Here is a 115,343-nt window from a genome sequence, read left to right as displayed (position 1 = left end):
CGAACTGATCGCCGAGGTGCTGGGACTCGACCGTGTCGGGGCGGACGAGGACGTGTTCGGCCTCGGCTGCGACTCGCTGACGGCCCTGCGTCTGGCGGGCCGGATCGAGGCGGAACTGGGGCGGACCGTCGATGTCGCGACCGTCTTCCGCTGCCGTACCGCACGGGATCTCGACGCCGCACTCGGCTGAGGACGACACCGGCCCGTGCACCGAAGCCGCACCGAACCTGCCCGACCCGACAGCCGGCGGACACCCGGTCCCTAGACAGGAAGAGATGGAGCCATGACCAACCCCTTCGAGAACGAGGACGGCACCTTCCACGTGCTCGTCAACGAGGAGCGTCAGCACTGCCTGTGGCCCGCGTTCGTCCTGGTGCCGCGCGGCTGGGACGTCATCGTGGCCGAGTCCGACCGGCAGAGCTGCCTCGACTACATCGAGACGAACTGGACCGACATGCGTCCCGCAAGCCTGGCCGACTCGACCGACGCCGCATGACCCCTCATCCTCACAGACAGGTGACCCCGCACATGCAGAACAGCCCTGTGGTCGTCAATTCCTGGAACGAGTGGGACCCGCTCCAAGAGATGGTGGTCGGCTCCGCCGACAACGCCTGCTTCGAGCCGACCGAGCCGGGCAGCCGGCCCTCGATACGCAACGCCCCCGGCACGCCGTTCCCGACCGGTCCGAAGTCCAAAGAGGCCATCGATCTGGCCAACGAGGAACTCGCGGGCCTCGCGGCCCTGCTGGAGTCCCAGGGGGTCACGGTGCGCCGTCCCGAACCCCATGACTTCTCCACCCCGGTACGCACCCCCGACTTCGAGGCCGAGAACCAGTACTGCGCCGTCTGTCCGCGCGACGTGATGATCACCATGGGCAACGAGATCATCGAGGCCACCATGTCGCGCCGGGCCCGGTACTTCGAGTACCAGCCCTACCGCAAGCTGGTGTACGAGTACTGGAACGCCGACCCTCGCGTCGGCTGGACGACCGCGCCCAAGCCGTCGATGACCGACGGGATGTACCGCGAGGAGTTCTGGGAGTGGCCGCTGGAGCAGCGGCACGCGCAGATGCATTCCTTCGAGTTCTGCATCAACCAGGACGAAGTGATCTTCGACGCCGCCGACATGAGCCGGCTGGGCCGCGACATCCTGGTCCAGGAGTCGATGACCACCAACCGGGCGGGCATCCAGTGGCTGAAGCGGCATCTGGAGCCGCGCGGCTTCCGTGTCCACACGGTGCACTTCCCGCTGGACTTCTTCCCCTCGCACATCGACTGCACCTTCGTGCCGGTGCGTCCCGGCCTGATCCTCACCAACCCGGACCGCCCGCTGCGCGAAGGTGAGGAGAAGATGTTCCTCGCCAACGACTGGGAGCTGATCGACGTCCCGCAGCCCGTCCTGGGCAATGACGAGATGCCGCTGTACTGCCAGTCCTCCAAGTGGCTCTCGATGAACGTGCTGAGCATCTCGCCGACCAAGGTCATCTGCGAGGAACAGGAGAAGCCCCTCCAGGACCTGCTCACCAAGCTCGACTTCGAGGTCTTCACCGTCCCGTTCCGCAACGTGTTCGAGTACGGGGGCTCTCTCCACTGCGCCACCTGGGACGTGCGTCGCGAGGGCACGCGGGAGGACTACTTCCCGACCCTCACGTACCAGCCCGTGTTCTGACACACCTCAGCGATGCGCGCGAGGAGCGCCCCGGAGCCAGGCTCGAACCGGCACGGGGCGCTCCTGTGACGTCGGAGGTCAGACCTGGGCGGCGTACGAGACGAAGCTCGTCCACGAGGTGGGGGAGAGGGCGAGCTGGGGGCCCTGCTCGACCTTGGAGTCCCGGACATGGACCGTCGCGGGGGTCGTCGCCACCTCGATGCAGCTGTCGCCGGAACCACCGCTGTAGCTGCTCTTGAACCAGGCCAGTTCTGTGGTGCTCATGTTGCTCCTCGCATCCGCCGCAACAGGCTCAGGGAGTCGTCCAGGGAAAGAGCCTGTGAGCGCATCCTGGCATACCGCATCTGGAGCATGCTGACCACTTTGGGGTCCGAGATGAACTGGCCGCTCTCCTGCCCTTCGCAGTAGCCAAGCCACTTGTTGTCCGGGGTTTCCAGCAGCTGCATCGGACCGTCCAACCCTGCGTGGTTCTCGCACACTTGGGGCATGACCTGAATCTCGATGTTCCGCAGCTCTGCGAGATGCAGAACGTGCTCGACGAGTCCGATCGTGACGTCCGCCCCTCCTGTGCGCCGCAAGAAGAGTTGCTCCTCCAGGATGAAGCTGTACGCCGTGTTCGGCCGCTCCCAGAGCAACCGCTGCCGCTCCAGCCGAGCTGCCAACTGCGCCTCGATCTGGTCATCCCCCAGCGGCGGCAGCTGGTTGACGAACAGCCGTCGCGCGTACGCCTCCGTCTGCAACAGCCCGGGCACCAACCGGCACTCGTACGTGTAGAGGTTGACCGCCTCCGCCTCGAGCTGTGCCCACTGGCGGAACCAGCTCGCCAGCCCCGGCCGCCGTGACAGATGCCGTGCCGCACCCCGCAGTGTGCCGAAAGCGTCCAGTACCTCCTCCGCCCGGTCCACGAAGTCCGCCGGAGGAAACCTGCGCCCTTGTTCGATCGATGCGACCGTCGGCACCGAGTACCGAACCCGGGGCGCGAACTGCTCCTGCGTCAGCCGTGCCCGCTTTCTGAACGCCTTGACGACCTCCCCGAACGCCTTCAAGCTGTCCGAGCTCTCCGGTTCCGCCCCGCCGCCGCCCGTACCCTCCGCCGCGCCCAACTCGCCCGCCACCATGCCGGCCACCTCCACGTACGGTCGTAACCCGCCCATCGTCACGCTTCGTTACACGTACCGTCCACCTTTCGTACCCGTACGCTGACGCAGCGTACGGGTTTCGGTGCTGGTGAACTGGCATATGCCCAGGCCAGATTGGCCGTCATGACGACCCCCGCCACACCGGCACCTCACGACCTCGGTCAATCGCCCGTCACCGTATGTGTGTTCACCCAGCGCTTCAGCTCCACCCCGCGCGGCGCCCGCCTCGCCCGCCACCTCGCCGTCCATCAGCTCGACCGCTGGGGCGTCCCGCTTGGCAGCGACCTCTCCGACACCGCGGCTCTGCTGGTTGCGGAGTTGGCTGCCAACGCCGTGACGCACGGCCGGGTGCCCGGCCGGGACTTCGAGCTCACGCTGACCCGCGCTCCCGGCGCGATCCTCAGGATCGAGGTCTCCGACACCCGCGGCGAGAAGAGACCACCCGCTCCGGGCCGCCTGACCCCGCCCACTCCCGGGAAGACCTCCGGCCGAGGTCTGCTCCTGGTGGAGGCGCTGGCCGACCGGTGGTGTGTGCTCGACCGCGTACCCGTGGGCAAGACAGTCCGAGCCGAACTCGATCTGCCACGGCGCCCCACATGTGCCGAACCGGTTGGTGCTCTTGGGCACAGCGGCTCCAGCACTTCCCATTCACTGTCGGTCAGGTCACCCCGCTGAGCATGTGCTGCACAACGAGTCAGCTGATCGAGCAGATACTCGCAGCCGGAAAATCGCATGCGTCATGGACTGGCTGATCCTTACGCTGAAGTGATGGACTCTGTGCAGGTCAGGCCGATGCGAGAGGACGATCTCCCTTCGGCGGAGCGGGCTTCGGCAGTGACGTTCTTCGAGGCGGAGCAAAGCACCAGACGGGTCAGCGATCCGGAGGCCGAGCCGCGGTCGGCGGCCGCCTCGAAGCAGTGGATCGACCGGATGCGCTTCTTCCTGAGCATTGACCCAGGAGGGTGCTGGGTCGCGGTTGACGAGGATGCAGGCGCCGGCAGAGCGGTGGGGTTCGCCATCTCGCAGAACCGCGGACGTCTGTGGTTCCTCGCCACCTACGGAGTGCTGCCCGGTTGTCAAGGACAGGGCATCGGCAGGCGATTGCTGGACGCCGCCCTCGTCCACGCCGGCGGGCGTCCCGGCATCTTCTCGTCCAGCGTTCATCCCGGTGCCACACGTCGGTATCGGATGGCGGACTTCTCGCTCCACCCGCAGATGCGGATGGTCGGCACCGTGGACCGGTCCACGCTCCCCGTCATCGGTGGCCTCCGGGAGGGCCGGGCCGACGACTTCGAGTGGATGGACCGGCTGGACCAGGACCTGCGTGTTGCGGGCCACGGCCCGGACCACGGCTACATGCTCGACACCCTGCGGCTGGTGGTGTGCCGGGACAGAGCAAGGCCGGGATATGCCTACCTCGACGACCGGGGACGAGCGTCACTGCTGGCCGCCGCGCACCCGGAGACCGCGCAGAAACTGTTGTGGGAAGCCCTGGCCTCGTCACAGGGAACAACCTTGGTCAACTGCATCACCACCCCCAACGAGTGGGCGATCGACGTTGGCCTGGCCGCACGTCTCGACATCGGCCAGGAAGGCTATATCGCCGTCCGCGGCATGCCTGTTCCGGCGCCCTACCTCGCCAGCGGGCACTTTCTCTGACCTGCCTCCGTCGTCAGCGGCAGGTCCGTCCGCACAATCCCGGCACTGTCAGCCGCCCTTCTCGGTGGGGCCGCTCATGATCGGAGCTCAAGGCCGCCAACGGGGGGCCTGCTCGTCAGGGGTGTCCGGGCTGGCGAAGTGGAAGGGGACCGAGAGACGGGCGGCCAGGGCTCTGCCGGCCCTGTCGGCGGCTGCCGCAGACGGGTGCAGCATGCCGGGATCCTCGTCTCCGAGGTGCCGCACGGCCGCGCCCCGGTAGATGGTGGCCAGCCGGTGCTCGCCGGCGGGGTCGGCGGTGACGGCCAGCAGGTCCACGAACCAGTCGTGGACCGTGTCGCCGTCCCAGACGGCCTCGATCGCCACGACGCGGCCGGGGGCGCCGGCAGCACGGGCGGCCAAGGACTCCAGGTCGAGAGGGCAGTCGGGGGTGCGGGCGATCCTGTCGCCGTGGTGGAGATATCGGTCGTGGACGACGAGTTGGGCGTCGTTGAGCCCCAGACCGTGGGCGCGGCCGGTCTCGTAGACGATGCGGATGGCCTGCATGCGGGCGTCCTGGAGGACGTACCCGTCGACCTGTTCGCGGATACCGGCAGGCAGCAGCTCCCACCAGTCGGCCGTGGCGATGTCGGTCATCCAGAGTCTCCCCGTCTCCCGTGCGGCCCTCACGACAGAGACCGCCGAACGCCACTGTACGCACGGCGTCGCAGCCGTCCGCAGCGCGCCTTCGCACCCGAGGGTCGGCGCGACGAGCCCTTTCCGCACGAGCGATCACGCCGCCCGCTCCTATCCTGGTAACGGGTCGGTGCTGATCAGGAGTGCGTGAAGGAAGTCGCGATGGCTGATCGAAGCAGCGGCGACGAACGGGCGATCGACCAGGCCCGGGCAGCCGCCGGCCGGGAGGCGTGGGCGGAGGCGTACGCACTCCTGCGCGACGTGGACGCCGATCACCTCGGCCCCGACGATCTCGCCGTGCTGGCGGACGCGGCCTGGTGGAACAGCAGGGTCGAGGAATCGGTCGAGGCCCGGACCAGGGCCTACTCCGGCTATGTGGCGGCGGGCGCCGACCGGCAGGCCGGATTCACCGCGTGGATGCTCCACTACGAGTACCAGCTGGCCGGGCGGACGGCGGCAGCCGCCGGGTGGCTCGGGCGGGCTCGGCGGCACCTCGCGGACGAGCCCGAATGCGTGGAGCAGTGCTATCTCGCCTGGGTCGAGGCGGAGGAGGCACAGCGGCGCGGTGCGTTCGAAGAGGCCATGAGCTGTGCCGGCCGGATGGCCGGCATCGCACGGCGCTGCGGCAGCGCGGATCTCGTCGCGATGAGCAGCCAGGCACAGGCGAGCGTGCTGCTGGCCGAGGGCCGGGTGGCCGCCGGGCTCGCCCTCCTCGACGACGCCATGTGCTCGGCCATGGCGGGGGAGCTCAGCTCGCTCTTCACCGGCTGGCTCTACTGCCTCGGCCTCCAGCAGTGCATGGCCTGCGCCGACCTGGAACGGGCCGTCGAGTGGACCGACGCCGCCATGGGCTGGTGCGCCTCGATGCCGGCGGAGAACAACTACCGGGGTCTGTGCCGCGTCCACCAGTGCGAGGTGCTCGAGCTCTGTGGTGACTGGCCCCGGGCCGAGACCGCAGCCGCGCTGAGCGTCCCCGAGCTGCTGCCCTACGAGGCCCGGGTCGCCGCGGAGGCGATCTATCTGACCGCCGGCATCCAGCGGCGGCGCGGCGACCTGGCCGCGGCCGAGGCCTCGTACGCGCGGGCCCACGAGCTCGGCCGCGACCCGCAGCCCGGCCTTGCCCTGCTGCGCCTGGCTCAGGGCAAGGCGGAGTCCGCCGCCGCCGCGCTCCGGCTCGCGGTGGCGGACGGGGACGGCGGCGCACGGGTCGGCCGCTGCCGGCTGCTCGCCGCGCAGGTCGAGGTCTCGCTCGCGCTCGGAGAGCTCGACCAGGCCCGGACGGCGGCTGAGGAGCTGGAGTCGATCGCACGCGAGTGGCAGCAGCGGTGCGAGTCCGAGACCACGGTGCTGCACGCGACGGCCGCGGCGGCCCGCGGTGCGGTCGCCTTCGCGGAGAAGGAGCCGGAGCGCGCCCTGCCTCTGCTGCACCGGGCGCTGGCGCTCTGGCTGGAGCTGGGTGTGCCGTACGAGGCCGCGCAGGTACGGATGACACTCGCCGCCGCGGACCGGGCCGCCGGGGACGCCGAAGGGGCGCGGCTGGAGCTTCAGGCGGCGCGGGCGGTCTTCGAACGCCTCGGCGCGGCCCCGGACGCGCGAAGGGCCGCCGCCCTGCTCAGTGACGTGCATCACCGTCTGCCGGGCGAGCTCACCGAGCGTGAGGCCGAGGTGCTGCGTCTGGTGGCAGCCGGCCGGACCAACCGGTCCATCGCCTCCGAGCTGGTGATCAGCGAGCACACCGTCGCCCGCCATCTGAACAACATCTTCGCGAAGCTCGACGTGCCCTCCAGGGCGGCCGCCACCGCCTACGCGTACACCCACGGCCTGGCGTGAGCGCATGGGCGGTTCTGCCCATGCGTGCCGCGGGGCAATGGGCTGTAACAGCGATGAGCGGTACCCGGCCCCGGGCCTACAACGGTGCTGAGGGAAAGGCGGTGGCGGCCATGACCACCTTCACACCGGCACTCGACGACACACAGGTGCAGCAGCTGCGGGAAGCCGTGCACGGCGATCTGCTCCGGCCCGGCGACGCGGGCTACGAGCAGGCCCGCAAGGTCTACAACGCGGTGCACGACAAGCGGCCGGCGATCATCGTCCGGGCCGCCGACACGGCCGACATCGTCGCCGCCGTCGACTTCGCCCGCGAGCGGGATCTGCGGCTGGCGGTGCGTGGCGGCAGCCACAGTGTCGCCGGGTACGGCACCTGCGACGACGGCGTGGTGCTCGATCTCGGGGGCATGCGCGGCATCCGGGTCGATCCCGGGGCGCGCACCGCTCGGGCCGAGGGCGGCTGTACCTGGGCGGATCTCAACCACGCCACGCACGCCTTCGGCCTGGCGACCACGGGCGGTGTCGTCTCCAGCACCGGAATCGGCGGTCTGACCACCGGGGGCGGCATGGGTCATCTGGCCCGGAGATGCGGTCTGGCCTGCGACAATGTGCTCTCGGCGGATGTGGTCACGGCCGATGGATCATTCCTGACCTGTACGCCGGAGCACGAGGCGGACCTGCTGTGGGCGCTGCGGGGCGGAGGCGGCAACTTCGGGGTCGTCGCATCGTTCGAGTACCGGCTGCATCCTGTGGCCGACATCCTCGGCGGGCCGACGTTCTATCCCCTGGACGCCGACGTGATGCGGGGGTACCGGGAGCTGATCGCGGACTCCGGGGACGAGCTCGGCGCGCTGCTCGTCGTGGGACTCGGGCCGGCGCTGCCCTTCCTGCCCGAGCGGTGGCACGGGCGGCCCCTGTGCGCGGTCGTGACCTGCTGGAGCGGCCCACAGGACCAGGACGAGCGCATCCGCGCACGGCTCGCCGGTCTCGGACCCGTCGTGGGGCAGCACCTCGGGCGGATGCCGTATCCGGTGATCAACACTCTCTTCGACGAGCTGCTGCCGGCGGGCCTCTTCCACTACTGGAAGGGCACCTTCAGTCACGATCTGCCCGACGGGGCGCTCGACGCGCATGTCGAGTACGGCGCCACCGCCCCTACGATCCAGAGCACGACGGTGATCTTCCCCATCGACGGTGCCTGCCACCGGGTGGGCCCCGCGGAGACCGCCTTCGCCTACCGGGACGCCGGCTTCTCGACGGCTCTCAGCCCGACCCTGCTGACGCGCGCCGACTGCGACGCCGCCATCGGCTGGGCCCGCGACTACGCCGCCGCCCTCCGGCCGTACTCCATGGCCGGCGGCTATGTGAACTTCATGGACCAGGACGACCAGGACCGGGTGCGGACCAACTACCGGCAGAACTACGACCGCCTGGTGGCACTCAAGCGGCGCTACGACCCCGGCAACCTCTTCCGCCTGAACCACAACATCGCACCCTGAGCGGACTCCCCGGCGCACCCCAGCGTCTCTGACCTGCACTGTTCCCGATCGGGCAGGAGAATGTCGCATGTGGGGTGAATAGTCCGAATTTAGCCTCGGTGTCTCTATAGCGATAAGTTGCGCTGCTTGTCGCTTTCTGATGTGCCGTCATGGCGCGGGTTGTTCCTTTCATTGCGAGTGATATCGGTCACGAGTGCAAATATGGTCAGTTTTCCCGCTTGGCCCAGTTCCCTTCTGTGGACGGCCAGTTGAGCTGTCGGGCGGGGAATTGATCACGAAATTTCCATGGTCGTATTCATAGGGTGGTTTGTGGTGTGAATTTCGGGCTTGTTCCATCCGGATGGCCTCGCCTACGGTCACCTCAATCCGGGTGGACCGCCGAATCCTGCCGCCGCCCGGAACCGCACCCACTCACGGACGTAGGCAGGAGCGGGGGACCCAGGTAAGCGCCGATCCGGCATCCGGAACGGCTCGGGGTGAAGTCGCACTCCCAGTGCGACCGGGCATCTCCAGCCCGAACCCGACAGCTCACCTCGCAGGCGACGGAGAGGAATTCGTCATGCCTGCAAAGGGTAAGCACCGCCGTCCCAAGTCCAGCTCCCTCACTCGGGGTTTCGTCGCCGCGGGTACCGGCGGCGCCGCGCTCGCTCTCCCGATGCTGGGAGCGACCTCCGCCGGCGCGGCGCAGCCGACGACGGCCGTGGCCGCCGAAAAGGCCGTGGCGCCGACCGTCGCCGTCGCCACGAAGGTGGCCGCGGAGAAGATCAGGCCCGTCACCTATTCCGTGGTGCCCGGCGACTCCCTTTACAAGATCGCGGGCAAGCATTCGCTGAGCGGTGGCTGGAAGCAGCTGTACAAGGACAACCGCGAGGCCGTCGGCGAGAACCCCTCGCTCATTCACCCCGGCCTCAAGCTGACGGTCGGCGCGAAGGCAAAGGCCAAGGCAAAGCCCGAGGCAAAGGCGGAGGCGCCGGCCCCCGCCGAGAAGCGGCCTTCCTCGTCCGACCGTGCCGACCGTTCCGAGCGCTCCAGCGCACCGGCCGCCGAGAGCGGCGCTGCCGAGCAGTCCGCGCCGGAGTCGGCTCCGCAGGCCGCCCCCGTGTACACCAACGACCTCGACGGCTGGATCAGGGAGTCGCTGGACATCATGGGCCGGCAGGGCATCCCGGGCACCTACGAGGGCATCCACCGCAACGTCATGCGCGAGTCCTCCGGCAACCCGCAGGCCATGAACAACTGGGACTCCAACGCCGCGGCCGGAACGCCCTCCAAGGGACTCCTGCAGGTCATCGACCCGACCTTCGCCGCCTACCACGTCCCGGGCACCGCGATGGACCCCTTCGACCCCGTCGCCAACATCACGGCCGCGTGCAACTACGCCGCCGACAAGTACGGTTCGATCGACAACGTGAACGGTCCCTACTGACCGAAAAGCTCTGCGATGCCCGGGGTTCGGCGGAGCCCCGGGCATTGTGCTGCCCCGACACCCTTCCACGAGCTTGACGCCCCGGGACCGTCGCGCCGGGCAACCACCAAGGTGCCCTGCCCTGGCCGGTCCGGGGGCAGTCCGTCATCGCCCCCATGGAATCCCCCACTCCCAGGAACCACCAACGGCCCCTGCCTTGACCGGCCCCGGGACCGTCGCGCCGGGCAACCACCAAGGTGCCCTGCCCTGGCCGGCCCCGCGACCGTCAGTCATCGCCCCCATGGAAACCTCCACTCGGAGCAACCGGCAACGGCCCCTGCCCGGGCCTGCCCGGCGACCGTCAGGGCCCGTTCTGTCCAAGTCCACTTCTGGCCTGTCCCTTTGCGGACACCGCATTCCCCGGAACTGCCCGTCTGCAGCTGGCAGTATTGAGTCAATAGCAATTCACCGCGCTGCCGGCGCGGTGTGATTGAGGGGGAGAAACACATGCCACGTCGTATTCACCGTGCCGTGGTCGCGGCATTCACGAGTGCGCTGATCGCAGGCGGTGCCGGAACGGTCTTAGCCGCCAAGTCCGCAGGTCATGACGGTAAATGGGATGCGTCTCATCCGGTTTCCGGAGGCGTTCTCAGCGACACCGGATGGGACGCCTCCGTTCCGGTTGGCGGCGCAAAGGGCGAGGACACGGGCTGGGACTGAAACACCCCAGGTTTCGGCGTAATTGAGCCATCGGCCCGGGCAGGTTCCGGCCCGGGCCGTGCGACGGAAACAGCGAGAGGGGCGGGATGGCGGCGGAGTCGCTGCGGCCGGCGCGAAGTGATCAGAACCATCACGGAATGGATCCCCGGGAAACGATGCGCGTCCTTCCGGGATTTCTGCAGCATCGGCTGACATTGTTCACCGGAAAACCGATCGAGGGCCAGAACTCGCCGGGCTGGACTGCCGGTTACCACCTGATCGCCGCCACGGCCGCCATGGTGACCGGCAGTGCGCTGTCCACCGGCGCCTGGATTCTCGGGGGTTGGTGGCTGCTCGCCTTGCCGGCCGGGTGGGCCGTCACCCTGCACGGCATGCGCAATCTGCGCATGATGATCTTTCACCAGTGTTCGCACCGCAACATGTACCGCCGCCGCACGACCGACATCGCCATCGGCCGCGCGGTCTCCTCGATCCTGGTGATCCAGAATTTCGAGCGCTACAGCCGTGAGCACGTGGCCGACCACCATGCAGCGCACCACATGACGCTCCGCGACCCGACCGTGCAGGCCTTCCTGATCAGCCTCGGCCTGCGACCGGGCATGACGCGGGAGGCGATGTGGCGGCGGGTGCTGGGCAAGCTGTTCTCGCCGCTGTTCCACCTCCAGTTCGCGCTCGCGCGGGCGCGGTCGTTCTGGAGCGCCTCGGCGGTGGCCGAAAAGGCCACCGCCACCGTGCTGTACGGCGGATCGGCCGCCCTCACCCTGGTGACCGGCACCTGGCCGGCGTTCCTCGTGGTGTGGTGCGTACCGCTGATCCCGCTGTTCCAGATGAGCAACACCCTCCGGCTCTGCGTGAAGCACACCTTCCCGCCCGCCGGGACGGAAGTGCGCCGTGGCCGTGCGTACTTCGCGAGCCTGACCAACGCCATCTTCATCGGCGAGGCCGCCCCGACGGGGCAGGGTGCCGGGGCCTGGTGCCGCTGGGTCGCGCGGATGCTGTTCGTGCACGCGCCCGCCCGCTATCTGGTGCTCACCGGTGACACCGTCGTGCACGACTACCACCACCGTTATCCCTCCAGCCGGGAGTGGTACGACTACCTCTTCGCCCGGCAGCGTGATCTCGACTCGGGGCACCGCGGCTGGCCCGGCTACGAGCACGTCTGGGGACTCGTCCCCGCCATCAACCGGGTCTTCGACTCGATCGCCGCCGCGGACCCCGAGGAGTACGACGCCGGGCGCATCGCCTCGGTGAGCAAGCGGGAACTCTTCGCCGCGTTCGACGACTGAAGGGCCCGGCAGCAGCCCGCCCGGCACCAGCCATCAGGACGGATCACATGACGGAGCAGCCGTTGCGCCAGCACGACCTCGATCAGTACGGGCCGGACCACCGCCCACGGTCCGTCATCCTCGGTGTCGCGGCCAGCGACGCACATGCCGTGGCCAACCATCTCATCGCCCATGCCCTGCGCAGCCTCGGCTTCGAGGTGATCAACCTGGGGACGTGCACCCCGGTGAGCGAGTTCGCCGCCGCCTGCGCGCAGCACCCCGAGGCCGAGGCGGTGATCATCGGAAGCCTCAACGGCCATGCCCTGGAGGACCTGCGGGACCTGCCCGCGGCCAGGGAGTCCGGCGCCATCGCGTGCCCCGTCGTACTCGGCGGCAACCTGTCGGTCGGCAGCCACAAGGAGGCTGCCGCACTCGACCGGCTCTACGCCCTCGGGGTGGACCGGATCCTCGAGGACCCCTCCGAACTGCCCGCAGTCCTGGACCAGTTGCGTGACGAGCGCGCCGCCGGGGCCGCTGCCCGGTCGCGCGCCGCCGCATCATGACGGAGGGGGCCCCGCTGCCGTCGCTCGCGGAGTCGGTCGGCTACATCCGTTCGCTGGGCAAACCGTCGGCGGCCGATGTGCTGGCCCGGGCCCGGGCGTCGGGCCGGGTGGCCGTGCAGCCGCGCTGCGGGGTCGGCGCACACGACGCGATGCGCGAGCTGCTCCTGGAGCTGGCCGCACAGGGCGCCCCCGATCTGCTCACGGTCACCATCGACTCCCACACCCGGCTCGGACGGTTCGAGCGGGCCCTCAGGCTCGCCCATCTCAGCCCACGCGAACTCAACGGCTACCCGCTGGTGGCGCACGGCTGGCAGCGCGGCCGGGAGCTCAACGAGGCCGTTGCCGCCCCGCTGCAGATCCGGCACGGCTCCCCGGACGCCCGGCTGATGTTCGAGGTCGCCGTGGCGTCCGGCATCACGTCCTTCGAAGGCGGCGGGATCTCGTACAACCTGCCCTACTCCAAGGACGTGCCGCTCGCCGATTCGCTGGCCGCGTGGGACGCGGTGGACCGGCGCTGCGGCGAGCTGGCGGAGCTCGGGGTCACCGTGGACCGGGAGCTGTTCGGCACGCTCACCGCGGTGCTGGTGCCGCCCTCGGTCAGTCTCGCCGTCAGCGTGCTGGAGGCGCATCTCGCGGCCCGCGCCGGGGTGCGGTGCATCTCGGTGGCGTACCCCCAGGGCGGGCATCTCGCCCAGGACGTAGCCGCGCTGCGGGCGATCCCCCTGCTGGCGCGCCGCTATCTGCCGTCCGGGATCGAAGTGCACGCCGTGCTGCACGAGTTCATGGGCGTCTTCCCCAAGGAGCGGGGCAATGCCGAGGACCTGATCCTGTACGGGGCGCTGGCCGCCCGGCTCGGCGGCGCCTCCAAGCTGCTCACCAAGACGTATCAGGAGGCGTACGGCATCCCGGACGCGGCCGCGAACGCCGCGGGCATCCGGCTCGCGCAGCGCGCCAACTCCCCGCTGCTGGGCTTCGTCGCGCCCGACGAGGAGGCGGCCGCCGAGGAACTGGACGGGATCCTCACCGAGGTGGCGGAGATCGTGGAGCCCGTACTCGAACGGCCCGACACGCGCACCGCGGTGGTCGACGCCTTCGCCGACGGCCGTCTCGACATCCCGTTCAGCGCCAGCCGGCACGCCCGGTCCGAGGTGATCCCGCGGCGGGACGCCACAGGAGCGATCCGCTATCTGTCGGCCGGCCGTCTGCCGCTGTCCGCCCGGAGCCTGCGACGCCATGGAGAGCAGCTGCGCGCCGGACCGGGCGCGGCGCCACAGATCGGTTCGCTGCTCGCCGAACTCACCGCGGACATCAACTACTTTCCGCTGCTGTTCGGGGAGACTGTGGGCAAGACGAGCGACAAGCCTCAGGGAGGACCCCGTGAAAGCCGTCCGAGTGCACCGGCCGGGAGGACCCGAACAGCTCGCGACCGAGGAGTCGGCGCAGCCAGTGCCTGAGCCCGGTCAGGTCCTGGTGCGCAACGAGGCGGTGGGCGTCAATTTCATCGATGTGTACTACCGCGACGGCACGTACCCCAGCGAACTTCCCTTCATCCCCGGCCAGGAGGCGGCCGGCACGGTCGTGGCCGCCGGCAGGGATGTGACCGGCTTCGCGCCCGGCGACACGGTGGCGTACGCGACCCATCGCGGCGCCTACACGCAGTTGGCGACGGTGCCGGAGGCCGGGCTGGTCCCGGTGCCCCAGGGGGTGACGGCGCGGGACGCCGCCGCCGTACTGCTGCAGGGGCTGGCCGCCCACTATCTGACCCATGACACGTACCCGGTGGCCGCGGGGGACACGGTCGTGGTGCTGGCCGCGGCGGGCGGACTGGGCCGGCTGCTCGTGCAGCTGGCCGCCCACCGCGGGGCGACGGCCATCGCGGTGGTGTCCAGCGCGGAGAAGGAGAAGGTGGCGCTGGAGGCAGGCGCCCGGCACACACTTCGTTACGAGGGGTTCGGCGCCCGGGTGCGCGAACTCACCGGCGGTGCGGGGGCGAACGTCGTCTACGACTCGGTGGGCGCGGCCACCTTCGAGGACAGCCTGACTGCTCTCGGCCGGCGAGGGATGCTGGTGCTCTGCGGGGCGTCCAGCGGTCCGGTGCCGCCGCTCGACACGGGGCTGCTGCGTTCCGGCGGTTCGCTGTATGTGACACGGCCGACGCTCGGCGACCATGTGGCGGGCAGCCAGGAGCTGCGCGCCCGGTCGGCGGAGGTCTTCGCGCTGCTTGCCGCAGGTGCGATCCGGCCGCTCGTCTCGTGCGAACTGCCGCTGGAACAGGCGGCCGAGGCGCACCGGATGCTGGCGGACCGGGCCACCACCGGAAAGCTGTTGCTGCTCCCCTGAGGGCGGCGGGCGCCCGGAGCGCCGCGTACGAGGGTGGCCGCCGGCACCGCCGGCGGCCACCGGTGTGTCCGGGCCGCGCCCGGTTCGGCCGTGGCGCCGCTCCGCGTCACGGGTTGGGGTCCGGTTTGACCATGCCGAGCGAGGTGGCCCGCACCCCGGCCTGGAACCGGCTGGTGGCGCCGAGTTCGTCCATGATGCCCGCCATGTAGCGGCGGCAGGTCCGGGTGGCCATACCCAGCTTGCGGGCAATGACGTCGTCCTTCAGACCGGTGGCCATCAGACGCAGGATGGAGGCCTTGATCTCCTCCGAGGTGCTGGCGTAGTCGACGTCACGCGGGTCGTACGGGCTGGCGGACTGCCACATCTTGTCGTGCATGCGCCACAGATGGCCCACGATGGTCTCGTCGGTCACGATCGCGGCGCCCGGCGGCCGCCCGCCCACCCGTTCCTGCGGGACAAAGGCCAGCGACCGGTCGAATATGATCAGCCGCTCGTAAATCTCCTCGGCCGTGCGCACCTCGGCGCCGAGTTCGGTGACCTTGCGGGTGTAGGTACGGGTGGCGAGGTTCGCCCGCACGGTGTGCTGGTAGAGGATGCGCATGGTCACGCCGCGCTTGAGCATCGTCGTGTCCCGCGCGATCGCCTCGTTGAGCGCCTCGGGGCTGCGCCCGCCGCCCGGCTGGACCGTGAACGCCTCGGAGGTGCAGGCGCGGGTGGCCGCGGCCAGTTCGCGCCGTACCGCTGCCGGGTCCTCGACCAGCCGCACACTCTGGGACGCCTGCGGCAGATGCCGATGGGCACGGTAGACCGGAGCGAGGGACCGCATCTGGCGGTGGATGCGGGCCAGTTGCTCCCGTCGCTCGATGATGCCGGCCTCCAGATGGGCGGAGAGCTCGGCCTCCGCGATCTCGGGGCTGGCGGGGACCGTCGCACTGCCGTCCTCGCCGCGGATGAGCAGGCGCAGGTCGGTGAGCACGGTCCGGATGCGCAGCACCTCGGCCTCGCCTAACGCGAGTTGCTCGGCGACATCGCTGTCATCGAAGACACCCTGGCGTACGGCGTGGTCGTACGCCGCCACGCAGGCGCTGTCCAGTTCGGGGGCGTTTGGTCTGTTTGATGTCGCCATACGTCCGTTCCGTCCGAGTCCACTAGTGGACTGGCCATCTTAGGACAGCGCTATGACACAAGGATTTCTTTTGTTGCGGTCCGGGCGGTGGCAGGATTGCTTGTGGGCCCGCGAAATGTCGTCGAGTAATCCGGAATTGGAAGGAAGACGGCACAGGTATGCGCGAACTTGAGATATCCGGCCGGCGAATCGCAGATGACACCGAGGCTTATGTCATCGCGGAGATCGGTCACAACCACGAAGGCAGCCTGGAAAAAGCGGAAGAGCTGTTCCGGCAGGCTGCGGCCTCCGGTGCGGCGGCCGCGAAGCTGCAGAAACGTGACAACAAGACGTTGTTCACACGGGAGATGTACAACCAGCCGTACACCGGCCGTAACAGCTACGGCGCCACCTACGGTGAACATCGCGAATTCCTGGAGTTCGGGCGCGACGAGTACCGGCACCTGGCCGAACTGGCCAAGGGGTTGGGCATCGATTTCCTCTCCACCGCCTTCGACATGCCGTCGGTGGATTTCCTGATGGACATTGATCTGCCGGCCATCAAGATCGCCTCGGCGGATCTCACCAACACCCCTCTCCTCGCCTACGCGGCCAAGACCGGCAAGACGCTGGTCGTCAGCACCGGCGGCGCGACGATGGACGAGGTCCGGCGGGCGGTGGACACCATCCTGCCGATCAACGACCGGCTGGCGCTGCTCCAGTGCACCGCCGTGTACCCGGCCGGTCCCGACGACCTGAACCTGTCGGTGATCGAGACCTACCGGCAGGAGTTCCCGGACGTGGTGATCGGATTCTCCGGCCATGACCTGGGCAACGAAGCGAGCTGTCTGGCGTACACGGTGGGCGCCCGGGTGATCGAGAAGCACTTCACCCTCGACCAGACCCGCCCGGGCAGCGACCACCACTTCTCGCTCGATCCGCCGCTGCTGGCCGACCTGACCGAGTCCCTGGACCGCACACGCCGGACGCTGGGCTCGCCGCAGAAGGTGTGCAGCGAGCGTGAGGCACCGGCCGTGCGCAAGATGGGCAAGAAACTGGTCGCGGTACGCGATCTCCCGGCCGGTCACACGGTCACCGTCGAGGACGTCATCGCCCGCTCCCCGGGCGACGGCATGAAGCCGTACCGGCTCGACGAGGTGCTGGGCCGTGCGCTGCGTGAGCCGCTTGCGGCAGACGGCGCCTTCGCCCCGGAACTGCTCGATCCCGTCCCTGCCGCCGCCGGCGCGGGACAGGCGGGCTGACCCTGTGGTGTCCGACCTGACCGGCAGAGTCGCCGTGGTCACCGGAGTGGGCGGAAAGCTCGGCCGGGTGTGGACCAGGGCCCTGCTCCAGGCGGGTGCCGACGTCTTCGGGCTCGACCGGGTCGAGCCCGAGGACGGGGCGCTCAAGCAGTACGCCGAGGATGCCCAGGGCAGGGGTGCCGGCCGGTTCGCCTTCCAGTACGGGGACGTCACCGACCGCAGCAGCCTGCAGCACGCCCTGGACGACTGCCTCACCCGGCTGGGCCCGCCCGCCGTCCTCGTCAACAACGCCGGCATCGACCAGCCGCCGTCCGCGCAGTCGGGCAGCTGGCTCTTCGAGGACATCCCCGAGGAGCTCTCCAGCGCCGTCCTGGACGTGAACGCGGCCGGAGTGCTGCGCACCTGCCAGGTGTTCGGCACCGAGATGGCCCGGCGTCGGAGGGGATCGGTGATCAACGTCGGTTCGCTGTACGGGACCGTCGCACCGGACCCGCGCTTCTACGACCACATCGAGCTGGACCCGCCGTTCCTCAAACCGCCCGCCTACGGCATGTCCAAGGCCGGGGTCGCCGCGCTCACGCGCTATCTGGCCACCCTCTGGGGACCGTCCGGTGTCCGCGTCAACACCCTCTCCCCCGGCGGGGTGCTGGGCGGACAGGACCCGCAGTTCCGGGAGAAGTTCACCGCCCGGGTTCCCCTTCGGCGCATGGCGACCGAGGACGACCTCGTCGGGCCGCTGCTGTTCCTCGCCTCCGACATGAGCCGCTATGTCACCGGGACCGAACTCGTCGTCGACGGCGGATTCGTGTGCTGGTGACCACCCACGACCTACGGAGTCAGCCATGACCACCACCCTGCACTGGGTGCCGGCGGCCGAGTTCGCCCGGGTACGCGAGCAGATCTCCGACCCGTACGACCGGGCGCGTGCCGTGAGCACGCTCAGCCGGATCAACACCCTCTACATGATCATGCGGGCCGGATCCGGCCATCTGGGCTCCAGCTTCAGCGCCGCCGACATCGTCACCCATCTTCATCTGAGCGAGATGCGACGGCCGTTCGATGACGACGGCGACGTCTACTTCTCCTCCAAGGGGCACGACGCGCCCGGGCTGTACGCCGCGCTCATCGGCCTCGGTGCGCTCGACGAGGAGCTGGTGCACGCACTGCGCCGGATCGACGGGCTGCCCGGCCACCCCGATGTGCACACCCCGCACATGCCGTTCAACACCGGCTCGCTCGGCATGGGCATCTCCAAGGCCAAGGGCCTGATCCTCGCCGACCGGCTGCACGGCCGCGCCCGACGGGTCTACGTGCTGACCGGCGACGGCGAGTTGCAGGAGGGGCAGAACTGGGAGGCGCTCGCCGGGGCCGTGCGGCACGGCATGTGCGAGCTCACCGTCATCGTCGACCACAACAAGATCCAGTCCGACACCTGGGTCGCCGATGTCAGCGATCTCGGCGACCTGGAGGCCAAGTTCCGCGCCTTCGGCTGGGGAGCGCTGCGCTGCGACGGCAACGACCCGATGGAACTGGAGGCCGTCTTCCGTAAACGCGCGGAGAGCTTCCCCGACGGGCCGGCCGTGATCATCGCCGACACCGTCAAGGGCGCCGGCTGCGACACCTTCGCGGCCACCACCTCCCTCCGCGAGGGCGAGTGGATGTACCGCTTCCACAGCGGCGCCCCCTCCGCCGAAGACCACCGCTCCGCCTACTCCGAACTCGCAACGACTGCCGCGGAGTTGCTGGAGAGGCACGGCCTGGGCGAGCTGCGCACCGAGGAAGTGGTCCCGGCCCCCGCACCGGCCGTCGACGTGGCACCGAAGCGACTGCCGCAGGTCTACGGCGAGGCCTTGGTGGAGCTCGCCCGCCGCGACGCGCGGGTGGTCGCACTCGACGCCGACCTGGTCCTGGACACCGGGCTCATTCCGTTCTCCGAGCAGTTCCCGGACCGGTTCTTCGAGTTCGGGATCGCGGAGCAGGACATGGTGTCCGCGGCCGGCGGCCTCGCCGCGGGCGGTCGGCTGCCCTTCGTCCACTCCTTCTCCTGCTTCCTGCACTCCCGACCCAACGAGCAGATCTACAACAACGCCACCGAGGGCCGCCGGATCGTCTACACGGGCTCGCTCGCGGGACTGCTGCCCGCCGCCCCCGGCCACTCCCACCAGGCGGTGCGGGACATCAGCGCGCTGGGCGCCGTACCAGGTCTGCTGGTCCTGGAACCCGCCAACGCGGCCGGGGTCCGCGCCGCCGTGGAGTTCTGCGCCGGCGCCGCCGAGAGCGTGTATCTGCGGCTGGTCTCCGCGCCCGTGCGCAGCGAGGTGGATGCCCTGCCCGCGGCGCCGCTGCGCGTCGGACACGGCCGGGTGGTGCGCGAAGGAGGAGGTGCCGTCGCCATCGGCTCGGGCCCCGTCGTCCTCGCACAGCTGCTGTACGCGGCCGAGTCGCTGGCCGCCGACGGTGTCGAGCTGACCGTGGTGGAACTGCCCTGGCTGAACCGGGCGGACCCCCAGTGGCTGGCCCAACTGGCCGCGCGCGCCACAACACTGACCGTGGTCGAGAACCACTACACGCAAGGCGGGCAGGCCGACACCGTCGCCCGGGCCCTGCTGGAACTGGGTCTCGACACCGCACCCCGCTTCCATGGGATCGGTCTCACCGAGGTGCCCCGGTGCGGCACCGAGACGGAGGCCCTGGCCGCACACGGCCTGGACGCTGCCGCGCTCGCCGAGGCCCTGAGCCCCGCCGCCACCCGCTGAGCTCTGCCGAGCCCTAATCCCGCCGAGCCCTGCTGAACAGGAGTACGTACTGATGGAAACGGTCTACAACGACCTCACGCGACCGCCCCAGGAGATCGTGGACGCGTTCCGCGAGGTCCTCAAGGAGTACAGCCCCAGCTGTCTGGTGACCGACGCCCGCCGCCGCGTCGGTGCGATCGGCGGCTTCTCGACCGTGCGCCACACGCACAAGGTCGTCGGCCCCGCCCTCACCGTGAACCTGTCCATCGACGACCTCGTCGACTGCATGCCGGTCCTCGCCCGCGCCGAGCCCGGCGACATCATCGTCGTGGCCTGTCACGGCACCCCGCTGACCGCCATGTGGGGCGGGCTGATGTCCACCCTCTCCCTCAAGGCGGGGATCGCCGCGGGCATCGTCGACGGCGCCGTGCGGGACGTCGACGAGATCCGCGACCTGGACTTCCCGCTCTGGTACAGGTCCACGGTGCCGCGGCCCTCGCCGACCGCCGTGCACGACCGCACCGAGCCCGTCCAGGTCAACGTGCCCGTCGTGGTGGGCGGTCAGGTCATCAACCCCGGCGACATCCTCGTCGCGGACGAGAACGGCATCGCCGTCGTCCCGCCCGTCCTCGCCCAGGACGTCCTGGAAGGCACCCGGCTCAACATCGGCAAGGAACGCACCATCCGGGAGAAGATCTCCTCCGGAGCGACCGTGCTGGAGCTGCTCGAAGAGTTCGGTCACCTGTGATGAGCGGACCGACCCGGCTGTATCTCACCGGGGCGGACGGCATGCTCGGCACCGCCCTCACGGCCGCACTGGCCGCCGACGACACGGCCGGCGGCTGGCAGGTCCGGGGCGTCTCGCTCAAGGACCACGACATCGCGGACGCGGCGGCGGTCGCCCGCTCGATCGACGCCTTCCGGCCCGATGTCGTCGTCCACACCGCGGCCCATGCCGTCGTCGACGACTGCGAGCGGGACCCGGCGATGGCGCTGCGCGTCAACGTCGCGGGCGTACGCAACGTCGTCGACGCCTGCCGCCGCACCGGCGCCCGGCTGGTCCACATCTCCAGCGACTACGTCTTCGACGGGGCCACCCCGCCCGAGGGCGGCTACCGGGAGACCGATCTGCCCAGCCCGCTGAGCGTGTACGGGCTGACCAAGCTGGCCGGCGAGCGCATCTGCGGCCTGCTGGACGACCGGGCCCTGTCCGTCCGCACCTCGTGGCTGTTCGGCGGGGCGGACGAGCGGGTCGACGTGGTGCTGGCCGCGCTGCGCCGGGGCGTCACCGGAGAACCGGCCGCCCTGGTCGCGGACCAGTACAGCCTGCCCACGTACACCGTGGACCTGGCCCGGGCCCTGGTCTTCCTGCTCACCCGCCCCGAGCCGGTCAGCGGCACGATCCACGTCGCCAACGCGGGGAGGGCGAGCTGGTACGACGTCGGCCTCGCCCTGCGTGAACTCCGTCCCGACCTGCCCGAACCCAAGCCGCTGACCATGGCGGAGTGTGGTTTCGTCGGCGGTCGGCCGCGCGACTCGTCGCTGTCCACCGCCCGGTCGGCGGCCCTGGGCCTGACCCTGCCGCACTGGCAGGACGCGTTGGAACGGTTCTGCGCGCAGCAGTGAGTACGTGTCCCTGCACTGCATGGCCCGTCGCCGGGCCGGATTCTGTCGCAGGGGCGGCACGTCCGGGAGCGCCTCTGCGCGCGACCGAGCAGGAGCATCCACGCCATGGGCGAGTGAGCCGAAGGGGCGCGGCGCTGTCGAAAGGCCGGGGGCACCTCCCAGCGGTTGCCGGGGGAGCGCGGAGACCCCGAGCAACGAGGGGTCGAGCACGATCGACCGTCGTCAGCGCCCTGGGCGCCCCGGAGGAGAACCGAGCCTCAACAGAAAGGGAGTACACGTGCAGCGATCCACCTGGCGCACCTGGTCGGGCACGGTCGGCTGCGCTCCCGCGCAGCTCGTCCGCCCCACCGGCGAGGACGAGATCGTCCAGGCGGTGCGCGCCGCCGCCGGCAGCGGACTGACCGTGCGGGCGGCCGGCACCGGCCATTCGTTCAACCGTCTGGCGACCACACCGGGCGTGCTGCTCGACCTGACCTCGTACACCGGAGTCGTCGCCGTCGACCGCGCGGCCGGTGAGGTCACCGTCCGCGCCGGCACGCGGATCGGCACCCTGTGCGAGACGCTCGACCGGCAGGGACTCGCCCTGGAGAACATCGGCACCCTCGCCGACCAGACGGTGGCGGGTGCCCTGTCCACCGGCAACCACGGCACCGGCCTGGCACATCAGCCGCTGTCCGGGCAGGTCATCCGGGTCCGCCTCGCGACCGCCGACGGCGAGGTGCGCGACATCGGCCCGGGCGACGACCCGGACCTGTGGGCGAGCGTGCGCACCGCGCTGGGCACGCTCGGCGTGCTGACCACCGTCACCCTGCGCTGCGTACCCCAGTTCAACCTGCGGCACCAGCTGCGCTCCGAGCCCCTGGACACGCTGCTGGAGCGCTTCAGCGACTGGGCGGGACAGAGCGAGCACCCGAGCCTCAACTGGCTGCCCTGGACCGACCGGGTCAGCCTCCGCTCCGTCGACCGCACCGACGAACCGCCCACGCCCCGCGCCCCGTTGCGTCGCTACGCCACCACCCTGGACGAGGTGCGCTGCGGGCTGACCGGCCAGGCCGGCCGGGTCGGCGGCGCGTCCACCGTGCCCTGGCTGACCCGCCGGATCGGCGGCCTGTGGCCCGATGCGCCGTACACCGACGCCAGCCACCGGGTCTTCACCTTCCCGCAGCCGGTGAAGTTCCTGGCGATGGAGCACGCACTGCCGCTCGGCCGCACGGCCGAGGCGCTGCGGGCCCTGCGGCCCGTGCTGCGCAGGCTCGGCGCCTACTCACCGTACTCGGTCCTCGTACGGGTCGGCGCGGGCGACGATCTGCCGCTCAGCCCGGCCTACGGACGTGCCACGGGCTATCTCAACCTCACCGTTCCCCGTACCGCCGGCCAGATAGAGATCCTGCGCGCGGCCGAACATGTGCTGCGCGAGTTCGAGGCACGCCCGCACTGGGGCAAGGCGCACACGGCCACCGCCGAAGTGCTCGCTCCGCGCTACCCGCGCTGGAAGGACTTCCAGCGCATCCGAGCCCTGCTCGACCCGGCCGGGGTGTTCTCCAACGAGTACGCGGACAACGTCCTCGGGCCGGTGACGGCCGTGGCACCCGCCGGGGCCGCCCGATGACGGCAACGGCCGCACCGGACGCCCTGCTGTTCGACTTCGACGGGCTGATCTGCGACACCGAACGCTGCGGACACCTCGCCTGGCAGGAGATCTACGCCGAGTGCGGACTCCTGTTCCCGGACCAGCTGTGGCGCTCCATGGTGGGCCGCGCCGACGGCGAGGCACTGGCCGCCGGCCGTCTCGCGGAGCTGATCGGCGGCGCGGACGTGCCCGCCCTGGTGGCGCGGCGAAAGGAGCGCAAGGGGCGGCTGTGCCGCAGCGAGCCGCTGCGGCCCGGCGTGCGTGAACTGCTCGACGCCGCCGAGGGCATGGGAGTGCCGGCCGCCGTCGTCTCCAGCGCACCGCACGCATGGGTGGCACCGCATCTGGACCGGCTCGGCGTGCGCAAACGCTTCGCGTTCCTGGTGACCGGAGACCTCGCGGAGCGCCACAAGCCGTATCCCGACCTGTACGAACTGGCCCTGCGCCGCCTCGGCCGTCCCGGCACCGCCGTGGTCGCCTTCGAGGACTCGGCGATCGGCGTGCGCGCGGCCAAGGCCGCCGGACTGCGCTGCGTCGCCGTGCCCAACGGCGCAGGAAACCCGGGCGAGCTGGCACACGCCGATGTCGTACTGCCCTCCCTGACCCACTACGACCTCCTGGCGGACGGAGTCCGCACCGAAGGGACCCCCGCCCTATGACCACCGCAGCCGCACTCGAGACCCTGGCCAGCCCCGGCACCGCGAACCCCGAGTGGATCTGGCGCTCGGGCGCGCTCGTGCCCTGGGACGAGGCCGCCGTCCACGTCAACGCCGTCGGCCATGCCTCCGTCGCCGCCGTCTTCGAGGGCATCAAGGCCTATCTCGCCGCCGACGGACAGCGCCTGCTGGTCTTCCGGCTCGACGACCATCTGCGCCGGCTCACCGACTCCGCCCGGCTGTGCCGCCTCACCCTGCCTCACACGGCGCAGGAACTCCACCGGGCCGTGGTGGAGCTGCTCACCGCCAACGACTACCGGCAGGACGCCTATCTGCGGCCCTGGGCCTTCCCGGGCGGCATCATCCGGGAGCAGATGGTCCCGGCCGACGCGCTGTGCGAAGTGATCGTCGACTCCTGGCCGTTCCGCAGCGCACTCGACACCGAGCGCGGCTGCCGGGCCGCCGTCAGCTCCTGGCTGCGGGTCGGAGAGTCCTCGATGCCGCCGCGCGCCAAGGCGTTCTCGAACTACCACAACGGCCGGCTCGCCATGATGGAGGCCCGCGAGAACGGCCATGACTGGCCGGTCATGCTGAACGAACGGCACAAGGTCAGCGAGGGCGCGGGCGCCTGCCTCGCGCTCGTGCGCGACGGCGTCGTCGTCACCCCCTCGCTCAGCAGCGGCGTCCTGCCCGGCATCACCCGGGACACCGCGCTCGCCCTGCTGCGCACCCTCGGCGTACCCGTCGAGGAACGCGAGGTGGACCGCAGCGAGCTCTGCCTCGCCGACGAGATCTTCTTCATGGGCACGGCCTGGGAGATCCTTCCCGTCACGACCATCGACGGGCTGCGGGTCGCCGACGGGACCCCCGGCCCGGTGACCCGCCGGCTCTCCGAGGCCTACGGCCGGCTGATGCGCGGCGAGGACGACCGCTTCCCTCAGTGGATCACGGAGGTACCCCTGTCATGAAGGCCGTCCTGGTACGGGAGTTCGGCGCTCCGGACGTCCTGCGCGCCGAAGAGACGGCGGACCCACGCCCGGGCCCCGGGGACGTTCTCGTCGCGGTCGAGGCGGCGGGCGTCAACTTCATCGACGTCTACCGGCGGTCGGGCGTCTATCCCGGGCCACTGCCCTTCGTCCCGGGCGCCGAGGCCGCGGGAGTCGTCGTCGCCGTCGGGCCCGCGACGGACACCGGCCCCGGCCCGCACCGGATCGGCGACCGGGTCGCCTGGGCCAACCAGCCCGGCGGCTACGCCGAACTCGCGGTGATCCCCGCCCACCGGGCCGTCGCCGTGCCGGACACGATGCCCTGCACCACGGCGGCCGCCGTGATCCTGCAGGGGATGACCGCGCACTACCTCACCCACGACACCTACCAGGTGCGGCCGGGTGACACGGTGCTCGTGCACGCCGCCGCGGGAGGCATGGGGCTGCTGCTCACCCAGCTCGTACGGCTGCGGGGCGGCCGGGTCATCGGCACGGTGTCGACCGCCGAGAAGGAGAAGGCCGCCCGCGCGGCGGGAGCGTGGCAGGTCCTGCGGCACGGTCAGGACGACATCGCCGCCACCGTACGGGAGTTGACCGACGGCGAAGGAGTGGCGGCCGTCTACGACGGGGTCGGCGCCCCCACCTTCGACGCGAGCCTGGACTCGCTGCGCCCCCGTGGCACCCTCGCGGTCTTCGGGCAGTCAGGGGGACGGGTACCGCCGGTGGATCTGCAGCGGCTCAACGCCGCCGGGTCGGTGTTCGTCACCCGGCCGAATCTCGACCACCACATCGCGACAGCTGGTGAACTGACCCATCGAGCCGCTGCCGTGTTCGGCCTCGTCGCGGGCGGCCGGCTCGACGTCCACATCGGCGGCAGTTTCCCCCTGGAGCGGGCTGCACAGGCCCACCAGGCCCTGGAGGGCCGTGTGTCCACCGGGAAGCTGCTGCTCACCACCGGCACCACGAACGGAGACACCTCATGAGCGACAATCCCGCCACTTTCAGCATCGGCGGCGACCTGACAGTCAGCCGCCTGGGCTTCGGGGCGATGCGGCTCACCGGCGAGCTCAACTGGGGCCTGCCCGCAGACCCGGAGGGCGCCCTCGAGGTCGCCCGCCGCGCCGTCGAGCTGGGTGTCGACTTCATCGACACCGCCGACGCGTACGGTCCGGGCACCAACGAGAAGCAGCTCGCCGAGGCGCTCCACCCCTACCGGGAAGGCCTGGTCATCGCCACCAAGGCGGGCCAGAGCCGGCCCTCGCCGCAGGAGTGGAAGCCGCTCGGCCGCCCCGAGTACCTGCGCCAGCAGTGTGAACTGAGCCTGCGGCGGCTGCGGGTCGAGTGCATCGACCTCTACCAGCTGCACCGCATCGACCCGCAGGTACCGGCCGCCGACCAGTTCGGCGCGCTCGCCCAGCTGCAGAAGGAGGGCAAGGTCCGCCACCTCGGCCTCTCCGAGGTCACCGTCGGGCAGATCGAAGACGCACAGACCTACTTCGACGTGGTCAGCGTGCAGAACCTGTTCAACCTCACCAACCGTTCGCACGAGGCCGTCCTCGACCACTGCACCCGGGAGAACATCGCCTTCATCCCGTGGCTGCCCATCGCGCGCGGCGAGCACGCCGGTCCCGGCAGTCCCGTCGCCGGTGTCGCCGAGGAGCTCGGCGCCACGCCCGCCCAGGTGGCACTCGCCTGGCTGCTGCGCCGCTCTCCCGTGGTGATCCCGATCCCGGGCACCTCCTCCGTCGCCCATCTGGAGGAGAACGTGCGCGCCAGGGACATCGAGCTCACCGACGACCAGTTCGCGCGTCTGTCCATGCTGGCCTGACCGGAAGGCAGAAGACCACCGCCATGAGCATCCTCGTACTCCACAAGAAGAACCTCAGCCGCCGGCGCCATCTGGCCCGTGCCCAGGAATACGCCCGTGAGCACGGGCAGCGGCTGCTGCTCGTGATGAAGGACCCCGAGTGGGAGGCGGAGTACGTCGACCGGGTCGTCATCGCGGACACCAGCAGCATCGAAGAGACGCTGGCGGCGGTGAAGGCCCTCGCGGCCGAGGAGAGCGAGCCGTTCTCGGCGGTGGTCACCTTCGCCGAGGCTCCCGTGCCCTCGGCCGCCCGCGTCGCGGCGGAGTTCGGCCTGCCGTCGGTGAGCGAGCACACCGCGCGGCTGGCCCGCGACAAGTGGGTGATGCGCGAGGCGTTCGCCGCGGGCGGGGTGCCGCAGCCCCGCTACGGCATCGCGCACTCCCTCGACGAGGCCCGCGAGATCGCCCGGCACACCGGCTTCCCGCTGGTGATGAAGCCGGTCCTGGGCACCGGCAGCATGTTCGTGCGCAGCGTCGACGACGAGGACGAGCTCGCCGAGCACTTCGACTTCTTCCTCAAGGGCGCCTGGGACGGCTTCACCTACGACCCCCTGCACAGCTCCGCGCACGCCGAATACGAAGGCGGGCTGCTGCTGGAGGAGTTCGTGCCCGGCGCCGAGATCTGCGTCGAGTCCCTCGTCCACGACGGCACCACCCGCACGCTCGCCATCCACGACAAGCCGCTGCCCACCGGCCCCACCTTCGAGGAGGTCTACGCCTGCACGCCGACGCGGCTCCCCGAGGCGACCGTGCGCGCGGTCGAGGAGGCCACCGTCGCCGTGCACGCCGCTCTCGGCATCACCACCGGCGCCACCCATGTGGAGTTCCGGTTGCGCGGCGACGCCGAACCGGTGGTGCTGGAGGCCGCGGCCCGGATGGGCGGAGGACCCATATACCGCTCCGTACTGCTCTCCACGGGCGTCGACATGGTCGAGGCGATCCTGGATCTCGCGAGCGGCCGGGCGCCCCGCATCGAACCCAAGGAGCGGGCCACCCCGGTCGGCTTCTGGAACATCTTCCCCGACAGGGCGGGCACCTTCACCGGCACCGTCGGCCTCGACGAGGTCCGGGCCGACCCGCGCGTCGACGAGGTGCAGATCTACAAGACCCCCGGTGACCATCTGCTCGTACCGCCGCAGACCTTCCAGGGCCACGGCCATCTGATCTTCACGGTGGACACCGCGGACGAACTCGACCCGGCCTTCCGGGAGATGACCGCCACTCTTCGACTGGAGACCTCGTGACCAGCACCAGGCGCCGTGTAGCCGTCGTCGGCGGACACTCCCACTCGGTGATGTCCGCGAAGGAGCTCGGCCTCGACGTCGTGCTGGTCCATGTGCCCGGCATGTACGAGGAGATGCTGCACTCCTACTGCGAGCGCATCGTCCACGCCGACCTGTCCGACGCGGACTCCCTGCTGGACGTGCTGCGCCCGCTGCACGCCGAACGCCCCTTCGAGCGGGTCCTCACCACCAGCGAGGCCGGGGCCGTGCCCACCGCCGTCGTCGTCGAGGAGCTCGGCCTGCCGGGCAACAGCGTCGCCGCCGTACGGTCCCTGTACGACAAGGTCCTCACCCGCGAGGCACTGGGGCGGGCGGGCGTCAGCCCGGTCCGGTACCAGGTCGTCGACAGCGCCGACTCCCTCGTCGCCTTCCTGGGCGCCGTCGGCGGGCGGATCGTCGTCAAGCCCGTCGACGGCACGGCCAGCGCCGATGTGCACATCCTCGACGACAAGGAGGCGGCCACGGCCGCCTGGGAGGCGCTGAGTGCCGCCGGCTACCGGCGGGCGCTCGCCGAGGAGTTCCTCGACGGCCCGGTCATCAGTGTCGAGGCGTTCTCCACCGGCGGCCGGCACCTTCCCGTCGCCCTGATGACCTCAGTACTGGACGAGTACCTCGTGGAGATGGAGCACTCCATCCCCGGCGCGTACGGCGCGGAGTGGACGGCGGAGCTGCACGCCCAGACCGTCGCCCTGCTGGACGAGGTCGGGCTGCAGGAAGGCCCCACCCACACCGAGTTCATCCTCACCGAGGACGGCCCGCGCATGCTCGAGTCGCACAGCCGCATGGGCGGCGGCGGCACACCCTCCATACTGCGCCGCGCCTACGGACTGGACTTCTCCCGCCTGTTCCTGTCCGTCCCGCTCGGGATCGAGGAACTGCCCGAGCGGGCACCCGAGGCCACCGGCGCCGGACACATCCGCTTCTTCGCCCCCGAGCCGGGAGTGATCACCGGATTCGACGGCATCGAGCGGCTGAAAGCGGACGGTGTCGAGGTGCGGCAGGGACCCGTCGGTGCCAAGCTGCCCGGAGTGCCGGGGCTGGTGGAGCTCTCCGGCGCCGCCACGGGGGTGATGCTGCAGATGAACGTCGGCGACACCGTGCCCGCGATCCGGGCCGGCTGGGACCGTGCCATGGGGTACGTCATCGCCACCGGCGAGGACACCCCGGCCGCCGCGCGCCGCTGCGCCGAGGTGGACGCCGTCCTGCGGTTCCACACCACTGCGGCCGCGGAAGGGGCGCGGGAGACCCGATGACGACACCGAGGAAGACCGGCGGCACGGACGCGGCGGCGGCCGGTGGCGAGACCACCGTCCCCATCCTTCGCGACCACGACTTCCGGATGCTGTTCGCGGCCGCCGTGGTCAGCAAGGTCGGCACCCACATCGGCTACATCGCCCTGCCCTTGGTGGCCATCGAGGCGCTCGACGCCTCCCCGGGACAGGTCGGTCTGCTGGGCATGCTGTCCACCGTCGCCTTCCTCCTCATCGGGCTGCCGGCCGGCGCCTGGGTGGACCGGATGCGCTACCGCCGGGTCATGATCGTCACCGATCTGGTGCGGACCGCGCTGCTGGCCTCCGTACCCGTCGCGGCCTGGCTGGACATGCTCAGCATCGGACAGCTCTACGCGGTGGTGCTGCTCTCCGGCTGCGCCACCGTGTTCTTCGACGTGGGCGCCCAGAGCTATCTGCCCCATCTCGTCGGCCGCGACCGGCTGATCCAGGCCAATGCCCAGCTCAACGGCTGGGACGCGGCGCTCCAGGTCGGTGGCAGGGGCGGCGGCGGCTTCCTGGTCGGGGCGCTCACAGCGCCGGTCGCGGTGCTCGCCAACGCGTTCGGCTTCCTGTGGTCCGCGTTCTGCCTCACCCGGATCCGCAGGCCCGAGGAGAAGCCCCGGCAGGTGCGGGGGAACCTGGCCGCGGAGGTCGGCGAGGGCGTGCGGTTCGTATTCGGCCATGTCGTGCTGCGGCCGGTCGCGCTGGCCGGGGCCTGCACCAACCTCTCCGTCTTCGCCATCACCACGATGATCCCCGTGCTGTTCCGCGACGAGCTGAAGCTGTCGGTGTGGACCATCGGCCTGTTCCTGTCCGTCGGCGGCGTCGGCGTCTTCCTCGGCGCGTTCGCCGCCCGACGGGTGGGCGAGCGGCTGGGTGCCGGCCGGGCCCCCTGGGTGCTCGGCCTGTCCACCGCACCGTTCGCCCTGGCCGTTCCGCTCGTCGTGGACCGCGGCGCCTGGCTCTATGTGACGGCCGTCTGCTGGCTGCTGGTCACCGTCCGCATGGGCGTGGACAACGTCCTGATGGTCAGCTTCCGTCAGCGCGTCACCCCGGACGAACTGCTCGGCCGGATGAACGCCACCATGCGCTTCCTGTTCACCGGTGCCCTGGCGGTCGGCGCCGCGCTCGCCGCGGTCATCGGTGAGTACGTCTCCGTCCGGGCGGCCCTGTGGACCGGAGCCGTCGGCCTGGCGATCGCCTGGCTGCCGGTGTTCCTCTCCCCGCTGCGCACGATGCGCGAACTGCCCTCCGCCTAGGCCCTGTCCGGGCGGACCGGCCCGTCGCGGCGTTCCCGCCCGCCCGCCCCTCACACCTGCCGAACCGGCCACCGCGCCGGCACCGTACGCGCCTGAATCGGGGGACCCATGTCAGACCATGTCACCGAGGCCTACAACCAGCAGTGCCTCGACGGGAACACCGGGCTGCTCAATGCCATGGCCCGTGCCGAATTCCCGCCGTTGTTCCACGCGTCCTGCGGTCACCGGCTGCTGCCCCGACCGTTCTTCATCGACGAGGGCCCGATGCGCGCCTTCGCCGACGACATACGGTCGGTCTTCGACCTGCTCACCCAGCTGCCGGACCGCCTCTTCGGCGGCGACCTGGGCGCCTACTGCACGGCGCTCGGCATACCCGACCGGCAGGCCGCCCTCATGCGCCGGTTCGCGGGCGGCGAGCCCGTCCCGTACGGCCGTGCCGACATCTACCACGACGGCACCTCCTTCAAGCTGCTGGAGTTCAACGTCGGCAGTGAACTCGGGGGTGCCGACCGGGCCGAGATCCAGCGGGCCCTGCTCGGCGTCCCGGAGTTCCGGTCGTTCGCCGAGGCGCACCGGCTCGGCTATGTGCACACCGGCGAGCGGATCGCCGCCGCCCTGCGCGCCGCCGCCGCGCCGCTGACCGGCGGCGCCGAGCCGGTCGTGGCACTCGTCGAGGGGGACGGGGGCCTTGCCCCGTACCTCCATCTCGTGCGCTCCTTCCAGGAGATGATGCAGCGCCTCGGGATCGATCTGCGGATCGGCGAGGTGGGCGGGATCCGGGAGAAGGACGGCCGGCTGCTGCTCGACGGCACCCCCGTCGATGTGGTGCTGCGGTACTTCTCCGCCGCGCAGACCGTCCGCACACCGGGCGGTGAGGAGGCCGTCGAGCCGATCCTGCGCGCCCACGAGGAGGGCCGGGTGGTGCTGTTCACCACCTTCCAGTCCTCGCTCTTCGCCAACAAGGGCTGCCTCGCGCTGCTCTCCGACGAACGCGGCCGCGGTGCCTTCACCGCGGCGGAGGTGGAGCTGATCGACCGGGTGCTGCCCTGGACCCGGGAGCTGACGCCCGCACTCGTCGAGCACTGCCGTCAGAACCGCGAGCGGCTGATCGTCAAACCCCGTGCGGACTTCGCCGGTTCGGGCATCCACGTCGGCTGGGAGCTGTCCGACCGCGACTGGGCGACGGTTCTCCAGGAGAGCGCCGGCGGCGGCTTCATCGCCCAGGAACGCGTCGTACCGCGGCGCGAGCCGGTGGTCTCGCCCGACACCGGCCGCACCGAGGACTGGATGGCGGCCTGGGACGTGTTCCTGACGCCGGACGGATACGCGGGCTCGCACATCCGCGCCCTGCCGTACGGAGCGGGCGCGGTGGTCGGTATGGGCGCCAACCCCGCCTGCCGGACCACCGGTCCGTTCCTCGTGCCGGCCTGAACGCCCTCTTGCCGGGCTGCACATCACGCCCGGCACCCGCAAGGCGGGGACACGGCCGACGAGTCGACGTGCGCCGCCGTGCATGCCTTCGGCCCAAGGACGCCGGGGGCTGGGTGACGTCGGGTGCGCTCAAGAGCGCAGACGAGAAGTGGGGCAGGCCGGTCACGTCTCCGTCTGGGCCGGCCCGTCCGGGTCGAGCAGACCGGAAGTCGCCAGCAGATATCCGAGTTGGGCCCGGCTGCTGCTCCCGAGCCGCTGGGACACCTTGCGGATGTGCTCGGCCACACTGCGCCTGCTCATCCCCAGCCGGCGGGCGATGGAGTCGTCGGTCTCGCCGGAGACCACGGCCAGCAGGATCGCCCGCTGGACGTCGGAGGTGACGGTGGGCGACGAGCGCATCGACGGGCTGTCGGCGTGCACCGGGATGGAACGCGCCCAGGCGTTGTCGAAGAACTGGGCCAGCAGCCGGACCAGCGCCGGGTGCCTCACCTGGAGCGCGGCGACGCTGCGTTCCTCGGACACCGGGATGAAGGCGACCCTGCGGTCACAGATGATCATCCGCTCGAACACCTCGCTCAGCGTCCGCACTTCGGCGCCCGCGTCGGTGATCTGCTCGATGTAGGACATCGTCGCCTGGTGCGAGCGCACGGTGTGCTGGTAGATGGTCTGCTGGCGCACCCCGCGCCCCAGCAGCCGCAGGTCCCTCTCCAGCGCCTCGCCGAGCGCATGCGGCGGGCGTCCACCGCCCGGCTGCGCGGTCAGCAGCTCCGTCCGGCAGGCGGCCACGGCTGCGGCGAGGGACCTGTTGATGAGTTCCCCGCCGGTGAGCAGGGTGAGCGGAGGCTCTTCCTTCCGGCGGGTCTCGGTGTAGATCTCCGTGAAGGCCGACAGCGCCGCTTTGGCGGCATGCAGCTCCTTCTGCCGCCCGGCGATCGCTTCCTCCAGCGGGCCGAGCACGGCGAAGGCCGCGGCGTCGGGCGGGACCACCATGGCCAGTTCCGGCGAGCCCGGGCAATCGGTGACAAGTCTCAGTCTCCACAGGCAGGCAGGCACCTCTGACCGCGGCAGGGTCTTGGTGGAGAGAGCCGCGCGATAACGGTGGAGCGCGGTGGCGCACGGTCCGTCCGGCCGCGAACTGTCGCAATTGCACGTCATCTTGGTGGATTGCTCGGGGTTCACAACTGTGCAGATTACATTTGTGCATTCTTCGGTTCTGGGGTGTGGCGGTTCCGGCGGCAAACATGAGGTGAGCGGGAAGACCTCGCCGGGCAAGCGTCGAGAAGGGGAATCATGCGTCAGCTGAACCGAGTCACAGCCACGGCGCGGGGCACCTGCGTTCCGGCCGAATCGTGATCGTGACACAGCTCTGGCGCTACCGCCTGCTGATCTCCGGGTACGCGGTTTCCTCGTACGGCACCTTCCTGAACCTGGTGGCGCTGAACCTGTTCGTGTACGAGACCACGGGCAGCGCACTGGCCATGGGAATCTTCATGGCGGTCCGGCTGGCCGCCGGATTCGTGGCCGGACTCGCCGCAGGTTCGCTGCTGGCCAGGGTCGCGGTGAAACCACTGATGTTCTGGACCAATGTCGCCCAGGCCGTGGTCATGCTGTTGCTGGTGCTCGCCCCCGAAAAGCTGGGCACGGCGGTCCTGTTCACCGTCTCCGCCGTGGTGGGCGCCTGCAGCACCCTGTTCATGGTCGCCCTGCGCAGCTCCATTCCGGACCTGGTGGGGACTGAGCGGCGCAGCTGGGCCAACTCGCTGATGGTCGGCGGGCGTTCGCTCGCGATGGTCGCCGGATTCGCCTCGGCCGGCGTCGTGGTGCCGTTGCTCGGATTCACCGCGGCCTTCCTGACGGACGCGGCCAGCTTCCTGCTGTGCGCCGTGACGGTCCTGTGGCTGCCCGCGGCGATGGCCCGGCGCACGCAGCAGGCACCGGCCGCGGCCGCAGCACGACAGACGGCCGACGCCACGGACGCGGCACCCGGCCGCCGGCGGCTGCCGGCCGCGCTGATGTCACTGGCGGCGGCGCCGATGCTGGGACTGATGGTGGGCCTGCGCGGCATCGACGCCCTGGGGTCCTCGTCCCACAACGCGGCGCTGCCGGTGTACTCCAGCGCGCTCGATCCCGGCGACCCGGCCTCGTTCGTCAGCCGGTTCTGGCTGTTCTGGGCCATCGGGAACGTGCTGGCGCAGCAGGTGATCCAGCGGTACGTCACACGCAGCGGGCGCTCGGTCGGCGCGTTCGGCTTCGGCCTGGGCACGGTCGCCATGTCCTCGGCCTTCATCCTCGGCTTCGCCGGATTCCCGATGGCGGCCACGATCGTGATCGCGGTGGCGGCCGGTGCGGCCGACGGACTCACCGAGGTCTCCTACACCTCACACCTGCAGACCCTGCCGGAGGCCCTGCGCGGGCATGCGTTCGGCATCTCGGCGACCGTCGAGAACCTCGGATTCGGAGTCGGTACGCTCCTCGTCGCCGCCGCCCTCACCGTGGCATCGCCGTTCGCCGTCGTCGCCTGGTCGCACGGCCTCGCCATCGCCGTCGCGGTCGTGTACCTGATCAGGCTGGCGGGCCGCCGAAGCACGGAGACGGAACGGGACGGGAAGGAAGCTGATGCCGGACAACCGCATGGCGGTCATCGGGATGGCGCTGAGGTTTCCGGGGGCTGACACACCCGAGGAGTACTGGGCGGACATCCGGGCCGGCGTCTCGCACGTACGGTCGTTCACGGAGGCGGAACTGGCCGCTTCGGGTCTCCCGCCCGAGGTGCACCGCTCCCCGGACTTCGTCGGCGCGTCCGCGAGGCTTCCCGGCATCGACGGCTTCGACGCCGCGTTCTTCGGCATGAGCGGCCGTGAGGCCACGGTGACCGACCCGCAGCAGCGACTCCTCCTCGAGTGCACCCACCATGCACTGGAGGACGCCGGGTACGCGCAACCCGACCCCACGGTCCGGATCGGTGTCCATGCCAGCACCGGCTACCGCCTGTACTCGCTGCACAGCTATCTGACCGCCCAGCTCTCCGGCGAGAGCACGGACGACTGGGTGGCGGCCAAACAGCTGCAAGTGGGGAACTACGCCGACTTCACCGCCGGCCGGGCCGCGTTCACACTCGGTCTGACCGGTCCCGCCGTCAACGTGGCGACCGCCTGCTCCAGTGCGCTGGTCTCCGTGCACCTCGCCTGCCAGGCACTGCGGTACGGGGACGCAGACCTGATGGTGGTCGGGTCCTCCGCGCTCCATCTGCCGCAAGTCACCGGGCACCGCCATGTCAAGGGGTCGACGATCTCGCGGACCGGCGCGGTCCGGGCCTTCGACGCGGCGGCCGACGGCACCGTCGGCGGCAACGGAGTGGCGGCGCTCGTACTCAAACCGCTGGAGCGGGCCCGCGCCGACGGCGACACGGTGCACGCCGTGATCCTCGGCTCGGCGGTCACCCACGACGGCGCAGGCAAAAGCGGGTTCGCGGCGCCGGGCCTCGGCGGACAGCGGGACGCGGTGCTCGGCGCGCTGCGCGCGGCCGGTGTGCCCGCAGACTCGATCGGCTATCTGGAGGCGCACGGCACGGGGACGCCGAAGGGGGACCCCATCGAGTTCGCCGCACTGACGCAGGCCTTCCGTCGCTCCACGGCCCGGACCGGGTTCTGCGCCGTCGGCTCCACCAAACCGGCCATCGGCCATCTCGACAGCTGTGCCGGCCTCGCCGGTCTCATCAAGGCCGTCCTCGTCCTGCGCCACGGCGAGATACCGCCCCTGGTCAATCTGTCCCGGCCCCATCCCGCGCTCAACGTCGACAGCAGTCCCTTCGTCCTCCCGGACCGGCTGCTCCTCTGGCCGGCCGGCGGGACGGGGCCCCGCAGGGCCGGTGTGCACTCCATCGGCATGGGAGGCACCAATGCGCATGTGATCGTGGAGGAGGCGCCGGTCCCCGCACCGCGCCCCGCCGCGCCCGCGCGGACTCTTCCCGCTCTGCTTCCGCTGTCCGCCCAGAGCCCGAAGGCCCTCGCGGAGTACGCCCGTTCGTATCGCGACCATCTGCTCCGCCACCCCGGCACGGCCCCCGCCGATCTGCTGGCCACCACGGCGCTGGGGCGGCGCCGGCTGAGCCACCGGCTCGTCGTCACCGCCGCGCCCGCCGACCTGGCCGCCGCGCTCGGCACCTACCTGGACGAGGCTGCCCGGTGCCGTGCCGACACCGTCCCGCCGGGTGCGCCGTACGCCGTAGGCACGGTGCCGGAAGGCCGTAACGCGGGCCCGCGCACGGCCTTCGTCTTCAGCGGGCAGGGCAGCGGCGTACCCGGTACGGCTGCGGAGCTCGCCGCGCGCTTCCCCGTCGTGGCCGGGACCCTGGAGGAGTGTGCCGAGATCCACCGCGACGAGACCGGCGCCCGGACCTTTCTCGAACGGCTGCGGACGGCCGCGGAACCCGGTCCGTGGGACACGGAGTTCGCGCAGCCCGCGATCTTCGCCTTCCAGGTGGCTCAGGTACGGCTGTGGCGGCACCTCGGTGTGGAGCCGTCGATGGTCGCCGGTCACAGTGTCGGCGAGTACGCGGCCCTGTACGCGGCGGGCGCCCTCACCCTCGAGGACGGACTGCGGCTGCTGTGCAGGCGGGGCCGGCTGATGCAGGAGCACACCGCACCAGGCGGCATGATCGCCGTCTTCGCGTCCGAGGAACGGGTGCGGCGGCTGCTTCGGGACGTACCGGGGCTCGAAGTTGCCGTCGTGAACGGCCCCGATCACCATGTCGTGGCGGGTGCTCCCGAGCCGGTGGCGGCGGCCCGGTCCTGGCTGGCCGACCACGGCGAGACGGCACAACTCCTGCCGGTCGACCGGGCCTTTCACACCGCGCTGCTCGATCCCGTCCTCGGCGACCTGCGGGACGCCGTCGGCAAGGCCGGCCTGCGGCCCACGCACACGGCCTTCGTGAGCGCACTGGACGGTGCGGTCCGGCCCGCCGGCTGGCTGCCCGACCCGGACTACCTCGTCCGGCAGGCCAGGCGGACGGCGGACTTCCACGCGGTGCTGCGCACCCTGGACCCGGCATCGGCGGCCGGCGCCGGGATTCTGCTGGAGATCGGCCCGGACGCGCAGCTGACCGGGCTGGCGCGCCGGGTGCTTCCCGCCTCCGTGGCCGTGCCCACCCAGCGGCCGGCCGCCGTGCTCGACACCTGTTGGGCGGCCGTGGCGCGACTCTGGTGCGCGGGTGCCGACATCGAGTGGGCCGCCCTGCTGGACGGCTGCGGCGGCCGCCGGATCCCGCTGCCCACCTATCCGTTCCAGCACCAGTCGTACTGGACCGGTCCACGACCCGACGTGTTCAACCGCACCACGGAGGACGGCATGACCGAACAGGCCGGCATGACCGAACAGGCCGGCATGACCGAGCAGGCCGGCGTGCCCGAGCAGGCCCGTGTGCCCGAACAGTCAGTCCTGCACGAACAGGAACTGCTGGAGCGGGTGCTCGAACTGACTGCAGATCAACTCGGCTGGGCACCGGACGAGATCGGGGCCGAGCAGTCGTTCGTCGCCCTCGGTGCGGACTCCCTCCAGCTGATCGGTCTGCTGCGCCGGCTGGAGCGGGAGTTCGGGGTGGAGCTCGCCCTGCGGGAAGTGCTGGAGGAGGCGGCCACGCCTGTGCTGACAGCACGCCTGATCGGCTCACGGAAGGCGGCTGCCCCTGCGCCCGAGCCGCCGGTGCACTGTACGGCGGCCGGGTCCTCGGGCAGGGCCGACGAACCGGCGGCCGTCTCCGGTTCCGGGGGCTGGGCCACCCGGGCCGAGGTCGAGGAACTCGCCGGTCAGATACGCCGGTTGGCCGAGGTGCAGACGCAGATGCTGGCCCAGCTCTCCGAAGCGGTCGCTCTGCTGACCGACGGCCGCGGGCCGGCCGGCCGATGAGCGCGTCCGACATCGCCGCCGAGGCGACGGCCAGGGCGGCCGAGGCGTCCGCACGGCTGACCGAGCAGCTGGCCGAGGCCAGGATGCTCCGCGCCGCCGCACCCGCGTCCGGAGCCGCCGAGGTGCACGGTCCACAGGTCACCCTTCCCGCGGAGTCCGGCATGGCAGGCGACGGCGCCGACGCCGCGCAGCGCGCCCACACCGAGGATCTGATCCGCCGCTACACCGCACGCACCCGTACCTCCAAGGCGCTGGTCCAACGGCACCGCCCGGTGCTCGCCGACAGCCGTGCCGTGGTGGGCTTCCGCCGCGGAACCAAGGAAATGCTGTATCCGCTCGCCGCCCGCTCCGCGCGCGGAGCCCGGCTCACCGACGTGGACGGCAACGACTACACCGACATCACCATGGGATTCGGCGCCCTGCTCTTCGGCCATGAACCCGAGTTCGTGACGGAGGCGGTCCGCCGCCACCTCGCCGGCGGCCTGCGCCTCGGCCCGCGCTCCACCGAGACCGGCGAGGCGGCGGAGCTGCTGGCCGGCCTGACCGGCCTGGAACGCGTCGCCTTCGCGGGCTCCGGAACCGAGGCGAACTCCGCGGCGGTCCGGCTGGCCCGCGCCGCCACCGGCCGCGACCGCATCGTCATGTTCCGCGGCTCCTACCACGGCCATGCCGACTCCGTGCTGGGCCGCCCGGGACCGGACGGCGCAACGGCGATCCCGGTCTCCCGTGGCATTCCCGACAGCGCCGTCGCCGAGCTGATCGTCCTCGAGTACGGCAGCCAGGAGAGCCTGGAGACCATCGACGCACTCGCCGACCGTGTCGCCGCGGTGCTCGTCGAACCGGTCCAGTGCCGCAACCCGGGTCTGCAACCGGTCGCGTTCCTGCGGGCGCTGCGTGACCTCACCACCCGGCGCGGCATCGTGCTCCTCTTCGACGAGATGCTCACCGGACTGCGCCCGCACCCGCGGGGCGCCCAGCACCACTACGGAGTGGTGCCCGATCTCGCCACCTACGGCAAGGCATTGGGCAGCGGCTTCCCGATCGGCGCCATCGCCGGGCGGGCGGACATCCTCGACGGGATCGACGGCGGCAGCTGGCAGTACGGCGACGACAGCCGGCCGCTGCACGAGACCACGTTCTTCGGCGGTACGTACATCCAGCACCCTGTGTCGATGGCCGCGGCCAGAGCGGTGCTGACCCATCTCACGGAGCACGGTCCGGGCCTCCAGGAGCGGCTGAACGCACGCACCGGCGCGCTCGCGGACGAGCTGAACCGCTTCTTCCTGGACGAGGAATTCCCGCTGGAAGTCGCCCACTTCGGCTCGATGTTCCGCTTCACCCACCGCGCGGACATGGAACTGCTCTACTACCACCTGCTGCTGCGGGGCATCTATGTGTGGGAGTGGCGCAGCTTCTACCTCTCCACCGCGCACACCGACTCCGACATCGAGCGGATCGGCGATGCCGTCAAGGACTCACTGCGCGAGCTGCGCGGCGCCGGCTTCTTCCCCGCCACGCGCAGGAGCAGGCAGGCGGCCGGACCCGGGCGGCGCGAGCGCGGCGCCCCCGACTTCGGTGTCTACTTCTTCGGCGACTACCCCGAAACGGCGCAGGGCGGCGCGGCGGGGGAGCGTCCGGAGGACGACAAGTACGGCCCACTCGTCGAAACCGCGCGCTTCGCCGACTCCCGGGGCTTCAGCACGCTCTGGCTGCCCGAACGCCACTTCCACACCTTCGGCGGCCTGTTCCCCAACCCTGCCGTCCTGGCCTCCGCGCTCGCCCGGGAGACCAGCCGCATCCGGCTGAACGCCGGCTCCGTGGTCCTCCCGCTGCACGATCCGGTCCGGGTCGCCGAGGAGTGGTCGATGGCGGACAACCTCTCCGGCGGCCGGGTCGGGCTGGGCTGCGCCACGGGCTGGCACGAGGGCGACTTCGTGTTCCACCCGGACCGCTTCGAGCGCCGCAAGGAGATCGCCTTCGACCACCTGGACGAGGTGCGGCGGCTGTGGCGCGGCGACTCGGTACGCCGGCGCACCGGGGAAGGCCGGGAGAGCGACGTACGCATCCAGCCCCGGCCGGTGCAGGGCATGCCACCGATGTTCCTCGCCACTTCCGGGCAGCGCGCCTCGTACACCGAGGCCGCCAGGCGCGATCTCGGCATCGTCACCAACCTGATGAACCAGAGCGTGGACGAACTCGCCGAGAACGTCCACCACTACCGCCGGGTGCGGGCCGAGCACGGACTCGACCCCGAGGCCGGCCGGGTCACGGTGCTGCTCCACACCTACCTCGCCGAGGAGCATGAGGCGGCGCGCGCCGACGCGCTGGAGCCGATGAGCCGCTATCTGCGGTCCTCGCTCCAGATGCGTTCCGCCGCCACGGCCTTCGGCAGCAGCCCGCAGGACGTGGCGACGGCGAGCGAGGACGACCTGGACTATCTGTTCCGGCGGGCGTACGACCGCTACTGCGACCAGCGGGCACTGATCGGCACCCCCGACAGCTGCGCCGGGCTGGTCGACGCACTGCACGCGGCAGGCGTCGACGAGATCGCGGCCCTGGTCGACTTCGGCATGTCGCCGCAGCAACTGCGGGCCGGCCTGGAACAACTGGACATCCTGCGCCGCCGCTACCACGGGCCCACAGCACACCCGCCCACCGGCACCGCGTCCGACCCCGCCCGTCCGGGGCAGGCGGACGGCTTCCGTGGGGCAGGAGCCGGCGGGACTGTGACGACGCCCGGTGCGGATGGCGTCCCGCTCACCGCCGCGCCCCCGGCTGTGCCGGGCCTGCCCGATACGGGGGGTGCCGCCGGTCCCGAGCGCACGGTGCCCGCCACGGCTGCGCAGCGGCGGCTCTGGCTGGCCGCGCGGCTCATCGGGAACCCGGCCGCGTACAACGAGATCCAGTCCGTCCGGCTGCGCGGTCCGCTCGACGTCCCCGCCCTGCGGGCCGCCGTCGACGGGCTCGTAGCCCGGCATCCCGTGCTCCACACGGTGTTCCGCACCGGGGACGGCGCCGAACCGCTGCTCCAGGTCGTACGACCAGCTCTGCGCAGCCCGCTGCGCGTCACCGACGCACGGGGGCGGGACGCCGAGGACGTCCTCGCCGAGGCACAGCGCGAAGAGACCGAGCGGCCCTACGACCTCGCCGAGGGGCCGCTGTTCACGCCCCGGCTGATCCGGCTCGCCGACGACGACCAGGTGCTGCTCCTCGGCATGCACCACATCGTGACCGACGCGCACTCCGCCGGGATCGTCGCCGACGATCTGCAGGAGCTCTACCGGGCCGCGGCCGAACAACGCGAGCCCGTGTTCACTCGCTCGGCAAGTGAGCCGGGCGGGGATCCCGGACCGGGCGGGACCGGCAGTGATCTCGCCTGGTGGCGTGAGCACATCGGTGACAAGCCGCCGGTGCTGTCCCTGCCCACCGACCGGCCACGCCGGCGTACGGTCGCGGGCCGGGGCGGTGCGGTCGCCGTGCGGCTCGGACGGGAGCGCACCACGCGGCTGCAGGAGTGGAGCGGCCGCCAGGGCGTCACCCTTTTCGCGACCCTGCTCACCGCATGGCAGATCGTGCTGCGCAAACGGTCGGGGCAGGACGAGTTCATCGTCGGCACCACCTTCGGCCGCCGCACCGAACGCACCCGCGACTGCGTGGGCTTCCAGGTCGCCCTGCTGCCGCTGCGCACCTCGCTGGCGGACTCCACCCCGCTGGCCGAGGCGGTACGGGCCACCAGGAACACCCTGCTCGACGCCGCCGAGCGCCAGTACGTCGACCTCGACGCCCTGCTGACCGGCATCCACCCGGACCCGGGCAACCCGCGCCCCCTGATCACCGTGTCGGCGGACCTCGACACCGAGCCCCTGACCCGGCTCGACCTGCCGGGGCTCGCGGCCGGACCGGTCGGCATCGGCACCGCGTCGGCCCCGCTGGAACTGGCGCTCATGGCCACCCGGACCGCCGACGGACTCGCCCTGCGCGTGCGGTACGACGCGGATCTCTTCGACGCCGGAACCGTACGCGGCCTGCTCGATCAGCTGGAGCAGGTGCTGGCCGCCCTGGGCGGCGCAGCCACCGGGCGGGTCGGCGAACTCCTGGGCGGGCCTGCCGGCGCCGGCAGGCCGCCGGTGGCCCAGGCCCTGCGGGAGGCCTGGGAGTCCGTGCTCGGCGTCGCGGGCTTCCCCGAGGACGCCAACTTCTTCGATCTCGGCGGCAATTCGATCAGCGCCATCCGCCTCGTCAACCGCGTGCGCGACACGCTGGACGCCGACTTCCCGCTCGCGGACTTCTTCGCCGACGCGACGCTGCGCGCCATGGTCGTCCGGCTGGCCGCCGACGGGCCCGCCCCGAGCCCGAGGGTGCAGGGGGAGCTGTGACGGGGACCAGCGACATCGACGCGCTCCTGACCAGGCTGGCCGCCTGCGACGTGCAGCTGAGCGCCGCTCCGGGCGGCATCCTGCGCTATGACGCGCCCCGGGCCGCGCTCACCGAAGCACTGCTCGATGAACTACGCCTGCACAAAGACGAGTTGCTCCTCAGGCTCGGCGGCGACGACGGAAGTGACAGCGGCCCCGGCAGCGACGGACCGTATCGGGTGACCGACCGCACCCTGGTCAGCGATCAGCAGGCCAGGCTCATCGCCGGCCATCACTCCGTACCCCACCCCGAGGTGTGGAACATCCCGACCAGGGTCTGCTTCACCGGCACCCTGGACGTGGACGCGCTCCGGGCGGCGCTCGGCGACCTGATCGGGAGGCACCACGCCCTGCACACCCGCTTCGCGCAGGACGCCGACGGCGCATGGTGGCAGGAAGTGGTCGCCCCGCCCCCGCTCCGGCTGCCCCTCGACGACCTCACCGCACTGACCGCACCCGAACGCGGCCCGCGGGCCGACGCGTTGTGCCGTCAGGCGGCCCGGCACCGTTTCGAGCTGTCCGAGCCGGTCCTGCCGCACCTGCGGCTGATCCAGGTCGAACAGGACCAATGGATCCTGATGTTCGTCCTGCACCACATCTGTGCCGACGGCTGGTCCCTGTCGGTGATCCTCGCGGAGCTCGCCGCCCTCTACACCGCGGCGGCCGCCGGCACCCCCCGTCCGCCGGCCGCTCCCACCGCCCAGGCGACGGACTTCGCCCGTGACGCCCGGGCCCGGCACGACCCGGCGACCGAGACCCGCCGTGCCGCGTACTTCGCCACCTATCTGGACGGCGTGCCGCCGCGCACCGACATCCCCACCGACCGTCCCCGCCCCGGCAGGCTCAGCGGCCGCGGCGGCACGATCCGGGGCTCCCTGTCCGGCGAACAACGGGCCGCGGTGGAGAAGTTCGCCGCCGGGCTGCATACGACACCGTTCGCCGTCGCCGCCTCCGCCCTCGGTGTCTTCCTGACGCGGCTGTCCGGGGAGGGCGACCACCTGATCGGCGTGCCCTACGCCAATCGCGAGGGCGCCGCCTTCGAGACGCTCGTCGCGATGACGTCCACGACCATCATGGTGCGGGTGCGGGTGGACCCGGACGAGACCTGCGCCGCCCTGGCCGTCCGCACCGGGGCCGGAGCACTGGAGGCCATGGCCCATGTGCTGCCGACCGCACGCATCATGCAGGCGATGCGCGACGCCGGGGCACGCGACGTGCCCGACCGGGTGCCCCACGTCCTCGCCTTCCAGAACTCGGTCGACACCGACATCGAGATACCCGGTCTCCGCGTGGACGTCGAGGACCTCGCACCGCCGCTGGCCCGCGCCGAACTGTGCTTCGGGCTGGCGCCGCGCCGCGAGCGCGCACTGGGGTACCGGACCTTCCTCGAGTACTCGGCCGACTTGTGGGACCAGGAGACGGCAGAGCGGCTCCTCGCCTCCTACACCGCCCTGCTGGGCGAGTTCTGTTCCCGCCCCGACGCCCGGGTCGGTTCCCTGTTGCAGTCCTCTGGAAAGGCGGACACCCCATGATCCCGAGCCCTCACCGGACGCACGGCGACGACCTCATCTCGTTCATCCGGGCCAGCACCTCGCCGTACCACGCCGTGGCCGAGGCGGCGCGGCGACTGGAGAAGGCCGGATTCCGGGCGCTGAGCGAAACCGACGCATGGGCCGATGCGACGGGCGGGTGTTACGTCGCCCGCGGCGGAACCCTGATCGCCTGGTACGTCCCACCGGGCGCGGCGGCCCACACGCCGTTCCGGATCGTCGGCGCCCACACCGACTCCCCGAACCTGCGGGTCAAGCCCGCGCCCGACACCAGCTCCGTCGGATGGCGGCAGATCGGCGTGGAGATCTACGGGGGCGTGCCGCTCAACAGCTGGCTCGACCGCGACCTCGGGATCTCGGGCCGTCTCGCCCTGCGTGACGGGACCAGCCGTCTGGTCTGTGTCGACGAGCCGCTGTTGCGCGTGCCGCAGCTGGCCATCCACCTCGATCGGACGCTCAACGAGGGGCTCTCGCTGGACCGGCAGCGGCACACGTCTCCCATCTGGGGGCTGGGCGGCACCGAGCAGGGCGCCCTGCTGAGCCGGGTGGCCGACGAGGCCGACGTGGACTTCTACGAGGTGCTCGGCTGGGACCTGATGCTGCACGACGTACAGCCGCCCGGTTATCTCGGGGCCCGCCAGGAGTTCCTGGTCTCCGCCCGCCTGGACAACCTCGTCTCGGTCCACGCCGGCGTGACCGCGCTGGCCAGTGCCGTGGACCGCGATCCCGCTCCCATTCCGGTCCTTGCCGCCTTCGACCACGAGGAGGTCGGCAGCGGGTCGGAGACCGGCGCCCAGAGCGCGCTGCTGGAGCGGGTCCTGCAGCGCTCGGTGGCCTCCCGCGGCGGCACGCAGGAGGAGTGGCACCGGGCCGTGGCGGGTTCCTTCGTGGTCTCCTCCGACATGACGCACGCGGTCCACCCGAACTATCCGGAGCGTCACGACCCGGACCACCGGCCGCTGCCCAACGGAGGACCCGTGGTCAAGGTCAATGTCAACCAGCGCTACGCCACCGACGGCCGGGGCCTTGCCGTGTTCGCCGCCGCGTGCGAACAGGCAGGCACCCCCTGGCAGTCGTTCGTCTCCAACAACGCGATGCCCTGCGGCACGTCCATCGGTCCCCTGATGGCCACGCGAATGGGCATTCCGACCGTCGACGTGGGCGTACCGGGGCTGTCGATGCACTCCACACGAGAGCTGTGCGGCACGGAGGACCCCTGGCTGCTGGCCCGCACACTTGTCGAGTTCGTCACCGCCGACCCGGTGGTCTGATGTCATGAGTCAGGGCCGGGCCGGCGTGCCGGCACGGCCCGTCCGGGGCGCCGCGGCAACCGGCCCCGGCCCCCGGGACCTTTCGAGCGAATCGAGAAACGATGCCTGATCAGCCATGGACCGTCGTGGTGCGGCCCGCGCGCGGCGCGGCCCGTCGCCGGGTCGTCGCCGTGCCTCACGCGGGCGCCGGGCCGAACGCTCTGCTCCCGGTGCTGCGGCGGCTGCCCGACACCGTCGAGGTCGTCGGAGTGATCCTGCCGGGCCGGGAACGCCGGTTCGGTGAGAGCTTTGCCGCACTCCCCGACGACCCCGAGGGCGTGGTCGACGCCGTGGTCGGGGAACTGCGCGAGCTGCCACCGCTGCCCACGGTCCACTTCGGGCACAGCATGGGTGCCGTACTCGCGACGGCGATTGCCCTGGCCGCGCCGGAGCTGTGCCAGGGTCTCGTGCTGAGCGCCCGGCCTACCGCCGGGCCGCCCGCCGGGGTGGCGGGTGACTGGTCCGAGACCGAACTGCTCGACATCGTCAGGCGGGGCGGCGGCACGCCCGCGGAACTGCTCGACGACCCGTTCGTCCGGGAACACCTGCTGGGCGTGCTGCGGTGCGATCTGACGCTGGGGCGGCGGCTCGCCGATCGCAACGCCGGGCGCAGCGTGCCCGTGGCCGTGACCACGCTGGCGGGCCGGGAGGACGTGCTCGTCCCTGCGGCCGAACGCGCCCACGGCGCCGGGCCCTACGCCGCCGGTGTACGCGAACGGCTGTTTCCGGGCGGCCACTTCTATCTGCTGGACGAGACCAACCGGGACGCCGTGGCCGCCGAGATCACCGCGGCCTTCCCGCCCTCGGACCGGGACAGCGCCCGTGCCGCGGACCCGACCCGAGCCGCGGACCGGACCCGGACCGTCCTGGTCTGCCTGCCCTTCGCGGGCGCCGGAGCGTCGTTCTTCAAACCCTGGCAGGCGCACGCGCCCCAGGGCATCCAGGTGCTGCCGGTGCAACTGCCCGGGCGCGAGGAGCGCTTCACCGAGCCCGCGTACACCGACGCGGCCGCTGCCGCCGACGAGGTGTACGCCCGGCTGGCCGGCGCACTGCGCGGGGGTGCCCGGGTCGCGGTGTTCGGCCACAGCATGGGCGCCGTACTCGGGTTCGAACTCGCTCACCGGTTGGAGGCGGACGCCGGCGTGCGCTTCGAGCGCCTGGTCGTCAGCGGTGCGCCGGGGCCCTGGACCGGCCGCGCCGAGCACGCGCACGCACTGTCGGACGACGACTTCCTGGCCCGGGTACGCGTGTTCGCCGGTTATGCGCACCCGGCCCTCGAGAACGCGGAGATGCGCGAACTGCTGCTGCCCACGCTGCGGGCCGACGTCCGGCTGCACGAGACGTACGTGCCCTCCACCGACCGCCTCCTGTCGGTTCCGGTGACCTCCCTCCGAGGGCACGACGACGAACTCGTCAGCGCGTTCCAGGCCGCGCAGTGGTCGGCTGCGACGACCGGCAAGCTGACGACGCCCGAGCTCCCCGGCGGTCACATGTACCTCACGGAGAACGCGGCGACGGTGCTCGAACTGATCGCGGCGGAGCTCGGCACCGGCCGGGAAGCGGAACCGCGGTGACGGTGACCGGAAGACTGTCCGGCAAGACAGCGCTGATCACCGGGGCGGCGCGGGGCTTGGGGCGCGCCTGTGCGGTCGCCTTCGCCCGCGAGGGCGCGGACCTGATGCTCCTGGACGTGGCGGCGGACCTGCCTGGCGTGCCCTATCCGCTGGGTTCGGCGAGCCAGCTCGCGTACACCGCCGAACTCTGCCGCGACGAGGGCGTGTCGGTGCAGACGCGTCAGGTCGACGTGCGCGACCTGGCCCAGGTCGAGGCGGCGACGGCCGACTGTGTGGCCCGCTTCGGCCGGCTCGACGTACTCGTCAACAACGCGGGGATCGCCGCCCCGTCGGGCAAGGCCGCGCACGAGATCGAGGAGCACGAGTGGCAGCTCATGCTCGACGTGGACCTCTCCGGCGCCTGGCGCACCATCCGCGCGGCGGGCGGCCGGATGGCCGCACAGGGATGTGGCAGCATCGTCAACGTCGCCTCCACCGCAGGGCTCGTCGGCTACCGCCACTTCGCCGGCTATGTCGCCGCCAAGCACGGCCTGATCGGCCTGACCAAGGCCGTCGCGCTCGACTACGCACCGCGCAAGGTACGGGTCAACGCCCTGTGCCCGGGATCGGTCCGGGACGATCCGCAGGTGGAGGGCCGGATGCTCGCCGAGATCGCCCGATCCCTGGACGTACCCGTTGCCGAGCACGAGGAGACCTTTGTGCAGGCGCAGCCGATGAACGCCCTGATCGAGGCGGAGGATGTCGCCGCGGCGGCGGTCTGGCTGGCCTCGGACGAGTCCCGGCAGGTGACCGGAAGCGTACTGACCATCGACGGCGGCTTCACCGTCCGCTGACTCCGGAGACCGATCAGTGCCACTTCCCACCGCCCCCGTTGCCCCGGCCGCCCTTTCCCGGCTCCTTCCGGCGGACACCCCGCAGGCCGCCTTGTGCCACGCGCTGGCGGTGCGCCTGACGGACGAGGCCGACGATGTGGCCCGGCGCGTCCGTGACTTCGGCGACGCGCCGCACCGTTGGTGGCCGGACCGGGCCACGGGGCACTTCGTCCTGTGGAGCGAGACGGTGCCCGCGGCCGCCGGCAGCGAGCCGGCGGGCCGCAGGCTGCGGGCCGAGATGCACCGCCCGGCGAGCGGCCCCGGCCCGATGCTCCGGGCCGTCCTGCTGCGCTACGCCGACGGGCCCGCCGACCTGGTCCTGGTCGCCCACCGTGCCGTCGCGGACGTCCACTCGCTGCGGCTGATCGCCGATGTCCTACTGGGACGGATCGACGCCGACGATGTCACCGTGGCCCCGTCGGCCGGCCTGGCTCCCACCTCGCCGGCCGGCCTGTGTCCCGGCCCGCGTGCGGGCAGCGCCCGGATCGCATGGGCGGCCGGGGAGCGGAAGGCTCGCGAGCACACCGGGGTGGTGAGCGTGGCGCTCTCGGTGGCGTCCCCCGCCGTGCTCGTCGCGGCCGCCGCCCTGGTTCTCGGACGCCACGAGAACCGGGAGACCGTGCGGATCGGCGTGCTGACATCACCTTCCGACCGCCCGGAGCACCTGCTCGGCGCGCTGGACACGGCCCGCGTCCGCACGGTGGATCTCGCTCACGCAGGCACGGCAGGGGACCTTGTGGAGTCGGTACGCGCCGGGGCGATGGGCCCACGCGATGCCCCGGCGGACGCTCCGGCGGTCGGCGTGCTCGAGTCCGGGGCCGCCGACAGCCACGGCACACGCCAACTCGCGTGCCAGCAAGCGCCGTTTCCGCTGACGCTCACGGTGCGCGATGCCCCGGACGGCTCCCGGACCCTGGAGGTGCATCATCAGCTGCACCACATCGGGGTCTTTGCGGCGCGGTCGTTCGCCCGCCATGTCGCGTGGGTCCACCGCCGGTTGGCGGACGACCAGGACCTCCCGCTGACCGACATCGAGCTGCTCGACGCCGACGAGGCGGCGCGCCGGCTGGGACTCAACGCGTCGGAGCGGGACGTTCCCCACCGGCCTCGGCGGATCGACACCGCTTTCGACGAGCAGGCCGCGCGCTGTCCCGACTCCGTGGCGATCAGCCACGAAGCGAGCTCGCTGACCTACGCGGAGCTGAAGGAGCGGGCGGAACGGATCGCCGCCGGACTGCGTGCCGCCGGCGTGCGGCCGGGGGAGCGTGTAGGGATCTGCCTGGAGAGGTCCGCCGATCTGGTGGCCACCATGCTCGCGGTGCTGAAGGCCGATGCCGTGTACGTGCCGATGGATCCGGCGTATCCGGCAGAGCGTCTCGTCCGGACGGCGCACGACGCGGGGCTTCGCGTGACGGTGACGGACGCCGGCTTTCCCGCCGGTGCTCACATCCGCACGCCGAGCCCCGGCGAACTTCTCGCCCTGGCCGCTCGGTCGGTGGGATCCGGGCAGGCCCCGCCGCCTGAGCGGAGCCCGCAGGAGGCCGCGTACATCATCTACACCTCCGGCTCGACCGGCCGCCCCAAGGGCTGTGTGGTGCCGCACGCCAATGTCGCGGCCCTGCTGGACGCCACCCGGGACGACTTCGATCTGGGCCCCGGTGACACCTGGACGCTCTTCCACTCCAGCGCCTTCGACTTCTCCGTCTGGGAGATCTGGGGTGCGCTGCTGACCGGGGCGCGGCTCGTTGTCGTCCCCTACTGGGTCTCCCGCTCGCCCGACGAGTTCCATGACCTGCTGGTGCGCGAGCGCGTGAGTGTGCTCAACCAGACCCCCTCGGCGTTCGGTCAGCTCATGGAGGCCGACAGGCAACGGCCCGGGCCCGACCTTGCCCTGCGCCTGGTGGTGTTCGGCGGAGAGCCGCTCGACACGCGGGCTCTGCTCGGGTGGTTCGACCGCTACCCGGAGGACCGGTGCCGGCTGGTGAACATGTTCGGTATCACCGAGACGACCGTCCATGTGACGGCGCAGACGGTCACCCGCCGCGAGGCGATGACCGGGTCACGCTCGGTGGGCCGGCCGCTGCCCGGCTGGTACGTGTATGTGCTCGACGGACGGCTCCGTCCGGTGCCGGAAGGCGTGGCGGGAGAGATCTGGGTCGGTGGGGCGGGCGTGGCCCTGGAGTACCTGGGCCGTCCGGACCTGACCGCCGAGCGGTTCGTCGCCGATCCCCACCGGGGCGGCCGGCTGTACCGCAGCGGCGACCTCGGCAGACTCCTGCCCGACGGGACGCTGGAGCATCTGGGCCGGCTGGACCGGCAGGTCAAGGTGCGCGGCTTCCGGATCGAGCTCGACGAGATCCGCGCCGTACTGCTGGACGACCCCGTCGTCCTGGCGGCCGCGGTGGTACTGGGCGGTGGTCCGCGCGGCGACGCGGCAGCGGTCCGTATCGACGCCTATGCCGTACTCGACGGCGGAGCGGACACCGAGGCGGTACGGCGCCGGGCCGCGCGACTGCTCCCCGACCACATGGTGCCCACCACGTTGACCGCGATCCCCGAACTCCCGCTCACCGCCAACGGCAAGCTCGACCCGGCGCAACTGCCCGAGCCCGCCGTACCGGCCGCGACCCGCGTCACCACCCCGGCGGACCCCGCCCCCGCTTCCGGCCGCCGGCCCGGACCGGAAGAGGCCGACGCGGACCGGCTGACCGCCGCCCTGATCGAGGTCTGGGAGACGGTGCTGGGCGTTCCCGTCGGCCCCGACGACAACTTCTTCGACCTGGGCGGAAATTCGCTCCACGCGGTCCGGGTCGGCGCGACCATGCGTGAACGCGGACTCCCGGCGCTCACCCTGCGCCGGCTGTATCTGACGCCGACCGTCCGGGCCCTGAGCGAACTCCTCCGGGCGCCGGGCGGCTGAGCCCCCGTCCTCACTCACCCGCACGCATCCGGCGCGCGTCCGGGTGGTGACGGGCACATCAGGACGGCAGGACCGGCAGCAGCCCCAGCTGTTCGAGGAAGTCCAGCTGGTTGAAATAGACGCGGTAGTTGACGATCAGCCCGTCCTGGACCGTGGCGAAGTCGCAGCCGCGGATCCTGATGACGTTGCCGGTCGGCGGCAGCAGCTCTCCGGAGGACAGCTGCAGCGGCCCGGTGTTCCTGCCGCCGAAGATCCCTTCGTCGATCGCCGTGTTGCCCGACTCGTAGGCGGCCACCCGCTCGTAGGTGGTCTCCGACACCGCGTCCGTCATCTGGCGCCAGTACTCGACGATGTTGTCCCGTCCGGTGATCTCCCCGGCGTCCGGTGTGACGGCGACGGCGTCCTGCGCGAACAGCGCGGCGATGGCCTTGAGGTCCGGTGTCGGGGCCAGGGCCTCGGTGAGCCGGTCCATGACCTCACGTGCCTGTCCCATGATCCACCTCCTGGCCCAGGAACAGGGTGGTTCCTCCCTGATTTTCCCACAGAGGTGAAAGTGTCAGCCGAGCGCCTTGAGGAGCTCGGCCGCCACGGGAGCGGACGAGGCAGGGTTCTGGCCGGTCACCAGATTGCGGTCGACGACCACGTGCGCCGTCCACGGCTCGGCCTCCTGGAAGTCGGCCCCGAGCTCCACGAGGCGGTCCTGGAGCAGCCACTTCGCCTTGTCGGCGAAGCCGGCCTGGCTCTCCTCGGCGTTCGTGAAGCCGGTGAGCCGGTAGCCCGCGAAGGGCGAGCCGCCGTCGGCGTTCCGTGCAGCCAGCAGCGCGGCCGGTCCGTGGCAGACCACGGCGAGCGGCTTGCCGGACGCGAGGACGGCCGTCAGCAGCTCACCCGAGCCGGCGTGGACCGCCAGATCCTGCATCGGGCCGTGTCCGCCGGGGTAGAAGACGGCGTCGTACTCCGCCAGATCGACGTCCTCCAGCCTGATCGGCTGCTTCAGTTCCGTGATCGCCTCGAGCGCGTTCCTGGCCTTCTCGGCGCCGTCGTGGCCGCCGTGGACCGCCGGGTCCAGGCTCGCCTCGTCCACCGTCGGTACGACGCCGCCAGGGGTGGCCACCACGATCGTGTGGCCGGCCGCTTTCAGCGCCTCGGCGGGGGTGACGGCCTCCTCGGCCCAGAATCCGGTGGGGTGCTCGGTGCCGTCCGCCAGCGTCCAGGAGTCGGCGCCGGTCAGGACGAAAAGGATGTTTGCCATGTGCTCGACGGTAGATCGCCCATCGGCGGACATCCAATAGGAAGCCTGCTGTCTGCCATAGAATATCCAATGGGTTGCCTACACTGCTCGTATGGAACAAAAGGATTCCGATGGGTCGGCCGTAGCGCCCCGTCCGGGCGCGGCAGCGCCCGTGGACCTGAATCTGCTGCGTACCTTCCTCGCCGTGCACCGCTCCGGATCCTTCACGGCCGCCGCACATCTGGTGGGTCTGTCCCAGCCGACGGTGACCACCCAGATGCGCGCCCTGGAGCGAGCGCTGGGCCGTGAGCTGTTCGAGCGGCTGCCTCGCGGAGTCGCCCCCGCACCGTTCGCCGACGAGCTCGCCGCCCGGATCGGCACACCGCTCGACGACCTGGCCGCCGTCACCGGACAGGGAGGCTTCCACGAGGCGGGGCCCGTCGAGCCCGTCCATCTCGCGGGGCCGGCCGAGCTGCTGTGCGTACGCGCACTTCCCGCGCTCGCGCCCCTGGTCGCGGACGGCATACGACTGCGCGTGACCACCGGGCTGACCGACCCGCTCCTCGACGAGCTGCGCTCCGGCCGCCACGACCTGCTCATTTCCACCCACCGGCCGCGCGGGCGGGCGCTGACCGCCGTACCGATGACCGACGAGGAGTTCGTGCTCGTGGCCGCGCCGGTGTGGGCGGAGCGGATCGGGGGAGCGGACGGATCCGCCGCGGACATGCTGGCGGCCCTCCACGGCGTTCCCCTGATCAGCTACGCCGAGGATCTGCCCATCGCCCGCCGCTACTGGCGGCACGTCTTCGGCAAACGCCTCGGCAGCCACGCCGCCGTCACCGTCCCCGACCTTCGCGGCGTGCTCACCGCGGCCGTCGCGGGCGCCGGCTGGACCGTGCTGCCGCGCTATCTGTGCCTGGACGAACTCGCCTCCGGCGCGCTGGTCCTGCTCCATGACCCCGAGGACCCGCCGATCAACACCGGCTACCTCGTCCAGCGCCCCGGTTCCGCCGGCAACCCGCATGTCGCCCGCGTCCGCGACCACCTCCTCCAGGCCGCGCGCACCTGGTAGCGCGGGGGCGTGAGGATTGATGCGCTGCCGCGCGTGTGTGCGTCTGAAGTCCCGGATGTCCGTCATGCCACCGACGCTCCGGATGCCACCATGGTCCGACGCGGCCTCAGCGGCAGAGGACAAGATGGCCGCGATGCGGCGATCGGACACGGCCTTCGGACTGAACGGCACCGGCGGCCCGGCCGTACTGATCGCCGGCACCGACACCGGGACCGCCGTCCGTGCGGCCCGGCCGTCACCCGCCGTCAGGGCAGGAAGGGACAATCTGTGACACTGTCATCCTCGACCGACCGACTGGCTTCGCTGCGCGCGGATCTCGAGCGGCGCAACCCCGCGGAGCCGGAATTCCATCAGGCAGCACGGGAAGTGCTTGAGAGCCTGGCACCGGTGTTCGCGGCGCGTCCCGAGTACGCGCAGCCAGGGCTCATCGAGCGGATCTGCGAACCCGAGCGGCAGATCATCTTCCGGGTGCCCTGGCAGGACGATCGCGGTGACGTGCACGTCAACCGGGGATTCAGGGTCGAGTTCAACAGCGCGCTCGGCCCGTACAAGGGCGGCCTGCGCTTCCACCCATCGGTGAATCTGGGGGTCGTGAAGTTCCTCGGCTTCGAGCAGATCTTCAAGAACGCCCTCACCGGGCTGGGTATCGGGGGCGGCAAGGGCGGCAGCGACTTCGATCCCCGCGGCCGGTCGGACGCCGAAGTCATGCGCTTCTGCCAGTCGTTCATGACCGAGCTGCACCGGCACATCGGCGAGCACACCGATGTCCCGGCCGGTGACATCGGCGTCGGCGGTCGCGAGATCGGCTATCTCTTCGGCCAGTACCGTCGCATCACCAACCGCTGGGAGGCGGGTGTCCTCACCGGCAAGGGCCAGGCATGGGGCGGCTCGGCGATCCGCACCCAGGCCACCGGCTACGGCAGCGTGCTGTTCGCCGCCGAGATGCTCCGAGGCCGCGGCGAGGACCTCCAGGGCCAGACGGCCGTGGTCTCCGGCTCCGGCAATGTCGCCATCTACACCATCGAGATGCTCGGCCGCCGCGGCGCCCACCCGCTGACGTGCTCCGACTCCGAGGGCTATGTCGTGGACGAGAAGGGCATCGACCTCGAACTGCTCAAGCAGGTCAAGGAAGTCGAGCGCGCACGCATCAGCGAGTACGCGCAACGCCGCGGCGCCTCCGCCCAGTACGTGCACGGCGGCCGTGTATGGGACGTGGCCGCGGACCTCGCGTTCCCGTCGGCGACCCAGAACGAACTCCACGAGCGGGACGCGCTCGCCCTTGTGCGCAACGGGGTCAAGGCCGTCGCCGAGGGCGCGAACATGCCGACGACCCCGGAAGCGGTGCGCACGCTGCAGGACGCGGGGGTGGCGTTCGGCCCGGGCAAGGCCGCCAACGCCGGCGGCGTCGCCGTCAGCGCTCTGGAGATGCGCCAGAACGCCGCCAGGGACTCCTGGACCCCCGAGCGCGTCGAGGCCGAACTGACCGGGATCATGGGCGACATCCACCGCATCTGCCACGAGACGGCGGAGCGTTACGGGGTGCCCGGGGACTATGTGACCGGGGCCAATATCGCGGGGTTCGAGCGGGTCGCCGACGCGATGCTCGCGCAGGGGCTGATCTGACCGGCTGATCCGGCGGGCTGTTCGGCCAATGCGATCAGGGGGCGATCAGGGCTTCGTCGGACAGGGCGGGCCCCCGTGCCGCGCGGGCATCCGCGCGGCACGGGAGATCACCCAGCGGCCGCGATCACACGGCGGACCGTGAGCGGCAGCACGCTCGCGGCCCGCGCGTGCCGGACCCTATGCCGAGGCGCTGTTACGGCGCTTGAACCACAGCGCTCCGCCCGCGCCCAGGACGGCCACGGCAGCGATCACACCGACGATGACACCCGTGGTGCCGCTGTCGCTCTCCTTGCCGGCCTTCGCCGGCTGCGACGCCGATGACGCAGGAGACTTCGCGGGCGCGCTCCCGTCCGAGGACGGCTTGCCGTCCGTGGCCGGGCTTGTGCTCGGGCTCGGCGTGATCGGCTTCGCGCCGCGTGCGGCAGGCTCCAGCTTGAGCAGCGGTGCCGGATTCTCCACTTGCTCACCGTCGCCCGGCACCTCGATCCACCGCGCGACCTTCCCGTCGCCGTATGTCTCGACGGTCTTGAACGCCAGGGACGTCGCATCCGGCAACTGTCGTACGACGACGCTGTACTCGGCGTCCGTACCAGTCTGGAGCGTGGTGCCGCCCACCGTGTAACCCTCCGCGGTGGGTGTCAGCTTCCATCCCTTCGGGGCGTCCTTGAGCGTGACCGCGTCCGGTGCGATGCCCTCGGGCAGGACGATCCGCAGCTCCTTGATGCCGGCGGTGTCCGACTCGGCCTCGGAGGTGAAGGTCAGGGTGACGTTCTCGGCGAGCGCACGGGCGTCGGAGGCGGTCACCCCGGCGTGCGCGGCCGCGGTCGTCGCCCCGGCGACGACGGTGACCAGCGCGGCGGCGCTGACCAGCCCGAGGCGGCTGACGGACCGGGAGATGCGTGATGTGTTCATGTGTGCGGGCTCTTTCGGGTGCGGCGCTGATCGGCGCGTGACGAGGGGGACGGCGACGGAACACCCCGCCCCCGGTGGCCCCCTGCGCACCACGACATGAACAAGCCGCGCCCGCAGCGGGACAGGGCGACGGGCGGCGGGCATCGGCACGGCCTGCCGACCCGTCCGGTCGGCAGGCCGCAGCGACAGCCGCCCCGCCGCGGCGGCCAGTGCGACGGCGGCGGCCTCGACCCATCGCCCCGCGGCATGCGGCAGCTCGGACAGCCGCCGGTCGGCGCGCTGCATCAGCACGGCGACGGACGCGGCCGCCACGACATGCGCCACGAGCATCAGCGAGACGCTGTGGTGGGTCGCGTACTCCTGGCCCGCAGCCCCATGGGCCCGGTGCGCCGGTACTGCACTCGCCCCGGAACTCATGGACAGACCGCGGTGCAGCACCAGTTGCGCGGCGAGCGTCGCCGCCAGCACCGGGGCCGGCCTACGGGCACGCCCCGCACCCGGCAGGGCGGCGAGGAACACCATGACCCCCGCCCCCAGCAGCCGCGGCCACAGCACCGGGTCCTTCGATCCCAGATGATGGCCCGCCGCGGCCAGCACCGTACTGATCACCGCGAAGAGCCCAGCCCGCAGCCACCGCTCGGCCTGTCCGCCGTCGGCGGGGCAGCGGCTCACGGAGGGTGCGCAGGAGCGGGTGGTCGCGGTCATGCCGCGCCCATCATCCACGTCCTCGCCGCCCCGCACCGCCACATCCCGGCAATACGTATTCGCAGGCCCGGGGACTCAAGGCGTCCCCGAGCGGGGTCACGCCGCTTCGCGTCGGCCCCGTTGCGGGTCCACCCCCGCCGCTGAGGGACCGGGTCGTTGCCGCGGCCGCTGTGGAGCGGGTGCGGAGCAGGAGACAGGGCGCTCGGCCCCCGTGGTGCACCCCCTGGCGTAGGCTGGCCGCGCAGCTGGTTCGCCCCTGCCCTCCAGGCAGGAGCGTCGCAAGAGGGAACCCGGTGAGAATCCGGGACTGCCCCGCAGCGGTATGTGGGAACGATCGCCGTCATACGCACTGGATCCGTCGTACGGGTCCGGGAAGCGACGGCCAGTAGGTGCCTCGCCCGACATGAGGCGCGCCCATGAGTCCGAAGACCTGCCACTGCCCGTGTGCGACGACGCGCACGGAGATCTCGGTGACCTCGTGGGCGGGTCGGCGGTACGGGTGGCACGGCTGCCCCGTTCCTTCGCGCGCCCTATGCGGCCCGGGGTCGTCCCACGACTCGCGAAGGAGAGTTCCGTGACCAGTTCCGTGACCAGTTCGGTGACACCCACCGTGTACGGCCACCCCCGGCAGGGCCCGAACCGGGAGCTGAAGAAGGCCGTCGAAGGCTACTGGAAGGGCCGGGTCTCGGCGCAGGACCTGCACCGCACCGCCGCCCGGCTGCGCAGCGCCAACTGGCAGCAACTCGCCGACGCCGGCCTCCACGAGGTCCCGACCGGTGACTTCTCGTACTACGACCATGTCCTGGACACCAGTGTGATGGTCGGTGCGATCCCGGTCCGCCATCGCGCTGCCGTCCAAAAGGACGCGCTGGACGGGTACTTCGCCATGGCCCGCGGTGCCCAGGACGTGCTGCCGCTCGAGATGACCAAGTGGTTCGACACCAACTACCACTACCTCGTTCCCGAACTCGGGCCGTACACCGTCTTCCGCGCCGACTCCGGCAAACAGGTCGGTGAGTTCACCGAGGCGCGCGCCCTGGGCCTGACCGCCCGGCCCGTGCTGCTCGGGCCCGTGACGTATCTGCTGCTGGCCAAGCCCGCGCCGGGCGTCGCTCCCGACTTCGAACCTCTCACGCTGCTGGACCGGCTGCTGCCCGTCTACGCACAGGTGCTCTCCGAACTGCGCGCATCGGGCGCGGAGTGGGTGCAGCTCGACGAGCCCGCTCTCGTGCAGGACCGCACCCCGGCCGAGCTGAACGCGGCCGCACGCGCCTACCGCGAGCTGGGCGCGCTCATGGAGCGGCCGAAGCTGCTCGTCGCCTCGTACTTCGACCGGCTGGGCGAGGCCCTTCCCGTCCTCGCGAAGGCACCCGTCGACGGGCTGGCCATGGACTTCACGGGGCCCGCCGCAGGCAACCTCGACGACCTCGCGGCGGTCGGCGGGCTGCCCGGCAAGCGGCTGGTCGCGGGTGTCGTCGACGGACGCAACATCTGGATCAACGACTTCGAGAAGTCACTGGCCACACTCGGCACCCTGCTCGCTCTCGCCGACCGGGTCGACGTCTCCGCCTCCTGCTCCCTGCTGCACGTGCCGCTCGATGTCACCACCGAACGGGACATCGACCCGCACATCGCCCGCTGGCTCGCCTTCGCCCGGCAGAAGACCACCGAGACCGTCATCCTCGCCCGCGGGCTCGCCCGGGGCACGGACGCCATTGCCGCGGAACTTGCCGCCAACCGTGCCGCCCTGGCTTCACGCGCCGCCTCGGCACTCACCCACGACCCCGCCGTACGGGCCCGAACGGCCGCGGTCACCGGCGCGGACGCCCGCCGCCCGCAGCCGTACCCGGAGCGGGCCGTGGCGCAGCGCACCCACCTCGGTCTGCCGCTGTTGCCGACGACCACCATCGGCTCCTTCCCGCAGACCGGCGAGCTGCGCGCCGCACGGGCGGAGTTGCGGGCCGGCCGGATCGGGCAGGATGCGTACGAGGGGCGCATCGAGGCGGAGATCCGCGAGGTGATCGCCTTCCAGGAGAAGGCCGGCATCGACGTCCTGGTGCACGGCGAGCCCGAACGCAACGACATGGTCCAGTACTTCGCCGAGCAGCTCACCGGCTACCTCGCCACCCGGCACGGCTGGGTCCAGTCGTACGGCACCCGCTACGTCCGCCCGCCGATCCTCGCCGGTGACATCTCCCGCCCCGAGCCGATGACCCTGCGCTGGACGCGCTACGCCCAGTCGCTCACCGACCGCCCGGTCAAGGGCATGCTCACCGGCCCGGTCACCATGCTCGCCTGGTCCTTCGTCCGCGACGACCAGCCGCTCGGTGAGACCGCCCGCCAGGTCGCGCTGGCCCTGAGGGACGAGGTGAACGACCTCGAGGAGGCCGGCACATCGGTGATCCAGGTGGACGAGCCCGCCCTGCGCGAGACCCTGCCGCTGCGCAGCTCCGGCCGCGCCGCGTACCTGGCGTGGGCGACGGAGGCGTTCCGCCTGACCACCAGTGGCGTGCGTCCTGGGACCCAGATCCACACCCACATGTGCTATGCCGAGTTCGGCGACATCCTCCGGGCCATCGACGACCTCGATGCCGACGTCATCAGCCTGGAGGCAGCCCGCTCCCATATGCAGGTCGCCGACGAACTGGCCACGGCGGGGTACCCCCGCGAGGTCGGCCCCGGCGTGTACGACATCCACTCCCCGCGCGTCCCCGGTGTGGACGAGGCAGCCGACCTCCTGCACAAGGGCCTCCTGGCGATCCCGGCAGAGCGGTTGTGGGTGAACCCGGACTGCGGCCTGAAGACCCGCGGATGGCCGGAGACCAGGCAGTCGCTGGAGAACCTGGTCGCGGCGGCTCGCCGGGTGCGCACGGAGGTGGACGCGACAGGGGCATGACCCGTTAGCCGTTCGCCGGCCGGAGCCGGGTGTGCGCGGCACCGGCCCAGGGCATTGCGACCCGGGGGCCGTGAACGGCGGTGCGAGCAACTGGAGTCGGCGAGTGCGTGGCGCGCGGGCGCCGGCCGGCGGGGACCAGGCGGCAGGCGTGACCGCCTGGTCAACGGCCGATGGCCGACGGTCGCCGGAGCACTCGCCGGCGTTCCCCTGGGCTGCGGCGTACGGGAGCCGCGCGCGGGCCGCGTGCGGCGTTCCGGGTCCTGGCCCGTGGGCCCCGTGGTCCCCCGTCCCGGGGGCCACGGACCAGGGACCGCCCCGGGGCAGAAGCAACCCCCGGCCCCGCGCCCCGCGACATTGGGAGCGCTCCCGGTCCTACCGAATCAGACGTGGTGTCAACTTCCCCCTGTCGCCCCACGGTTCACGCCGTGCCCCGGCGGATCAGTTCCGTCCGCAGCACCACATTGCGCCACGCCGCTCCCGGGTCGGCCATCTGCTCGATCAGGACACCGGCCATCGTCCGGCCCATCTCCTCGACCGGCTGACGGACCGTCGTGAGCTGGGGGTCGGTGTGCTGGGCGAGCGGTGAGTCGTCGAACCCGATGACCGCCACATCGTCCGGCACCCGGCGTCCGGCCGCGCGCAGTGCGTGCAGCGCGCCCGCCGCCATCACGTCGGAGGCAGCGAAGACCGCGTCCAGGTCACCGTGGCGGCGCAGGAGTTCCGTCATGGCGTGGCGGCCGCTCTCCTCGGTGAAGTCGCCGGCGGCGACCCACGAGGGGTCGAAGTCCGGGCAGGAGGTGCGCACCGCCTCCTCGTAGCCGCGCAGCCGGCACTGGGCCACGTACATGTCGCCGGGGCCGGTGATCGTGACGATCTTGCGGCGCCCGATCGCGGACAGGTGCCGCACCGCGAGCCGCGCGCCGCCCGCGTTGTCGGAGTCGACGTACGAGACCGTCTCGTCGCCGCCGCGGCGGCCGTTGAGGACGGTCGGCATGTCCATCTCGGAGAGCAGGTCGGGCAGCGGGTCGCTGCGGTGCACCGAGACCAGCAGTACGCCGTCGATGCGCCTGGCCCTGGCGTACTGCAGGAACCGGGTGCGTTCCCGCTCCGACCGCACCAAGGTCAGCAGGAGCTGCAGTTCGGTGTCGGCGAGCCCGATGCCGACACCATGGATGATCTCGGAGAAGTACGGCTCGGTGAAGAAGCGCTTCTCGGTCTCGGGGACCACCAGCGCCACCGCGTCGGTACGGCTGCCGGCAAGCGCGCGAGCGGCATGGTTGGGTACATAGCCCAGCTCGACGATGGCCTGCTCGACGGCGTGGCGCGTGGAGTCCCGCACCCCCGGCGACTTGTTGATCACCCGTGACACGGTGCCCCGCCCGACCCCGGCCAGTGCGGCCACCTGCTCGAGCGTGGGCTGGCTCGGGCGCCCCCGTGCTGCCATGCGTGACCTCCGTTGAGGGATGGTGCCGTTCTGTCGATTCTCTCCGCAAAGACGCGCTCGGGGGAGTCGGGAGCGCTCCCATTATTGGGTGGCGCGCTCCGGCTTGTCGAGGAGTGGCCGCAGGGACGCCGCGCGTCGTCAACTGCCCTTGCGTACTGGGAAGTAGGGTTGCGGGCATGGGGGTAACCAAGGCAGTGATCACCGTCAGGTCGTTCGACCGCCCGGCGGAGTGGGCCCTGTTCGACCCGAAGACCGGCGAACTCGACCCGCGGCAGCGGGGCGACACGGCGGACGGGGCCGGTGTCTACGGCGAGCCGGCCGGGGTGCTGGTGGTGCTCTACCGGGAGCGGGGAATCCTGCGGCTGCGCCTGGGGAAGCAGGACTTCGTCGCCGACGGCGAACTGGAGGTCCACTACATGCGGGAGGGCAACCGCTGCGTGCTGACCGTCGGCGGCACGACCCTCGGGTACGCGGCACCCGGCTCCGCCGCCGACGCGGCCGAGGACCCCATGCTGCCCTTCCTGGAGGGCGAGCGCTCCGACCTGGGGTTGTTCGTGGTCGACGTGCTCGGCGACCCGGCCCGTATGCACACCATCTACCGCCCGGACAGGACCTAGTGCTGGATTCCTCAAGGGGTGTACACGTATCGGCGTCGTCGTGTGCGGGTCGGTGGTGCTGATCTTGCCCATCTCCCAGGCCGGGCCCGGGAGTCGAACCGGGACAGTGCGAGGCGGGCGCCACCTGGCGCTCCACCTCGGTGCTGCGGAAGGACGGCAACGCCTTCCAGGCTCTGCTGTGGCACCCCGAGCCGGCTGACACCAACGGCTGTGTCGCCCTCAGGGGCCGAGGCCTGGGACGCCGCGGGCAACCGCACCGTCCAGACGATCACCCGGGCCTACGCCCTGAAGTGCGGCAGCAGTGTGAAGGCTGCTGCCGCCGGGCGTGGTGGGACGCTGCCATGAGCTGTCTCGCTAGAGCGAGCAGAAGCGGTGCGTCCGCAAGGACCTCAGCACGTGGTGCCGCGGGCAGCCGCGCCGCACTCCGGGCCGGTGCGGTTGTCGCGCAAGAGGGGGGTGCGCCATTCCGGCGAGCGGCCGAGAGCCGCAAGGATCTTCTCCAGTGTGCCCGCGTCGTCGTCCGCGGCCAGCCCCGGACCGAAGGCGCTGCCCGGGGCGAGCCGGGAGTCGCCGTCCGGGACGGCACGGGCTATCGGCAGTGCGGCCTGCAGGAGTTCGGGGGAGGGAGCGTACGTGATGCCCAGGGCGCGGGCGACGTCCCAGCTGTGCACCACGTAGTCGATGAGGTGGAAGCCGAGCGCGAGGGCGGCGGGGAAGGTCCGGGCGCGGGTGATTTCCGGGAGGGTGAACTCGCGGTCGGGGCTCTCCAAGGTCGCGAACGCGGCGATGACGCTCTCGGCTGCGTCACTGTATTGCGTGACGGGATCCTCGCCGAGCGGCCGGGCCGACCAGTGCGACAGGTCCTGCCCGTGCCCGAGCGCTGCCGCCGCGAATCCGTGGTGCTGGGCCGTCATATGGGCGAGCAGTTCGGCCAGTGTCCACGCCGAGCAGGGGGTTGGCCTGAGGAGATCGCCGGGGGTCGTCCGGCGTATCAGGTTCACGCTGTCCCGGACCGCCTGGGCATCGAGGCGCCGGAGGCGTGCGAAGTCCGCGTGCGGTGAGGGCGCGTCCGACTGATTGATAAGCATGTGCTTACGATCTGCGTGAGCGTATGAATTGTCAACGGGTATTTTCTTGACCATGGCCGAGAATGCAGCCGACAACGGCACCACATCCGGGGGGCGGCCGACCCGTCCCGATCTGGCGGCGATGATCGTGCCCCTGGGCCGTGCGCTCATGGCGGCCGAGCGGCCGATCCTCGACGCGCACGGTCTGACGATGTGGGCCTACTCGGTACTGCTGCACCTCGACGAGTCACCGCTCCGCACTCAAGCCGCGCTGGCCGAGGCCATCCGCGCGGACAAGACCCGCATCATCGCCGTCCTGGACGACCTGGAGGCGAGGGAGTTGATCCGCCGTCAGCCGGACCCCAAGGACCGACGGGTACGCCTGCTGTCGCTCACCGCCGCGGGCCAACGGCTGAGGGATGCGGTACAGGCTGCGATCCAGCAAGGTGAGGAGCAATTGCTCACCCAGCTGTCGGCCGCCGACCGGGCCGGATTCCTGAAGGGGCTGCAGGCCCTGTCCGCGCTGCCGGAACCGATGTCGCGGAAGCCTGGAGGGGACTCACCGCGATCCTCGTCCGGACCCGACGCCGACCGAAGGGCCTAGACCCGCTCGCAGGCGGCGCGCAGGCCCGGCCGGTCGATGAACTCGGTGTGCGTGCCCGCCGAGCCGCAGGCGAAAGCCCCGGAGACGGAACCGGCCAGCACGCACTCCTCGACCTCACGCCCCTGGAACAGCATGTGCAGGAAGGCGGTGACGAAGGCGTCCCCCGCCCCGTTGGTGTCGACCACGGGGCGCTCGGGGCGCACCGCGGGGAAGTGGCGCACCTGCCGCTCGCCGCGCACCAGCACATGGCAGCCGTCGGCTCCGTCGGTGGCCACCACCAGCCGTGCCCGGCCCTCGTCGAGGATCGCGTGCAGGACCTCGTCGAGCCGGTCGTGGATCGCGGCGGCGCTCAGGAAGACGTAGTCGGACGCCAAGGCGTACGTGCGGTGGTGCGGATTGCGGCCGTCCCAGTCGTGCAGATCGGTGGAGCTGGTCACCCCGAGCCGGTGGATGTCCTCGTACATGTCCCGGTTGTGGCCGACGATCGAGAGATGGACGTGGCGGGCGCGTTCCAGGTACGGCAGGTAGAAGTCGCGCGGCAGCCGTAGATCGGCCGGGTGGCGGCCGTCGTAGAACGAGAAACGGCGGCCTTTGCGGTCGACGAGATTGACTCCGCGCGGAGTGCCGTGCGGCGAGACGACATGGCTGAAGTCGAGGCCGCCGGCGGCGTACGCGGCCAGCACCGCCCGGCCCTGCGGATCGTCGCCGAGGAAGTCGATGAACTTGGTGGCCAGGCCCAGCGCATGGCAGCCCAGCGCCACACCGTTCCCGGTGTGGCCCACGTAGTCGTGCACCGGCGGTACGAACACCGAGTCGCCCGGGGGCAGGTGAAGCGCCTCGACCCGGACGATCGTGTCCACTCCGGCGCCGCCGACCACCAGCATGTCGTAGGCCGGTTCACTCACGTCAGACGCCTCGCTCCGCGACGGCGGCGCGCTTGGCGCCGGAGGCGGTCGATCCGCGCACCACGAGCTCCGGCATGAAGACGAACTCGCTGTGCGGGGCCGGTGTACCGCCGATCTCCTCCAGCAGCGCACGCACCGCCGCCTGTCCCATCGCCTGGACCGGCTGGCGGATGGTGGTCAGCGGGGGATCGGTGAACGCTATGAGGGGCGAGTCGTCGAAGCCGACCACCGAGATGTCCTTGGGGACGTTCAGCCCCTGCTGCCGGGCGGCCCGGATCGCGCCCAGCGCCATCATGTCGCTGGCGCACACGATCGCCGTGCAACCCCGGGCGATCAGCGCGGTCGCGGCGGCCTGACCGCCCTCCAGGGAGTACAGCGAGTGCTGGATCAGCGCCGCGGACTCCTCCGGGGCGAGTCCGAGCTTCTCCTTCATGCCGAGCTGGAAGCCCTCGATCTTGCGGAGCACCGGCACGAACCGCCGGGGGCCGAGTGCCAGACCGATCCGGGTGTGGCCGAGCGAGACCAGATGCGTGACGGCCAGCTGCATCGCCGCCCGGTCGTCGGGCGAGACGAAAGGAGCCTGGACGTGCTCGGAGAATCCGTTGACAAGAACAAAGGGGACGCCCTGGCCACGCAGCAGGTCGTAGCGCTGCATGTCCGCGGTGGTGTCGGCGTGCAGACCGGAGACGAAGAGGATCCCGGAGACACCGCGGTCCACCAGCATCTCGGTGAGCTCGTCCTCGGTCGATCCGCCGGGGGTCTGGGTGGCGAGCACCGGGGTGTAGCCCTGGCGAGTCAGTGCCTGACCGATCACCTGGGCGAAGGCGGGGAAGATCGGGTTGTCCAGCTCCGGCGTTATCAGACCGATCAGACCGGCGCTGCGGCGGCGCAGGCGCACGGGCCGCTCGTAACCGAGGACGTCGAGCGCGGCAAGCACGGATTCGCGGGTGCCCGCGGCCACACCGGGCTTGCCGTTGAGTACGCGGCTCACCGTGGCTTCACTGACCCCCGCCTGGGCTGCGATGTCGGAGAGCCGCGCGGTCATGGGAGTGGACTGTACCTGTCGCATGTCAGCTTGCCCACCGGGTGCGGAAATCTGCCCCTCGCCGCGGCATCGGCGGCCTCAGCAGCGTGGATGGTGTGCGCGGCATGAATCGACCCCTTTCGGACGGCCAGGACACGAACGTAACAGGCTTGCAAACTCTTGCGGAAGGCTTGCGGGGGGTGCGGAGGGCGTCGCAGTCTGGGGAAGGCGCAGGTGTCAAGCGATTCATCGGCAACTCTCCGGACACGTGGATGTAACGATCAGTTGCCCTTGCAGAAAATTGCCGCAAGGTCTTTCGGATAGTTTTCAGCCCTGTTACGTTCCTCGACGACTCGGCGCCGCGATGGAGCGGTCCCCTCGTTGAAGGAGTTCACATGCGACGTGGCATAGCGGCCACCGCGCTGACCGCGACCCTCGCGCTTGCGGTCACGGCTTGCGGCGGCGACAGCGACAGCGGTTCCAAGGGCACAAGCGGCCCCGTCACCATCACCTGGTGGGACACCTCCAATGCCACGAATGAGGCGCCCAACTACAAGGCCCTGATCTCCGAGTTCGAGAAGGCGAACAAGGACATCAAGGTCACGTACGTCAACGTCCCGTTCGACCAGGCCCAGAACAAGTTCCAGACCGCGGCCGGCAGCAAGGGCGCGCCCGACGTGATCCGCGCCGACGTCGGCTGGACGGCCAACTGGGCGAAGTCGCAGTTCCTGGCGCCGCTGGACGGCACCGACGCGCTGAAGAACTCCGAGGACATCACCCCGGCCCTGCTCAAGCAGGCCCAGTACGAGGGCAAGACCTACGGTGCGCCGATCGTCACCGACTCGCTCGCGCTGATGTGGAACAAGGAGCTCCTGAAGAAGGCCGGCTTCGACAAGGCCCCCACCACCTGGGACGAGCTGAAGAAGGTCTCCAAGGCCGTCGCCGCCAAGACCGACGCGGACGGCTTCTGGATGAACAAGGCCGGCTACTACCAGATGCCGTTCCTGTACGGCGAGGGCACCGACCTGATCGACTCCGAGGGCAAGAAGATCACGGTCAACTCGCCCGAGGCCGTCAAGGCCATCGAGACCAGCAAGAGCCTGCTGAAGGCCCCGGGTGTCGCCAAGCTCGACGTCTCCGCCGACTCCTACGCCCACATGCAGGACGCCTTCACGACCGGCAAGGTCGCGATGATCGTCCAGGGTCCCTGGGAGCTCACCAACATCTACAAGGGCGCTGCGTTCAAGGACGCCGCGAACCTGGGCCTCGCCACCGTCCCGGGCGGTTCCGCCGGCAAGGGCGCCCCGATCGGCGGCCACAACCTGTCCGTCTACGCCGGCTCCGACGCCGCGCACCAGAAGGCCGCGCAGAAGTTCGTCGGCTTCATGACCTCCGGTGAGACCCAGGCGAAGATCGCGCTGAAGAACAGCACGCTGCCGACCCGCACCTCCGCGTACACCGCCGAGGTCAAGGCGCTGCCCGGCTTCGCCGACATGCAGACGGTCCTCGCCGAGGGTGGCAAGGCGCGTGGCTCGGACCCGAGCTACAGCTCGCTGTACACCGACTTCGAGACCAACGTGACCAAGGTCCTCCAGGGCAAGGTCGGCGTGCAGAAGGGTCTTGACGACGCCGCGGCGGCCTACAAGAAGCTGCTGAAGGACTACTCCTGACCTCACGGCCGGCCCGCCCCGCCTGACCCGGGGCGGGCCGGCCGTGCAGCCGTATCCCCACTGACCACCGACCACCGACGAGATCTGCCGAGAAGGTGCCGAAGATGACCGTCGCCGTAGAGGGTGCTGCCCCCAAGGGCGGGCGTGGTGACGCCCCGCGCCCCGGGCTCTTCGCCCGTATGAAGCTCTCCTACGAGAAGCACTGGTACGCCTGGGCCATGGTGGCGCCGGTCGTCATCGTCCTTGCCGTCCTGGTGCTGTATCCGCTCATCCGCGGCGTCTATCTGTCGATGACCGACGCCGACAGCCTCAACGTGGGCCGGACGATCGGCGTCAACAAGATCCCGGACTCGTTCTCGTTCGTCGGTGCGGACAACTACACGGAGATCCTCTCGGGCTCCGACGGCCAGTTCTGGCCCCACTTCACCTGGACGATCGTGTGGACGATCGTCTGTGTCGCGTTCCACTACGGCATCGGGCTCGGGCTCGCGATGCTGCTCAACCGCAAGTTGCGCGGCCGCACGTTCTACCGCCTCGTGCTGATCCTGCCGTGGGCCGTGCCCACCTTCGTCACCGTCTTCTCCTGGCGGCTGATACTCGCCGACGAGGGCGGAATCCTGAACACCGCACTCGGCTGGCTCCACCTGCCCCAGCCCGGCTGGCTCAGCGACGTCTTCTGGCAGCGCACCTCCGCGATCATGGTCAACGTCTGGGTCGGTGTGCCCTTCATGATGGTCTCGCTGCTCGGCGGACTGCAGTCGATCAACACCGATCTGTACGAGGCCGCCGAGATGGACGGCACGACCCCGTGGCAGCGTTTCCGCCATGTCACGCTGCCGGGCCTGCGCTCGGTCAGCTCCACCGTGATCCTGCTCGGCGTCATCTGGACGTTCAACCAGTTCGTGGTCATCTTCCTGCTGTTCGGCGCGACCGGTGCACCCGAGGCACAGATCCTCGTCACCTGGGCGTACCGGCTCGGCTTCGGCCAGGATCCGCGCGACTACGCCGGATCGGCCGCCTACGGCGTGATCATCCTGTCGATGCTCATCGTCTTCGCCTCCTTCTACCGGCGCTGGCTCGCCCGCAACGAGCAGACCGCCGCCTGACACACGAAAGGACGCCTCCGACATGAGCATCACGACCGAACGTCCCGCGGCGGCACCTGCGACGAAGACCTCACGTCCCGCCGGGCGCGGCCGCTCCCGCCCGCGCGGACGGCGCAGCTTCGGCGCCTCGCTCGCGATCCACGCCACCCTGCTCGTGGCGAGCTTCATCGCCTTCTTCCCGGTGGGCTGGATCGCCTGGATCTCGCTCGGCCCGGACAAGACGGACTTCCTCCACCCCGACCAGATCGCCGGCAAGGTCAGCCTCGAGAACTACTCTGCCGTCCTGGGCGACACCGAGTTCCTTCAGTGGTTCGTGAACTCGCTGATCGTGGCCCTCGGCACCTGCCTGCTGGGCGTGTTCATCGCCGCCAGCGCCGGCTACGCCGTCTCCCGGATGCGCTTCCCCGGCCACCGCCAGCTGATGTGGACCTTCCTGGTCACCCAGATGTTCCCGGTCGCCATCCTGATGGTCCCGCTCTACAAGATCGTGGCCGACCTCGGGCTGCTGGACACCTACGGCGCGCTCATCCTCGTGTACTGCACCACGGCCGTCCCCTACTCGGCCTGGCTGCTCAAGGGCTACTTCGACACCATCCCGCACGAGATCGACGAGGCGGGCCGGGTCGACGGGCTCACCCCGTTCGGCACCTTCTACCGGCTGATCCTGCCGCTCGCCCGCCCGGGTCTGGCGGTGGCGGCGTTCTACACCTTCCTCACCGCCTGGGGCGAGGTCGCCTACGCATCGGTGTTCATGCTCAGCGAGGGCAAGTACACCCTGTCCATCGGCCTCACCACCTTCGTCAGCCAGTACGACACCCAGTGGGACCTGATGGCCGCGACCGCGGTGCTCATCGCCCTGCCCGCCTCGCTGGTCTTCTATCTCGTCCAGCGTCACCTGGTCACCGGCCTCACCGCCGGCGCGGCGAAGTCCTGACGCGCACCCCCCACCGTTCCCGTCCGCCATCTCTTACTCAGGGAAGACATGACCCAGCACCTCGCTGCCCCCACGCACACACTCGACAGCACCCGTCCGGGCTGGTGGCGCGACGCGGTGATCTACCAGGTCTATCCGCGCAGCTTCGCCGACGGGAACGGCGACGGCATGGGCGATCTCGACGGTGTGCGCAGCCGGCTGCCCTACCTGAAGGGCCTTGGCGTCGACGCCGTCTGGCTCAGCCCCTTCTATGCCTCCCCGCAGGCCGACGCGGGTTACGACGTCGCCGACTACCGGGCCATCGACCCCATGTTCGGCACCCTTCTCGACGCCGACGCGCTGATCCGCGACGCCCATGAACTGGGCCTGCGCATCATCGTCGACCTGGTCCCGAACCACTCCTCCGACCAGCACGAGTGGTTCAAGCGCGCACTCACCGAGGGCCCCGGCTCCGCGCTGCGCGACCGCTACCACTTCCGCCCCGGCAAGGGCGCGAACGGCGAGCTCCCGCCCAACGACTGGGAGTCCATCTTCGGCGGTCCCGCCTGGACCCGTACCCAGAACCCGGACGGCACCCCCGGCGACTGGTACCTGCACCTGTTCGCGCCGGAGCAGCCCGACTTCAACTGGGACCACCCGGCCGTCGCCGACGAGTTCCGCTCGATCCTGCGCTTCTGGCTGGACATGGGCGTCGACGGCTTCCGTGTCGATGTCGCCCATGGCCTGGTGAAGGCCGAAGGACTGCCCGACATCGGAGGCGGCGACCAGCTGAAGCTGCTCGGGAACAACGTCATGCCGTTCTTCGACCAGGACGGCGTGCACGAGATCTACCGCGCCTGGCGCAAGATCCTCGACGAGTACCCGGGGGACCGGATCGCCGTCGCCGAGGCGTGGACGCCGACCGTGGAGCGCACCGCGAACTACGTACGTCCCGACGAGCTGCACCAGGCCTTCAACTTCCAGTACCTGGGCACCGCCTGGGACGCCGCCGAGCTGCGCTCGGTCATCGACCTCTCGCTCGCAGCGATGCGCCCGGTCGGCGCTCCCGCCACCTGGGTGCTGTCCAACCACGACGTCACCCGGCACGCGACCCGGTTCGCCAACCCGCCCGGTCTGGGCACCCAGATCCGCGACGCCGGCGACCGTGAACTCGGTCTGCGCCGGGCCCGTGCGGCGACCCTGCTGATGCTGGCGCTGCCCGGCTCCGCGTATCTCTACCAGGGCGAGGAGCTCGGCCTGCCGGACGTCACGGACCTGCCCGACGAGGTGCGCCAGGACCCGTCGTTCTTCCGCGCGGCCGGTCAGGACGGCTTCCGCGACGGCTGCCGGGTGCCGATCCCGTGGACCGTCGAGGGCTCCTCGTACGGGTTCGGCAGCGGTGGCAGCTGGCTGCCGCAGCCGGACACCTGGGGCGGGCTCAGCGTCGAGGCCCAGACCGGCGACCCGGACTCGACCCTGGAGCTGTACCGCAGCGCACTCGCCGTGCGCCGCGAGCAGCCGGGGCTCGGCGAGGGCGACGCCGTGACCTGGCTGGAGGCCCCCGAGGGTGTGCTCGCCTTCCGCCGCGAGGGCTTCGTGTGCACCGTCAACACCACCGGCAAGCCGGCCACCCTGCCCGTCTACGGGCGGCCGCTGCTGGCCAGCTCCGGGGTCGTCGTGGACGGCGACCGGACGGAGCTGCCCGCGGACACCACGGTGTGGTGGGCGGTGTGACCGTTCCGCTGCCGCGGGGTGTCGACAACGGCACCCCGCGGCTTTCGGACATCGCGGCCCAGGCCGCTGTCAGTGAGGCGACCGTCAGCCGGGTACTCAACGGCAAAGCCGGCGTGGCGTCCCCGACCAGGCAGCGGGTGCTGGCCGCGCTCGACGTGCTCGGCTACGAGCGGCCGGTGCGCCTGAAGCGCCGCAGCGCAGGGCTGGTGGGTCTGGTCATTCCCGAGCTCACCAACCCGATCTTTCCGGCGTTCGCGCAGGTCATCGAGCAGGTGCTGGCCGGCCACGGCTATACGCCGGTCCTGTGCACCCAGATGCCGGGCGGGGCCACCGAGGACGAACTGGTCGAGCAGCTCGAGGAGCGCGGTGTCACCGGCATCGTGTTCCTCTCAGGGCTGCACGCCGACACCTCGGCCGACGCGTCGCGGTACGTCGCGCTGTCCTCCCGGGGCGTCCCGTTCGTCCTGATCAACGGCTTCAACGAAGCGATCGACGCGCCCTTCGTGTCGCCCGACGACAGGTCGGCCGCGCGCATGGCCGTCACCCATCTCGCCGAGCTGGGACACCAGCGCATCGGGCTCGCCATCGGGCCGACCCGGTATGTGCCGTCCCGGCGCAAGGCCGAGGGGTTCGTGGACGCCCTGCACGCGGTGCTGGGCATGTCGCTGGACGAGGCCGAAACCCTCATCCAGCGCACGCTGTTCTCCGTCGAGGGCGGGCAGGCGGCGGCCGGCCTGCTCATGGACCAGGGCTGCACCGCGATCGTGTGTGCCAGCGACATGATGGCGCTGGGTGCGATACGAGCCGTGCGCTCGCGTGGACTCGAAGTACCGGGGGACGTGTCCGTGGTCGGGTTCGACGACTCGCCGCTCATCGCCTTCACCGATCCGCCGCTCACCACCGTGCGCCAGCCGGTCAAGGCGATGGCGACGGCCGCGGTGAACGCGCTGATCGAGGAGATCGAGGGAAACCCGGTGCACCGCACGGAGTTCGTGTTCCAGCCCGAGCTGGTCGTCCGCGGTTCCACGAGCCAGCCGCACGGTCGGCGCGGCTGACCGGAAGGATGCCCGGGGCCTGCCCTGTTGAGGGCGGCGGGGTGTGAACTGGCCCCGGGCTCCCGGCTGGGCCGCGTTCCAGCGACCTGTGACCGGTCCGGCCGGCCGGGCGCGTAGGGCCCGGCGTTGCCGGGTCCCCCGGTCGGCCGGACCGGAGTCGAGCTGAACGTAACACCCCTGCAATGACTTGCGAAAGAGTTTGCGGTCACGAAACGGCCATGTTCCCCGCTTGTCACCGGAGTCTGCCCAAAGGGTTGACCTGCGCGCGACAGAACCGTACGGTCACGACCGCAATCAGTTTCAGACTTCTTGCAGCAAGAATCGTCAAAGGCCTTGCGGACATGGCGCGTTGTCGTACGAGGCTTCCCCCCTCGCATCCGCACCTCCCCAGAGCAGGAGGAATCATGGCCCGCAGAACCGTGGCCGCTGCACTCGCCACCGTGGCGGGAGCCGCTGTGGCCGTCACGGCGCCCGCCCCGGCCCAGGCCACGCCGCCCGGCGACAAGGACGTCACCGCCGTGATGTTCGAGTGGAAGTTCGCCTCCGTCGCCAAGGCCTGCACCGACCAGCTCGGCCCCGCCGGCTACGGCTTCGTCCAGGTCTCGCCGCCCCAGGAGCACATCCAGGGCTCGCAGTGGTGGACCTCGTACCAGCCCGTCAGCTACCGGATCGCGGGCAGACTCGGCGACCGCACCGCGTTCCAGAACATGGTCGGCACCTGCCACGCGGCAGGCGTCAAGGTGGTCGTCGACACCGTCATCAACCACATGGCCGCAGGCTCCGGGACGGGCACCGGCGGCTCCTCGTACACCAAGTACGGCTACCCCGGTCTGTACTCGTCGCCGGACCTGGACGACTGCACCGCCCAGATCACCAACTACCAGGACCGGGCCAACGTCCAGAACTGCGAGCTGGTGGGGCTCGCCGACCTCGACACCGGCGAGGAGTACGTCCGCACCAAGATCGCCGGCTATATGAACGACCTGCTCACCCTCGGCGTCGACGGCTTCCGCATCGACGCCGCGAAGCACATGCCCGCCGCCGACCTCGCCGCCATCAAGGCGAAGCTCACCAACACGGGCGTGTACTGGAAGCAGGAAGCGATCCACGGCGACGGCGAGGCCGTCTCCCCGAGCGAGTACCTCGGCAACGGCGACGTCCAGGAGTTCCGCTACGCCCGCGACCTCAAGCGCGTCTTCAACGGTGAGAACCTCGCCTACCTGAAGAACTTCGGCGAGGGCTGGGGCTACATGGCCTCCGGCAAGTCGGCGGTCTTCGTCGACAACCACGACACCGAGCGCGGCGGCGACACCCTCAACTACAAGGACGGCGCCACCTACACGCTGGCGAACGTCTTCATGCTGGCCTGGCCGTACGGTTCGCCCGACGTCCACTCCGGCTACGAGTGGTCCGACAAGGACGCGGGACCGCCGAACGGCGGCAGCGTGAACGCCTGTTACAGCGACGGCTGGAAATGCCAGCACGCCTGGCGCGAGATCTCGTCGATGGTCGCCTTCCGGAACGTGGCGCGCGGTCAGGCCGTCACGAACTGGTGGGACAACGGCGGGGACCAGATCGCCTTCGGCCGCGGTACCAAGGCGTACGTCGCCATCAACCACGAGAGCTCGCCGGTCAGCCGTACGTTCCAGACCTCGCTGCCGACCGGCACGTACTGCGACGTGCAGAGCGGCAACCCGGTGACGGTGAACGGCTCCGGCCAGTTCACGGCCACCCTCGGCGCCCACACCGCACTCGCCCTGCACGTCGGCGCCACGAGCTGCAGCGGCGGCGGCACCCCCGCACCCGCCTCCGGCGCGTCCTTCAACGTCAACGCCACCACCGCCGTCGGCCAGAACATCTACGTCACCGGCAACCAGTCCGCGCTCGGCAACTGGAACACCGGCAGCGCGCTCAAGCTGGACCCGGTGGCCTACCCGGTGTGGAAGCTCGAGGTGAGCCTGCCCGCGGGCACCTCGTTCGAGTACAAGTACCTCCGCAAGGACGCCTCGGGCAACGCCATCTGGGAGAGCGGCGCCAACCGCACCGCCACCGTCCCCGCCTCGGGCAAGGTCACGCTGAACGACACCTGGCGCAACTGACCCCTGCCCTCCGCAGCATCCGCCGCCCCCGCCCCCGGTACCAGGGGCGCGGGGCGGCATCCCCTCTCCGTCACCCTCCTCGAGGAGAACTCCGCCTTGATACGCCCCCGCCCACATCTGCGCTCGGCAGCGGCCGCCCTCGCGGCGGCCACGGTCGCGGCGCTCATCTCCGCCCTTCCGGCGGCGGCCGAGCCCAAGCCGCCCGCGCCGCCGTCGGACCGGTCGCTCGCCGACCGGCCCGCGCGTCACGATCTGACCCGCGAGCAGTTCTACTTCGTCCTGCCCGACCGTTTCGCCAATGGCGACCCGAAGAACGACCGCGGCGGGCTGACCGGCACCCGTCTCGCCACCGGTTACGACCCCACCGACAAGGGCTTCTACCAGGGCGGCGACCTCAAGGGACTCACCGAGAAGCTCGACTACATCAAGGGGCTCGGCACCACCGCCATCTGGATGGCGCCGATCTTCAAGAACCAGCCCGTGCAGGGCGAGGGCAAGGATGCCTCGGCCGCCTACCACGGCTACTGGATCACCGACTTCACCCAGGTCGACCCCCACTTCGGCACCAACGCCGACCTCGAGAAGCTCATCGACAAGGCCCACGCCAAGGGCATGAAGGTCTTCTTCGACGTCATCACCAACCACACCGCCGATGTCGTCGACTACAAGGAGAAGTCGTACGGCTATCTGTCCAAGGGCGCCTTCCCCTATCTCACCAAGGACGGCGTGCCTTTCGACGACAGCGACTACGCCGACGGCAGCCGGCCCTTCCCGGAGACGGACCGCGACTCCTTCCCGCGTACGCCCGTCGTCCCCGCCGAGAAGAAGAACCTCAAGGTCCCTTCCTGGCTCAACGACCCCACGATGTACCACAACCGGGGCGACTCGACCTTCGCCGGCGAGTCCTCCGCGCACGGTGACTTCGTCGGTCTCGACGACCTGTGGACCGAGCGTCCCGAGGTCGTCGAGGGCATGGAGAAGATTTACCGGCGCTGGGTGCGCGACTTCGACATCGACGGCTTCCGCATCGACACCGTCAAGCATGTCAACACCGAGTTCTGGACCCAGTGGGCCACCGCACTCGACGACTACGCCGCCGACCGCGGCCGCGACGACTTCTTCATGTTCGGCGAGGTCTACTCGGCCGACCCGGCCATCACCGCGCCGTATGTGACCGAGGGCCGCCTCGACGCCACACTGGACTTCCCCTTCCAGGACGCCGCGCGGAACTACGCCTCGCAGGGCGGCTCGGCGGCCAAGCTCTCGAACCTGTTCGCGCAGGACTACCGCTACACGACCGACAAGGCCAACGCCTACGAGTCGGTGCCTTTCCTCGGCAACCACGACATGGGCCGCTTCGGCACCTTCCTCCGGCAGGACAACGCGAAGGCCGACGACGCGGAGCTGATCAAGCGCTACCGGCTCGCCAACGAGCTCATGTTCCTGACCCGCGGAAACCCGGTCGTCTACTACGGCGACGAGCAGGGCTTCACCGGCGCGGGCGGCGACAAGGACGCCCGCCAGACCCTGTTCGCCTCCAGGACCGCCGACTACCTCGACGACGACCAGCTCGGCACCGAGCGCACGCACGCCTCGGACGCATACGACGCCAAGCACCCGCTGTACCGGCAGATCGCCGAGCTCTCCAAGCTCACCAAGACCCACCCGGCGCTGCGTGACGGCATCCAGACCGAGCGCTACGCGGCCGACGGCCAGGGCGTGTACGCCTACTCCCGCACCGACGCGAAGTCGAAGACCGAGTACGTCGTCGCAGTGAACAACGCGACCGAGCCGAAGACCGTCGAGGTCCCGACCGGCTCCGCGGCCATGAACTTCCGCACGCTCTACGGCGGTTCCGCCACCGTCACCAGCGGATCCGACAAGAAGATCACGGTCACCGTCCCGGCGCTGTCCTCGCTCGTCCTCAAGGCGGCCGGCGCGCTCGCCGCCCCCGCCGCCAAGCCCGCCCTCACGCTCAAGGCCCCGGCCGCCGGCGCCACCGGCACCGTGGAGATCAGCGCGGACGCCGACGGCGGACAGCTGAACCGCGTCGTCTTCGCCGCCCAGGTCGGCAACGCCAAGTGGCAGGTGCTCGGCTCGGCCGACCACGCCCCCTACAAGGTCACCCAACGCGTCTCCGACCGGGTCCCCGCCGGAACCGCCCTGCGGTACAAGGCCGTTGTCATCGACAGCGCCGGCCGCACGGCGAGCGCCACGGCCGCCACCACCAGCGGTGCGCCCGCCGTGGAGCAGCCGCCGACCGCCGTCCAGCGCGACTACGCCGTCGTCCACTACAAGCGCGCCGACGGTGACTACGCCGACTGGGGCCTGTACACCTGGGGCGACATCGCCGACGGCGAAGGCACCACCTGGCCCGCGGGCAAGCCGTTCACCGGCCGTGACGCCTACGGCGCCTTCGCGTACGTCAAGCTCAAGCCCGGCGCCTCCTCCGTCGGCTTCATCGCCGTCAACAAGGACGGGGTGAAGGACGTCGACGCCGACCGGGCGATCGATCTCACCAAGACCGGCGAGATCTGGATCGAGCAGGGCAAGCCGGAGGTGCGGAACACCGCGCCCGAGGGGGCCTACCCGCCCCAGGACACCGGCAAGGCGATCCTGCACCACAAGCGCGCCGACGGCGACTACAGCGGCTGGGGCCTCCACACCTGGACCGGCGCCGCGAACCCGACCGACTGGTCCAAGCCCCTCGAGCCCGTCCGCACCGACGCGTACGGCGCGGTCTACGAGGTACCGCTCGCCGCCGGAGCCACCTCGCTCAGCTACATCCTGCACAAGGGCGACGAGAAGGACCTTCCCGCCGACCAGTCGCTCGACCTCAAGGCCAACGGCCACGAGGTGTGGCTGCTCGCCGGCCAGGAGAAGTACCTGCTGCCGCAGCCCAAGGGCGGCGGCGCCGCCCTGGACCTCACCAAGTCCCACGCCGTGTGGATCGACGCCGACACCGTCGCCTGGAAGGGCAGCGACGCCGCCGCCTCCGTCCAGCTCCTCTACTCCCGCGACGGATCGATCGCCGTCAAGGACGGAGCCCTGACGGGCGATGCCCACTGGCTCCGCCTGAACAAGTCGGAACTCACCGCAGCGCAGAAGGCGAAGTTCCCGCACCTGAAGGCGTACCCCGCCTACACCGTCGACCCGCGCGACCGGGACAGGGTCCGCGAAGCCCTCAAGGGCCAGCTCGTCGCCGCACAGCGGTCCGCCACCGGAGCCGTGCTCACCGCCACCGGTGTGCAGATCGCCGGAGTCCTCGACGACCTGTACGCGGCGAAGGCGACCAAGGCGTCCCTCGGCACGACCTTCGACCGCAAGGGTGTGCCCACCCTGCGGCTGTGGGCGCCGACGGCCCAGCAGGTCACCCTCGAACTCGACGGCAAGGCCGTCGCCATGCGCCGCGACAGCGCGAGCGGCGTCTGGTCGGTCACCGGCAACAAGTCCTGGAAGGGCAAGACCTACCGCTACGCGGTCAAGGTATGGGCGCCCAGCGTCCAGCAACTGGTCACCAACAAGGTCACCGACCCCTACTCGGTGGCGCTGACCGCCGACTCCAAGCAGAGCGTCATCGCCGACCTGCGCGACAAGTCCCTTGCCCCGTCGGGCTGGTCGACGCTGAAGAAGCCCGCCGCCGTACCGCTGCGGGACGCACAGATCCAGGAGCTGCACATCCGCGACTTCTCGATCGCGGACCCGACGGCCTCCGACAAGGGCACGTACCTGGCTTTCGCCGACAAGGACAGCAAGGGCACGAAGCACCTGCGCGCCCTGGCCGACGCGGGCACCTCGTACGTCCATCTGCTGCCGGCCTTCGACATCGGCACCATCCCCGAGAAGAAGTCCGACCAGCAGCAGCCCGACTGTGACCTGAAGGTCTATGCCCCCGACTCCGACGAGCAGCAGGCGTGCGTCGCCAAGGCCGCGGCCAAGGACGCGTTCAACTGGGGTTACGACCCGTACCACTACACCGTTCCGGAGGGGTCCTACGCCACCGACCCGGACGGGACCGAGCGCACGGTCGAGTTCCGCCGGATGGTCCAGGCGCTGAACCAGGACGGGCTGCGGACCGTCATGGACGTCGTCTACAACCACACCGTCGCCGGCGGCCAGGCGGAGAAGTCCGTACTGGACAAGGTGGTGCCCGGCTACTACCAGAGGCTGCTCGCCGACGGCACGGTCGCGACCTCCACCTGCTGCGCCAACACCGCCCCTGAGAACGCGATGATGGGCAAGCTCGTCGTCGACTCGATCGTCACCTGGGCCCGTGACTACAAGGTCGACGGCTTCCGCTTCGACCTGATGGGTCATCACCCGAAGGCCAACATGCTCGCGGTGCGTGACGCACTCGACGAGCTCACGCTCGAACGCGACGGCGTGGACGGCAAGAAGATTATCCTGTACGGCGAGGGCTGGAACTTCGGCGAGATCGCCGACGACGCCCGCTTCGTCCAGGCCACCCAGAAGAACATGGCCGGCACGGGCATCGCGACCTTCTCCGACCGGGCGCGGGACGCGGTGCGTGGCGGCGGCCCGTTCGACGAGGACCCGGGCGTGCAGGGCTTCGCCTCCGGTCTGTACACCGACCCCAACTCCTCGGCGGCGAACGGCACCCGGGAGGAGCAGAAGGCCCGGCTCCTGCACTACCAGGACCTGATCAAGGTGGGCCTGTCCGGCAACCTGGCGTCGTACTCCTTCACCGACACCAGCGGCCGCACCGTCAAGGGCTCCGAGGTCGACTACAACGGTGCGCCGGCCGGCTATGCCGCCGTCCCCGGCGACGCGCTCGCATACGCGGACGCGCACGACAACGAATCGCTGTACGACGCCCTCGCCTTCAAGCTCCCCGCGGACACCTCGCCCGCGGACCGGGCGAGGATGCAGGTCCTCGCGATGGGCACGGCGGCCCTGTCCCAGGGACCCGCGCTCTCCCAGGCGGGCACGGATCTGCTGCGCTCCAAGTCGCTGGACCGCAATTCCTACGACAGCGGCGACTGGTTCAACGCGATCCACTGGGACTGCAAGGACGGCAACGGCTTCGGCCGCGGCCTGCCGCCGGAGGCCGACAACAAGTCCAAGTGGGGGTTCGCGAAGCCGCTGCTGGCCGCGCCGTCGCTCACGGTGGGCTGCACGCAGATCGGCGCAGCGTCCGCCGCCTACCGGGATCTGCTCACGATCCGCTCGACGGAGCAGGCCTTCAGCCTGGCCTCCGCCGACCAGGTCCGGTCCGCCCTCTCCTTCCCGCTCTCGGGCAAGGACGAGACCCCGGGCGTGATCACCATGCGACTCGGTGACCTGGTGGTCGTGTTCAACGCCACCCCCGAGGAGCAGACGCAGCGGATCGCGGAAGTCGCCGACAAGGCGTACCGGCTCCACCCCGTGCAGCGTTCGGGCGCGGACGAGATCACCCGGACCTCGTCGTACGAGAGGAGCTCGGGGACCTTCACGGTCCCGGCACGCACGGTCGCCGTCTTCGAGCGCGGCTGACCTCCACTATTCATCGCCCCCTCACCCGTGTCGCTGTTGGGCCGAACGGGTGAGGGGCGCGAGGATGGGGATATGAGTAGGTACGAAAGGTATGACGTCACCGACGAGCAGTGGGAAGGCCTGGCCCAGGTCGTGCCGCTGCGCGGACGCAACGAGTGGCCGTCGCGGATCGATCACCGCACCGTCCCGCAGGACTACGCCGCCGCCGAGCAGCGCCGGTTCGTCGTGCTGAGGGTGCAGGTCTTCGCCGATGCGCGCGAGGTCGCCGAGTACCTCGTCCAGCGCATTCCGGTGCTGCTGGATCTGACCGGCGCCGACACCGAAGTCGCCAAGCGGATCCTGGACTTCAGCAGCGGAGTCGTCTTCGGGCTGGGCAGCGCCATGCACCGGGTGGACCGCAATGTCTTCCTGCTCGCGCCGGACGGCACCGAGGTCGAGGGCATCGAGGCCGCAGCCGTCCCCCATTCGTAGGAAGGCCCTCACGGCGGAACGGTTCGGCGTGTTCCGGGCTGCGTAGCGTCCCCGTCATGGACGCGAACCCCTCCACCGGCGGCCCGCAGGCCGCCCGTCCCACCGTCACCGAACTGCGGCTCGCCGCCTTCCGGGCACACCGGCAGGCGTCCTACCGCCTCGGCCCGCTGACGCTCTTCGCGGGTGCGAGCGGCAGCGGCAAGTCGAGCGTGCTTCAGGCGTACGAGGCCCTGACACGGCTCGGCGCCGGGGAGGAACTGGCCGCGGCCTTCCCGGACCCGGCCGGATGCGTCCCGGAAGGGGCCGGCGCCGACCCCCAGGGCCGGCGCGGATTCCGGCTCGGCTGCACCGTCGAGGGCCCGGCCGGCACCGTACGGCTCGATCTGGCGGTGCAGGCCGAGCCGGAGCTGCGCGTCGTCGGTGAACGGCTGACCGGCGACGGCCGGACGCTGCTGAGCACCGCACTGCGCGACCCCGGGCGCACCGCCGTGCAGGCGGCCTGGCACACCGCCGGATCCGCCGGAGTCACACGCGCACCGCTGCCCGACGACCGGCTCGGCACGGCCCTGCTGCCGCTGCGGGTGGCGGGCAGCACACAGGGGCAGTTGCATGTGATCGCCGCCGCCGAGCAGGTGGTGCTGGCGCTGCGGTCCGCCTTCGCCTGCGATCCGCAGCCGCACCGGATGCGCAGACCGGTGGCACCGGGCGCGGGCCGGCTGCGCCGCGGCTGCGACAACCTCGCGGAGGTGCTGCACCGCACCCGAAGCGAGTGCGCAAAACGGCATGCGCGGCTTGCGGCAGCGGCGCGCGCGGGCTGCGTGGGCGAGGTGGTGGATCTGGTCGTGGAAGAGCTCGCGGACGGGACGGTGCAGGCACTGCTCGGCCGGGGCCGCGGGCGGACGGCCACTCCCGTGGGGCGGCTCGGCGAAGGGGAGTTGAGATATCTGGGCCTCGCGCTGGTGCTGCTCACAGGGCCGGGGGTGCTGGCGATGGACCAGGTCGCCGAAGTGCCGCCCGCGTATCAGTCGCTCACGGTGCTCGCCGACGGCTTCGACCGCTGCCTTGACGTGGCGCAGCGGCGTGAACTGGTAGCTCTGGCCGCGGAGATGTGCGCACGTGGGCACATCCGGCTGGTGGGGACGCTTGCCGATGCGACGTCCGCGCGCGGGATCGGTGGCGTGACAGTGGTAGACCTGGGGCCATGACGGAGGACGAGGGACCGGGCGACGGTGTACCTGATGTGGCGCGGCTGCAGCGCCGGCTGGCCGAGTTCGCGGCGGCGCGGCACTGGGAGCCCTACCACACGCCCAAGAATCTCGCGGTGGCGCTGAGCGTCGAGGCTTCCGAACTGGTGGAGATCTTCCAGTGGTTGACGCCCGAGCAGTCGGCGCGGGTGATGGAGGAGGAGAGCACGGCGCACCGGGTGCGCGACGAGGTCGCGGATGTGCTGGCGTACCTCCTCCAGTTCTGCGAAGTGCTGGGGATCGATGCGCTGACGGCGCTCTCCGAGAAGATCGACCGGAACGAACTGCGCTTTCCGGCGAAGTGACGCTGAGGTGACGGCAGGCCGCTCTGCCGGTGCCGCCACGGAGTGTTGTCACTCTATGGAGTTGCCGGGTTATCCACAATGGCTGTCCTGTCCACAGATTTCGGAATTCCTCTGGCGTTTCGGCTCAAGCGGCTTCACTCTGGGTAATGAACTGAGTGGGCAGAAAGTCGTACGAACGGGGGTACGTACATGGACGCGGAACGGCTCGTCACGCTCAGCCGTGACGCTCTGGCACACAGCCGCGAGGTGCCGGACATCGTGGCGGAGGCATGGCAGGCCCAGGCGCTTGCCCAGGCGATCGGCAGCAGCCTCGCCCTGAGCGGGCCGCAGTGGCTCAGAGGAGAGGCGCGGGCGCTGAGCGAGATCGGCGGCCGGGCCTGCGGGGTGCTCGACCACCCCATGGTGCGCAGCGGCGGCGTGCGGGCCGCGCAGCTGACCCAGGTGACCGACGCCCATGCCGCGTTGACCGCGCTGCATGTGCTGCTGGGGGAAGTAGGGATGGCGCTGGTCGGGGTCGCCTGTGCCACCGACGACGAGGGGCTGTACTGGCAGTGCATCGAGGCCATAGACGCGGCCGACGAATCGAGCGACCGGGTGCGCGGCATGCTGCGCCGGCTCGCGGCGCACCAGCTGGACCGGCCTCCTGACATCGTGCGCGGCAGAGCCGGCCCCGAACGGCCGGTCGCCGAGATGGACCAGGCCGCCGGCACCTGACGGTCAGCTCCGCCCGGCATCCGACGGTGCAGGATGGATGCATGGATCTTCGAATCTTCACCGAGCCCCAGCAAGGGGCGAGCTACGACACCCTGCTGACCGTCGCCAAGGCCACCGAGGATCTCGGCTTCGACGCCTTCTTCCGCTCCGACCACTACCTGAGCATGGGCTCGTCCGACGGGCTGCCCGGCCCGACGGACGCCTGGATCACCTTGGCCGGGCTGGCCCGCGAGACCAAGCGCATCCGCCTCGGCACCCTGATGACCGCGGGGACGTTCCGGTTCCCGGGTGTGCTGGCCATCCAGGTCGCCCAGGTCGACCGGATGTCGGGCGGCCGGGTCGAACTGGGCCTCGGCGCAGGCTGGTTCGCCGACGAGCACCGGGCCTACGGCATCCCCTTCCCCGCGGAGAGGTTCGGGCGCCTGGAGGAGCAGCTCGCGATCGTCACCGGACTGTGGGCCACGGAGGCCGGCAAGACCTTCTCGTACGAGGGGCAGCACTATCAGCTGACCGACTCGCCCGCACTGCCCAAGCCCGCCCAGGCCAAGGTGCCCGTGCTGATCGGTGGCCACGGGGCCAGGCGCACTCCCCGCCTTGCCGCGCAGTACGCCGACGAGTTCAACATTCCGTTCGCGTCGATCGAGGACAGCGAGCGTCAGTTCGGCCGGGTCCGCACTGCCACCCAGGCCACCGGACGGGCCGCCGACGAGCTGGTGTACTCCAACGCGCTGGTGGTGTGCGTGGGCAAGGACGATGCCGAGGTGGCGCGCCGGGCCGCTGCCATCGGCCGTGATGTGGACGAACTGAAGACCAACGGCCTGGCGGGATCACCGGCCGAGGTCGTCGACAAGATCGGCCGCTATGCGGCGATCGGGTCGTCCCGGATCTACCTTCAGATCCTCGACCTCGGCGATCTCGACCACCTGGAGCTGATCTCGTCCCAGGTCCAGACCCAGCTGGGCTGACCGGCCGGCACGAGGAGCACCTGTGGAACCCGTCCGTACACTCGCCGCCGCGCTCGCCGACGGCGTCCTGCTGCTCGACGGCGGCCTGTCCAACCAGTTGGAGGCGCAGGGCTGCGACCTGTCCGACGCCCTCTGGTCGGCGCGCCTGCTCGCCGACGATCCGGGGCAGATCGAGGCCGCGCACACCGCGTATGCACGGGCCGGTGCACAGGTGCTCATCACCTCCAGTTACCAGGCGACCTTCGAGGGCTTCGAGCGGCGGGGCATCTCGGGGGAGCGCGCCGCGGCGCTGCTGCGCCGCAGCGTCTCACTGGCCCGCAGCGCGGCCGCCGGTGCGCCGCACGAGGTGTGGGTCGCCGCATCGGTCGGGCCGTACGGTGCGATGCTCGCGGACGGCAGCGAGTACCGCGGGCGGTACGGGATGAGCGTGCGGGAGCTGGAGCGCTTCCACCGGCCGAGGATCGACGCCCTGGCTGCGGCGGAGCCGGACGTGCTGGCCCTGGAGACCGTGCCGGACACGGACGAGGCCGAGGCGCTGCTGCGGGCGGCCGACGGGTGCGGTGTGCCCGTCTGGCTCTCGTACACCGTCGCGGGCGGCCGTACCCGGGCCGGTCAGGAGCTGGCCGAGGCGTTCGCCCTGGCCACCGGCCGGTCAGACGTGATCGCGGTCGGCGTGAACTGCTGCGAGCCGGCCGAGGCGGCCTCGGCGGTGGGTCTCGCGGCAGCGGTGACGGGCAAGCCGGCCGTCGTGTACCCCAACAGCGGAGAGCAGTGGGACCCCGCCGCCCGCAGTTGGCGCGGCGGGTCGCTGTACGACCCGGCCCTCGTGCGCGACTGGCAGGCGGCCGGGGCCCGGCTGGTCGGCGGCTGCTGCCGGGTGGGCCCGGACCGGATCACGGAGCTGGCACGGCTGCTCGGCATGGACTGACACGGGCGGCCGGCCCCGGCAGCCGCCCCCGCTGCCGGAGCGAGCGAAAACCCCTGGTCGGAGGAGCCGAACCGGACGATACTCGGACGCGTGTTCCTGACGATCAGTACGACCGGTACCCCGGAGCGTCCCGCGACCGACCTCGGCTTTCTGCTGCACAAGCATCCCGACAAGGCGCAGACGTTCTCCACCTCGCACGGCACGGCGCATGTCTTCTACCCTGAGGCGTCCGTCGAGCGCTGCACCGCCGCACTGCTGCTGGAGGTGGATCCGGTGGCGCTGGTGCGGCGCGGCAAGGGCAAGGGCCGGGGCGGCGCGCCCGATGCGGCGCTCGCGCAATACGTGAACGACCGCCCGTACGCGGCGTCGTCACTGCTGTCCGTCGCGCTGAGCACGGTGTTCAAGAGCGCTCTGCGCGGCGTGTGCGCCGCGCTGCCCGAGCGGGCCGAGGCGCCGCTCGCACTGCGCGTCGAAGTGCCCGCACTGCCCGCGCGCGGCGGAGCCGAACTGGTGCGGAAGCTGTTCGGACCGCTGGGCTGGTCCTCGGTCGAGGCGCAGCCGGTGGCCCTCGACGACCGGTTCCCCGCGTGGGGCGACTCCCGCTATGTCCAGCTGGTGCTCGAAGGCGAGCTGCGCCTCGCCGACGCGCTGCGTCAGCTCTACGTACTGCTGCCGGTGCTCGACGACGCCAAGCACTACTGGGTGGCCACCGACGAGGTCGACAAGCTGTTGCGGGCGGGTGAGGGCTGGCTCGCCGAACACCCCGAGCAGAAGCTGATCACCAGCCGCTATCTCTCGCGCCGCTGGGGACTGACCCGGCAGGCGATGGAGCGCCTCGAGCTGGTGCGCCTCGCCGAGTCCGACGACCTCGAGGTCGAGGACGTGGACAACGCCGTGGACGAGACCACGGACACCGAGGAGCGACCCTTCCCGCTCGCCGAACAGCGCCGCGACGCGATCCTCGAAGCGCTGCGCGCCGCCGGCGCGAGCCGGGTCCTCGACCTGGGCTGCGGCCAGGGCCAGTTGGTTCAGGCTCTGCTCAAGGATGTCCGCTTCACCGAGATCGTCGGAGTCGATGTCTCGGTGCGGGCGCTGACCATTGCCGGACGCCGGCTCAAGCTGGACCGCCTCGGCGAGCGCCAGGCCGCCCGCGTGCAACTGCTCCAGGGCTCGCTCACCTACACCGACAAGCGGCTTGCCGGCTATGACGCCGCCGTCCTCAGCGAGGTCATCGAGCACCTCGACCTGCCGAGGCTGCCCGCCCTCGAGTACGCGGTGTTCGGCTCCGCCCGGCCGCGGACGGTGCTCGTGACGACCCCGAACGTGGAGTACAACGTCCGCTGGGAGACGCTGCCCGCCGGGCACGTGCGCCACGGCGACCACCGGTTCGAGTGGACGCGCGAGGAGTTCCGCAGCTGGGCCGGAGCGGTTGCCCAGCGGCACGGCTACGAGGTGCGCTTCGTACCCGTGGGCCCCGACGACCCCGAGGTCGGCCCGCCCACGCAGATGGCCGTGTTCGAGAAGACGGACACGACGGACGCACCGAACAGGACCCAGAAGGAGGCGAAGGCCGCATGACCACCGACCCCACCCCCGGCGCCGCGGGCACCACACCGGGCGGCCGCCGGCTCCCGGTGACCGACCTGTCCCTCGTCGTCCTCGTCGGCGCCAGCGGATCCGGCAAGTCCACCTTCGCCCGCAAGCACTTCAAGTCCACCGAGGTCATCTCCTCCGACTTCTGCCGCGGGCTCGTCGCCGACGACGAGAACGACCAGAGCGCGAGCGGCGACGCCTTCGACGTCCTGCACTACATCGCCGGCAAGCGGCTCGCCGCCGGCCGGCTGACGGTCGTCGACGCCACCAACGTGCAGTCCGAGAGCCGCCGCCAGCTGATCCAGCTCGCGCGGCAGCACGACGTCCTGCCCATCGCGATCGTGCTCGACGTGCCCGAGGAGGTCTGCCTCGCACGCAACGCCGCCCGCCCCGACCGCGCCGACATGCCGCGCCACGTCGTCCAGCGGCACCGGCGCGAACTGCGCCGCTCGCTGAGGGGACTGGAGCGCGAGGGCTTCCGCAAGGTCCACATCCTGCACAGCGTCGAGGAGGCCGACAGCGCCGAGATCGTCCTCGAACGGCGCTACAACGACCTGCGCCACCTCACCGGCCCGTTCGACATCATCGGCGACATCCACGGCTGCCGCTCCGAACTGGAGACCCTGCTCGCCAAGCTCGGCTATGTCGACGGGGTGCACCCCGAGGGACGCACCGCCGTCTTCGTCGGCGACCTCGTGGACCGGGGACCCGACAGCCCCGGAGTGCTGCGCCGCGTGATGGCCATGGTCGCCGCGGGCAACGCCCTGTGCGTGCCCGGCAACCACGAGAACAAGCTCGGCCGCTACCTCAAGGGCCGTAACGTCCAGCACACCCACGGCCTCGCCGAGACCATCGAACAGCTCGAGAAGGAGGACGAGAAGGACCCCGCCTTCCGCGAGCAGGTACGGGAGTTCATCGACGGACTCGTCAGCCACTACGTCCTCGACGGGGGCAAGCTGGTCGTCTGCCACGCCGGACTGCCCGAGAAGTACCACGGCCGCACCTCCGGCCGGGTCCGCTCGCACGCGCTGTACGGCGACACCACCGGTGAGACCGACGAGTTCGGCCTGCCGGTGCGCTACCCGTGGGCCGAGGACTACCGGGGCCGTGCCGCGGTCGTCTACGGCCACACCCCGGTGCCCGACACCTCGTGGATCAACAACACCATCTGCCTCGACACCGGTGCCGTCTTCGGCGGCAGGATGACCGCGCTGCGCTGGCCGGAGCGCGAACTGGTCGACGTACCGGCCGAGAAGGTCTGGTACGAACCGGCCAAGCCGCTGGTGACCGAGGCGCCGGGCAGCCGCGAGGGGCGTCCGCTGGATCTCGCCGACGTACACGGCAAGCGCGTCGTCGAGACCCGGCACATGGCCCGTATCGGTGTGCGCGAGGAGAACGCCGCAGCAGCGCTCGAGGTCATGAGCCGCTTCGCGGTCGACCCGCGGCTGCTGACCTATCTGCCGCCGACGATGGCCCCGACCGCCACCTCGCGTCAGGAGGGCTATCTCGAGCACCCGGCCGAGGCTTTCGCCCAGTACCGGGCCGACGGCATCGCGCAGGTCGTCTGCGAGGAGAAGCACATGGGTTCGCGGGCAGTGGCGCTGGTGTGCCGCGACGCGGACGCGGCACGGCGGCGGTTCGGTTGTGGAGGTACCTCCGACGCCGAAGGCCGTGAGGGAGGGCCCACAGGCGCGCTGCACACCCGCACCGGACGGCCGTTCTTCGACGACTGCGAGGTCACCGAGGAGATCCTCGGCAGGCTCCGTACGGCGATCACAGCGGCCGGCCTGTGGGACGAGCTGGACACCGACTGGCTGCTCCTGGACGCCGAGTTGATGCCCTGGTCGCTGAAGGCCTCCGGTCTGCTGCGTTCGCAGTACGCGGCGGTCGGCGCCGCCTCCGGCGCGGTACTGCCCGGTGCGACGGCCGCCCTGGAGGCCGCGGTCGGGCGCGGGGTCGCGGTCGAGGGACTGCTCGCCCGGCAGCGGGAGCGGGCCGACGACGCGGCCGCGTTCACCGAGGCGTACCGGCGCTACTGCTGGACGACCGACGGGCTCGAGGGGGTGCGGCTGGCACCGTTCCAGATCCTCGCCTCCGAGGGCCGCTCGCTGGCGGCGGTGCCGCACGACGAACAGCTCGCCTGGCTGGACCGGCTCGTGGAGCACGACCCGACAGGTCTGCTCCAGGTCACCCGCCGGATGATCGTCGACACCGGCGACGAGGCTTCGGTGGCGGCAGGTGTCGACTGGTGGCTGGAGATGACCGGGCGCGGCGGCGAAGGCATGGTCGTCAAGCCGCTCCAGGCGCTTGCCAGGGACGGGAAGGGCCGGCTCGTACAGCCGGGAATCAAGGTCCGCGGCCGCGAGTACCTGCGGATCATCTACGGCCCCGAGTACACCCGCCCCGAGAACCTGGAGAGACTGCGCGGGCGGTTCCTGAACCACAAGCGCTCGCTCGCGCTGCGCGAGTACGCCCTGGGCCTGGAGGCCCTGGACCGGCTGGCCGGCTCGGAGCCGCTGTGGCGCGTCCATGAGGCGGTCTTCGCGGTGCTGGCCCTGGAATCGGAGCCGGTCGACCCGCGGCTCTGACCGCGCGTGGGCGGCCGCCGGCGCCACCGGCACGGCTGCGGCTGCGGGACGTACGGACAGTGCTTCCCGCAGCCGCCGCGACGGCATCGAGCGGATCACCTGCGAGCGGGCCCGGGACGAGCTGGAAGCGGTTCGCAGCGGTAGCGCCGTTCGCCGGGTGAACCGGCGTCCGGCCGGTGAGGATGGGGGTATGGGATTCCATGTCGACTCCGAGACCGGGCGTCTGCGCCAGGTCATACTCCACCGTCCCGATCTGGAGCTGAAGCGGCTCACTCCGAGGAACAAGGACGCACTGCTCTTCGACGATGTGCTCTGGGTGCGCCGTGCCCGGCAGGAGCACGACGGATTCGCGGACGTGCTGCGCGACCGCGGCGTGGTGGTGCATCTGTTCGGCGATCTGCTGCGTGAGTCGCTGGAGATCGAGGAGGCCAGAAAGCTGGTCCTGGACCGGGTCTTCGACGAGAAGGAGTACGGGCCGCTTGCCACCGACCACCTCAGGGTCGCGTTCGACGAACTGCCCACGCCCGAACTGGTCGAGGCGCTGGTCGGCGGGATGACCAAGCGCGAGTTCCTCGCGGGTCACACCGAGCCGACGTCCGTCCGCTTCCACGCGATGGACCTGGACGACTTCCTCCTCCAGCCGCTGCCCAACCACCTGTTCACCCGTGACACCTCCGCATGGATCTACGACGGTGTCTCCATCAATGCGATGCGCTGGCCGGCCCGGCAGCGCGAGACCGTCCACTTCGAGGCGATCTACAAGCACCATCCGCACTTCGCCGGACCGGATGCGGGCACCTTCCACCACTGGTCGGAGGGCCAGGACGACTACCCCTCCACCATCGAGGGCGGTGATGTGCTCGTCATCGGCAACGGCGCGGTGCTGATCGGGATGAGCGAGCGCACCACGCCGCAGGCCGTGGAGATGCTGGCGCGCGGCCTGTTCGCGGCCGGTTCGGCGCGCACGATCGTGGCCCTGGACATGCCCAAGCGGCGGGCTTTCATGCACCTGGACACCGTGATGACGATGGTCGACGCGGACACCTTCACCCAGTACGCGGGGCTCGGCATGCTCCGCTCGTACACCATCGAACCGGCCGACGGCCGGCAGGGGCTGAAGGTCAGCGACCATCCGCCGGAGCACATGCACAGCGCGATCGCGGCGGCGCTGGGACTGCAGGAGATCCGGGTGCTGACGGCGACGCAGGACGTGCACTCGGCGGAGCGCGAGCAGTGGGACGACGGCTGCAACGTGCTCGCCGTCGAGCCCGGTGTCGTCGTCGCGTACGAGCGCAATGTCACCACCAACACGCATCTGCGCAAACAGGGCATCGAGGTGATCGAGATCCCCGGCAGCGAACTGGGGCGGGGCAGGGGCGGCCCGCGCTGTATGAGCTGCCCGGTCGAGCGCGAGGCCGTTTAGACCGTGCCGCATCCGGGGACCTGAGCCGGCCGTGTCCCACAGTGCGGGAAGGTGCTGTATAGCGATGCATGCGCTCGTATATAGTTCCACGGTACCCGCAGCAGCGACCCAGGAGCAGCCACCATGGCGATACACCTCGAAGGCCGGCACTTCCTCAAGGAGCTGGACTTCACCGCCGAGGAGTTCCGCGGCCTGATCGATCTGGCCGCGGAGCTCAAGGCGGCCAAGCGGGCGGGTGCCGAGGTGCAGCGGCTGCGCGGCAAGAACGTCGCGCTGATCTTCGAGAAGCCCTCGACCCGTACGCGCTGCTCCTTCGAGGTGGCGGCCGCCGATCAGGGTGCGTCCACGACCTATATCGACCCGGCCGGGGCGCACATCGGCACCAAGGAGTCCGCCAAGGACAGCGCCCGGGTGCTGGGCCGCCTGTTCGACGCCATCGAGTTCCGGGGCGACGGCCAGGATGTCGTCGAGGAGCTCGCGGCGTACGCGGGGGTGCCGGTCTACAACGGCCTGACCAACGACTGGCACCCCACTCAGATGCTCGCCGATGTGCTGACCGTGACCGAGCACTGCGACAAGCCCCTGGAGCAGATCACCTTCGCCTACCTCGGCGACGCCCGTTTCAACATGGGCAACTCCTACCTGGTAACCGGCGCGCTGCTGGGCATGGACGTCCGTATCGTCGCGCCCCGTTCGTACTGGCCGGCCGAGGAGACCGTCGCCCGCGCCCGGCAGGCCGCCGAGGTGAGCGGTGCCCGGATCACGCTGACCGAGGACGTTGCCGAGGGGGTGCGGGGAGCGGACTTCGTCGCCACCGACGTCTGGGTGTCGATGGGGGAGCCCAAGGAGGTCTGGGGCGAGCGGATCAAGGTCCTCGGCCCCTACGCCGTGACCATGGATGTCCTGCGCGCCACGGGCAATGCGCAGGTGAAGTTCATGCACTGCCTCCCCGCCTTCCACGACCTGGGCACCTCGGTCGCCCGCGGGATCCACGAGACGCACGGTCTCGCGGAGCTCGAGGTCACCGACGAGGTCTTCGAGTCGGCGCACTCCGTCGTCTTCGACCAGGCGGAGAACCGGATGCACACGATCAAGGCCGTCATGGTGGCCACGCTCGCCGGCGGCACGGCGGGGGCGGATGCCTCCGACGCCTAGATCCTGTCCGGGCGATCTTGTCGGGCCTGCGACGACAGCTGCGGCACCGCGCTGTGTTGTCGGAGTGGCCCACGTACGTCCAGTACGAGGGTGATGCTCCGCTTTGCGATGCGTCCCCTCGGCCCTGGCGGGCCTGGGGAGACCCCATGCCCTTGGCGGGCCTGGGGAGACCCCATGCCTCGGCCTTGGTGGGCCTGGGGAGACCCCATGCCCTTGGTGGGCCTGGGGAGGCCGCATGCCTCGGCCTTGGTGGGCCTGGGGAGGCCGCATGCCTCGGCCCTGGTGGGCCCGAGGAGACCCCACGCATCTGACGCCGCAGGCCGACAAGATCGCCCGGACAGGGCCTGGTGCTGCCGCATCCGCCTGGCCATGCGTCGCCCCCCCGTGGCCCCGGCCCGGACCGGCCCGCCGCATCCGGCGTGAGAGTACCGACGCGGCCCGCCCGCGGCCGCGTCAGGACCGTGCCGCCGGCGTGAACCGGACCGCCTCCCGTCCGCCGCCGGGCGGTGACCGCGGCCGGCGCTGAGCGCCCGGACCGGTACCAGGCCCCCGGCCGTGCTCCTGCATGGGTCGGGCGCGTCGCCGTGCGCTCAAGGACGGGACGGATCGCCGGGCCGGGTCGGGTCCTGCTGTCGCCGGGAGTACTGCCACATCGCGGCGTATGTTCCGGGCCGCGTATAGCGCAGTCGTGACGGCAGTCACGTAAGAGTGATAGCTTCGGGAGACAGGCAGAAGCCGGACCGGCCCCGGCCGGCAGACCGCCCGCCGAAGGAGGCCACACTCCATGAGCCCCTTTACCGGTTCCGCAGCGCGCACCGAGAACTGGCGCCATCTGCGGCTGACCAGGCACGAGGGTGTCGCGACCGTCACCCTCGCCCGCCCCGAGAAGCTCAACGCGCTCACCTTCGGCGCCTACGCCGACCTGCGCGATCTCCTCGCCGAGCTGGCCCGCGAGCGTTCCGTACGCGCGCTGGTGCTCGCCGGCGAGGGCCGCGGCTTCTGCTCCGGCGGTGATGTCGACGAGATCATCGGCGCGACGCTCTCCATGGACACCGCCCAGCTGCTCGACTTCAACCGCATGACAGGTCAGGTCGTCCGGGCGATCCGGGAGTGCCCCTTCCCGGTGATCGCCGCGGTCCACGGCGTCGCCGCAGGAGCGGGCGCGGTGCTCGCGCTCGCCGCGGACTTCCGGGTCGCGGACCCGTCCGCCAAGTTCGCCTTCCTGTTCACCAAGGTGGGCCTGTCCGGCGGAGACATGGGCGCGGCCTACCTGCTGCCGCGGGTCGTCGGGCTCGGCCATGCCACCCGGCTGCTGATGCTGGGCGATGCCGTCCGCGCACCCGAGGCCGAACGGATCGGTCTGATCAGCGAGCTCACCGACGAGGGCCAGGCGGATGTGCGGGCGGGCGAACTGGCCCGCCGGCTCGCGGACGGTCCGGCCCTGGCCCATGCGCAGACCAAGGCCCTGCTCACCGCCGAGCTCGACATGCCGCTCGCCGCGTCGGTCGAACTGGACGCCGCGACCCAGGCGCTGCTGATGAACGGCGCGGACTACGCCGAGTTCCACGCCGCCTTCACCGAGAAGCGCCCGCCCAAATGGCAGGGGAGATAGCCATGACCGCTTCCCTGCGCGTCGCCGTCATCGGCGGCGGACCCGGCGGGCTGTACGCGGCCGCGCTGCTCAAGCGGCTCGGCCCCGACCGGGACATCACCGTCTGGGAGCGCAATGCACCCGACGACACCTTCGGCTTCGGCGTCGTCCTCTCCGACGAGACCCTCGGCGGCATCGAGCACGCCGACCCGGTCGTCCACCAGGCACTTCAGGCCGAGTTCGTACGGTGGGACGACATCGACATCGTCCACCGCGGCCGCACCCTCACCTCCGGCGGCCACGGTTTCGCCGCACTGGGCCGCCGCAGGCTCCTTCAGATCCTGCACGAGCGGTGCGAAGGACTCGGCGTACGGCTCCGCTTCCGCTCCGAGGCCCCGCCCGCCGCCGAACTCGCCGCCACGCACGACCTCGTCATCGCCGCCGACGGTGTGCACAGCGCCACCCGGGACGCCCATGCCGACGCCTTCGCACCCCGCATCACCGCGCATCGGTGCCGCTACATCTGGCTCGCCGCCGACTTCGCCTTCGACTCCTTCCGGTTCGAGATCGCCGAGACCGAGTACGGCGTGATGCAGCTGCACGGCTACCCCTACTCGCGGGACGCCTCCACCGTCATCGTCGAGATGCGCGAAGAGGTCTGGCGGGCCGCGGGCTTCGACCAGCTCGACGAGGCGGAGTCCACCGTCCGCTGTGCCAAGATCTTCGCCGACGCACTCGACGGCCGCCCACTGCGCGGCAACACCTCCGCCTGGACCGCGTTCCGCACCGTCGTCAACGACCGCTGGTCGCACGGCAATACGGTGCTGCTCGGCGACGCCGCCCATACCGCGCACTTCTCCATCGGCTCCGGCACCAAACTCGCCGTCGAGGACGCTCTCGCCCTCGCCGCCTGCATCGAGGAGCAGCCCGGCCTGTCCGCTGCCCTCGCGGCGTACGAGAACGAGCGCCGACCGGTCGTCGAGTCGACCCAGCGCGCGGCCGCGGCCAGCCTGCGCTGGTTCGAGGAGCTCGGCACCTATGTCGACCAGCAGCCCCGTCAGTTCGCCTTCAACCTGCTCACCCGCAGCCGCCGGGTCACTCATGACAATCTGCGGCTGCGTGACGCCGCCTTCACCGACTCCGTCGAGAAGGACTTCGGCTGCCCGCCCGGCACCCCGCCGATGTTCACCCCCTTCCGGCTGCGCTCCCTCACCCTGCGCAACCGGGTCGTCGTCTCACCCATGGACATGTACGTCGCCGATGACGGGCTTCCCGGCGACTTCCACCTCGTCCATCTCGGCGCCCGCGCGCTGGGCGGAGCCGGCCTGGTGATGACCGAGATGGTCTGCGTCAGCCCCGAAGGCCGCATCACGCCCGGCTGCACCGGCCTCTGGACCCAGGAGCAGGGCGACGCCTGGCGCCGTGTCACGGACTTCGTGCACCTCGGCGCGCCGGGCACCGCGATCGGCGTCCAGCTCGGCCACTCCGGCCGCAAGGGCTCCACCAAGCTCATGTGGGAAGGCATCGACCAGCCGCTGGACCAGGGCAACTGGCCCCTGGCCGCCGCATCCCCGCTTCCCTACCGCGCCGGTGTCAACCAGATCCCGCACGCACTGGACCGCACCGGACTCACCGAGATCCGCGAGCAGTTCACCGGCGCGGCCCGGCGCGCCGCGAGCAGCGGCTTCGACCTGCTCGAACTCCACTGCGCCCACGGCTACTTGCTCTCCGGGTTCCTCTCCCCGCTGACCAACCGGCGCACCGACGCCTACGGAGGTCCGCTGGAGAACCGGCTCCGGTTCCCCCTTGAGGTCTTCGACGCGGTGCGGGCCGTCTGGCCGGACGAGCGGCCCATGACGGTCCGTATCTCCGCCACCGACTGGGCGGACGGCGGCACCACCGCGGACGACGCCATCGCCATCGCCCGCGCCTTCGCGGCGCACGGCGCCGACGCCATCGACGTCTCCACCGGCCAGGTCGTCCCGGAGGAGCAGCCCGAGTACGGCCGCTCCTACCAGACCCCGTACGCCGACCGGATCCGCAACGAGGTGAACGTCCCGGTCATCGCGGTCGGCGCGATCTCCTCCTGGGACGACGTGAACTCAGTGCTGCTGGCCGGCCGAGCCGACCTCTGCGCCCTGGCCAGGCCACACCTCTACGACCCGCACTGGACGCTGCACGCGGCGGCCGAGCAGGGCTACACCGGACCGGGGGCGCCCTGGCCGCTGCCGTACCGGGCGGGCAGCCGCACGCCACCGACCGGCCGCACGGACGCGCCCAAGCCCCGGCTCACGCTGAGCTGAGGCACTCGTGACACCGGCAGGGGGTGCGGCACCCCGGCACCCCGGCACCCCGGCCCACCGCACCTCCCGGGCCGTGCGTGCCCGCAGCTCAAGCTCCTCGGCGCACTCCCGCAGCCGCCGGGGGCCGCATCGGCGCCTTGGTGGAAAGGATCCTTGCGCCGCGGCACTCCGGGCTGCGGACCAGCCGCGGCCGGAACGAGTGCGGTTGGCGTACCGGCACGACGCCGGTGAATGACGCGCCGGTGTGGCGCCCGTGTCCGATCACGGCGACGTCCTGATCGTCGCCCGGGCCGTAATCGCCGATGACATACACCTTCGCCCCGCCCTGGAACGATGTGGTCCCCGGCCGCAGGTCCCGCCCGTCCTCGCCGTGACGTCGCCACCGCACCACGTTCGCCGCAACGAGCCGCACCGGCTCGCGCACCCCGCTCACTCCACCCCGCCCCCCAGCACGAACTTCGCCCCGGCCTCCCGCAGCCGTGCGTGCAGCCGGGCGAAGACCTCCGCCGAGCGGCCGCCCGGCCATTCCCCCGGCAGCAGCTCGGCCGGCAGGCCCGGGTCCGCGTACGGCAGCCGCCGCCACGAATCCAGGGCCGGCAGATAGTCCTGGTAGGCGTCCGCGGGCGGAGTGTCGTCCCGCGCGTCCCACGCGCGCAGCACCGGCTCGTGCAGATCCAGGAACTCCTCGTGCAGCTCGGCGATCGCCCCCAGGTCCCACCAGCGCGCAACCGCCTCGGCCGTCGCCGCGAAGCCGAGGTGCTCCCCGCGGAACAGGTCCACGTACGCATCGAGCTGAAGGCGCCGCAGCGTGTGCCGCGTCTCCTCGTAGAGCCTCGCCGGCGCGATCCACACCCCCGGCGCCGCCGAACCGAAACCGAGGCGCACGAGCCGTGAACGCAGCAGATGACGCTTGTGGCGCTCGGCCTCCGGTACGGAGAAGACGGCGAGGACCCAGCCGTCGGACAGCTGTGGCGCGGGGCGGGCGTAGATCCGCCGGTCGCCGTCGTCGAGGAGCTGGCGCGCGTCGGCCGACAGTGCGTAGCCGGCCGCCCCGTCCTCGGTGCGCTCGGGGATCAGCAGACCGCGGCGCTTGAGCCGGGACACCGACGAGCGCACCGACGGCGCGTCGACGCCGAGCACCCCGAGCAGCCGGATGAGCTCGGCCACGGGAAGGGAACCCGGTCGTTCGCGTCCGTACGCGCCGTACAGGGTGACGATCAGGGAGCGGGGGGTGTGCTGCTCGGCCACGTGATCACTCTATGGCCCGCAGCCGGTAGCGCTGCAGCTTGCCGGTCGCCGTGCGGGGAAGGGCGTCCAGGAAGACGATCTCGCGCGGGCACTTGAACGGTGTCAGCCGCTGCTTCACCCAGTCGGTGAGCGCCTGCGCGGTGTCGTCGCCCGGCTCGCTCCCGCCGCGCAGCACGACGTACGCGACCACGATCTGCCCGCGCAGCTCGTCGGGGCGTCCCACCACGGCGGCCTCCGCGACCTCCGGATGGTGCAGCAGAGCCTCCTCCACCTCGGGTCCGGCGATGTTGTACCCGGCCGAGATGATCATGTCGTCGGCGCGCGCGACATACCGGAACCAGCCGTCCGGCTCGCGCACATAGGTGTCGCCGGTGCGGTTCCAGCCGTCCCGTACGTACTGCGACTGGCGAGGGTCGGCCAGATAGCGGCAGCCCACCGGGCCGCGCACGGCCAGCAGCCCCGGTTCCCCGTCCGGCACGGGACGGCCCTCCTCGTCCACCACGCGCGCCTCCCAGCCCGGCACGGGAACCCCGGTCGTGCCCGGTCTGATCGCCTCGTCCGCCGCCGAGATGAAGATGTGCAGCAGTTCGGTCGCGCCGATGCCGTTGATGATGCGCAGCCCGGTCCGCTCCTGCCAGGCCTGCCAGGTGGCCGCAGGCAGATTCTCGCCGGCCGACACGCAGCGCCGCAGCGAGCCGGTGTCGTGCCCGTCGAGCTTGTCCAGCATCACCCGGTACGCGGTCGGTGCGGTGAACAGGACCGACACCCGGTGCTTGGCGACCGCCTCCAGCAGCTGTGCGGGGCCGGCCTGCTCCAGCAGCAGGGCGGACGCCCCGGCCCGCATCGGGAAGATCACCAGACCGCCGAGCCCGAAGGTGAAGCCCAGCGGCGGGCTGCCCGCGAACACATCGTCCGGCTCGGGCCGCAGGACCTGCTCCGAGAAGGTGTCCGCCACCGCCAGGACATCGCGGTGGAAGTGCATGCATCCCTTGGGGCGGCCGGTGGTGCCCGAGGTGAAGGCGATCAGCGCGACATCGTCGGCGGCCGTCGCCACCGGCTCGTACGGCTCGTAGGGCCGCGCCGAGGCCAGTCGCAGCAGATCGTCGGGACCGTCGCCTCCGTAGGCGGTGATCCGCAGGCCCGGCACCTCGGCCTTGGCCAGGTCGTCGAGGGACCGGATGTCGCACAGGGCGTGGCTGACCGCGGCGATCTCGCAGACGGTCGCGAGCTCCTTGGCCCGCTGCTGAGCCAGGACCGTGACCGCCACCGCCCCTGTCCTCATCACGGCGAGCCAGCAGGCGGCCAGATGGGGGGTGGTCGGGCCGCGCAGCAGCACCCGGTTGCCGGGTACCACCCCGAGCTCGGAGGTCAGGACATGCGCGATCCGGTCGACCTGTTGGCGTAGTTCTCCGTACGTCCAGACCTCGCCGCCCCCGGTGCGGAAGACGGGCCGGTCCGCGCCGAAGCGCTCGATCGTCCCGTCCAGCAGCTCCGCCCCGCAGTTCAGGCGCTGTGGATAGCTCAGCGCCGGCAGGCCGAAGACGAGATCGGGCCACTGCCCGGCGGGCGGCAAGTGGTCGCGCGGAAAGGTGTCGAGGTGGGCCGAGGGTGACAGCTCCATGGTTCGCCCCCTTCTCGTGGTGGGGTCGCGCATCGAGCGTATCGTTAAGGTGACGACAGTCAATGGTCCGCGATACGGTGCTTTCCGGGGAGGCTGTCCGCGGTGCCGCCGCGGGGCCCCGGAACCCCGGCCGTCGGAAGTGGGGGCTCGAATGCCCGTATTCTCACTCGATCCGGAACAGACCGCATGGGGTGCGCAGCTGCGCATCGCGGCCCACGAGCGACTGCGGCCGCTCGCCGAGAAAGGGGAACCGGGACGGATCAACCGGCCCTTGGTCGCCGCCCTTGCCGAACTGGGCCTGCTGGAACGCCTCTTCACCGCAGGTGCGCTGGAACTGTGTCTGCTGCGCGAGTCCCTGGCCTACAGCTGCACGGAGGCCGAGACCGCGCTGGCCCTGCAGGGACTCGGCAGCTACGCACTGGTCCACTCGGGTACGCCCGCACAGCGCGAGCGCTGGCTCCCCGAGGTGACCGCGGGGCGTGCCGTCGCCGCCTTTGCACTGTCCGAGCCGGACGCGGGATCGGACGCCGCGGCCCTGGACCTCAAGGCGGCGCCGGACGGCGCCGGCTGGCGGCTGAGCGGGGAGAAGCGCTGGATCTCCAACGCGCCCGAGGCCGACTTCTACACCGTCTTCGCCCGCACGACCGACGGGGCGGGCGCCCGGGGCGTCACCGCCTTCCTCGTCCCCGCCGACCGTCCGGGCCTGGACGGCACCGCCCTCGAGATGCTCTCCCCGCACCCGATCGGCGCACTGACCTTCACCGATGTGCCGGTCACCGCGGACGATGTGCTCGGGGAGGTGGACCGCGGCTTCCGCGTCGCCATGAACACCCTCAACCGCTTCCGCCCCAGCGTCGGCGCGTTCGCCGTCGGCATGGCCCAGGCCGCCCTGGACGCCACCCTCCGCCACACCGCCACCCGGCACGCCTTCGGTGGCCCCCTCAAGGACCTCCAGTCGGTCGCCCACAAGGTCGCCGAGATGGCCACCCGCACGGAGGCCGCGCGGCTGCTGGTGTACGCGGCGGCCTGCGCGTACGACGACGGCGCCGCCGATGTGCCGCAGCGCTCCGCGATGGCGAAACTTCTCGCCACCGAGACCGCGCAGTACGTCGTCGACGCCGCCGTCCAGCTGCACGGTGCCCGCGCCCTTCAGCGCGGGCACCTCCTGGAACACCTCTACCGTGAGGTACGGGCACCCCGGATCTACGAGGGCGCCACCGAGGTCCAGCGCACGATCATCGCCAAGGAGCTGTACGCCGGAGCGCTTCCCGCCGGAGCGCTTCCCGCCGGAGCCGTACGCCGAGGAGAGGTCCCGATGAGCCTGCAGCGCCACAATCCGGCCGAGCTCTCACCCCCCACCGGCTTCTCCCATGCCGTCACCGCCAGCGGCTCCCGGCTGGTGTTCCTGGCCGGCCAGACCGCGCTGGACACCGCCGGAAAGGTCGTCGGTGCTGCGCTGCCCGAACAGTTCGAGGCCGCGCTCACCAATCTCCTCACCGCGCTCGCCGCGGCGGGCGGCACCCCGCACGACCTGGCCCGCGTCACCATCTACGCCACCGACGTGGCCGACTACCGTGCGCACGTGAGCGAACTGGGCCGCATCTGGCGGCGGTTGGCGGGACGCGACTACCCGGCGATGGCGGTGATCGGGGTGGTGCGGCTCTGGGACGATCAGTGCCTGGTCGAGGTGGACGGGGTGGCCGTACTGCCCTGAGGGGCGGTAGGCGCGTCCTTGTCCTTGTCTAGTCGGCCGGGCTCTCGTCGGCGGTGCGCCCCCGGTCGTCGACCGGATCCGAGCCGTCGTCCGGGAACACCTGCGTGTTGTCCTTGTACGGCGTGAGCTCCTTCGCCCGCTCGTTGACCTCCGGGTCCACGTGCATCTGCCAGCGCGGGCTGGTGACGACCGCGCGCAGCTCGTCGAGGCTGAAGGGCGGCTGCGATCCGATGACCGGCCCGTCCTCGATGTCCACGCCGTTGGCCGTGCCCACGGAGATCCGGGTGCCGTCGGCCCGCAGCAGTTCCGCATGTCGTCGCAGCAGCAGCCCCGACCGGTCCTCGTACAGCATCAGCACCGAGCCGTCGGCGAGTTCGGTGACCCCGCAGGCGGTCATCGTCCCCTCCGGTTCGCGCTGCTTGCAGGAGAAGAGCCCCTGGAGATCATCGATGTGCCGGCCGAAGCCGGGTTGGAAGTTGACCTGCACCTCGGCGCCGGCGAGCCAGCCGTCGGCGCTGAGCCGGCCGAAGGTGCCGCCATCAGGAAGAATTGCGGGTGCGCTCTGCCCTTCGTAGCCGGACGTCCCGCCCTTCCCCGGTAGCAGTTCCTTCAGAATCTGCACAGTCGCCCGACCGGACAGCCACTCCTTGCCGGCCGGCGGTGCGGCGGGCTTCGGACGCCCGCTGAAGTCCGGGAGCGTGACCTCGTCCAGCGCGCTCGGCAGGGAGGAGGTGACCTCACCGGTATAGGTCGGCAGATCAGCGCCGAACACCGACGCCCCCAGCACCGCACCGGTGACCGCGAAGACGCCTGCACCCGCGGCGAGCCGGCGCCGTACGCGCAGCTGCCGCCCCGTGCGCGTCGCCCCCTCGACCAGGGCGTGCGTCTTTGGCCGCACCCCGCCCACCGCGTCGTCCATGGCCCTGCTCAGTTCCTGCTCGTCCATCATCGTCAAGTTCCGCCCCTCCTCACACCGTGGTGAGTGACTCGCGCTCGTCACCGAGCAGTTCACGAAGCCGTGCCAGTGCGCTCATGCTGCGGTTGCGCACCGTGCCCGCCCGCAGGCCCAGTTCGGCCGCGGTCTGTTCCACGCTCTGGTCCTCCCAGTAGCGCAGTACCAGCACCGCGCGGTCCTTGGGAGGCAGCCGGCCGAGCGCCGACAGCAGCGCGACGCGCAGCTCCGGATCGCCCCGGTCGCCGTACGCGCTGTCCGGCACCGTCTGCACAGGCTGCTCCGAGCTGCGCCGCAGCCGTCGCTGCGACAGATGGATGCGCACCAGGACCTTGCGGACATACGCGTCCTGGTGGTCCGCGCGCTGCACCCGCCCCCAGGAGGCGAACGCCTTGCCCAGTGCCGTCTGCACCAGGTCCTCGGCCAGATGCCAGTCGCCGCCGGTCAGCAGCAGTGCGGTCCGGAAGAGCCGCGCGCTGCGCGTACGCGCGAATTCCTGGAATTCCTCCAACCGGGTGTCTCCGGACACTCCTGCCCTCCCTCACCAGCCGCGCTGTCGCGGACTGCTCACCCCCAAGACGCGGCGGCGGCACGACTCTGTCACTCCCAAGTCAGTGGCAGCGCGCCGGTGACGGGGCATAACATCGTTATCCATCGAGGGGAGCCACTGTGCCGGAGATCGAACTCACCGCAGGGACCATCCAGTACGAGGACACCGGGGGACCGGGCCCGGTCGTCGTCCTGCTGCACGGTCTGGTGCACGACGCGACGGTCTGGCGCAAGGTCGTCGCCGATCTCCGCAGCGACCACCGCTGCATCACACCGACCCTGCCGTACGGCTCCCACCGCACGCCCATGCGCCCGGACGTCCCGCTGACACCCGACTCCGTCATCGAGCTGATCGCCGAGTTCCTGGACCGGCTGGATCTGCGGGAGGTGACCCTCGTGGAGAGCGACTGCGGCCGGGCGCAGACGGTTGCCGCCGCTCACCCCGAACGCCTGGCCAGGCTGGTGCTCATCTCCTGCGAGGCGTTCGACAACTACCCGCCGGGCGCACCGGGCAAGATGATCTCGCTCCTGTGCAGGGTGCCGGGCGGTGTGTTCCTGATGGCGCGGGTCCTCGGTCTTCGCGCACTGCGCAGGTTCCCCGTCGGCCTCGGCGCGCTGACCAAGCGCCCGGTGCCCACCGGGATCACCGACGGCTGGCTGCGCCCGCTGCGGACGGACAAGGCCATCAGGTACGACTTCAAGCGCTACAACACGAGCGTCCGCAGGACCGAACTGCTCGAAGCGGCCGAGGCGCTGCCGTCGTTCGACCGGCCCGCCCTCGTGGTGTGGGCGACCGAGGACCGCATGATGCCCCGCGAGCACGGCCGGCGGCTCGCCGAACTGCTGCCGCAGGGACGGCTGCTGGAGATCGAGGACAGCTGCACCCTGATCGCCGAGGACCAGCCGGAACAACTGTCGGCGGCACTGCGCGCATTCGTCGCGGAGAAGACGGCCGACGGCGCTTGATCGACTGGTGGCGGGGACACCAGGGGCTTAGCGTCGAAAGGGTGGCGGGTACCGTCTCTTGACCCGCCACAAGGTCGCGATGCGCCATGACGAGCCCCAAGCCGACAGCCCCCGTGCAGACCGCCGCTCCGGACCAGGGCGGCGGACACGGGATCGCCCTTCTCGTCATCGCGTCCTGCCAGTTGATGGTGGTGCTCGACGCCACCATCGTGAACATCGCGCTGCCGCACATCCAAAGTGCCCTGGACTTCTCCACCACCGGCCTGGCCTGGGTGGTCAGCGCCTACACGCTCACCTTCGGCGGTCTGCTCCTGCTCGGCGGCCGTGCCGGTGACATCCTCGGCAGACGGCGCGTGTTCATCTCCGGCGTGCTGCTCTTCGCACTCGCCTCCCTGCTCGGCGGACTCGCGCAGGACTCCGGCCAGCTCCTGGCGGCGCGCGCCCTGCAGGGCGTCGGCGGCGCCATCGCCTCGCCGACCGCGCTGGCGCTGATCACCACCACATTCCCCGAAGGCCCCAGACGCAACCGGGCGTTCGGTGTGTTCGCGGCCGTCTCCGCCGGAGGCGGCGCGATCGGTCTGCTGGTCGGGGGCATCCTCGTCGAATGGCTCGACTGGCGGTGGGTGCTGTTCGTCAACGTCCCCATCGGCGTGCTCATCGCGATCGTCACGCCTCGCGTCATCGGCGAGTCCGAGCGCCATCCCGGCCACTTCGATCTTGCCGGCGCAGTGACCTCCACGCTCGGCATGTTCTCGCTGGTCTACGGATTCATCCGGGCCGCGCAGGAGGGCTGGCGCGACGGGCTCACCCTGGCGTCGTTCGGCGCGGCGGTGGTACTGCTCTCCACCTTCATCATGATCGAGCGGCGCTCCACACAGCCGATCACGCCGCTGCACATGTTCGCCGACCGTAACCGCGCGGGCACCTACGGCATCATGCTCAGCCTCGCCGCCGCGCTCTTCGGCATGTTCTTCTTCCTCACGCTCTTCGTGCAGGACGTGCTCGGCTTCAGCCCGTTGCAGGCCGGCCTGGCCTTTCTGCCGGTCAGCGCAGTCATCGCGGTGGGTGCGGGCCTGGCCTCCCAGCTGCTGCCCAGGTACGGTCCGAAGCCGTTCATGGTCACCGGCGCCGTGCTGGCCGCGGCCGGCCTGTCCTGGCTGACCCTCACCGACGTCCACTCGACATATCTGGGCAGCATTCTCGGCCCGATGCTCGTCTTCAGCCTCGGCATGGGCATGGAGTTCGTCTCGCTGACCCTGATGGCGGTCTCCGGGGTGGCGTCCCACGAGAGCGGCGCTGCCACCGGTCTGCTCAACACCAGTCAGCAGGTGGGCGGTTCGCTGGGACTGTCCATTCTGGTCACCGTCTTCGGCACGGCCAGCCGCAACGAGGCGAAGGAGCAGGTACCGGCGTTCCTCGCACAGGCGACCCCGGTCGAGCGACTGCAGTTCCACCGCACCGGTCAGCTGCCGGCGCCGTGGAGCGACGAGGTGCTGACCTCGGGAGCCTCGGCGGCCTTCGTCATGGCCGCCGTCTTCACCGTCATCGCCGCGATCATCGCGGTGGTCGCCATCCAGGTGAGGCCGTCCGACATCGAACGCCTCAAGGGCGGCGTCACCCCCGGTCCCTGACGAGGGCCCTGGACCGGGCGAAGGCCCCGCTTCCCGAAGAAGGCGGGGCCCTGGCGGAGCGCGACGGGATCAGCCGAGGGAATCAGCTCATGGGGCCGGGGCCGACGCGCTTCCCCGCGCCGGTCCGTGCGCTCGTGGCCATGGCCAGGCCGCAGAGCAGTGCGACCAGGCCGACGATGATGTTGTTGACCACGGTGCCGGTCGTCGCGACATTGCCGGCGACGACCCATGGCGAAATGATCGTCCATACGCCTATGGCGCACGCGGCCCATGCCATGGCATGGGTGCGTTCGTATGCGGAACCGAAGCCGCCCATGCACAGGGCATAGGCGAGACCGGTGATCAGGTTGCACACGGCCAGGTTGGTCAGGTCGCTGAATCCGGCGATCCATGGCGAGGCCGCCAGGTAGAGCCCCGTCAGCAGGGCGAGGGTCTCAACGGCCTGGGCGCGAGGGGTGGTGGTCACCCGCTCGAAGCGGGTACGCATCTCGGCCAGGTCCGGATGCTGCGAAATGTCTGCGTGGGTGGTCATGGTGGGCCGCCTCCTGTCAGCAGCCTTATCTTTCCTTTATGTCCATGGAACCCCTGTCCCGGCGGCCGGTCAATGGGCAATTTCCCGGACCGGATCACCACCCGGACGCAGGCCCGCCAAGCGGTCGAGTACGAGCTCCGCCGGCGCTCGTCTCCACCGGGGCCGTTCGCCGGCCGTCCGAGGACCTTGTCGCTGACACGACCGCCCGGGACCCGCGCCGTACGCCGACCTCGATCTGGGTCCGCTGCGGTGAGGTCGAAGATCGCCGCTTCTGTACAACCATTCGCGGAGCCCACCCGTCGGACCAGGTGTCAGAGAGTCAACTTCCAATGAACGGGACGGTATCCAAGAGATGTCACCACGCAGTCGGCACCGGTGGTCCGCCATCGTGACAGCGACCGCAGCTGCTCTTCTGGGCGCCGTACTCGTCGGCACTCCCGCCCACGCGGACCCGCAAGGCACCCTTGCCGCGCAGGACGGCCCCGTCCTGAACTTCACCGTCGTCCGGGACGAGGTCGGTCTGCCCCAGCCTGCCGACCCGACCGACCCGCCGCAGATCAGCTGGGGCCTGGCGGGCGACCCCGACGGCGGCACCGCCGAAGACGTGGTCGTCAAGATCGACGTATCCGGCATCTCCGCCTTCACCGATGTCAGCGACCGTGACTGCAAGGCCGGCGTGTGTGCCTGGCCCGCCAAGGACATCGCATCGGACGGTTTCCACGGCGGGCTCCTCGAGATGAACGCCAAGCCGAACGCTCCGCTCGGTACGACGGGCAAGGCCCGGCTCTTCGCCACGTCCTCCAACGCGACCGTCGCCGACACCACCGTGACGGTGACCGTCGGCGCGGTGGGCCTGGTCGTCAACAGGATCCCCCAGACGGACACCGCAGAGCCCGGGGCCCCTCTCGACGCCCCGATCACGATCGCCAACACCGGATCGCTGACGGCCCAGGGGGTGGACCTGAGGCTCGCAGCCACCCAGGGCCTCGGCTTCGCGCAGCGGTTCTCCAACTGCACCTACGGAACGACCGACGACATCGCAAGCGCCTCCGGCCAGACGCTGGACAGCGCGGTGTGCCACATCAGCACGCCGGTCGAACCGGGCAAGCGCTACCGGCTGTCCGCGCCGATGATCCTCGACGTCAAGCAGACCGCGCTCTTCGAGTTCCTGGACTACACCGCGACGCCCATCGGCGCCGGCGTGCCGGCGACCGCGGACAAGGCGCGTGGCAGCGGGCCCGTGCTCTCGCTGGTGCCGGACGGCAGCGCGCCTCCGGCGCCCGCGACGGATCATGCACTGTGGATCATCAATGCGGTCAACACCGCTGATTTCGCCGTCACCGGCGACACTGCCACCGCCGACCCCGGCGACAGCGTCACGCTCACGGCGAAGGTCCGCAACAACGGTCCGGCGTCCTTCAACCTCCTCACGTCCGACGACCACCCCGGGCTGCTGGTCGACATCCCGAAGGGCACCACTGCGGTGAAGATCCCGAAGGGCTGTGGCCCCTGGACGGGCGGGGGGATGAGCGAACCCCGGCTGGGCGCCCCGCAGTACCTCTGCGCGATCGACTCTCCGTTCAACGCGGGCAAGGCCGTGACGCTCGAGTTCACGGTGAAGATCGGCAAGGACGCGCCGGCCACGACCGGCGGTGATCTGCGCACCCTCTCCGTGAACGGTGGTGAGCTGGAGGTCGACACCAACAAGGCGAACGACAAGGCCCTGTTCACGGTGGATGTGAAGGGCTCCTCGGCGAGCACCGGCGGCTCGACCGGCGGGGACGGCAACCAGCCGGAGCCCCAGACCACAACGCCGGCCAACGCGTCCTCGGACAACGGGGGCGCGCTTGCCGAGACCGGCAACAGCGGCACGCTGACGATCGCCTGGACAAGCGCGGCGGTGCTCGCCGCAGGAGGCCTGCTGATCGCCGCAGCCCGCAGGCGCAGGACCCGCACCGGAGCCTGACCGCTCCTCTGCGGGGGTTGTGCGCTGCACGGTACCGCGCGATGACCGACCGCATCCTGGGCCGCCTCCCCCGAGGCGGCCCAGGGTGCTCGAAGCTGGTCGGCTGCGGTCAGCGTGGTCGCTGTACTCCGCTGCTGTACAGCGCGACTCCTGACCACTGCTTTGTAAGCCTGGCGCCACGCGTGGATACGTCCTCGCTGGTCGTCGTGCGTGCCACGGTGTCGAGTCTGCCGACGGGCGTTCGCCCCGCTACGCGCTCCGAGTGTCCGTGGTCGACCGCTCGATCTGGCATGGATCTGGCACGGGAACGCGACGGGGCTATGGGGTCAGTCGTGTCGCGAAGCGGGTATGCGGATGCAGGGGCCAAGGTCGGTAGAAGCTGCCAGCAACTTGGCTGCCGCTTGTAGATCGTGTTCCCATGCCGGGAGATCGTCCGGTCCGATCCATTCGCTGTACTCCGCTGCGATGGAGAGGAACTGCGTCTCCTCCTGGGTGTGAGCCGCGACGGTCATCGAGAGCCGGTCGGCCACTTGCTTGGGACTCAGCCCGCCTTGCACGAGACCGAACGCGAGGCTCAAGAGGAGACGTCTGCCGGCCATCTCCTCGTCAGGAAGAGGCACGTCGAGTTCGCGCAGGGCCTGGACGTACAGCTCGCGGACCTCAGTCGGATCGCTCCTGCGCGGCAGGCCAGCCAGCTCACGCAGGGCAGGAGAGTCGTGGCCATCAACCAGCGCGTGCGCAGCGAGCATCGGAAGATCCTCAGAGTGGAGTACCTCTGCCACGTACTGCCAAGCACTGTCCTGCAATCGGTCCATGACGACCATCGTGGAGGGCGCGAGGCGTTCTGGCCAGCAGATTGCTGTTCAGTTTCGGATGCCCCAGTGGCTTCCTGCACACGGGCTCCGGAGGCCGGTGAGTGAGGCCCTGACCGACAGGCAGGCACGCATCCTGCGCTGCGTCGGGGCGTGGATCGCCGAGTACGGCGAGTGGCCCACGATCCGGGAGATCGGCTGGCAGGTCGGGCTCTCCAGCACGTCATCGGTGGCTTACCAGCTCGAGCGCCTGGAACAGCCCGGTGCCATCAGCCGCAGCGGACGCCGGTGGCGCCTGGGCGGCCAGCTGGACCACCCCGGAGGTAGAGCACCAGGTCAGTGCCGGGTTCCTCGACAGGAAACCGGCACTGACCGACTGTGTCAGCTGTCGTCGCAGTCCCGGACACGAGGGGTGGGCATGGAGTCACTCCTGCCGTTCACGATCAGCGTCGCGTAACCCACACCGCGGTTGCACGTCGTGGGCGTGAAGTGGCCGAAACACCCTCGCGTGAAACCGGCGTTGAGCGTCGACTGCGCGCAGAGCGTCTCCGAGCCATCGATGTTGTCGATGATTCCCTGGATCGAGACGGGCCCCGGACCGTCGTTGCGCACGACCAGGACGACCTGCTTCTTCGTCTGCGGCAGAGCGATGTAGCACGCCTGGAAGCTGACTTGGCGCACATAGGCGTGTTCATCGGTCCGTGTGCAGTGCCAGCGGGAGCTGGTCTGGACGGGGCTCCAGTTGGCCGCGGCGGCGGGACCCGCCGTGAGAAGTACGCCCGCCACGGCGGCGGCCGTGCAGCCGACCGTCCGCAATACCTTGTGCATGCATCCCCGATTCATGTCGGTTGATCACGGTCAGTGACCAGGTGTGGACCCTAGGGACCCAGGGCCGGGCACCGCAAGCCGATTTCGGCCGAACCAGGCTTCTCCGCACCCTCGACAACACAACGTCATCCTGACAGCCGAAGTCAGTAGGGAGCGTCGCCCGGCCGACGGGCCGGGCGCGCGGCGAGCGGAGCGAGCCCTTGATGATGTAGGGAAAATCAGGCAGGAAGAAACCCTCGTATCAGCGGGTCATCTTCGCCAACGTCTCGTCGGTGTTCGGCGCCGCGGTCGACGACGGAATCATTGTTCGGAATCCCTGCCGCGCGAGCTCCGTACGGCCGCCGCGGGCCGACAGTCGCAAGCTCAAGCAGTGGTCTGAGGAACGCGTCTTGGCTGTGCGGGACGCCCTGCCGACGGCGTACCGCAAGGTGGTCGACCTAGGGGCCGGGTGCGGTCTCCGGCAAGGGTAGATCTTCGGCCCGGCGGTTGACGAGCTCGACTTCCTGGGTGGGGTCGTGCACGTCGTTCGGCAGGTGAAGCTGGTGAAAGCGCAGCTGGTGTTCGCCCCGCCCAAGGGCGGGAAGCTGCGGGAAGTGCCCCCTGACGCCGTGGCGTTCGCCCTCGCGGAACACATCACGGAGCGGCCACCCCTTGAACTGACCCTCCCCTGGAAGACCCCGGACGGGCCGCCGGTCAAGGCCTCGCTGCTCTTCTACTCCCGGGAGCGCAAGCCTGTGAACCGGAACTCAACATGCGTGTGTGGAAGCCGGCGCTCGCGGAGGCCGGTGTCATACCGGAGCGCGAGGCGGGGGAGAGGCGCTTCGTCTCCTCCCGCGAGCACGGCATGCACGCACTCCGGCACTTCTACGCGTCGGTCCTCCTCGATGCCGGGGAGAACGTCAAAGCCCTCGCCGAGTACCTGGGGCACAGCGATCCGGGCTTCACCCTGCGCACGTACACCCATCTCATGCCGAACAGTCAGGCGCGAGCGCGTAAGGCCGTCGACCGTGTCTTCCGCAGGGGCGATGACACAGCCGACGGCCCACAGACGGCCCAGGACGGAGAAAAGGCCTCCTGACCTGCGGCCGCGTCAGATGTCGCGGAAGATCTCGATCTGCGCGCCCACCGAGTTCAGCCGCTCCGCCAGATCCTCGTAGCCTCGGTTGATCACGTACACATTGCGCAGCACCGACGTGCCCTCCGCCGCCATCATTGCCAGCAGGACCACCACCGCGGGGCGCAGCGCCGGCGGGCACATCATCTCGGCCGCGCGCCAGCGGGTCGGGCCCTCGACCAGGACGCGGTGCGGGTCCAGCAGTTGGAGACGGCCACCGAGGCGGTTGAGGTCCGTCAGGTAGATCGCCCGGTTGTCGTAGACCCAGTCGTGGATCAGCGACTTGCCCTGGGCAACGGCCGCGATCGCCGCGAAGAACGGCACGTTGTCGATGTTGAGTCCGGGGAACGGCATCGGGTGGATCTTGTCGATCGGCGCCTCCAGCTTGGAGGGCCGTACGGTCAGGTCCACCAGCCTCGTCCGGCCGTTGTCCGCCGCGTACTCGCCGGTGCGGTCGTGGTCGAGACCCATCTCCTCCAGCACCGCGAGCTCGATCTCCAGGAACTCGATCGGCACCCGGCGGATCGTCAGCTCCGACTCCGTGACGACCGCCGCGGCGATCAGGCTCATCGCCTCGACCGGGTCCTCGGAGGGGGAGTAGTCGACGTCCACGTCGATGTTCGGCACGCCGTGCACGGTGAGCGTCGTCGTCCCCACGCCCTCGATCCGCACGCCCAGGGCCTCCAGGAAGAAGCACAGGTCCTGGACCATGTAGTTGGAGGAGGCGTTGCGGATGACGGTTATGCCGTCGTGCCGTGCGGCGGCCAGCAGCGCGTTCTCGGTCACCGTGTCGCCGCGCTCGGTCAGTACGATCGGCCGGTCGGGGGAGGCCGTACGGTCCACCCGGGCGTGGTAGATGCCCTCGGTCGCGGTGATGTCCAGCCCGAACCGGCGCAGCGCGATCATATGGGGCTCGATGGTCCGGGTCCCCAGGTCGCAGCCGCCCGCGTACGGCAGCCGGAAGCTCTCCATCCGGTGCAGCAGGGGGCCGAGGAACATGATGATCGACCGGGTCCGGCGCGCGGCCGCGACGTCCATGGCGTTCATGTCCAGCTCGGTGGGCGGCACGATCTCCAGGTCCACGCCGTCGTTGATCCACCGGGTGCGCACACCGATGGAGTTGAGCACCTCGAGCAGCCGGTACACCTCTTCGATCCGGGCGACCCGGCGCAACACCGTGCGGCCTCTGTTCAGGAGCGAGCCGCACAGCAGGGCCACACACGCGTTCTTGCTCGTCTTGACGTCGATGGCACCGGACAGCCGACGGCCGCCGACCACGCGCAGATGCATGGGGCCCGCGTAGCCGAGCGAGACGATTTCGCTGTCGAGCGCTTCACCGATGCGCGCGATCATCTCAAGGCTGATGTTCTGGTTGCCGCGCTCCACGCGATTGACCGCGCTCTGACTGGTACCGAGAGCGTCGGCGAGCTGCGTCTGTGTCATGCCACGATGCTGGCGAGCGTCACGGATGAGCTTGCCGATACGTACGAGGTAATCGTCGACCATGCGTCGGACATTATCTCAGATATGAGATGGACTCGCGTGGGGATAGGCCATCAGGGTGAAATACCGTGCGCGGTGGCATGTCGCGGTTCGTAGAGCGGGAGTTCGGCCCCGCTCGGCATCCGTACCGAGGCCAGCACCCCCCAGCCCTGGTCGCTCGGTGGCCGCGAAATCTCCACATTCTGTTCGGCGAGTCGGGACAAAGTGCCCTCGAGGTCGTCGCACATCAGATAGAACTCGTGCTTCGTGTCACCGGTCGTCGGGTGCACGGCGACCTCCGCCGGCGGCAGTTTGAAGATGAGCCAGCCGCCTCCGGCGTCGACATGCGGGAACCCGAGCACGTCCTTGACGAACGCCCGGTCCGCGTCGGCGTCCGTGGTGTAAAGGATCACATGCGCTCCACTGAACATGCTTCGATGCTCGGCCCGCGCCGCTGTCGCGGCAATCGCAGTGCCGTCGCACGCGCCGGGGCGGTTGCGCTCCGCATGGGCCTCCGGCGACGCTCCGCACCGGCCCCCGGAAGCGCAGAGCGATGCAGACGCCGTCGCAGTGGCGCACCGTGAGCCCGCCCGCCAGGGCGACGACCGCACCTTCGGCCATACGGGTGTGTCCGGCCTCCTCCAGTGCTGTGGCCGGGCCGCCGGTGGATGCAGATGACCGGGCTCAGTGGTTCGCTCCGGCGCCTCGGCTGTCAGCGGGAGCGGCGCGGCCTTCGTGAGCTCTGGACCCGGAGCGAGTGCCGGCGGTGTGCGCACAGGCCTGGCCGAGCCCCCGCCGGCCTGTGCCGTCGTCGACGCACCGAACGCCCGCCGGAGGAATGAGCAACCGCGCCGGATCCGGCGTACTGAGGGTGGGGACGAACCCAACCATGAAGCCTCTCCGTACCGGAGGAACCTCACCCGTGACCACCACCGAAGCAGCCTCGACTCGCGGTGACGGCCGCGGGGCGGACGCGACGCAGGGTTGGCAGTTCAACTCGTCCCTCGTGCTGACCATGGTGCTGGTCCTGGTGGTTGGGCTGCAGGGGCCGATCCGGCGGGCGTTGTCCGCGCCGGTCATGCAGAGCTGGATGACCGTGTTCGTCGCGGTGGTCGTCCAGGCATTGCCCTTCCTCGTCCTCGGCGTGCTGCTGTCGGCGATCATCGCGGTGTTCGTCCCGCCGTCGTTCTTCGCCCGCGCGCTGCCGAGCCGGCCCTCCCTGGCGGTGCCGGTGGCCGGGATGGCCGGGGCGGTCCTACCGGGCTGCGAGTGCGCTTCCGTGCCGGTGGCCGGGGCGCTTGTACGCCGGGGTGTCACCCCTGCCGCGGCGTTGGCGTTCCTGCTGTCCGCCCCGGCGATCAACCCGGTCGTGCTGGCCGCCACCGCTGTCGCGTTTCCCGGCAACCCGCAGATGGTTCTCGCCCGGTTCGTGGCGAGTCTGCTCGTGGCGTGCGCGATGGGCTGGTTGTGGCAACGGCTGGGCCGCACCGACTGGATGCGCCCACCGGACCGTCCGTCGTTCGGCGGCCTCGGCAAGGGGGCGGCGTTCTGGGGATCGGTACGGCACGACGTGGTGCACGCCGGAGGCTTCCTTGTCGTCGGCGCGATGGCCGCGGCCACGCTCAAGACCGTGGTACCGGCCGGCTGGCTGCGCGCCGCAGCCAATGATCCGCTGGTGTCGATCCTCGCCCTGGCGTTCCTCGCTGTGGTGTTGTCGATCTGTTCCGAGGCCGACGCGTTCGTGGCCGCGTCCCTGTCGCAGTTCTCCCTCACCGCCCGGCTGGCCTTCCTCGTCGTCGGACCGATGATCGACCTGAAACTGTTCGCCATGCAGGCCGCCACCTTCGGCCGGGGGTTCGCGCTGCGGTTCGCCCCCGCCACCTTCACCCTGGCCGTCCTGGTGTCGGCCCTTGTCGGGGCGGTCCTGCTGTGAACCGGCAGGCGCAAGCAGCCGTGTTGTTCCTCATCGGCGGGGCGGTGCTGCGCGCCGGCCTCACCGACCTCTACCTGCGCTACGTCAAGGCCGGGCTGCGCCCGTTGCTGCTCGTGGCAGGCATGGTCCTGATCGCCGCCGCCATCGCCACGGTCTGGTACGAACTGCGACGGCAGCGCACGGACCATGAGAGCCGGCCCGAGCGTGAGCTCCACGACGAGCACGGCCACGCCCACCGCGAACCACGGATCTCCTGGCTCCTCGTCCTGCCTTTGTTCGCCCTCATCCTGGTCGCCCCACCCGCACTGGGCTCCTACAGCGCCATGCGCACCGGCACGGCTCTGCAAGAACCCCTGGCCTTCCCCGCCCTCCCCGCCGACGACCCTCTCCGGCTCGGCGTCGTCGACTATGCCGGCCGCGCCGCTTACGACCACGGACACTCCCTCGGCGGCCGGAGGATCAAAATCACCGGCTTCATCACCCTCGACCGCGGCGGCGCGCCCTATCTCACCCGCATGGTTCTCAACTGCTGTGCCGCCGACGCTCAGCCCGTCAAGATCGGCCTGTCCGGAGAGGTTCCGCCCGTCCTGCAGCCCGACACCTGGGTCGAAGTCACCGGCACATACACCAGCAAACAGACCAAGGACCCCGTCAACGACGGCGTCATCCCCTTCATCGACATCAGTCAGGCCAGACCGGTCCCTGCCCCGCCCGACCAGTACGAAGACTGACGAGGCCGAGTGCGCCGTCGGATCCGAAGCGACTGCGCCGGGCGGGGATCACCCCACCCCTGGTTTCCCCCGGCGTGCGCCGGCTTGCCTCGGCGGTCCGGGATGCGCAACAGGGCCGCGATGTCGGTCACGTACTTCTTGGGGACGTCCACGGCTCCATGCGGCTGCAGAGCCGGTCGACGCCGACGCCCTGCGCCGACTGGCCGTGACTGACACGGCCGTCCCCGGGCCTGCCGGCTCCGCCGCGGCGACCGGCCGTCAGTATCGAGCCACTGACCTGCGACGACTTCGTCGGATGAGACAAACGCCCGGTCGCGTGCGTTCCATGAGACGACGACCGGGTCGGATGAGAGCGGACAGGGGGCGTCCGGGCATGACCCTGTAGCGGTCATGTACTAGAGTTATCTCGACATCGAGATATCTGCCGAAGGCGTACCGCAAGCCGCCACTCGGTAAGGGTTACCTAACTAAGCCTTACCTTAGCGGATCGGCGAGGAGCCGGGGCGGCAGCATTGAGGTAGTACGCGCACATTGATGAAGGAGACTGTCGTGTCGGCGAACAGCTTCGACGCCCGCAGCACGCTGCGCGTGGGCGACGAGTCTTACGAGATCTTCAGGCTGGACAAGGTCGAGGGCTCCGCGCGCCTCCCTTACAGCCTGAAGGTGCTGCTGGAGAACCTGCTCCGCACCGAGGACGGCGCGAACATCACCGCCGACCACATCCGGGCGCTCGGCAACTGGGACTCCCAGGCGCAGCCCAGCCAGGAGATCCAGTTCACGCCGGCCCGCGTGATCATGCAGGACTTCACCGGCGTTCCCTGTGTCGTGGACCTCGCCACCATGCGTGAGGCCGTGAAGGAGCTCGGCGGCGACCCGGCGAAGATCAACCCGCTGGCCCCGGCCGAGCTGGTCATCGACCACTCCGTCATCGCCGACAAGTTCGGCACCAACGACGCCTTCACGCAGAACGTGGAGCTCGAGTACGGCCGAAACAAGGAGCGCTACCAGTTCCTGCGCTGGGGCCAGACCGCCTTCGACGAGTTCAAGGTCGTCCCGCCCGGCACCGGCATCGTCCACCAGGTGAACATCGAGCACCTGGCCCGCACCGTCATGGTCCGCGGTGGCCAGGCGTACCCCGACACCCTCGTCGGCACCGACTCCCACACCACCATGGTCAACGGCCTCGGTGTGCTCGGCTGGGGCGTCGGCGGCATCGAGGCCGAGGCCGCGATGCTCGGCCAGCCGGTGTCCATGCTCATCCCGCGCGTCGTCGGCTTCAAGCTCACCGGCGAGCTGCCCACCGGCACCACCGCCACCGACCTCGTCCTCACGATCACCGAGATGCTGCGCAAGCACGGCGTCGTCGGCAAGTTCGTCGAGTTCTACGGCGAGGGCGTCGCCGCCACCTCGCTCGCCAACCGTGCGACCATCGGCAACATGTCGCCGGAGTTCGGCTCCACCGCCGCGATCTTCCCGATCGACGGCGAGACCCTGAACTACCTGAAGCTGACGGGCCGCTCCGAGCAGCAGGTCGCGCTCGTCGAGGCGTACGCCAAGGAGCAGGGCCTCTGGCTCGACCCGGCCGCCGAGCCCGACTTCTCCGAGAAGCTCGAGCTGGACCTGTCCACGGTCGTCCCGTCGATCGCCGGCCCGAAGCGTCCGCAGGACCGCATCGTCCTGGCCAACGCCGCCGAGCAGTTCACGCAGGACGTGCGCAACTACGTCGACGAGGACGACGAGGCGGGCAAGGAGTCCTTCCCGGCCTCCGACGCCCCGGCCGAGCACAACGGCGTCCCGACCCGCCCGACGCTGGTCACCGCCCCCGACGGCTCGACCTACGAGATCGACCACGGCGCCGTCACCGTCGCCGCGATCACCTCCTGCACCAACACCTCGAACCCGTACGTCATGGTCGCCGCCGCGCTGGTGGCCAAGAAGGCGGTCGAGAAGGGCCTGACCCGCAAGCCGTGGGTCAAGACCACGCTCGCCCCGGGCTCCAAGGTCGTCACCGACTACTTCGACAAGGCGGGTCTGACCCCCTACCTCGACAAGGTCGGCTTCAACCTGGTCGGTTACGGCTGCACGACCTGCATCGGCAACTCCGGCCCGCTGCCGGACGAGGTCTCCAAGGCCGTCAACGACCACGACCTGGCCGTCACCTCGGTGCTCTCCGGCAACCGCAACTTCGAGGGCCGGATCAACCCCGACGTCAAGATGAACTACCTGGCGTCCCCGCCGCTGGTCGTCGCGTACGCTCTCGCGGGCTCCATGAAGGTGGACATCACCCGCGAGGCGCTCGGCATCGACACCGAGGGCAACCCGGTCTACCTGAAGGACATCTGGCCTTCCGAGGCCGAGGTCAACGACGTCGTGGCCAACGCCATCGGCGAGGACATGTTCAACAAGTCCTACCAGGACGTCTTCGCGGGCGACGCCCAGTGGCAGGCCCTGCCGATCCCGACCGGCAACACCTTCGAGTGGGACCCGCAGTCCACCTACGTGCGCAAGCCCCCGTACTTCGAGGGCATGACGATGGAGACCACCCCGGTCACCGACATCGCCGGTGCGCGCGTGCTGGCCAAGCTGGGCGACTCGGTCACCACCGACCACATCTCCCCGGCCGGTGCGATCAAGGCCGACACCCCGGCCGGCCAGTACCTCACCGAGCACGGTGTGGAGCGTCGTGACTTCAACAGCTACGGCTCGCGCCGAGGCAACCACGAGGTCATGATCCGCGGCACGTTCGCCAACATCCGCCTGCGCAACCAGATCGCGCCGGGCACCGAGGGCGGCTACACCCGCGACTTCACCCAGGCGGACGGCCCGGTCTCCTTCATCTACGACGCGTCGCAGAACTACCAGGCCGCCGGCACCCCGCTGGTGATCCTGGCGGGCAAGGAGTACGGCTCCGGCTCGTCCCGCGACTGGGCCGCCAAGGGCACCGCGCTCCTCGGCGTCAAGGCCGTCATCGCCGAGTCGTACGAGCGCATCCACCGCTCGAACCTCATCGGCATGGGCGTCCTGCCGCTGCAGTTCCCGGAGGGCGCCTCCGCCGAGTCCCTCGGTCTGACCGGCGAGGAGACCTTCTCCTTCACCGGTGTCACCGAGCTGAACGACGGCACCACGCCGCGCACGGTCAAGGTCGCCACCGACACCGGTGTGGAGTTCGACGCGGTCGTCCGCATCGACACCCCCGGTGAGGCGGACTACTACCGCAACGGCGGCATCATGCAGTACGTGCTGCGCAACCTGATCCGCGGCTGAGCGGTCGGGCAACCGGCAACAGGACGGGCCGCGGCCACCAGGATGCCCAGCCCGCATGCGGTGATGACCCACCACGCGGGGCGGCCCGCCCCGACCGGGATCCGCCCCATCGGACGCCTATGCTGCGTTCACAAGGC

General features: G+C 70.7%; 90 protein-coding genes, 2 pseudogenes and 2 riboswitches (1 of these 94 running past the window's edge). Of the genes and pseudogenes, 70 read left to right on the top strand and 22 right to left on the bottom strand.

From position 1 onward, the window contains the following. From ABZ208_RS13035 to ABZ208_RS13025, 3 genes are all read left to right on the top strand, one after another. On the top strand, nucleotides 1-190 hold the 3' portion of the coding sequence (locus tag ABZ208_RS13035) for an amino acid adenylation domain-containing protein (protein ID WP_356909541.1). 6,449 nt of this gene lie to the left of the window's left edge; 190 of the gene's 6,639 nt are visible here — the last part of the coding sequence; its start codon lies beyond the left edge, outside the window; the stop codon is at nucleotides 188-190. A gap of 93 nt (nucleotides 191-283) precedes the next feature. Continuing rightward, entirely contained in the window at nucleotides 284-496 is a 213-nt protein-coding gene (locus tag ABZ208_RS13030; protein WP_356909540.1) for an MbtH family NRPS accessory protein, read from the top strand. A 32-nt stretch (nucleotides 497-528) separates the two neighbouring features. Continuing rightward, complete coding sequence (locus ABZ208_RS13025; RefSeq protein ID WP_356909539.1) at nucleotides 529-1,668, top strand: glycine amidinotransferase; 1,140 nt, start codon at nucleotides 529-531, stop codon at nucleotides 1,666-1,668. A 78-nt stretch (nucleotides 1,669-1,746) separates the two neighbouring features. On the opposite strand, the gene ABZ208_RS13020 is transcribed toward ABZ208_RS13025, so the two are convergent. Together ABZ208_RS13020 and ABZ208_RS13015 are read right to left on the bottom strand one after the other, a co-directional pair. After that, nucleotides 1,747-1,932 (bottom strand): DUF397 domain-containing protein, encoded by a 186-nt coding sequence (locus ABZ208_RS13020; protein WP_356909538.1) that lies wholly within the window; start codon nucleotides 1,930-1,932, stop codon nucleotides 1,747-1,749. Then, entirely contained in the window at nucleotides 1,929-2,786 is an 858-nt protein-coding gene (locus ABZ208_RS13015; RefSeq protein ID WP_356909599.1) for a helix-turn-helix transcriptional regulator, read from the bottom strand. The genes ABZ208_RS13020 and ABZ208_RS13015 overlap by 4 nt, the downstream gene beginning before the upstream one ends. Before the next feature lie 144 nt (nucleotides 2,787-2,930). On the opposite strand from ABZ208_RS13015, the gene ABZ208_RS13010 reads away from it, so the two are divergent. Both ABZ208_RS13010 and ABZ208_RS13005 read left to right on the top strand, forming a co-directional pair. Then, the gene (locus ABZ208_RS13010; protein ID WP_356909537.1) at nucleotides 2,931-3,482 is read left to right on the top strand and encodes an ATP-binding protein; all 552 of its coding nucleotides are present in this window, start codon (nucleotides 2,931-2,933) and stop codon (nucleotides 3,480-3,482) included. A gap of 93 nt (nucleotides 3,483-3,575) precedes the next feature. Further along, nucleotides 3,576-4,466, top strand: a complete 891-nt coding sequence (locus ABZ208_RS13005; protein WP_356909536.1) for a GNAT family N-acetyltransferase — start codon at nucleotides 3,576-3,578, stop codon at nucleotides 4,464-4,466. A gap of 87 nt (nucleotides 4,467-4,553) precedes the next feature. On the opposite strand, the gene ABZ208_RS13000 is transcribed toward ABZ208_RS13005, so the two are convergent. Further along, a complete protein-coding gene (locus ABZ208_RS13000; protein WP_356909535.1) occupies nucleotides 4,554-5,099 on the bottom strand; it encodes a hypothetical protein in 546 nt (181 codons plus the stop codon). A gap of 201 nt (nucleotides 5,100-5,300) precedes the next feature. Here ABZ208_RS13000 and ABZ208_RS12995 point away from each other — a divergent pair, with 201 nt between their 5' ends. The 7 genes from ABZ208_RS12995 (at nucleotide 5,301) to ABZ208_RS12965 (ending at nucleotide 14,757) form a co-directional block, all read left to right on the top strand. Further along, nucleotides 5,301-6,968: a helix-turn-helix transcriptional regulator gene (locus tag ABZ208_RS12995; protein WP_356909534.1), complete on the top strand. Its 1,668-nt coding sequence runs from the start codon at nucleotides 5,301-5,303 to the stop codon at nucleotides 6,966-6,968. A 110-nt stretch (nucleotides 6,969-7,078) separates the two neighbouring features. Further along, complete coding sequence (locus ABZ208_RS12990) at nucleotides 7,079-8,464, top strand: FAD-binding oxidoreductase (RefSeq protein WP_356909533.1); 1,386 nt, start codon at nucleotides 7,079-7,081, stop codon at nucleotides 8,462-8,464. Nucleotides 8,465-8,858: 394 nt separating this feature from the next. Next, nucleotides 8,859-9,019, top strand: a riboswitch (cyclic di-AMP (ydaO/yuaA leader). 4 nt (nucleotides 9,020-9,023) lie between these two features. Next, entirely contained in the window at nucleotides 9,024-9,890 is an 867-nt protein-coding gene (locus tag ABZ208_RS12985; protein ID WP_356909532.1) for a transglycosylase SLT domain-containing protein, read from the top strand. A gap of 893 nt (nucleotides 9,891-10,783) precedes the next feature. After that, complete coding sequence (locus ABZ208_RS12980; RefSeq protein WP_356909531.1) at nucleotides 10,784-11,875, top strand: stearoyl-CoA 9-desaturase; 1,092 nt, start codon at nucleotides 10,784-10,786, stop codon at nucleotides 11,873-11,875. Between the two features lie 47 nt (nucleotides 11,876-11,922). Continuing rightward, nucleotides 11,923-12,417 carry a cobalamin-dependent protein gene (locus ABZ208_RS12975; protein WP_356909530.1) on the top strand — a complete coding sequence of 165 codons (495 nt, stop codon included), beginning with the start codon at nucleotides 11,923-11,925 and terminating at the stop codon, nucleotides 12,415-12,417. After that, a complete protein-coding gene (locus tag ABZ208_RS12970) occupies nucleotides 12,414-13,871 on the top strand; it encodes a methylaspartate mutase (RefSeq protein ID WP_356909529.1) in 1,458 nt (485 codons plus the stop codon). Before ABZ208_RS12975 ends, ABZ208_RS12970 begins: the two co-directional genes overlap by 4 nt. After that, nucleotides 13,864-14,757 carry a quinone oxidoreductase gene (locus ABZ208_RS12965; protein WP_356909528.1) on the top strand — a complete coding sequence of 298 codons (894 nt, stop codon included), beginning with the start codon at nucleotides 13,864-13,866 and terminating at the stop codon, nucleotides 14,755-14,757. Before ABZ208_RS12970 ends, ABZ208_RS12965 begins: the two co-directional genes overlap by 8 nt. A 106-nt stretch (nucleotides 14,758-14,863) precedes the next feature. Here ABZ208_RS12965 and ABZ208_RS12960 read toward each other — a convergent pair whose 3' ends face one another. Continuing rightward, nucleotides 14,864-15,883 (bottom strand): LuxR C-terminal-related transcriptional regulator, encoded by a 1,020-nt coding sequence (locus tag ABZ208_RS12960; RefSeq protein ID WP_356909527.1) that lies wholly within the window; start codon nucleotides 15,881-15,883, stop codon nucleotides 14,864-14,866. A gap of 158 nt (nucleotides 15,884-16,041) precedes the next feature. On the opposite strand from ABZ208_RS12960, the gene ABZ208_RS12955 reads away from it, so the two are divergent. The 14 genes from ABZ208_RS12955 (at nucleotide 16,042) to ABZ208_RS12890 (ending at nucleotide 31,868) form a co-directional block, all read left to right on the top strand. Further along, complete coding sequence (locus tag ABZ208_RS12955; RefSeq protein WP_356909526.1) at nucleotides 16,042-17,124, top strand: N-acetylneuraminate synthase family protein; 1,083 nt, start codon at nucleotides 16,042-16,044, stop codon at nucleotides 17,122-17,124. Between the two features lie 7 nt (nucleotides 17,125-17,131). Further along, nucleotides 17,132-17,941, top strand: coding sequence for an SDR family oxidoreductase (locus tag ABZ208_RS12950; RefSeq protein WP_356909525.1), 810 nt, complete (start codon nucleotides 17,132-17,134; stop codon nucleotides 17,939-17,941). A gap of 25 nt (nucleotides 17,942-17,966) precedes the next feature. After that, nucleotides 17,967-19,880, top strand: a complete 1,914-nt coding sequence (locus ABZ208_RS12945; RefSeq protein WP_356909524.1) for a transketolase C-terminal domain-containing protein — start codon at nucleotides 17,967-17,969, stop codon at nucleotides 19,878-19,880. Nucleotides 19,881-19,932: 52 nt separating this feature from the next. Further along, nucleotides 19,933-20,607, top strand: a complete 675-nt coding sequence (locus ABZ208_RS12940; RefSeq protein ID WP_356909523.1) for an RraA family protein — start codon at nucleotides 19,933-19,935, stop codon at nucleotides 20,605-20,607. After that, entirely contained in the window at nucleotides 20,607-21,485 is an 879-nt protein-coding gene (gene rfbD / locus ABZ208_RS12935; RefSeq protein ID WP_356909522.1) for a dTDP-4-dehydrorhamnose reductase, read from the top strand. Before ABZ208_RS12940 ends, rfbD begins: the two co-directional genes overlap by 1 nt. 277 nt (nucleotides 21,486-21,762) lie before the next feature. Beyond that, nucleotides 21,763-23,094 carry a D-arabinono-1,4-lactone oxidase gene (locus ABZ208_RS12930; RefSeq protein ID WP_356909521.1) on the top strand — a complete coding sequence of 444 codons (1,332 nt, stop codon included), beginning with the start codon at nucleotides 21,763-21,765 and terminating at the stop codon, nucleotides 23,092-23,094. Continuing rightward, nucleotides 23,091-23,774 (top strand): HAD-IA family hydrolase, encoded by a 684-nt coding sequence (locus ABZ208_RS12925; RefSeq protein WP_356909520.1) that lies wholly within the window; start codon nucleotides 23,091-23,093, stop codon nucleotides 23,772-23,774. Before ABZ208_RS12930 ends, ABZ208_RS12925 begins: the two co-directional genes overlap by 4 nt. Continuing rightward, on the top strand, nucleotides 23,771-24,739 hold the full coding sequence (gene ilvE, locus ABZ208_RS12920; protein WP_356909519.1) for a branched-chain-amino-acid transaminase: 969 nt from the start codon (nucleotides 23,771-23,773) through the stop codon (nucleotides 24,737-24,739). Before ABZ208_RS12925 ends, ilvE begins: the two co-directional genes overlap by 4 nt. Beyond that, the gene (locus ABZ208_RS12915) at nucleotides 24,736-25,740 is read left to right on the top strand and encodes a quinone oxidoreductase (protein ID WP_356909518.1); all 1,005 of its coding nucleotides are present in this window, start codon (nucleotides 24,736-24,738) and stop codon (nucleotides 25,738-25,740) included. The genes ilvE and ABZ208_RS12915 overlap by 4 nt, the downstream gene beginning before the upstream one ends. After that, nucleotides 25,737-26,585: an aldo/keto reductase gene (locus ABZ208_RS12910; RefSeq protein WP_356909517.1), complete on the top strand. Its 849-nt coding sequence runs from the start codon at nucleotides 25,737-25,739 to the stop codon at nucleotides 26,583-26,585. The genes ABZ208_RS12915 and ABZ208_RS12910 overlap by 4 nt, the downstream gene beginning before the upstream one ends. Nucleotides 26,586-26,608: 23 nt before the next feature. After that, a complete protein-coding gene (locus tag ABZ208_RS12905) occupies nucleotides 26,609-27,868 on the top strand; it encodes an ATP-grasp domain-containing protein (RefSeq protein WP_356909516.1) in 1,260 nt (419 codons plus the stop codon). Then, nucleotides 27,865-29,160: an ATP-grasp domain-containing protein gene (locus ABZ208_RS12900; protein ID WP_356909515.1), complete on the top strand. Its 1,296-nt coding sequence runs from the start codon at nucleotides 27,865-27,867 to the stop codon at nucleotides 29,158-29,160. The genes ABZ208_RS12905 and ABZ208_RS12900 overlap by 4 nt, the downstream gene beginning before the upstream one ends. Beyond that, nucleotides 29,157-30,437: an MFS transporter gene (locus tag ABZ208_RS12895; RefSeq protein ID WP_356909514.1), complete on the top strand. Its 1,281-nt coding sequence runs from the start codon at nucleotides 29,157-29,159 to the stop codon at nucleotides 30,435-30,437. Before ABZ208_RS12900 ends, ABZ208_RS12895 begins: the two co-directional genes overlap by 4 nt. A gap of 108 nt (nucleotides 30,438-30,545) precedes the next feature. Beyond that, nucleotides 30,546-31,868, top strand: a complete 1,323-nt coding sequence (locus ABZ208_RS12890; protein WP_356909513.1) for a hypothetical protein — start codon at nucleotides 30,546-30,548, stop codon at nucleotides 31,866-31,868. 162 nt (nucleotides 31,869-32,030) lie between these two features. On the opposite strand, the gene ABZ208_RS12885 is transcribed toward ABZ208_RS12890, so the two are convergent. Then, entirely contained in the window at nucleotides 32,031-32,858 is an 828-nt protein-coding gene (locus ABZ208_RS12885) for a LuxR C-terminal-related transcriptional regulator (RefSeq protein WP_356909512.1), read from the bottom strand. Nucleotides 32,859-33,223: 365 nt separating this feature from the next. Here ABZ208_RS12885 and ABZ208_RS12880 point away from each other — a divergent pair, with 365 nt between their 5' ends. From ABZ208_RS12880 to ABZ208_RS12840, 9 genes and pseudogenes are all read left to right on the top strand, one after another. Next, the gene (locus ABZ208_RS12880) at nucleotides 33,224-34,540 is read left to right on the top strand and encodes an MFS transporter (protein WP_356909511.1); all 1,317 of its coding nucleotides are present in this window, start codon (nucleotides 33,224-33,226) and stop codon (nucleotides 34,538-34,540) included. Further along, nucleotides 34,485-37,772 (top strand): beta-ketoacyl synthase N-terminal-like domain-containing protein, encoded by a 3,288-nt coding sequence (locus tag ABZ208_RS12875; protein WP_356909510.1) that lies wholly within the window; start codon nucleotides 34,485-34,487, stop codon nucleotides 37,770-37,772. The genes ABZ208_RS12880 and ABZ208_RS12875 overlap by 56 nt, the downstream gene beginning before the upstream one ends. Next, nucleotides 37,769-42,148 carry a MupA/Atu3671 family FMN-dependent luciferase-like monooxygenase gene (locus ABZ208_RS12870; protein WP_356909509.1) on the top strand — a complete coding sequence of 1,460 codons (4,380 nt, stop codon included), beginning with the start codon at nucleotides 37,769-37,771 and terminating at the stop codon, nucleotides 42,146-42,148. The genes ABZ208_RS12875 and ABZ208_RS12870 overlap by 4 nt, the downstream gene beginning before the upstream one ends. Beyond that, nucleotides 42,145-43,719, top strand: a complete 1,575-nt coding sequence (locus tag ABZ208_RS12865; protein WP_356909508.1) for a condensation domain-containing protein — start codon at nucleotides 42,145-42,147, stop codon at nucleotides 43,717-43,719. Before ABZ208_RS12870 ends, ABZ208_RS12865 begins: the two co-directional genes overlap by 4 nt. Continuing rightward, entirely contained in the window at nucleotides 43,716-45,008 is a 1,293-nt protein-coding gene (locus tag ABZ208_RS12860) for a M18 family aminopeptidase (protein WP_356909507.1), read from the top strand. The genes ABZ208_RS12865 and ABZ208_RS12860 overlap by 4 nt, the downstream gene beginning before the upstream one ends. Before the next feature lie 101 nt (nucleotides 45,009-45,109). Beyond that, nucleotides 45,110-45,826 (top strand): annotated as a pseudogene (locus ABZ208_RS12855) (thioesterase domain-containing protein); the annotation flags it as partial. Between the two features lie 87 nt (nucleotides 45,827-45,913). Continuing rightward, nucleotides 45,914-46,621 (top strand): alpha/beta fold hydrolase, encoded by a 708-nt coding sequence (locus ABZ208_RS12850; RefSeq protein WP_356909598.1) that lies wholly within the window; start codon nucleotides 45,914-45,916, stop codon nucleotides 46,619-46,621. Nucleotides 46,622-46,623: 2 nt separating this feature from the next. Continuing rightward, the gene (locus ABZ208_RS12845; protein ID WP_356909506.1) at nucleotides 46,624-47,454 is read left to right on the top strand and encodes an SDR family oxidoreductase; all 831 of its coding nucleotides are present in this window, start codon (nucleotides 46,624-46,626) and stop codon (nucleotides 47,452-47,454) included. 16 nt (nucleotides 47,455-47,470) lie between these two features. After that, nucleotides 47,471-50,413, top strand: a complete 2,943-nt coding sequence (locus ABZ208_RS12840) for an amino acid adenylation domain-containing protein (RefSeq protein ID WP_356909505.1) — start codon at nucleotides 47,471-47,473, stop codon at nucleotides 50,411-50,413. Nucleotides 50,414-50,471: 58 nt separating this feature from the next. Here the strand turns inward: ABZ208_RS12840 and ABZ208_RS12835 are convergent, their stop codons facing one another. Together ABZ208_RS12835 and ABZ208_RS12830 are read right to left on the bottom strand one after the other, a co-directional pair. After that, nucleotides 50,472-50,906 carry a nuclear transport factor 2 family protein gene (locus tag ABZ208_RS12835; RefSeq protein ID WP_328395195.1) on the bottom strand — a complete coding sequence of 145 codons (435 nt, stop codon included), beginning with the start codon at nucleotides 50,904-50,906 and terminating at the stop codon, nucleotides 50,472-50,474. Between the two features lie 63 nt (nucleotides 50,907-50,969). After that, a complete protein-coding gene (locus ABZ208_RS12830; protein ID WP_356909504.1) occupies nucleotides 50,970-51,665 on the bottom strand; it encodes a type 1 glutamine amidotransferase domain-containing protein in 696 nt (231 codons plus the stop codon). Nucleotides 51,666-51,756: 91 nt separating this feature from the next. Between ABZ208_RS12830 and ABZ208_RS12825 the strand changes: the two genes are divergently transcribed. From ABZ208_RS12825 to gdhA, 3 genes are all read left to right on the top strand, one after another. Beyond that, the gene (locus ABZ208_RS12825; RefSeq protein WP_356909503.1) at nucleotides 51,757-52,716 is read left to right on the top strand and encodes a LysR family transcriptional regulator; all 960 of its coding nucleotides are present in this window, start codon (nucleotides 51,757-51,759) and stop codon (nucleotides 52,714-52,716) included. Between the two features lie 133 nt (nucleotides 52,717-52,849). Further along, complete coding sequence (locus ABZ208_RS12820) at nucleotides 52,850-52,987, top strand: hypothetical protein (RefSeq protein WP_356909502.1); 138 nt, start codon at nucleotides 52,850-52,852, stop codon at nucleotides 52,985-52,987. Further along, entirely contained in the window at nucleotides 52,984-54,339 is a 1,356-nt protein-coding gene (gene gdhA / locus ABZ208_RS12815; protein WP_356909501.1) for an NADP-specific glutamate dehydrogenase, read from the top strand. The genes ABZ208_RS12820 and gdhA overlap by 4 nt, the downstream gene beginning before the upstream one ends. A gap of 177 nt (nucleotides 54,340-54,516) precedes the next feature. On the opposite strand, the gene ABZ208_RS12810 is transcribed toward gdhA, so the two are convergent. Beyond that, nucleotides 54,517-55,956, bottom strand: coding sequence for a DUF1775 domain-containing protein (locus ABZ208_RS12810; protein WP_356909500.1), 1,440 nt, complete (start codon nucleotides 55,954-55,956; stop codon nucleotides 54,517-54,519). A 229-nt stretch (nucleotides 55,957-56,185) separates the two neighbouring features. Next, nucleotides 56,186-56,409: riboswitch (cobalamin riboswitch) on the top strand. Between the two features lie 79 nt (nucleotides 56,410-56,488). On the opposite strand from ABZ208_RS12810, the gene metE reads away from it, so the two are divergent. After that, nucleotides 56,489-58,852 carry a 5-methyltetrahydropteroyltriglutamate--homocysteine S-methyltransferase gene (gene metE, locus ABZ208_RS12805; protein WP_356909597.1) on the top strand — a complete coding sequence of 788 codons (2,364 nt, stop codon included), beginning with the start codon at nucleotides 56,489-56,491 and terminating at the stop codon, nucleotides 58,850-58,852. Nucleotides 58,853-59,270: 418 nt separating this feature from the next. On the opposite strand, the gene ABZ208_RS12800 is transcribed toward metE, so the two are convergent. Next, a complete protein-coding gene (locus ABZ208_RS12800; RefSeq protein WP_356909499.1) occupies nucleotides 59,271-60,296 on the bottom strand; it encodes a LacI family DNA-binding transcriptional regulator in 1,026 nt (341 codons plus the stop codon). A 176-nt stretch (nucleotides 60,297-60,472) separates the two neighbouring features. Between ABZ208_RS12800 and ABZ208_RS12795 the strand changes: the two genes are divergently transcribed. Continuing rightward, nucleotides 60,473-60,913, top strand: coding sequence for a hypothetical protein (locus ABZ208_RS12795; RefSeq protein ID WP_356909498.1), 441 nt, complete (start codon nucleotides 60,473-60,475; stop codon nucleotides 60,911-60,913). 389 nt (nucleotides 60,914-61,302) lie between these two features. Here the strand turns inward: ABZ208_RS12795 and ABZ208_RS12790 are convergent, their stop codons facing one another. Then, on the bottom strand, nucleotides 61,303-62,001 hold the full coding sequence (locus ABZ208_RS12790) for a TIGR03086 family metal-binding protein (RefSeq protein WP_356909497.1): 699 nt from the start codon (nucleotides 61,999-62,001) through the stop codon (nucleotides 61,303-61,305). A gap of 52 nt (nucleotides 62,002-62,053) precedes the next feature. On the opposite strand from ABZ208_RS12790, the gene ABZ208_RS12785 reads away from it, so the two are divergent. Then, nucleotides 62,054-62,584 carry a MarR family transcriptional regulator gene (locus ABZ208_RS12785; protein WP_356909496.1) on the top strand — a complete coding sequence of 177 codons (531 nt, stop codon included), beginning with the start codon at nucleotides 62,054-62,056 and terminating at the stop codon, nucleotides 62,582-62,584. On the opposite strand, the gene ABZ208_RS12780 is transcribed toward ABZ208_RS12785, so the two are convergent. Both ABZ208_RS12780 and ABZ208_RS12775 read right to left on the bottom strand, forming a co-directional pair. Then, nucleotides 62,581-63,468 carry a carbohydrate kinase family protein gene (locus ABZ208_RS12780; protein ID WP_356909596.1) on the bottom strand — a complete coding sequence of 296 codons (888 nt, stop codon included), beginning with the start codon at nucleotides 63,466-63,468 and terminating at the stop codon, nucleotides 62,581-62,583. The genes ABZ208_RS12785 and ABZ208_RS12780 overlap by 4 nt on opposite strands. Nucleotides 63,469-63,490: 22 nt before the next feature. Further along, nucleotides 63,491-64,534 carry a LacI family DNA-binding transcriptional regulator gene (locus tag ABZ208_RS12775; protein WP_356909495.1) on the bottom strand — a complete coding sequence of 348 codons (1,044 nt, stop codon included), beginning with the start codon at nucleotides 64,532-64,534 and terminating at the stop codon, nucleotides 63,491-63,493. Nucleotides 64,535-64,908: 374 nt separating this feature from the next. Here ABZ208_RS12775 and ABZ208_RS12770 point away from each other — a divergent pair, with 374 nt between their 5' ends. From ABZ208_RS12770 to ABZ208_RS12680, 19 genes are all read left to right on the top strand, one after another. Next, the gene (locus ABZ208_RS12770) at nucleotides 64,909-66,183 is read left to right on the top strand and encodes an extracellular solute-binding protein (RefSeq protein WP_356909494.1); all 1,275 of its coding nucleotides are present in this window, start codon (nucleotides 64,909-64,911) and stop codon (nucleotides 66,181-66,183) included. A gap of 104 nt (nucleotides 66,184-66,287) precedes the next feature. Then, entirely contained in the window at nucleotides 66,288-67,289 is a 1,002-nt protein-coding gene (locus tag ABZ208_RS12765; protein WP_356909493.1) for a sugar ABC transporter permease, read from the top strand. A 22-nt stretch (nucleotides 67,290-67,311) separates the two neighbouring features. Then, nucleotides 67,312-68,223 carry an ABC transporter permease subunit gene (locus tag ABZ208_RS12760; protein WP_356909492.1) on the top strand — a complete coding sequence of 304 codons (912 nt, stop codon included), beginning with the start codon at nucleotides 67,312-67,314 and terminating at the stop codon, nucleotides 68,221-68,223. A gap of 48 nt (nucleotides 68,224-68,271) precedes the next feature. Then, a complete protein-coding gene (locus ABZ208_RS12755) occupies nucleotides 68,272-69,936 on the top strand; it encodes a glycoside hydrolase family 13 protein (RefSeq protein ID WP_356909491.1) in 1,665 nt (554 codons plus the stop codon). Beyond that, complete coding sequence (locus ABZ208_RS12750; RefSeq protein ID WP_356909490.1) at nucleotides 69,924-70,991, top strand: LacI family DNA-binding transcriptional regulator; 1,068 nt, start codon at nucleotides 69,924-69,926, stop codon at nucleotides 70,989-70,991. The genes ABZ208_RS12755 and ABZ208_RS12750 overlap by 13 nt, the downstream gene beginning before the upstream one ends. A gap of 404 nt (nucleotides 70,992-71,395) precedes the next feature. Continuing rightward, nucleotides 71,396-73,090 (top strand): carbohydrate-binding module family 20 domain-containing protein, encoded by a 1,695-nt coding sequence (locus ABZ208_RS12745; RefSeq protein ID WP_356909489.1) that lies wholly within the window; start codon nucleotides 71,396-71,398, stop codon nucleotides 73,088-73,090. 96 nt (nucleotides 73,091-73,186) lie between these two features. Further along, nucleotides 73,187-78,583, top strand: coding sequence for a pullulanase-type alpha-1,6-glucosidase (pulA, locus tag ABZ208_RS12740; RefSeq protein ID WP_356909488.1), 5,397 nt, complete (start codon nucleotides 73,187-73,189; stop codon nucleotides 78,581-78,583). A gap of 72 nt (nucleotides 78,584-78,655) precedes the next feature. Continuing rightward, entirely contained in the window at nucleotides 78,656-79,054 is a 399-nt protein-coding gene (locus ABZ208_RS12735) for a cell division protein SepF (RefSeq protein ID WP_356909487.1), read from the top strand. Nucleotides 79,055-79,110: 56 nt separating this feature from the next. Beyond that, entirely contained in the window at nucleotides 79,111-80,259 is a 1,149-nt protein-coding gene (locus ABZ208_RS12730; protein WP_356909486.1) for an ATP-binding protein, read from the top strand. Then, complete coding sequence (locus tag ABZ208_RS12725) at nucleotides 80,256-80,603, top strand: nucleotide pyrophosphohydrolase (protein ID WP_356909485.1); 348 nt, start codon at nucleotides 80,256-80,258, stop codon at nucleotides 80,601-80,603. The genes ABZ208_RS12730 and ABZ208_RS12725 overlap by 4 nt, the downstream gene beginning before the upstream one ends. A gap of 189 nt (nucleotides 80,604-80,792) precedes the next feature. Beyond that, entirely contained in the window at nucleotides 80,793-81,317 is a 525-nt protein-coding gene (locus ABZ208_RS12720; protein WP_356909484.1) for a DUF6099 family protein, read from the top strand. 41 nt (nucleotides 81,318-81,358) lie between these two features. Further along, a complete protein-coding gene (locus tag ABZ208_RS12715; protein ID WP_356909483.1) occupies nucleotides 81,359-82,282 on the top strand; it encodes an LLM class F420-dependent oxidoreductase in 924 nt (307 codons plus the stop codon). Between the two features lie 22 nt (nucleotides 82,283-82,304). Beyond that, a complete protein-coding gene (gene mmuM, locus ABZ208_RS12710; protein WP_356909482.1) occupies nucleotides 82,305-83,210 on the top strand; it encodes a homocysteine S-methyltransferase in 906 nt (301 codons plus the stop codon). A 90-nt stretch (nucleotides 83,211-83,300) separates the two neighbouring features. Continuing rightward, on the top strand, nucleotides 83,301-84,788 hold the full coding sequence (locus ABZ208_RS12705; protein WP_356909481.1) for a 3' terminal RNA ribose 2'-O-methyltransferase Hen1: 1,488 nt from the start codon (nucleotides 83,301-83,303) through the stop codon (nucleotides 84,786-84,788). After that, a complete protein-coding gene (locus ABZ208_RS12700) occupies nucleotides 84,785-87,391 on the top strand; it encodes a polynucleotide kinase-phosphatase (protein ID WP_356909480.1) in 2,607 nt (868 codons plus the stop codon). Before ABZ208_RS12705 ends, ABZ208_RS12700 begins: the two co-directional genes overlap by 4 nt. A 190-nt stretch (nucleotides 87,392-87,581) precedes the next feature. Next, on the top strand, nucleotides 87,582-88,814 hold the full coding sequence (locus ABZ208_RS12695; RefSeq protein WP_356909479.1) for an arginine deiminase: 1,233 nt from the start codon (nucleotides 87,582-87,584) through the stop codon (nucleotides 88,812-88,814). 123 nt (nucleotides 88,815-88,937) lie between these two features. Continuing rightward, entirely contained in the window at nucleotides 88,938-89,969 is a 1,032-nt protein-coding gene (argF, locus tag ABZ208_RS12690; RefSeq protein WP_356909478.1) for an ornithine carbamoyltransferase, read from the top strand. A gap of 784 nt (nucleotides 89,970-90,753) precedes the next feature. Then, nucleotides 90,754-91,581 (top strand): enoyl-CoA hydratase family protein, encoded by an 828-nt coding sequence (locus ABZ208_RS12685; protein ID WP_356909477.1) that lies wholly within the window; start codon nucleotides 90,754-90,756, stop codon nucleotides 91,579-91,581. Next, nucleotides 91,566-93,863 carry a bifunctional salicylyl-CoA 5-hydroxylase/oxidoreductase gene (locus ABZ208_RS12680; RefSeq protein ID WP_356909476.1) on the top strand — a complete coding sequence of 766 codons (2,298 nt, stop codon included), beginning with the start codon at nucleotides 91,566-91,568 and terminating at the stop codon, nucleotides 93,861-93,863. Before ABZ208_RS12685 ends, ABZ208_RS12680 begins: the two co-directional genes overlap by 16 nt. Before the next feature lie 88 nt (nucleotides 93,864-93,951). Here the strand turns inward: ABZ208_RS12680 and ABZ208_RS12675 are convergent, their stop codons facing one another. The 3 genes from ABZ208_RS12675 to ABZ208_RS12665 are packed head-to-tail and all read right to left on the bottom strand — an operon-like array spanning nucleotide 93,952 to nucleotide 96,732. Beyond that, a complete protein-coding gene (locus ABZ208_RS12675; RefSeq protein ID WP_356909475.1) occupies nucleotides 93,952-94,287 on the bottom strand; it encodes a hypothetical protein in 336 nt (111 codons plus the stop codon). Between the two features lie 5 nt (nucleotides 94,288-94,292). Continuing rightward, nucleotides 94,293-95,111, bottom strand: coding sequence for a PaaX family transcriptional regulator C-terminal domain-containing protein (locus ABZ208_RS12670; protein ID WP_356909474.1), 819 nt, complete (start codon nucleotides 95,109-95,111; stop codon nucleotides 94,293-94,295). A 4-nt stretch (nucleotides 95,112-95,115) separates the two neighbouring features. Further along, nucleotides 95,116-96,732 (bottom strand): AMP-binding protein, encoded by a 1,617-nt coding sequence (locus ABZ208_RS12665; protein ID WP_356909473.1) that lies wholly within the window; start codon nucleotides 96,730-96,732, stop codon nucleotides 95,116-95,118. A gap of 151 nt (nucleotides 96,733-96,883) precedes the next feature. Between ABZ208_RS12665 and ABZ208_RS12660 the strand changes: the two are divergent. Next, nucleotides 96,884-97,990: pseudogene (locus ABZ208_RS12660) on the top strand (acyl-CoA dehydrogenase family protein); the annotation flags it as partial. Nucleotides 97,991-98,047: 57 nt separating this feature from the next. Continuing rightward, complete coding sequence (locus ABZ208_RS12655) at nucleotides 98,048-98,446, top strand: RidA family protein (RefSeq protein WP_356909595.1); 399 nt, start codon at nucleotides 98,048-98,050, stop codon at nucleotides 98,444-98,446. A 28-nt stretch (nucleotides 98,447-98,474) separates the two neighbouring features. On the opposite strand, the gene ABZ208_RS12650 is transcribed toward ABZ208_RS12655, so the two are convergent. Together ABZ208_RS12650 and ABZ208_RS12645 are read right to left on the bottom strand one after the other, a co-directional pair. Continuing rightward, on the bottom strand, nucleotides 98,475-99,401 hold the full coding sequence (locus tag ABZ208_RS12650) for a hypothetical protein (protein ID WP_356909472.1): 927 nt from the start codon (nucleotides 99,399-99,401) through the stop codon (nucleotides 98,475-98,477). A gap of 13 nt (nucleotides 99,402-99,414) precedes the next feature. Next, entirely contained in the window at nucleotides 99,415-99,927 is a 513-nt protein-coding gene (locus tag ABZ208_RS12645) for a SigE family RNA polymerase sigma factor (protein ID WP_356909471.1), read from the bottom strand. Nucleotides 99,928-100,067: 140 nt separating this feature from the next. Here ABZ208_RS12645 and ABZ208_RS12640 point away from each other — a divergent pair, with 140 nt between their 5' ends. Further along, nucleotides 100,068-100,913 carry an alpha/beta hydrolase gene (locus ABZ208_RS12640; protein ID WP_356909470.1) on the top strand — a complete coding sequence of 282 codons (846 nt, stop codon included), beginning with the start codon at nucleotides 100,068-100,070 and terminating at the stop codon, nucleotides 100,911-100,913. A gap of 152 nt (nucleotides 100,914-101,065) precedes the next feature. Further along, nucleotides 101,066-102,544: an MFS transporter gene (locus ABZ208_RS12635; RefSeq protein WP_356909594.1), complete on the top strand. Its 1,479-nt coding sequence runs from the start codon at nucleotides 101,066-101,068 to the stop codon at nucleotides 102,542-102,544. A gap of 82 nt (nucleotides 102,545-102,626) precedes the next feature. On the opposite strand, the gene ABZ208_RS12630 is transcribed toward ABZ208_RS12635, so the two are convergent. After that, on the bottom strand, nucleotides 102,627-103,076 hold the full coding sequence (locus tag ABZ208_RS12630; protein ID WP_356909469.1) for an SPW repeat protein: 450 nt from the start codon (nucleotides 103,074-103,076) through the stop codon (nucleotides 102,627-102,629). A gap of 388 nt (nucleotides 103,077-103,464) precedes the next feature. Here ABZ208_RS12630 and ABZ208_RS12625 point away from each other — a divergent pair, with 388 nt between their 5' ends. Beyond that, complete coding sequence (locus tag ABZ208_RS12625) at nucleotides 103,465-105,042, top strand: hypothetical protein (protein ID WP_356909468.1); 1,578 nt, start codon at nucleotides 103,465-103,467, stop codon at nucleotides 105,040-105,042. Nucleotides 105,043-105,368: 326 nt separating this feature from the next. On the opposite strand, the gene ABZ208_RS12620 is transcribed toward ABZ208_RS12625, so the two are convergent. Then, nucleotides 105,369-105,857: a hypothetical protein gene (locus tag ABZ208_RS12620; protein WP_356909467.1), complete on the bottom strand. Its 489-nt coding sequence runs from the start codon at nucleotides 105,855-105,857 to the stop codon at nucleotides 105,369-105,371. On the opposite strand from ABZ208_RS12620, the gene ABZ208_RS12615 reads away from it, so the two are divergent. Then, nucleotides 105,856-106,311 carry a hypothetical protein gene (locus ABZ208_RS12615; protein ID WP_356909466.1) on the top strand — a complete coding sequence of 152 codons (456 nt, stop codon included), beginning with the start codon at nucleotides 105,856-105,858 and terminating at the stop codon, nucleotides 106,309-106,311. The genes ABZ208_RS12620 and ABZ208_RS12615 overlap by 2 nt on opposite strands. Here the strand turns inward: ABZ208_RS12615 and ABZ208_RS12610 are convergent. After that, nucleotides 106,236-106,682 (bottom strand): hypothetical protein, encoded by a 447-nt coding sequence (locus tag ABZ208_RS12610; RefSeq protein WP_356909465.1) that lies wholly within the window; start codon nucleotides 106,680-106,682, stop codon nucleotides 106,236-106,238. The two genes, ABZ208_RS12615 and ABZ208_RS12610, sit on opposite strands and share 76 nt — an antisense overlap. 751 nt (nucleotides 106,683-107,433) lie before the next feature. On the opposite strand from ABZ208_RS12610, the gene ABZ208_RS12605 reads away from it, so the two are divergent. Next, nucleotides 107,434-107,760, top strand: coding sequence for a tyrosine-type recombinase/integrase (locus ABZ208_RS12605; RefSeq protein WP_356909464.1), 327 nt, complete (start codon nucleotides 107,434-107,436; stop codon nucleotides 107,758-107,760). A gap of 12 nt (nucleotides 107,761-107,772) precedes the next feature. Here ABZ208_RS12605 and ABZ208_RS12600 read toward each other — a convergent pair whose 3' ends face one another. Together ABZ208_RS12600 and ABZ208_RS12595 are read right to left on the bottom strand one after the other, a co-directional pair. Continuing rightward, a complete protein-coding gene (locus tag ABZ208_RS12600) occupies nucleotides 107,773-109,302 on the bottom strand; it encodes a UDP-N-acetylglucosamine 1-carboxyvinyltransferase (RefSeq protein ID WP_356909463.1) in 1,530 nt (509 codons plus the stop codon). Between the two features lie 50 nt (nucleotides 109,303-109,352). Then, nucleotides 109,353-109,709 carry a VOC family protein gene (locus ABZ208_RS12595; RefSeq protein ID WP_356909462.1) on the bottom strand — a complete coding sequence of 119 codons (357 nt, stop codon included), beginning with the start codon at nucleotides 109,707-109,709 and terminating at the stop codon, nucleotides 109,353-109,355. Nucleotides 109,710-110,200: 491 nt separating this feature from the next. On the opposite strand from ABZ208_RS12595, the gene ABZ208_RS12590 reads away from it, so the two are divergent. The 3 genes from ABZ208_RS12590 to acnA all read left to right on the top strand — a co-directional run bounded on the left by ABZ208_RS12590 (nucleotide 110,201) and on the right by acnA (nucleotide 115,206). After that, nucleotides 110,201-111,211, top strand: a complete 1,011-nt coding sequence (locus ABZ208_RS12590; protein WP_356909461.1) for a permease — start codon at nucleotides 110,201-110,203, stop codon at nucleotides 111,209-111,211. Beyond that, nucleotides 111,208-111,942, top strand: coding sequence for a TIGR03943 family protein (locus tag ABZ208_RS12585; protein WP_356909460.1), 735 nt, complete (start codon nucleotides 111,208-111,210; stop codon nucleotides 111,940-111,942). The genes ABZ208_RS12590 and ABZ208_RS12585 overlap by 4 nt, the downstream gene beginning before the upstream one ends. 549 nt (nucleotides 111,943-112,491) lie before the next feature. After that, complete coding sequence (gene acnA, locus ABZ208_RS12580; RefSeq protein WP_356909593.1) at nucleotides 112,492-115,206, top strand: aconitate hydratase AcnA; 2,715 nt, start codon at nucleotides 112,492-112,494, stop codon at nucleotides 115,204-115,206. Nucleotides 115,207-115,343: the final 137 nt, after the last annotated feature.

Origin of the sequence: Streptomyces sp. NPDC006208 (assembly GCF_040613775.1) — a bacterium.
Lineage (GTDB): Bacteria > Actinomycetota > Actinomycetes > Streptomycetales > Streptomycetaceae > Streptomyces.
The sequence above is the reverse complement of the archived record's forward strand: the minus strand, read 5'-3'. Positions and strand labels throughout refer to the sequence as shown.

What these genes read in the sequence shown, in the direction of transcription:
- ABZ208_RS13030 (WP_356909540.1), top strand. Translation starts at nt 284, where the DNA reads ATGACCAACCCCTTCGAGAACGAGGACGGCACCTTCCACGTGCTCGTC.
- ABZ208_RS13025 (WP_356909539.1), top strand. Translation starts at nt 529, where the DNA reads ATGCAGAACAGCCCTGTGGTCGTCAATTCCTGGAACGAGTGGGACCCG.
- ABZ208_RS13020 (WP_356909538.1), bottom strand. Translation starts at nt 1,932, where the DNA reads ATGAGCACCACAGAACTGGCCTGGTTCAAGAGCAGCTACAGCGGTGGT.
- ABZ208_RS13015 (WP_356909599.1), bottom strand. Translation starts at nt 2,786, where the DNA reads ATGGTGGCGGGCGAGTTGGGCGCGGCGGAGGGTACGGGCGGCGGCGGG.
- ABZ208_RS13010 (WP_356909537.1), top strand. Translation starts at nt 2,931, where the DNA reads ATGACGACCCCCGCCACACCGGCACCTCACGACCTCGGTCAATCGCCC.
- ABZ208_RS13005 (WP_356909536.1), top strand. Translation starts at nt 3,576, where the DNA reads ATGGACTCTGTGCAGGTCAGGCCGATGCGAGAGGACGATCTCCCTTCG.
- ABZ208_RS13000 (WP_356909535.1), bottom strand. Translation starts at nt 5,099, where the DNA reads ATGACCGACATCGCCACGGCCGACTGGTGGGAGCTGCTGCCTGCCGGT.
- ABZ208_RS12995 (WP_356909534.1), top strand. Translation starts at nt 5,301, where the DNA reads ATGGCTGATCGAAGCAGCGGCGACGAACGGGCGATCGACCAGGCCCGG.
- ABZ208_RS12990 (WP_356909533.1), top strand. Translation starts at nt 7,079, where the DNA reads ATGACCACCTTCACACCGGCACTCGACGACACACAGGTGCAGCAGCTG.
- ABZ208_RS12985 (WP_356909532.1), top strand. Translation starts at nt 9,024, where the DNA reads ATGCCTGCAAAGGGTAAGCACCGCCGTCCCAAGTCCAGCTCCCTCACT.
- ABZ208_RS12975 (WP_356909530.1), top strand. Translation starts at nt 11,923, where the DNA reads ATGACGGAGCAGCCGTTGCGCCAGCACGACCTCGATCAGTACGGGCCG.
- ABZ208_RS12970 (WP_356909529.1), top strand. Translation starts at nt 12,414, where the DNA reads ATGACGGAGGGGGCCCCGCTGCCGTCGCTCGCGGAGTCGGTCGGCTAC.
- ABZ208_RS12960 (WP_356909527.1), bottom strand. Translation starts at nt 15,883, where the DNA reads ATGGCGACATCAAACAGACCAAACGCCCCCGAACTGGACAGCGCCTGC.
- ABZ208_RS12955 (WP_356909526.1), top strand. Translation starts at nt 16,042, where the DNA reads ATGCGCGAACTTGAGATATCCGGCCGGCGAATCGCAGATGACACCGAG.
- ABZ208_RS12945 (WP_356909524.1), top strand. Translation starts at nt 17,967, where the DNA reads ATGACCACCACCCTGCACTGGGTGCCGGCGGCCGAGTTCGCCCGGGTA.
- ABZ208_RS12940 (WP_356909523.1), top strand. Translation starts at nt 19,933, where the DNA reads ATGGAAACGGTCTACAACGACCTCACGCGACCGCCCCAGGAGATCGTG.
- rfbD (WP_356909522.1), top strand. Translation starts at nt 20,607, where the DNA reads ATGAGCGGACCGACCCGGCTGTATCTCACCGGGGCGGACGGCATGCTC.
- ABZ208_RS12925 (WP_356909520.1), top strand. Translation starts at nt 23,091, where the DNA reads ATGACGGCAACGGCCGCACCGGACGCCCTGCTGTTCGACTTCGACGGG.
- ilvE (WP_356909519.1), top strand. Translation starts at nt 23,771, where the DNA reads ATGACCACCGCAGCCGCACTCGAGACCCTGGCCAGCCCCGGCACCGCG.
- ABZ208_RS12915 (WP_356909518.1), top strand. Translation starts at nt 24,736, where the DNA reads ATGAAGGCCGTCCTGGTACGGGAGTTCGGCGCTCCGGACGTCCTGCGC.
- ABZ208_RS12910 (WP_356909517.1), top strand. Translation starts at nt 25,737, where the DNA reads ATGAGCGACAATCCCGCCACTTTCAGCATCGGCGGCGACCTGACAGTC.
- ABZ208_RS12905 (WP_356909516.1), top strand. Translation starts at nt 26,609, where the DNA reads ATGAGCATCCTCGTACTCCACAAGAAGAACCTCAGCCGCCGGCGCCAT.
- ABZ208_RS12895 (WP_356909514.1), top strand. Translation starts at nt 29,157, where the DNA reads ATGACGACACCGAGGAAGACCGGCGGCACGGACGCGGCGGCGGCCGGT.
- ABZ208_RS12890 (WP_356909513.1), top strand. Translation starts at nt 30,546, where the DNA reads ATGTCAGACCATGTCACCGAGGCCTACAACCAGCAGTGCCTCGACGGG.
- ABZ208_RS12885 (WP_356909512.1), bottom strand. Translation starts at nt 32,858, where the DNA reads ATGGTGGTCCCGCCCGACGCCGCGGCCTTCGCCGTGCTCGGCCCGCTG.
- ABZ208_RS12875 (WP_356909510.1), top strand. Translation starts at nt 34,485, where the DNA reads ATGCCGGACAACCGCATGGCGGTCATCGGGATGGCGCTGAGGTTTCCG.
- ABZ208_RS12870 (WP_356909509.1), top strand. Translation starts at nt 37,769, where the DNA reads ATGAGCGCGTCCGACATCGCCGCCGAGGCGACGGCCAGGGCGGCCGAG.
- ABZ208_RS12860 (WP_356909507.1), top strand. Translation starts at nt 43,716, where the DNA reads ATGATCCCGAGCCCTCACCGGACGCACGGCGACGACCTCATCTCGTTC.
- ABZ208_RS12835 (WP_328395195.1), bottom strand. Translation starts at nt 50,906, where the DNA reads ATGGGACAGGCACGTGAGGTCATGGACCGGCTCACCGAGGCCCTGGCC.
- ABZ208_RS12830 (WP_356909504.1), bottom strand. Translation starts at nt 51,665, where the DNA reads ATGGCAAACATCCTTTTCGTCCTGACCGGCGCCGACTCCTGGACGCTG.
- ABZ208_RS12825 (WP_356909503.1), top strand. Translation starts at nt 51,757, where the DNA reads ATGGAACAAAAGGATTCCGATGGGTCGGCCGTAGCGCCCCGTCCGGGC.
- ABZ208_RS12820 (WP_356909502.1), top strand. Translation starts at nt 52,850, where the DNA reads ATGCGGCGATCGGACACGGCCTTCGGACTGAACGGCACCGGCGGCCCG.
- ABZ208_RS12810 (WP_356909500.1), bottom strand. Translation starts at nt 55,956, where the DNA reads ATGACCGCGACCACCCGCTCCTGCGCACCCTCCGTGAGCCGCTGCCCC.
- metE (WP_356909597.1), top strand. Translation starts at nt 56,489, where the DNA reads ATGCGGCCCGGGGTCGTCCCACGACTCGCGAAGGAGAGTTCCGTGACC.
- ABZ208_RS12800 (WP_356909499.1), bottom strand. Translation starts at nt 60,296, where the DNA reads ATGGCAGCACGGGGGCGCCCGAGCCAGCCCACGCTCGAGCAGGTGGCC.
- ABZ208_RS12795 (WP_356909498.1), top strand. Translation starts at nt 60,473, where the DNA reads ATGGGGGTAACCAAGGCAGTGATCACCGTCAGGTCGTTCGACCGCCCG.
- ABZ208_RS12790 (WP_356909497.1), bottom strand. Translation starts at nt 62,001, where the DNA reads ATGCTTATCAATCAGTCGGACGCGCCCTCACCGCACGCGGACTTCGCA.
- ABZ208_RS12785 (WP_356909496.1), top strand. Translation starts at nt 62,054, where the DNA reads ATGGCCGAGAATGCAGCCGACAACGGCACCACATCCGGGGGGCGGCCG.
- ABZ208_RS12780 (WP_356909596.1), bottom strand. Translation starts at nt 63,468, where the DNA reads ATGCTGGTGGTCGGCGGCGCCGGAGTGGACACGATCGTCCGGGTCGAG.
- ABZ208_RS12775 (WP_356909495.1), bottom strand. Translation starts at nt 64,534, where the DNA reads ATGACCGCGCGGCTCTCCGACATCGCAGCCCAGGCGGGGGTCAGTGAA.
- ABZ208_RS12770 (WP_356909494.1), top strand. Translation starts at nt 64,909, where the DNA reads ATGCGACGTGGCATAGCGGCCACCGCGCTGACCGCGACCCTCGCGCTT.
- ABZ208_RS12765 (WP_356909493.1), top strand. Translation starts at nt 66,288, where the DNA reads ATGACCGTCGCCGTAGAGGGTGCTGCCCCCAAGGGCGGGCGTGGTGAC.
- ABZ208_RS12760 (WP_356909492.1), top strand. Translation starts at nt 67,312, where the DNA reads ATGAGCATCACGACCGAACGTCCCGCGGCGGCACCTGCGACGAAGACC.
- ABZ208_RS12755 (WP_356909491.1), top strand. Translation starts at nt 68,272, where the DNA reads ATGACCCAGCACCTCGCTGCCCCCACGCACACACTCGACAGCACCCGT.
- ABZ208_RS12745 (WP_356909489.1), top strand. Translation starts at nt 71,396, where the DNA reads ATGGCCCGCAGAACCGTGGCCGCTGCACTCGCCACCGTGGCGGGAGCC.
- ABZ208_RS12735 (WP_356909487.1), top strand. Translation starts at nt 78,656, where the DNA reads ATGAGTAGGTACGAAAGGTATGACGTCACCGACGAGCAGTGGGAAGGC.
- ABZ208_RS12730 (WP_356909486.1), top strand. Translation starts at nt 79,111, where the DNA reads ATGGACGCGAACCCCTCCACCGGCGGCCCGCAGGCCGCCCGTCCCACC.
- ABZ208_RS12725 (WP_356909485.1), top strand. Translation starts at nt 80,256, where the DNA reads ATGACGGAGGACGAGGGACCGGGCGACGGTGTACCTGATGTGGCGCGG.
- ABZ208_RS12720 (WP_356909484.1), top strand. Translation starts at nt 80,793, where the DNA reads ATGGACGCGGAACGGCTCGTCACGCTCAGCCGTGACGCTCTGGCACAC.
- ABZ208_RS12715 (WP_356909483.1), top strand. Translation starts at nt 81,359, where the DNA reads ATGGATCTTCGAATCTTCACCGAGCCCCAGCAAGGGGCGAGCTACGAC.
- ABZ208_RS12700 (WP_356909480.1), top strand. Translation starts at nt 84,785, where the DNA reads ATGACCACCGACCCCACCCCCGGCGCCGCGGGCACCACACCGGGCGGC.
- ABZ208_RS12695 (WP_356909479.1), top strand. Translation starts at nt 87,582, where the DNA reads ATGGGATTCCATGTCGACTCCGAGACCGGGCGTCTGCGCCAGGTCATA.
- argF (WP_356909478.1), top strand. Translation starts at nt 88,938, where the DNA reads ATGGCGATACACCTCGAAGGCCGGCACTTCCTCAAGGAGCTGGACTTC.
- ABZ208_RS12685 (WP_356909477.1), top strand. Translation starts at nt 90,754, where the DNA reads ATGAGCCCCTTTACCGGTTCCGCAGCGCGCACCGAGAACTGGCGCCAT.
- ABZ208_RS12680 (WP_356909476.1), top strand. Translation starts at nt 91,566, where the DNA reads ATGGCAGGGGAGATAGCCATGACCGCTTCCCTGCGCGTCGCCGTCATC.
- ABZ208_RS12665 (WP_356909473.1), bottom strand. Translation starts at nt 96,732, where the DNA reads ATGGAGCTGTCACCCTCGGCCCACCTCGACACCTTTCCGCGCGACCAC.
- ABZ208_RS12655 (WP_356909595.1), top strand. Translation starts at nt 98,048, where the DNA reads ATGAGCCTGCAGCGCCACAATCCGGCCGAGCTCTCACCCCCCACCGGC.
- ABZ208_RS12630 (WP_356909469.1), bottom strand. Translation starts at nt 103,076, where the DNA reads ATGACCACCCACGCAGACATTTCGCAGCATCCGGACCTGGCCGAGATG.
- ABZ208_RS12615 (WP_356909466.1), top strand. Translation starts at nt 105,856, where the DNA reads ATGACGACCATCGTGGAGGGCGCGAGGCGTTCTGGCCAGCAGATTGCT.
- ABZ208_RS12620 (WP_356909467.1), bottom strand. Translation starts at nt 105,857, where the DNA reads ATGGACCGATTGCAGGACAGTGCTTGGCAGTACGTGGCAGAGGTACTC.
- ABZ208_RS12610 (WP_356909465.1), bottom strand. Translation starts at nt 106,682, where the DNA reads ATGCACAAGGTATTGCGGACGGTCGGCTGCACGGCCGCCGCCGTGGCG.
- ABZ208_RS12605 (WP_356909464.1), top strand. Translation starts at nt 107,434, where the DNA reads ATGCGTGTGTGGAAGCCGGCGCTCGCGGAGGCCGGTGTCATACCGGAG.
- ABZ208_RS12600 (WP_356909463.1), bottom strand. Translation starts at nt 109,302, where the DNA reads ATGGTCGACGATTACCTCGTACGTATCGGCAAGCTCATCCGTGACGCT.
- ABZ208_RS12595 (WP_356909462.1), bottom strand. Translation starts at nt 109,709, where the DNA reads ATGTTCAGTGGAGCGCATGTGATCCTTTACACCACGGACGCCGACGCG.